This is a genomic window from Myxococcaceae bacterium JPH2 (genome assembly GCA_016458225.1).
In the GTDB taxonomy this organism is placed as follows: Bacteria; Myxococcota; Myxococcia; order Myxococcales; family Myxococcaceae; genus Citreicoccus.
This window is the reverse complement of the sequence record JAEMGR010000010.1, coordinates 344058-457801: the sequence shown is the minus strand read 5'-3', so window position 1 is coordinate 457801 and position 113744 is coordinate 344058. Positions and strand designations below refer to the sequence as shown.

General features: G+C 69.9%; 91 protein-coding genes, 1 tRNA gene and 1 pseudogene (1 of these 93 only partly in view). 57 read left to right on the top strand and 36 right to left on the bottom strand.

Annotated features, from left to right (window positions below; genetic code table 11):
• The 7 genes from JGU66_19310 to JGU66_19280 form a co-directional block, all read right to left on the bottom strand.
• The coding region (locus tag JGU66_19310; GenBank protein ID MBJ6762918.1) for a sigma-70 family RNA polymerase sigma factor at nucleotides 1–474 on the bottom strand (474 nt) is incomplete at its 3' end.
• Nucleotides 475–932: 458 nt separating this feature from the next.
• On the bottom strand, nucleotides 933–2954 hold the full coding sequence (locus tag JGU66_19305) for a DUF3488 domain-containing protein (protein ID MBJ6762917.1): 2022 nt from the start codon (nucleotides 2952–2954) through the stop codon (nucleotides 933–935).
• On the bottom strand, nucleotides 2951–3115 hold the full coding sequence (locus JGU66_19300) for a hypothetical protein (GenBank protein MBJ6762916.1): 165 nt from the start codon (nucleotides 3113–3115) through the stop codon (nucleotides 2951–2953). The genes JGU66_19305 and JGU66_19300 overlap by 4 nt, the downstream gene beginning before the upstream one ends.
• The gene (locus tag JGU66_19295) at nucleotides 3112–4080 is read right to left on the bottom strand and encodes a DUF58 domain-containing protein (protein ID MBJ6762915.1); all 969 of its coding nucleotides are present in this window, start codon (nucleotides 4078–4080) and stop codon (nucleotides 3112–3114) included. The genes JGU66_19300 and JGU66_19295 overlap by 4 nt, the downstream gene beginning before the upstream one ends.
• Nucleotides 4077–5057 (bottom strand): AAA family ATPase, encoded by a 981-nt coding sequence (locus JGU66_19290; GenBank protein ID MBJ6762914.1) that lies wholly within the window; start codon nucleotides 5055–5057, stop codon nucleotides 4077–4079. Before JGU66_19290 ends, JGU66_19295 begins: the two co-directional genes overlap by 4 nt.
• 102 nt (nucleotides 5058–5159) lie before the next feature.
• Nucleotides 5160–5486 (bottom strand): STAS domain-containing protein, encoded by a 327-nt coding sequence (locus tag JGU66_19285; GenBank protein MBJ6762913.1) that lies wholly within the window; start codon nucleotides 5484–5486, stop codon nucleotides 5160–5162.
• 159 nt (nucleotides 5487–5645) lie between these two features.
• On the bottom strand, nucleotides 5646–6383 hold the full coding sequence (locus tag JGU66_19280; GenBank protein ID MBJ6762912.1) for a transglycosylase SLT domain-containing protein: 738 nt from the start codon (nucleotides 6381–6383) through the stop codon (nucleotides 5646–5648).
• Nucleotides 6384–6659: 276 nt separating this feature from the next.
• Here JGU66_19280 and JGU66_19275 point away from each other — a divergent pair, with 276 nt between their 5' ends.
• The 14 genes from JGU66_19275 (at nucleotide 6660) to cglE (ending at nucleotide 22967) form a co-directional block, all read left to right on the top strand.
• Nucleotides 6660–6818: a lmo0937 family membrane protein gene (locus tag JGU66_19275; GenBank protein ID MBJ6762911.1), complete on the top strand. Its 159-nt coding sequence runs from the start codon at nucleotides 6660–6662 to the stop codon at nucleotides 6816–6818.
• On the top strand, nucleotides 6815–7378 hold the full coding sequence (locus JGU66_19270) for a hypothetical protein (GenBank protein MBJ6762910.1): 564 nt from the start codon (nucleotides 6815–6817) through the stop codon (nucleotides 7376–7378). The genes JGU66_19275 and JGU66_19270 overlap by 4 nt, the downstream gene beginning before the upstream one ends.
• A gap of 36 nt (nucleotides 7379–7414) precedes the next feature.
• The gene (locus JGU66_19265; protein MBJ6762909.1) at nucleotides 7415–8479 is read left to right on the top strand and encodes a HupE/UreJ family protein; all 1065 of its coding nucleotides are present in this window, start codon (nucleotides 7415–7417) and stop codon (nucleotides 8477–8479) included.
• A gap of 54 nt (nucleotides 8480–8533) precedes the next feature.
• Nucleotides 8534–9001: a hypothetical protein gene (locus JGU66_19260; GenBank protein ID MBJ6762908.1), complete on the top strand. Its 468-nt coding sequence runs from the start codon at nucleotides 8534–8536 to the stop codon at nucleotides 8999–9001.
• A gap of 57 nt (nucleotides 9002–9058) precedes the next feature.
• Nucleotides 9059–9829 carry a hypothetical protein gene (locus JGU66_19255; protein ID MBJ6762907.1) on the top strand — a complete coding sequence of 257 codons (771 nt, stop codon included), beginning with the start codon at nucleotides 9059–9061 and terminating at the stop codon, nucleotides 9827–9829.
• A 144-nt stretch (nucleotides 9830–9973) separates the two neighbouring features.
• Nucleotides 9974–10645 carry a 50S ribosomal protein L3 gene (gene rplC, locus JGU66_19250; protein ID MBJ6762906.1) on the top strand — a complete coding sequence of 224 codons (672 nt, stop codon included), beginning with the start codon at nucleotides 9974–9976 and terminating at the stop codon, nucleotides 10643–10645.
• Nucleotides 10646–10941: 296 nt separating this feature from the next.
• The gene (locus JGU66_19245; GenBank protein MBJ6762905.1) at nucleotides 10942–11760 is read left to right on the top strand and encodes an outer membrane beta-barrel domain-containing protein; all 819 of its coding nucleotides are present in this window, start codon (nucleotides 10942–10944) and stop codon (nucleotides 11758–11760) included.
• A gap of 9 nt (nucleotides 11761–11769) precedes the next feature.
• Complete coding sequence (locus JGU66_19240) at nucleotides 11770–12963, top strand: outer membrane beta-barrel domain-containing protein (GenBank protein MBJ6762904.1); 1194 nt, start codon at nucleotides 11770–11772, stop codon at nucleotides 12961–12963.
• A 31-nt stretch (nucleotides 12964–12994) separates the two neighbouring features.
• Nucleotides 12995–14527, top strand: a complete 1533-nt coding sequence (locus tag JGU66_19235; protein MBJ6762903.1) for a tetratricopeptide repeat protein — start codon at nucleotides 12995–12997, stop codon at nucleotides 14525–14527.
• 113 nt (nucleotides 14528–14640) lie between these two features.
• Nucleotides 14641–18297 (top strand): tetratricopeptide repeat protein, encoded by a 3657-nt coding sequence (locus tag JGU66_19230; GenBank protein ID MBJ6762902.1) that lies wholly within the window; start codon nucleotides 14641–14643, stop codon nucleotides 18295–18297.
• Nucleotides 18294–19673 (top strand): tetratricopeptide repeat protein, encoded by a 1380-nt coding sequence (locus JGU66_19225; GenBank protein ID MBJ6762901.1) that lies wholly within the window; start codon nucleotides 18294–18296, stop codon nucleotides 19671–19673. The genes JGU66_19230 and JGU66_19225 overlap by 4 nt, the downstream gene beginning before the upstream one ends.
• Before the next feature lie 162 nt (nucleotides 19674–19835).
• Nucleotides 19836–20117 carry a hypothetical protein gene (locus JGU66_19220; GenBank protein MBJ6762900.1) on the top strand — a complete coding sequence of 94 codons (282 nt, stop codon included), beginning with the start codon at nucleotides 19836–19838 and terminating at the stop codon, nucleotides 20115–20117.
• Nucleotides 20118–20173: 56 nt separating this feature from the next.
• The gene (locus JGU66_19215; GenBank protein MBJ6762899.1) at nucleotides 20174–22222 is read left to right on the top strand and encodes a TonB family protein; all 2049 of its coding nucleotides are present in this window, start codon (nucleotides 20174–20176) and stop codon (nucleotides 22220–22222) included.
• 145 nt (nucleotides 22223–22367) lie between these two features.
• A complete protein-coding gene (gene cglE / locus JGU66_19210; GenBank protein MBJ6762898.1) occupies nucleotides 22368–22967 on the top strand; it encodes an adventurous gliding motility protein CglE in 600 nt (199 codons plus the stop codon).
• Between the two features lie 12 nt (nucleotides 22968–22979).
• Here cglE and JGU66_19205 read toward each other — a convergent pair whose 3' ends face one another.
• Nucleotides 22980–23960 carry an NAD(P)H-binding protein gene (locus JGU66_19205; protein ID MBJ6762897.1) on the bottom strand — a complete coding sequence of 327 codons (981 nt, stop codon included), beginning with the start codon at nucleotides 23958–23960 and terminating at the stop codon, nucleotides 22980–22982.
• A gap of 228 nt (nucleotides 23961–24188) precedes the next feature.
• Here JGU66_19205 and JGU66_19200 point away from each other — a divergent pair, with 228 nt between their 5' ends.
• A complete protein-coding gene (locus JGU66_19200; protein ID MBJ6762896.1) occupies nucleotides 24189–25136 on the top strand; it encodes an AraC family transcriptional regulator ligand-binding domain-containing protein in 948 nt (315 codons plus the stop codon).
• 65 nt (nucleotides 25137–25201) lie between these two features.
• Here the strand turns inward: JGU66_19200 and typA are convergent, their stop codons facing one another.
• The 3 genes from typA to JGU66_19185 all read right to left on the bottom strand — a co-directional run bounded on the left by typA (nucleotide 25202) and on the right by JGU66_19185 (nucleotide 29764).
• Nucleotides 25202–27046, bottom strand: coding sequence for a translational GTPase TypA (typA, locus tag JGU66_19195; protein MBJ6762895.1), 1845 nt, complete (start codon nucleotides 27044–27046; stop codon nucleotides 25202–25204).
• Between the two features lie 232 nt (nucleotides 27047–27278).
• A complete protein-coding gene (locus JGU66_19190; GenBank protein ID MBJ6762894.1) occupies nucleotides 27279–28217 on the bottom strand; it encodes an alpha/beta hydrolase in 939 nt (312 codons plus the stop codon).
• Nucleotides 28214–29764, bottom strand: a complete 1551-nt coding sequence (locus tag JGU66_19185) for a sigma 54-interacting transcriptional regulator (GenBank protein MBJ6762893.1) — start codon at nucleotides 29762–29764, stop codon at nucleotides 28214–28216. Before JGU66_19185 ends, JGU66_19190 begins: the two co-directional genes overlap by 4 nt.
• A gap of 68 nt (nucleotides 29765–29832) precedes the next feature.
• Here JGU66_19185 and JGU66_19180 point away from each other — a divergent pair, with 68 nt between their 5' ends.
• From JGU66_19180 to JGU66_19160, 5 genes are all read left to right on the top strand, one after another.
• A complete protein-coding gene (locus JGU66_19180; GenBank protein MBJ6762892.1) occupies nucleotides 29833–30849 on the top strand; it encodes a cation transporter in 1017 nt (338 codons plus the stop codon).
• A 136-nt stretch (nucleotides 30850–30985) separates the two neighbouring features.
• Nucleotides 30986–32017: a hypothetical protein gene (locus JGU66_19175; GenBank protein ID MBJ6762891.1), complete on the top strand. Its 1032-nt coding sequence runs from the start codon at nucleotides 30986–30988 to the stop codon at nucleotides 32015–32017.
• 14 nt (nucleotides 32018–32031) lie between these two features.
• On the top strand, nucleotides 32032–32607 hold the full coding sequence (rsmD, locus tag JGU66_19170; protein ID MBJ6762890.1) for a 16S rRNA (guanine(966)-N(2))-methyltransferase RsmD: 576 nt from the start codon (nucleotides 32032–32034) through the stop codon (nucleotides 32605–32607).
• A gap of 34 nt (nucleotides 32608–32641) precedes the next feature.
• Complete coding sequence (gene coaD, locus JGU66_19165; protein MBJ6762889.1) at nucleotides 32642–33124, top strand: pantetheine-phosphate adenylyltransferase; 483 nt, start codon at nucleotides 32642–32644, stop codon at nucleotides 33122–33124.
• A 49-nt stretch (nucleotides 33125–33173) separates the two neighbouring features.
• The gene (locus tag JGU66_19160; protein MBJ6762888.1) at nucleotides 33174–34364 is read left to right on the top strand and encodes a pyridoxal phosphate-dependent aminotransferase; all 1191 of its coding nucleotides are present in this window, start codon (nucleotides 33174–33176) and stop codon (nucleotides 34362–34364) included.
• 64 nt (nucleotides 34365–34428) lie between these two features.
• Here JGU66_19160 and JGU66_19155 read toward each other — a convergent pair whose 3' ends face one another.
• Entirely contained in the window at nucleotides 34429–35130 is a 702-nt protein-coding gene (locus tag JGU66_19155; protein MBJ6762887.1) for a hypothetical protein, read from the bottom strand.
• A 135-nt stretch (nucleotides 35131–35265) separates the two neighbouring features.
• On the opposite strand from JGU66_19155, the gene carB reads away from it, so the two are divergent.
• Nucleotides 35266–38514, top strand: coding sequence for a carbamoyl-phosphate synthase large subunit (gene carB, locus JGU66_19150; GenBank protein MBJ6762886.1), 3249 nt, complete (start codon nucleotides 35266–35268; stop codon nucleotides 38512–38514).
• A gap of 186 nt (nucleotides 38515–38700) precedes the next feature.
• Here carB and infC read toward each other — a convergent pair whose 3' ends face one another.
• On the bottom strand, nucleotides 38701–39399 hold the full coding sequence (gene infC, locus JGU66_19145) for a translation initiation factor IF-3 (GenBank protein MBJ6762885.1): 699 nt from the start codon (nucleotides 39397–39399) through the stop codon (nucleotides 38701–38703).
• A gap of 493 nt (nucleotides 39400–39892) precedes the next feature.
• Here infC and JGU66_19140 point away from each other — a divergent pair, with 493 nt between their 5' ends.
• Nucleotides 39893–41752 (top strand): DUF4091 domain-containing protein, encoded by a 1860-nt coding sequence (locus tag JGU66_19140; GenBank protein MBJ6762884.1) that lies wholly within the window; start codon nucleotides 39893–39895, stop codon nucleotides 41750–41752.
• Nucleotides 41753–41755: 3 nt separating this feature from the next.
• Here JGU66_19140 and JGU66_19135 read toward each other — a convergent pair whose 3' ends face one another.
• The 3 genes from JGU66_19135 to JGU66_19125 all read right to left on the bottom strand — a co-directional run bounded on the left by JGU66_19135 (nucleotide 41756) and on the right by JGU66_19125 (nucleotide 44421).
• Nucleotides 41756–41953 (bottom strand): hypothetical protein, encoded by a 198-nt coding sequence (locus JGU66_19135; GenBank protein MBJ6762883.1) that lies wholly within the window; start codon nucleotides 41951–41953, stop codon nucleotides 41756–41758.
• 229 nt (nucleotides 41954–42182) lie between these two features.
• Nucleotides 42183–43562: a BamA/TamA family outer membrane protein gene (locus tag JGU66_19130; GenBank protein ID MBJ6762882.1), complete on the bottom strand. Its 1380-nt coding sequence runs from the start codon at nucleotides 43560–43562 to the stop codon at nucleotides 42183–42185.
• Nucleotides 43563–43623: 61 nt separating this feature from the next.
• On the bottom strand, nucleotides 43624–44421 hold the full coding sequence (locus tag JGU66_19125) for a 1-acyl-sn-glycerol-3-phosphate acyltransferase (protein ID MBJ6762881.1): 798 nt from the start codon (nucleotides 44419–44421) through the stop codon (nucleotides 43624–43626).
• A gap of 141 nt (nucleotides 44422–44562) precedes the next feature.
• Here JGU66_19125 and JGU66_19120 point away from each other — a divergent pair, with 141 nt between their 5' ends.
• A complete protein-coding gene (locus tag JGU66_19120) occupies nucleotides 44563–45528 on the top strand; it encodes a hypothetical protein (GenBank protein MBJ6762880.1) in 966 nt (321 codons plus the stop codon).
• Nucleotides 45529–45651: 123 nt separating this feature from the next.
• On the top strand, nucleotides 45652–46779 hold the full coding sequence (locus JGU66_19115; GenBank protein MBJ6762879.1) for a fatty acid desaturase: 1128 nt from the start codon (nucleotides 45652–45654) through the stop codon (nucleotides 46777–46779).
• A 7-nt stretch (nucleotides 46780–46786) separates the two neighbouring features.
• Here JGU66_19115 and JGU66_19110 read toward each other — a convergent pair whose 3' ends face one another.
• The gene (locus JGU66_19110; protein MBJ6762878.1) at nucleotides 46787–47290 is read right to left on the bottom strand and encodes a hypothetical protein; all 504 of its coding nucleotides are present in this window, start codon (nucleotides 47288–47290) and stop codon (nucleotides 46787–46789) included.
• A gap of 38 nt (nucleotides 47291–47328) precedes the next feature.
• Between JGU66_19110 and def the strand changes: the two genes are divergently transcribed.
• The 3 genes from def to JGU66_19095 all read left to right on the top strand — a co-directional run bounded on the left by def (nucleotide 47329) and on the right by JGU66_19095 (nucleotide 49562).
• Nucleotides 47329–47940, top strand: coding sequence for a peptide deformylase (gene def, locus JGU66_19105; GenBank protein MBJ6762877.1), 612 nt, complete (start codon nucleotides 47329–47331; stop codon nucleotides 47938–47940).
• 9 nt (nucleotides 47941–47949) lie between these two features.
• Nucleotides 47950–49017, top strand: a complete 1068-nt coding sequence (locus JGU66_19100; GenBank protein MBJ6762876.1) for an NADH:flavin oxidoreductase/NADH oxidase — start codon at nucleotides 47950–47952, stop codon at nucleotides 49015–49017.
• A gap of 149 nt (nucleotides 49018–49166) precedes the next feature.
• A complete protein-coding gene (locus JGU66_19095; GenBank protein ID MBJ6762875.1) occupies nucleotides 49167–49562 on the top strand; it encodes a hypothetical protein in 396 nt (131 codons plus the stop codon).
• Nucleotides 49563–49568: 6 nt separating this feature from the next.
• On the opposite strand, the gene JGU66_19090 is transcribed toward JGU66_19095, so the two are convergent.
• The 4 genes from JGU66_19090 to JGU66_19075 all read right to left on the bottom strand — a co-directional run bounded on the left by JGU66_19090 (nucleotide 49569) and on the right by JGU66_19075 (nucleotide 54487).
• The gene (locus JGU66_19090; GenBank protein ID MBJ6762874.1) at nucleotides 49569–50180 is read right to left on the bottom strand and encodes a hypothetical protein; all 612 of its coding nucleotides are present in this window, start codon (nucleotides 50178–50180) and stop codon (nucleotides 49569–49571) included.
• 18 nt (nucleotides 50181–50198) lie between these two features.
• Nucleotides 50199–51755, bottom strand: a complete 1557-nt coding sequence (locus JGU66_19085) for a DUF4139 domain-containing protein (GenBank protein ID MBJ6762873.1) — start codon at nucleotides 51753–51755, stop codon at nucleotides 50199–50201.
• On the bottom strand, nucleotides 51755–53983 hold the full coding sequence (locus JGU66_19080; GenBank protein ID MBJ6762872.1) for a DUF4139 domain-containing protein: 2229 nt from the start codon (nucleotides 53981–53983) through the stop codon (nucleotides 51755–51757). Before JGU66_19080 ends, JGU66_19085 begins: the two co-directional genes overlap by 1 nt.
• 93 nt (nucleotides 53984–54076) lie before the next feature.
• A complete protein-coding gene (locus tag JGU66_19075; GenBank protein ID MBJ6762871.1) occupies nucleotides 54077–54487 on the bottom strand; it encodes an MGMT family protein in 411 nt (136 codons plus the stop codon).
• 175 nt (nucleotides 54488–54662) lie between these two features.
• Between JGU66_19075 and JGU66_19070 the strand changes: the two genes are divergently transcribed.
• A complete protein-coding gene (locus JGU66_19070; protein ID MBJ6762870.1) occupies nucleotides 54663–55883 on the top strand; it encodes an SMI1/KNR4 family protein in 1221 nt (406 codons plus the stop codon).
• A 15-nt stretch (nucleotides 55884–55898) separates the two neighbouring features.
• Here the strand turns inward: JGU66_19070 and JGU66_19065 are convergent, their stop codons facing one another.
• Complete coding sequence (locus tag JGU66_19065; GenBank protein MBJ6762869.1) at nucleotides 55899–56327, bottom strand: hypothetical protein; 429 nt, start codon at nucleotides 56325–56327, stop codon at nucleotides 55899–55901.
• A gap of 225 nt (nucleotides 56328–56552) precedes the next feature.
• Here JGU66_19065 and JGU66_19060 point away from each other — a divergent pair, with 225 nt between their 5' ends.
• The 3 genes from JGU66_19060 to pbpC all read left to right on the top strand — a co-directional run bounded on the left by JGU66_19060 (nucleotide 56553) and on the right by pbpC (nucleotide 66295).
• Complete coding sequence (locus JGU66_19060; GenBank protein ID MBJ6762868.1) at nucleotides 56553–57881, top strand: protein kinase; 1329 nt, start codon at nucleotides 56553–56555, stop codon at nucleotides 57879–57881.
• Nucleotides 57882–58067: 186 nt separating this feature from the next.
• Entirely contained in the window at nucleotides 58068–63986 is a 5919-nt protein-coding gene (locus JGU66_19055) for an alpha-2-macroglobulin family protein (GenBank protein ID MBJ6762867.1), read from the top strand.
• Nucleotides 63983–66295: a penicillin-binding protein 1C gene (gene pbpC, locus JGU66_19050; protein MBJ6762866.1), complete on the top strand. Its 2313-nt coding sequence runs from the start codon at nucleotides 63983–63985 to the stop codon at nucleotides 66293–66295. The genes JGU66_19055 and pbpC overlap by 4 nt, the downstream gene beginning before the upstream one ends.
• Before the next feature lie 35 nt (nucleotides 66296–66330).
• Here pbpC and JGU66_19045 read toward each other — a convergent pair whose 3' ends face one another.
• The gene (locus tag JGU66_19045) at nucleotides 66331–66861 is read right to left on the bottom strand and encodes an FHA domain-containing protein (GenBank protein ID MBJ6762865.1); all 531 of its coding nucleotides are present in this window, start codon (nucleotides 66859–66861) and stop codon (nucleotides 66331–66333) included.
• A gap of 185 nt (nucleotides 66862–67046) precedes the next feature.
• Here JGU66_19045 and greA point away from each other — a divergent pair, with 185 nt between their 5' ends.
• The 6 genes from greA to thrC all read left to right on the top strand — a co-directional run bounded on the left by greA (nucleotide 67047) and on the right by thrC (nucleotide 73836).
• Nucleotides 67047–67565, top strand: a complete 519-nt coding sequence (gene greA / locus JGU66_19040; protein MBJ6762864.1) for a transcription elongation factor GreA — start codon at nucleotides 67047–67049, stop codon at nucleotides 67563–67565.
• A gap of 109 nt (nucleotides 67566–67674) precedes the next feature.
• On the top strand, nucleotides 67675–70728 hold the full coding sequence (gene recG / locus JGU66_19035; GenBank protein MBJ6762863.1) for an ATP-dependent DNA helicase RecG: 3054 nt from the start codon (nucleotides 67675–67677) through the stop codon (nucleotides 70726–70728).
• Nucleotides 70729–70771: 43 nt separating this feature from the next.
• Nucleotides 70772–71401 carry a protein-L-isoaspartate(D-aspartate) O-methyltransferase gene (locus JGU66_19030; GenBank protein MBJ6762862.1) on the top strand — a complete coding sequence of 210 codons (630 nt, stop codon included), beginning with the start codon at nucleotides 70772–70774 and terminating at the stop codon, nucleotides 71399–71401.
• 65 nt (nucleotides 71402–71466) lie between these two features.
• Nucleotides 71467–71856: a hypothetical protein gene (locus JGU66_19025; GenBank protein ID MBJ6762861.1), complete on the top strand. Its 390-nt coding sequence runs from the start codon at nucleotides 71467–71469 to the stop codon at nucleotides 71854–71856.
• Between the two features lie 94 nt (nucleotides 71857–71950).
• Nucleotides 71951–72511: a hypothetical protein gene (locus JGU66_19020; GenBank protein ID MBJ6762860.1), complete on the top strand. Its 561-nt coding sequence runs from the start codon at nucleotides 71951–71953 to the stop codon at nucleotides 72509–72511.
• Nucleotides 72512–72519: 8 nt separating this feature from the next.
• Complete coding sequence (gene thrC, locus JGU66_19015) at nucleotides 72520–73836, top strand: threonine synthase (protein ID MBJ6762859.1); 1317 nt, start codon at nucleotides 72520–72522, stop codon at nucleotides 73834–73836.
• Here thrC and ribB read toward each other — a convergent pair.
• Entirely contained in the window at nucleotides 73829–74953 is a 1125-nt protein-coding gene (gene ribB, locus JGU66_19010) for a 3,4-dihydroxy-2-butanone-4-phosphate synthase (GenBank protein MBJ6762858.1), read from the bottom strand. The genes thrC and ribB overlap by 8 nt on opposite strands.
• A 220-nt stretch (nucleotides 74954–75173) precedes the next feature.
• Here ribB and JGU66_19005 point away from each other — a divergent pair, with 220 nt between their 5' ends.
• Genes JGU66_19005 through JGU66_18995 form a run of 3 tightly spaced genes read left to right on the top strand, consistent with a single transcriptional unit; the run spans nucleotide 75174 to nucleotide 76925 of the window.
• Nucleotides 75174–75512 (top strand): hypothetical protein, encoded by a 339-nt coding sequence (locus JGU66_19005; protein ID MBJ6762857.1) that lies wholly within the window; start codon nucleotides 75174–75176, stop codon nucleotides 75510–75512.
• Nucleotides 75509–76174, top strand: a complete 666-nt coding sequence (gene tmk / locus JGU66_19000) for a dTMP kinase (GenBank protein ID MBJ6762856.1) — start codon at nucleotides 75509–75511, stop codon at nucleotides 76172–76174. Before JGU66_19005 ends, tmk begins: the two co-directional genes overlap by 4 nt.
• A 13-nt stretch (nucleotides 76175–76187) precedes the next feature.
• Nucleotides 76188–76925 carry a competence/damage-inducible protein A gene (locus JGU66_18995; protein ID MBJ6762855.1) on the top strand — a complete coding sequence of 246 codons (738 nt, stop codon included), beginning with the start codon at nucleotides 76188–76190 and terminating at the stop codon, nucleotides 76923–76925.
• 3 nt (nucleotides 76926–76928) lie between these two features.
• Here JGU66_18995 and JGU66_18990 read toward each other — a convergent pair whose 3' ends face one another.
• Nucleotides 76929–81992, bottom strand: coding sequence for a tetratricopeptide repeat protein (locus JGU66_18990; GenBank protein ID MBJ6762854.1), 5064 nt, complete (start codon nucleotides 81990–81992; stop codon nucleotides 76929–76931).
• Nucleotides 81993–82137: 145 nt separating this feature from the next.
• Complete coding sequence (hutH, locus tag JGU66_18985) at nucleotides 82138–83664, bottom strand: histidine ammonia-lyase (GenBank protein MBJ6762853.1); 1527 nt, start codon at nucleotides 83662–83664, stop codon at nucleotides 82138–82140.
• A gap of 139 nt (nucleotides 83665–83803) precedes the next feature.
• Here hutH and JGU66_18980 point away from each other — a divergent pair, with 139 nt between their 5' ends.
• The 4 genes from JGU66_18980 (at nucleotide 83804) to JGU66_18965 (ending at nucleotide 88944) form a co-directional block, all read left to right on the top strand.
• A complete protein-coding gene (locus tag JGU66_18980) occupies nucleotides 83804–85075 on the top strand; it encodes an aspartate kinase (GenBank protein MBJ6762852.1) in 1272 nt (423 codons plus the stop codon).
• Between the two features lie 3 nt (nucleotides 85076–85078).
• A complete protein-coding gene (locus JGU66_18975; GenBank protein ID MBJ6762851.1) occupies nucleotides 85079–85495 on the top strand; it encodes a helix-hairpin-helix domain-containing protein in 417 nt (138 codons plus the stop codon).
• Between the two features lie 9 nt (nucleotides 85496–85504).
• Nucleotides 85505–87625 carry a zinc-ribbon domain-containing protein gene (locus tag JGU66_18970; GenBank protein MBJ6762850.1) on the top strand — a complete coding sequence of 707 codons (2121 nt, stop codon included), beginning with the start codon at nucleotides 85505–85507 and terminating at the stop codon, nucleotides 87623–87625.
• A gap of 137 nt (nucleotides 87626–87762) precedes the next feature.
• Complete coding sequence (locus JGU66_18965; protein ID MBJ6762849.1) at nucleotides 87763–88944, top strand: glycosyltransferase family 2 protein; 1182 nt, start codon at nucleotides 87763–87765, stop codon at nucleotides 88942–88944.
• Between the two features lie 12 nt (nucleotides 88945–88956).
• Here the strand turns inward: JGU66_18965 and JGU66_18960 are convergent, their stop codons facing one another.
• The gene (locus JGU66_18960) at nucleotides 88957–89802 is read right to left on the bottom strand and encodes a C40 family peptidase (GenBank protein MBJ6762848.1); all 846 of its coding nucleotides are present in this window, start codon (nucleotides 89800–89802) and stop codon (nucleotides 88957–88959) included.
• A 133-nt stretch (nucleotides 89803–89935) separates the two neighbouring features.
• On the opposite strand from JGU66_18960, the gene JGU66_18955 reads away from it, so the two are divergent.
• The 7 genes from JGU66_18955 (at nucleotide 89936) to JGU66_18925 (ending at nucleotide 96831) form a co-directional block, all read left to right on the top strand.
• Nucleotides 89936–91621, top strand: coding sequence for a HEAT repeat domain-containing protein (locus JGU66_18955; protein MBJ6762847.1), 1686 nt, complete (start codon nucleotides 89936–89938; stop codon nucleotides 91619–91621).
• Nucleotides 91622–91667: 46 nt separating this feature from the next.
• Nucleotides 91668–93764 carry an ATP-dependent helicase gene (locus tag JGU66_18950; GenBank protein ID MBJ6762846.1) on the top strand — a complete coding sequence of 699 codons (2097 nt, stop codon included), beginning with the start codon at nucleotides 91668–91670 and terminating at the stop codon, nucleotides 93762–93764.
• A gap of 75 nt (nucleotides 93765–93839) precedes the next feature.
• Entirely contained in the window at nucleotides 93840–95456 is a 1617-nt protein-coding gene (locus JGU66_18945; GenBank protein MBJ6762845.1) for an Hsp70 family protein, read from the top strand.
• A 7-nt stretch (nucleotides 95457–95463) separates the two neighbouring features.
• Nucleotides 95464–95889: a hypothetical protein gene (locus JGU66_18940; protein MBJ6762844.1), complete on the top strand. Its 426-nt coding sequence runs from the start codon at nucleotides 95464–95466 to the stop codon at nucleotides 95887–95889.
• Between the two features lie 21 nt (nucleotides 95890–95910).
• Nucleotides 95911–96189 carry a hypothetical protein gene (locus JGU66_18935; GenBank protein ID MBJ6762843.1) on the top strand — a complete coding sequence of 93 codons (279 nt, stop codon included), beginning with the start codon at nucleotides 95911–95913 and terminating at the stop codon, nucleotides 96187–96189.
• Nucleotides 96190–96275: 86 nt separating this feature from the next.
• Nucleotides 96276–96347: transfer RNA gene (locus tag JGU66_18930), tRNA-Val, on the top strand.
• 193 nt (nucleotides 96348–96540) lie between these two features.
• Nucleotides 96541–96831, top strand: coding sequence for a hypothetical protein (locus JGU66_18925; protein MBJ6762842.1), 291 nt, complete (start codon nucleotides 96541–96543; stop codon nucleotides 96829–96831).
• 16 nt (nucleotides 96832–96847) lie between these two features.
• Here the strand turns inward: JGU66_18925 and JGU66_18920 are convergent, their stop codons facing one another.
• Both JGU66_18920 and JGU66_18915 read right to left on the bottom strand, forming a co-directional pair.
• Nucleotides 96848–97795 carry a TerC family protein gene (locus tag JGU66_18920; GenBank protein ID MBJ6762841.1) on the bottom strand — a complete coding sequence of 316 codons (948 nt, stop codon included), beginning with the start codon at nucleotides 97793–97795 and terminating at the stop codon, nucleotides 96848–96850.
• A gap of 119 nt (nucleotides 97796–97914) precedes the next feature.
• Entirely contained in the window at nucleotides 97915–98814 is a 900-nt protein-coding gene (locus JGU66_18915) for a zinc metalloprotease HtpX (GenBank protein MBJ6762840.1), read from the bottom strand.
• 642 nt (nucleotides 98815–99456) lie between these two features.
• On the opposite strand from JGU66_18915, the pseudogene JGU66_18910 reads away from it, so the two are divergent.
• Nucleotides 99457–100242, top strand: a pseudogene (locus tag JGU66_18910) (carbohydrate-binding protein).
• A 107-nt stretch (nucleotides 100243–100349) separates the two neighbouring features.
• Nucleotides 100350–101969, top strand: a complete 1620-nt coding sequence (locus tag JGU66_18905; protein ID MBJ6762839.1) for an MBL fold metallo-hydrolase — start codon at nucleotides 100350–100352, stop codon at nucleotides 101967–101969.
• A 42-nt stretch (nucleotides 101970–102011) separates the two neighbouring features.
• Here JGU66_18905 and JGU66_18900 read toward each other — a convergent pair whose 3' ends face one another.
• The 5 genes from JGU66_18900 to JGU66_18880 form a co-directional block, all read right to left on the bottom strand.
• A complete protein-coding gene (locus JGU66_18900) occupies nucleotides 102012–102548 on the bottom strand; it encodes a hypothetical protein (protein ID MBJ6762838.1) in 537 nt (178 codons plus the stop codon).
• 182 nt (nucleotides 102549–102730) lie between these two features.
• Complete coding sequence (locus JGU66_18895) at nucleotides 102731–103864, bottom strand: hypothetical protein (protein MBJ6762837.1); 1134 nt, start codon at nucleotides 103862–103864, stop codon at nucleotides 102731–102733.
• 29 nt (nucleotides 103865–103893) lie between these two features.
• Nucleotides 103894–104994, bottom strand: coding sequence for a hypothetical protein (locus tag JGU66_18890; protein ID MBJ6762836.1), 1101 nt, complete (start codon nucleotides 104992–104994; stop codon nucleotides 103894–103896).
• Nucleotides 104991–106238 carry a glycosyltransferase gene (locus JGU66_18885; GenBank protein ID MBJ6762835.1) on the bottom strand — a complete coding sequence of 416 codons (1248 nt, stop codon included), beginning with the start codon at nucleotides 106236–106238 and terminating at the stop codon, nucleotides 104991–104993. Before JGU66_18885 ends, JGU66_18890 begins: the two co-directional genes overlap by 4 nt.
• A 181-nt stretch (nucleotides 106239–106419) precedes the next feature.
• Entirely contained in the window at nucleotides 106420–107634 is a 1215-nt protein-coding gene (locus JGU66_18880; GenBank protein ID MBJ6762834.1) for a DUF2183 domain-containing protein, read from the bottom strand.
• 124 nt (nucleotides 107635–107758) lie between these two features.
• Between JGU66_18880 and JGU66_18875 the strand changes: the two genes are divergently transcribed.
• Nucleotides 107759–108541 carry a 4'-phosphopantetheinyl transferase superfamily protein gene (locus tag JGU66_18875; protein ID MBJ6762833.1) on the top strand — a complete coding sequence of 261 codons (783 nt, stop codon included), beginning with the start codon at nucleotides 107759–107761 and terminating at the stop codon, nucleotides 108539–108541.
• Between the two features lie 3 nt (nucleotides 108542–108544).
• Here JGU66_18875 and JGU66_18870 read toward each other — a convergent pair whose 3' ends face one another.
• Nucleotides 108545–109321: a thioesterase gene (locus JGU66_18870; protein ID MBJ6762832.1), complete on the bottom strand. Its 777-nt coding sequence runs from the start codon at nucleotides 109319–109321 to the stop codon at nucleotides 108545–108547.
• Nucleotides 109322–109597: 276 nt separating this feature from the next.
• Here JGU66_18870 and cysD point away from each other — a divergent pair, with 276 nt between their 5' ends.
• The 3 genes from cysD to cysC are packed head-to-tail and all read left to right on the top strand — an operon-like array spanning nucleotide 109598 to nucleotide 112332.
• Nucleotides 109598–110503: a sulfate adenylyltransferase subunit CysD gene (cysD, locus tag JGU66_18865; protein ID MBJ6762831.1), complete on the top strand. Its 906-nt coding sequence runs from the start codon at nucleotides 109598–109600 to the stop codon at nucleotides 110501–110503.
• A complete protein-coding gene (locus tag JGU66_18860; protein ID MBJ6762830.1) occupies nucleotides 110504–111763 on the top strand; it encodes a GTP-binding protein in 1260 nt (419 codons plus the stop codon).
• 8 nt (nucleotides 111764–111771) lie between these two features.
• Nucleotides 111772–112332 carry an adenylyl-sulfate kinase gene (gene cysC, locus JGU66_18855; protein MBJ6762829.1) on the top strand — a complete coding sequence of 187 codons (561 nt, stop codon included), beginning with the start codon at nucleotides 111772–111774 and terminating at the stop codon, nucleotides 112330–112332.
• A 53-nt stretch (nucleotides 112333–112385) separates the two neighbouring features.
• On the opposite strand, the gene JGU66_18850 is transcribed toward cysC, so the two are convergent.
• Nucleotides 112386–113744 carry the 3' portion of an MBL fold metallo-hydrolase gene (locus JGU66_18850; GenBank protein MBJ6762828.1) on the bottom strand. 231 nt of this gene lie beyond the right edge of the window, so only the last 1359 of its 1590 coding nucleotides appear in the window; its start codon lies beyond the right edge, outside the window; its stop codon occupies nucleotides 112386–112388.

The following is a 113744-nucleotide window of genomic DNA, read 5'->3' as shown; positions in this document are numbered from 1 at the left end:
AATCTCTTCCACGTTGACCACGGCGTCGCCGTTGCCGAACTTCTCCAGCTCGCGGCGCGTGCGCGCCAGGCTGAAGAACAGCTTGCGCTGGGCTTGGGTCGTGCCGAGTTTCACCAGGGACCAGCTCTTGAGGATGTAGTTCTGGATGTACGCGCGGATCCACCAGACCGCGTAGGAGATGAGGCGGATGCCCTTGTCCGGATCGAACTTCTGGACCGCCTTCATCAGGCCGATGTTCCCCTCCTGGATGAGGTCCGACATCTTGATGCCGTAGGAGCGGTACTCGTACGAGACCTTCACCACGAAGCGCAGGTTGGAGGTGACGAGCCGGTGACCCGCGGACAGGTCGCCTTTGATGAAGTCTCGGGCCAGGGCCTGCTCCTGCTCCACCGTGAGCAGGGAGTAGTGGTTGATCTCCGAGAGGTACATCGCCAAGGAGCCAGAGTTGGACGACTGCTCGGTCGAGGCCTGCATGTGAGTTCTCCCGGTGGCGGCCTCGCGTGGGAGGCCCAGAGGTGATGCGGCGGGTTTCTTCGCCGTGACGACGGAACGGGTTGGGTGGAGCAACCGGGATGCCAGCGGAGGGAACGCTCTTTCCCTCGTGACTGCGGGGGGTTGGCGGTCGCTTGGCCCGGTGCGACGAGATGGGTCGGTAAGCGTTACGGCCCGAGCGCGGGGAAGGCTCGAACACGGGGCTGCAAAACGTGCGCGTCTGTCCGCAAGTGGCCTCCGGTGCACGTGTGCCGACGATTCGTCGGGACGTGAGTGGGACGCGGGACCCGCGCGGCTTCGCTTCGCGGCGTGGTCCCAATATGGGAACGCCTAATCGGGCACGCATGCGTGGGCCCACGCTTTTTCATGGGCCGTTCGCGTGAGCCCAGGGCGTGCGTGCGCTCGGGCTCAGCGGGCGGGCGGGAATGCGCGACGCGGGGTTAGGGTGCGCGGCGCCGAGCGGCGTCCGCCTCGAGCGCGCGGTGCAGGGACTCGAGCATGCGCGCGGCTTCGCCCGCCGCCAGGGGCCGATCGCCGAAGCGGGCCTCCAGGTAGCGGCGCGTGAGCGGCGTCAGCACGGGGGTAATCGGATGGCCTTCGCGTTCCAGGCGCGCGGAGAACTCCTCCAGTGCCTCGCCCTGTCGGCGGGGCGGACCGCCTTGGGCGAGCCGAGCCTCCACCGCGTCCACGAATCGCGTGGCCTCCATGGGCCGTACGCGCCGCTTCCTCCGTGAGAGGGCGCGCCACGCGCGATACACGACGGCGGCGACGAGCGCGGCCGTCACCCAGGCGCGCAAGGGCGGCAGCCGGCTGGGCGTGCGTTCCTCGCTGCCACGCGGCGGGCGCACCAGCGCGCGCGCCACGTCCATCTGATCCCGGAACGAGTAGTCGACGACCGAGTTGCGCCAGCGCGACTCCAGGGCCTCATAGAGCGCGAGGATGCGCTGCACGAAGACCGAGGACTGGGTGGGCCGGTGCGCCGGAGGCGTGGCATCCACCGTGACGAAGCCGCGCCCGGGCACGAGGACGTGCGTCCATGCGTGGGCATCTCCGGCGCGCACCAGATAGGCGCCGTCCACGCGCTCGCCGCCGAAGAAGCCCGTGGCCAGTCGCGCGGAGATGCCCTGCGTGCGCAACATCAGCGTGAGCGCGGTGGCGAAGTGCTCGCAGTGGCCCGCCTTGCGCGTGAAGAGGAAGTCCGCGACGGGATCTGCCACCTCGCCGCTCAGCTCCAGCGTGTACCCGTACTCCCGTTGCAGCCACGAGGCGAGCTTGCGCGCGGCGGCCAGTGGCTCACGCTCGCCATCGAGCACCTTCGCCGCGAGCGGCGCCACGCGTGGATCCAAGCCCTCGGGCAGCGCCAACAGTTGGTCGCGCTCCGCGCGCGCGAGCTTGCCCGTCGAGCCTTCCTCCGCGTTGGGAGGCAGGCTGTAGGCCTCGTAGGTGTAGGAGATGCCGGACTCGACGAAGCGCACCTCGCCGCCGCCCAGCCGCTGCACGACGGTGCGTCGCGTGCCGATGGCGGTATGCACGAGCGCGTTGCCCAGCCGGGCGGGCATCTCCAGCGCCACGAGCGTGCGGCCGCCATATGCGGGCAGCAACTCGACGCGTTGATGCACCAGGGTCTCGCTCCCTGGGCGGAGGATAATGCTCTCTCCGCTCTTCTGCGGCGCGCCGACGCTGGTCCACTCCTGCCCGTCGAACGTGTCGTAGGTGCGGCCCACCCAGTACGCCCCGAGCGCGTCGAGTTCTGGATCCGGCGTGAGCGTCGCGCGCAGCACCACGCGCGGGTTGCCCTTGATGGTGCCCGCGCCACCGAGCCGCACCGTGTCCGAGAACCCGGCCGTCGCGGCGCCCAGGCCGGGAGCGGCGCGGGGGCCGACCACCGTCCAGTTCAGACGGGGGAAGAGCACGAAGAACGCGACGGCACCCGCGACCGCGAAGGCCAGTCCACTCGACAGGGGGCGCAACACGCCGCGCACCGGAACGGGTTCGCCCTCCGGCACCGCGCCCTCCACCACGCCCAGCGCGAGGGCGAGGCTGGACAGCACACCAAAGCCGATGAGGCACACGCCGTAGACCATGTCGCCGGACAGTGCCGCGCCGCCCGCGACCATCAGCAGGCCGGCCAGGTTCGTCTGCCCGTCCGCGGTCGCGTCCGGCTGCGACAGCATGCGATGCGCGGCGATGAGTCCCGCGAAGGAGCAGGCGGCTACCACCATGTTCATGGCGCCGGACGTCACCTGGAGCGCCAGCACCGCGGCCACGCCCAGGAGGAGCACCGCGGTGAGCTTCGCGCGCCGAGCGAACACGCGCTTTCCAAGCAGGGCCAGCGCGAGCGCGAGGCCAAACAGGCCCAAGGTCCAAAGCGGCAATTGCCCCGACACCGCCATGGAGGCGAAGGCCGCGCCAGCGCCCAGGTCCCGCAGCAGCAGCCGGAGTCGCAGCGGGCGCGCGCTCATGCGGCCTCCGAGGTCCGCACGCCCTCGAAGCCCCGCCGCGCCACTGGCTGGAAGACGCACACCGCTCGGGTGATGCCCGCGGCGGGACGCATGGTCGCGCTCGGCGCATCGAGGCCGAGGGCATGTCGCAACACCCTACGTCCCAGCAGGTCGGCGCTCATGCGGCCTCCGAGGTCCGCACGTTCTCGAAGCCCAGCCACGCCAGGGTCTGGAGGATGCGCTTCTCCTGCGCAGTTCCCGTCGCCGACCTCAAGGTCGCGCCTGGCGCATCGAGGCCCACTTCATGGCCGTCCGCGAGCAGCCGATGCGCCTGGGCCGCGACTTCCTCGCAGCGGCGGTCCAGGGTGTCTCCGCCCAGTCCTGCCTCCACGGAGAGCTGGTACGTGCGGCGCTCCTCGCGTTCGCGCTCGACCTTGAGCAGCTTCCCCTGCGAGGCACTCTTGAGCCAGTGAACGCGGCGCGCGTCCTCGGAGGGGGCCAGCTCGCGCAGTCCCGCCACGTCGCCGGTGCCGTCGTTGCGGCGCGGATTGCCGGACTCCCCCGCGGGCCCCAGCTCCGAAGTCACGGGCTCGCGACAAGCGAAGCTCCGCCGCGGATAGACGAGCAGAAGCCCCTCGACCGGGAGCACGCGCGTCTTGGCGAACAATCCCAGGGGCCACGTCGTGGTGACGCGCACGCCCGTCAATCTCACCGGGCCTCGGCGGGGCGCACCCAGGTCCGCGCGCACGATGGCCTCGGTGCCCGGGGGCAGATGCCCCACGCGCCCCTCTCCAGTGAGAGGGGCTTCCGACTCGGACAGCGTGAGCGCGAAGCCATGGCCCTTCTTGCGAGACACCGCCCATCGGAAGGCGAAGGGCTCGCCCGCAAAGGCCGCGTCCGCGCCCACCCGCCGCACGCTCAGGTCGCCGATGCAGCGCTCGGAGAGCACGCCGGACACCACGACCATGCTCAGCAGCATCCCGAGCAGCAGGTACAGCAGGTTGTTTCCGGTGTTCAGCGCACCGAGCCCCACGCCGAATGTCACCACGAGATACGTGCGGCCCGTCCGGGTGACCCGGAGCGTCCGAGGCGGTCTCAGCCACGCGCGCAAGCGGGCCTGGAAGCTGCGAGGGGCGGGGGCGTTCACCGGGGCGCCGGCACCTTGCGAGCGATCTCCTCGAGGAGGTGCGCCGCCTCGTCCCGCGCGGACACGCCCTGGACCGCGCTGCGCAAGAGGACGCGGTGTGCCCAACACGGCACGAGCAGGGCCCGCACGTCTCCGGGCGTGACGAAGTCCCGAGCCTCCCATGTCGCACGAGCCCGCGCCGCCGCGCCGAGCGCCAGCACCGCACGGGTGGAGGCGCCTCGCTCGATGTCGCCATGCTCGCGCGTCGCGACCGCCAACCGCACCACGTACTCCGCCACCGCGTCGTCCAGGCGAAGTCCCGCGGAATGGGCCCTGAGCGCGGAGACCTCCTCCGGCCCACAGACGGCCTCCACCGCGTCCAGCGGCGCATGGGCGCCTCGGGCCGACAAGAGCCGCGCCTCGACGTCCGGGGCCGGAGGGCCGAGCGACAGCCGCATGAGGAAGCGGTCGAGCTGGGAGTCTGGCAGCGGGTACGTGCCGGAGAAGTCCACCGGGTTCTGGGTGGCCACCACCGTGAAGGGCGCCGGGAGGGGCAGGGTGGTGCCGTCCATCGACACCTGGCCCTGCGCCATGGCCTCCAGCAGCGCGGACTGGGTGCGCGGCGGCGCGCGGTTCAGCTCATCGGCCAGCACGAGCTGCCGGAAGAGGGGGCCGGCGCGGAAGGTGAAGGTGGCGGTTGGTGCGTGGAACACCTGGGCGCCGAGGATGTCGGCGGGGAGCAGGTCCGCGGTGAACTGGATGCGCGCGAAGGACAGGGCGCAGGCCCGGGCGAGCGCCTCGGCCAGCGTCGTCTTCCCCACGCCCGGCACGTCCTCCAGGAGGAGGTGACCGCCGGCGACCAGGCACGTCACCACATCCTGGACCTGGGTGGGCTTCCCCTGCACCGCGCGCCCGAGCTGGGCGGCGATCCGCTCCATCGCCGAGCGCGCGGATGTGGGAGTGAGAAGGGGGGCGAGGACGCGTGCGGGCTGGGTCATCCGGCGGCGGACTCTAGCCCACTCGCTCCCGGGTCGGCACACCGGACGAGCCCGCCGTCCGGTGCTGGACGCCCGCCCGCTATCCGGGTCGGGCGCGCCGCCTCACGCCTGGAGGACTTCCTCGGGCGTGTAGTAGGGCTGGCGGGCGGAGGACGACACGCTCACCCCGAAGTAGCGGAACATCCGCTCGTGGTGGGTGGCCAGCCCCCGCAGGCGCACCGGCCGCTCGGCCAGCCCGCACGTCAACACGCCCACCGCGCTGTCCTTGAACTCGCGCAGGTGTGCGAAGTCCAGCACGACCTCGCACTCTCGCAGGGCCTCCAGCGAACTGCGCAACTCGAGCGCGGTCCGCCCGTCGAGCGTCCCTTCCAGGCGCAGGGTGACACTCCCCGCCGCCTCCTCCTCCCGGTGAATCTGCAGCCCCGCCATGCTGTGCTCTCCCGTGGACCTCTTCACGACACCGTGCATCCGGCGACGCACCCGTCACCGGGCGCGAACTCTGCGCCCGGCCTCCGGCGAAGTTCAGTCCCAACCCAGCAAACTCGACGTGACTGTCGGCCAGCGGGCGGAGCACGTGTCACGCAGGCATCAACCCTCCCGGTCATCCGTCTGCTGTGCCGCGCGCAGCGTCAGCTCGCGGGCCTGCTTCGCCTTCAGCTTGCGAAACTCCTTCACGACCTTGGCGGGATAGCCGGCCATGAACTTCACCCGCCGCTCCCGCCTGGCCAGGATGCGCTGGGCCAGGCCCGGCCCCGCGTTGTAGGCCACCAGCGCGCGCTCCAGTGTCCCGAAGCGCTGGATGAGGTCCGCCAGGTACGCCGTGCCCAGCTCCACGTTGGTCTCCGCGTCGAACAGGTTGGTGCGCCGGCCCAGCCGGAAGCCCGCCTTGTTCGCCAGGTACGTGCCGGTATTCGGCATCACCTGCATGAGGCCCATGGCCCCCACGGTGGACACCGCATAGTTGTTGAACGAACTCTCGCAGTGGATGAGCGCCACCACGAGCAACGGATCCAAGTGGTTGCGGTCCGCCTCGCGGATGATGGCCACGGCCAGCCGCCGCTGCTGGCGCGCCGTCAGTCCGGAAGCCCGGACGGCCTCCGCCACACCCAGGCGCTCGGCGTCGGCGTAGTGCGAGTCGTCCGAGGCCTCCCGCAGCTTCTCCTGGATGGCCTTCAGCTCCGCCTCGCGCTCGGCCAACTGCTGGCGCAGCGCGACCACCGCGGGAGCCTCACCGAGTGCTTCCTCCGGAGGCAGCACGGGAAAGGCCCTCGCCCCACTTCCCACGAGCAACGCCGCCGCCATGGCCACCCATCTCAAGCCCCGCATCACGCCCTCCCCGACACCCGACCCCGTGTCGCCCACGCCGCCCCATCCACTTCAAAGGCTCGGCGCCAAGCAGGCGGTGTGCCAGGGCGTGGGGCCTCGTGCGGCGTCCACTGCGCGACTTCTGGCGGGGGCCGGGTGGGCGGATTGCCCGCGGGGAGGCAGGGAAGTTCCCACCCTGAGGCGTGGCCGTTCCCACCGTGTTGCCGGGCTCAGCGGTGATTCCTAGCTTCGCGACCAGTCAATCCCGCGAGCGGGCGAGGGCAGGGGAGGCGAGGCGTGTACTGGACGATGGGCATCATCCTGATGGTGCTGTGGGTACTGGGGATGATCAGCGGCTCGACGGAGGGGTACTGGGTGCACCTCTTGTTGTTGTTCTCGCTGGTGGCGCTGGTGCTGGGGGCGGCCAGCACGGGGCGCAATCGGGGTTGGGCGTGAGCCGGGAGCTGGACGTGGCGCGGCTGGAGCTGCCGCGCGACGAGAAGGGCTTCGTGCGTCGTGAGTGCCCGGCGTGTGGCCGCACCTTCAAGACGCGGCCCAGTCGGTACGATGCCCGTGCCGTGCACCGGCGGTTGGCTTCCCTTTTCCCGTTCGAGAACGCGCACGAGAGTGGGGACTCGGAAGGGCCGCCGTGGTGCTGCCTGTACTGTGGCCACAAGGCGCCCACGGATTCGTGGCTGACCACCGAGCAGCACGTGCACGTCGAGCGCGTGGCCCGCGCCTGGGCCAACCACGTGCGCTACGAGCAGCTCGCGCACGTGACGCGGACGCTGTCGCAGAACCCTCGGCCCACCTTCGTGGTCGTGCCTCCCGAGGACCTGCCGGGCCCCATGCCGCCTGACTCCGAGTCCCTGCGCGTCATCCCCATGGTGTGCTGTGGCGAGGACGTGCAGGCCCTCTGGGAATGGGACAGCGCGCTCTACTGCCCGAGGTGCGGCGCGCACCACGGGGGGCTGAGCGGCCGGCAGCAGATCCACCTGCGCTTCATCCAGGAGTAGACGCTCCTGGGCGCGCCGGGCAGTCTCTCCGGCGCGATGAGGAACGTCTGTCTGGGGATGGTGCTGCTGGCCGCGCTGTGGGGGAGCCTCGCGCGCGCGCACGACGCGGACATCCTCTATGCCCAGGCCCGTCGCGACGCAGCGGACGCGTCCCGAGTCCAGGAGACGGTGACGCTGACCGCGAACACGCTGGCGCTGCTCGTGCCCTCGGACGCGACGGGCTCCCTCACCCAGGCGGACCTGGACGCGCGCGCGGCCGCCCTCTCTGTGGGCGTGTGGGACGCGATGCCGATGACGGCTGGTGGCAAGGCCTGCGTCCGGAGTGGCCAGCGTGCGTGGCTGCGCGATGCCTACGTGGAGCTGAGCGCCACGTTCGAGTGTCCCGCCGGTCCGCTGCGGCAGACCTTCCGGTTGCTCGCGGTGTTGCCAGCCAACTACCGGGTGGTGGTGGGCAGCTTCCTCGAAGGCGAGGGGCCGGGCGCGTTGTTCGCGGACGCGGCGCAGCCGTCCGTGATTTTGCCCGGGCCCGGCGAGTCGGCCGGGCGCGTCTCGGGTCTGGGCGGGTGGATCTCCCTGGGCATCCACCACATCTTCAGCGGGGTGGATCACCTGGCCTTCCTGCTGGCCGTGTTGCTGGTGGGTGGCTCGTTCCGGCGCGTGTTGTGGCTGGTGACGTCGTTCACGGTGGCCCACTCGTTGACGCTGGGGGCGACAGCGCTGGGGTTCGTGGTGCTGGACGGCACCCGCGCCCGCTGGGTCGAGGCGGCCATCGCGGCGTCGATCATCTATGTGGCCGTGGAGAACCTCGTGCTGCGGCGCCACGAGCACCGCGTGCTCGTCACCTTCCTGTTCGGCCTGGTGCACGGCTTCGGCTTCGCCAGCGCGCTGCGCGAGCAGGGACTGGGGCAGGACGTGGTGTCGGGGCTGTTGGGTTTCAACCTCGGCGTGGAGGTGGGGCAGGCCGCGGTGGTGGCGGTGTTGCTGCCCGTCCTGCGCATGGTTCAGCGCCGCCCCACGCTGCATCAGCGCACCGTGCGATTCCTCTCGCTTGGCATCCTCGTCGCTGGTGGCTACTGGATGGTCCAGCGGGCCCTCGGTTGAATCCCCAGGAGGCCGTTCCTAGCTTCCCTCGGAAGAGGGTGGGGAGGGACGCTGATGGGTGCGAGGCATACGCGGTTGGCAGCGGCGCTGGCCGCCGCGTGGGAAGCAGAGGTCGTGTCCGCCCGACGCATGACGGCGCTGGCGGAGCGCATGGGGGACGCGCGCGTGCGGGCACGGCTCATGGTGCTGGCGGCCTTCTGCCGGGCGCATGCCTCGCGCCTGCTGGCCCGACTGGCCGCGCTGGGCCGCGGACCGCTCCCCGTTCCCCCTGAGGACATCGAGCTGGGCGCGGACACCGTGTTGGAGTTGCGCCGCGAGGGCGCCTTCGCCCGCGTCTCCGCCACCCGCTACGAGTCCACCGCCGAGCTGGCCCGGCAACAAGCGGACCTGTCCTCCGCTTGGGTCTGCGAACTCAACCGCACCGAGGAGCAGGACCGCGCCCGGGAGCTCCTGGCCTTGGCGGAGGGCGCGCTCGCCACCCTGTCCATGGACGCCGCGGCGGCGGCTCCTGCGGATTCCTGAGTCTCAGGCGTGCACGGCCGGTGACAGTCCCGGCGCCTTGGGCGTATGAAACCGCCCATGGCGAAGGAGAGCTACAACGATCTCATCTTCCAGCTCGGTGACCTGGCGCGCGATCGCTTGCCGGGCAAGCCGGGCTGCCCCCGTTCCATGGACCGTGTGTTCAAGGCCGAGGAGGCCGTGGTGGCGAGCCGCGACCAGCTCGGCGCCATGGAGCAGGAGATGAACGACGAAGACGCGGCGTTCCAGGACTTCCTCGCGCAGCAGGACGAGGAGCGGGTCGGGCACCAGGCGATTGTCACCAAGTGGAAGAAGGCCGTGGACTCCGTGGAAGGCAAGGTCCGGGGGCTGCGCAAGACGCTGACCAACAAGCGCGCCGACTACCGCTACGCCCAGTTCGGCCTGAAGCAGATGGAACAGAAGATGGAGGACCTGGAACTCATCACCCAGGACGCGAGCCGGCTCGACGTGGCTCGCCAGAACCTCAAGAAGAACCGCATCACCCAGATGCGCCTCGCCCGCGAGATTGAAGACCTGGAGCATCAGGTCGCCACGGCGCTGACGCCCTTTCCGGGACAGCCCGGCGCCGCCGGCATCCTGGCGCACAAGCGCCTGCTGGAGATGGAGGACGAGCAGGAGGCACGCAAGCTCGCCCACGACGAGCGCATGGCGGAGTTGGATCAATCCATCGCCACGCAGGAGGAGGCGGTGAAGGCCTCGGAGGATTACCTCGATCAAGCCCTGTTCCTTCTGGGCGAAGAGGTGTATTCCCTGCGCATCGCGGACGCGCAGCTCGCGCCGTTCTACCCTCGTCTGGATCGCGCACAGTGAGGGGGGCACCCCGCCCGTAGTGCTTGACGTGGGGGGCGTGTCTGCTATCTTGCGCCGCTTCCTGGCGCCCGTGGGATGCTGTGCGGGCCAGTTCATTGATTTTATTGGGTTTTCAGCGCCACGGGCGCTCGCTGTGAGGACGACGTGAAGGGTCTGATTGGCAAGAAGATCGGAATGACCCAGGTGTTCAACGACGAGGGCAACCTCGTTCCGGTGACGGTCATCGACGTCAACACCTGCCAGGTGATGGGCAAGCGCACCCCGGAGAAGGATCAGTACTCCGCGGTGACCCTCGGCTTCGGCGAGGTTCGCGAGAAGGTGCTGACCCAGCCGGTGCGTGGCTTCTTCAAGAAGAACAACGCCGCGGCGCGCCGCCACCTGAAGGAGTTCCGCGTGTCTCCTGAGGAGGCTGCGGGCTTCAACGTGGGCGACGCCGTGAAGGCGGACATGTTCGCGAAGGGCCAGCTCGTGGACGTCACGGGCATCACCAAGGGTCGCGGCTTCTCCGGCGTCATGCGCCGCTGGAGCTTCAAGGGTTCGCAGACGAAGACGCACGGTACGCACGAGTACCAGCGTCACCCGGGCGCCATCGGTCAGCGTAAGACGCCGGGCCGTACGTACCCGAACAAGAAGATGCCCGGCCACTACGGCGTGGAGCAGGTCACCACCCAGAACCTGTCCGTCGTGGCGGTGGATGTGGAGAAGGGCCTCGTCCTGGTCAAGGGCGCCGTCCCGGGCCACAACGACGCCATCGTCTACGTTCGCCCCAGCATCAAGGTGGCGATGCGCGAGCAGCACAAGGCCGCGCGCGGCTGATTCACGCAGCGCGTCTGTACTCGAGCGCGACCGACGCCCCGTCTCCGGACCCTTCCAGGGTGCCGGGCGGGGCGTTCGTTTTTTCAGCCCTGAAGGACCCGGAAGCGTTCGGCAGTGGGCGGGAGGGGGGCCGGGGATGGAAAGTCCTGCAAGCCGGGGCGCCCTCACCTTGCCGTGAGGGGGCGGCGTGTGCACATCGCTGTGCCACGGAAGAGGCCTGATCGGTGACGCAGGCCTCGCGTTGGGGGAGGCTCTGCCTCTCGCACACGGCGGCCCCCCCGGGCCGGGCAGGAGCCATGAAAGCACGCACGTTTCGCGTCCTCACTTCGCTGCTCGCCACGCTGACGGCGCTCGGGGCTGCCGCTCAGGAGGAGGGCGTCCTCGACTCGGCGGTCGTCCGCAATCGGCTGTATCGCCCGGCGGGACATCCGGAGCTGTCGTTGTCGGTGGGTCTTCCGGTGCAGACGCACCTGACGGCCCACTACTTCTTCGACGTGGGCCTCGCCTACAACCTCTTCGACACGCTCGCCCTGGAGGCCCGTGCTGGCTACGCGGCCAGCCGCCACACGGGGTTGGCGCGCTCCATCTCGGAGAGCTTCCTGGACCGGCAGGACAAGAAGATCACCGACGAGTTGGAGGACCTCTGGCAGATGAACTTCCACGGGGTCGCGGGTGTGCGGTGGGCGCCCGTCTACGGGAAGCTGAGCCTGGTGTCCGACATCCCGGCGCACTTCCAGGCGTACCTCTGGGCGGGCGGTGGGGTGGGCTCGTTCAAGCGCCAGTCCATCATCCAGTGCTCACACGTGGTGGACCGCACGGCGGGCGTCTGTGACGACCGGACCGCGCTGGATGATCGCGGCAGCGCGCGCGAGGACTTCTGGGTCCACGAGACGCGCGTGGCGCCGGTGGTGTCCGGGGCGCTGGGCTTCCGCTTCTTCATCCTCGACAAGCACGGCGTGAAGCTGGAGGTGCGCGATTGGATCTTCCGCGACAGCTACCGGGTGAACCTGCTGCGCGATGACTGGGAGGCCGGACGCGAGACGGGTGAGAGCGCCCCGAGCCCCGGACTCACGCACCTGGTGCAGTTCGACCTTGGCTACACCTTCTCCTTCTAGGCCGGCCCCATGCGAACCTTCCCGCGCCTCGCGCTCCTGTTCACCGCGCTGCCCGCGCTCGCGCTCGCTCAGGTCTCGAGCGGCGAACAACCCGTGCCCGCGCCGGGCCCCGAGTCGGCCATTCCGCCGGAGCCCGTCAACGCGAGCCCCCAGCCCGAGCCGCCGCGCGCGCCTCGGGAGCGCCCGCCCCCGGTCACGCCCGCGATGCAGCACTCGCCGGTGCGCGCCATCGAGGCCTCGGCGCCCGCGCCCGATGCGCCCGTGGCCGTGCCGACCCCCGCTCCTCCTCCTGCGGCCGCGGATGACACGCCCGACCTCTCCTCGGAGGGGCCTCGCACCACGGACGCGGCGCAGCAGCGCCTGGTCAATGGCGCGCCGCTCTACGACCCCAACGTCAACGTCCACATCGTCCAGAAGAAGCGCTTCGCCGACGAGGGCCACCACGAGGTCGTGCTGTATCCGGCAGTGGTGCAACTCAATGGCAAGTACACCAACCACGTGGGGACGGCGCTGCACTACGTCTACCACCTGCAAGAGAACTTCGGCGTCCAGGTGGCGGGCCAGTACAACTGGTACTCGGACGAGAGCCACTTCAACCTGGAGTTGATCGACAAGGTGCGCGAGCAGGCGCAGGCGGCCTCGTCGCTCTTGCTGCAGTGGGGCGTGCAGGCCGGCGTGGAGGTGACGCCGCTGTACGGCAAGTTCGCCTTCCTCAACAACTCGCTGGCGCAGTTCAGCGTGGTGCTGAGCGGCGGCGCGGGCCTGGGCGCCACGCGCCACCTCATCCGTCCGGCGGTGGCCAACGAGGTGGATGGCCAGACGTTCCAGGTGCCCGCGCGCTACGGCGACACGGGCACCAAGTTCCTGGGCTCGGTGGGTGGGGGCTTCCGGCTCCAGTTCGGCGAGTCGTACTCCATCCGCATGGAGGTCCGCGATCTGCTCTACACGGCGCGCGTGGACAAGGTGGATGGCTGCTCGCTGTCGGACTTCGAGGCGATGGAGACCGCGCGCTCGGGCAACCTGCCCTTCTCCGACTTGAAGCTGAGCGGTGGCTGCAAGGTGGAGAAGTTCGACGGCGTGGATCCGAAGACGAAGAAGAACTACCGCGAGGACATCATCCTGGGCCGAGACCTCGTCGCCGAGCCGTCCTCGGACGTCCTCAACAACGTCAGCTTCTATGCTGGCTTCTCCATCCTCTTCTGAGGCCCGGCGCACGACCGAGGGAAAGAACGCCATGTCCCGACTGCTCCGCCTCCTGGCTGTCCTGGCGCCGCTCGCGGCCTCCGCGCAGCAGGACGTCTCCGGGTACAACCGCGCGCTCGCGGCCTTCAACGCGGGTGACCTGGACACCGCCGCGCCCCTCTTCCTTCGCTTGTCGGAAGGGGATGCGCCCCCGGACGTGAAGGCCCGCTCCGAGTACTACCTGGCGCAGTCCTTCGCGAAGAAGGACCTGCCCGTGGCGGCCTTCATCACCTACGCGAACATCGTCAACGCGGGCCCCAGGCACCCCTCGTACCTCAAGGCCATCGAGGGGCTGGTGGACATGCAGCAGCGGTTGGATGAGCAGAACCTCATCCCCAGCATCCTCAACCAGGCCTACACCGACGAGGTGCGCGACCAATGGGTGACGCTGCCCAAGGAGGTGCTCGCGCGCATCAACTACCTGGTGGGCACGGTGAGCCAGCGTCGCATGCGCTTCGAGGAGGCTCGCGCGCTGTTGGAGGCGGTGCCGCGCGACAGCCGGGTGTACGCGAAGGCGCGCTACCTGCTGGGCATCGTGCTGGCGGATCCGCGCTTCCCGGGGCGCCCGGGGGAGACTCAGGCGCTCGACAAGGAGGCCATCTCCGCGTTCAACGACGTGCTGGCCGCCAAGGAGCCCCAGGTGGAGCTGCCCGAGACGCGCCAGCTCGCGATGCTGTCGCTCGGGCGCGTGCTGTATCGCCGCGGTGAGTATGCCCGCGCGGAGCAGGCCTACGAGATGGTTCCTCGCTATGCGCGCTTCTGGGATCAGGCCTTGTTCGAGAACGGCTTCGCGCGCTTCCAGAACGAGGACTTCGGCGGTGCGCTCGGCAGCCTCCAGGCCCTGCACGCGCCGCAGTTCGAGGGCGCCTTCCAGCCCGAGTCGTGGATCCTCAAGGCGACCGTCTATTACTACTCGTGCCTGTATGACGAGGTGAAGACGACGCTGGCGTCCTTCGACGCGCACTACGGTCCCATGGCCAAGCAACTGGAGCCGTTCACCCGCGACGACGTCACGCTGGTGCAGGCCTTCAACCTGGTGGCCTCGGAGAACCGCCGGCTGCCGCGCCCCGTCTACTTGTGGATCCGCAACAACGAGCGGATCCGCGAGGTTCAGCGGATGCTCGAGCGCGTGGACGCGGAGAAGCGCGAGCTGACCGAGGGCCCATGGCGAGGCACGGCGCTGGCGACGCAGACCGTGGCGTCCTTGGAGGATGTGCGCGGCACGTTGCTCCAGGTGGGAGGCACCCTGGCGCGCAGTCGACTGCACGAGGCCTACGACAACCTGCGCACCTTCTCCGACCAGGCGGAGATCATCCGCGTGCAGACGGCGCTGGATGAGAAGGACCTGTTCCAGGCGGGGGTGGACCAGCGGGCGCTGCTCGCGCGTCAGTCGCTGTACCGTCCGAAGATGCCGGGCGAGGCGTGGAACTACTGGAAGTTCCAGGGCGAGTTCTGGATCGACGAGATTGGCTACTACCAGTACACGCTCAAGCGAGGCTGTCCCGCGAAGAAAGCGGAGCGCTGAGCGCGCGCCCGCGCCACTTCTCATTCGAGGGGGGCGCGTCTACTTTCTGTCGTCCCTGGCCCGTGGGGCCGCGCGGCCTTCGCGCCAGGGCAGGTGACTCGGCGGGAGCTCGCATGAAGGTGGTGCTGCGTTTCGGTGCGCTGGCGGTGGGGGTCGCGCTGGCGACAGGGGCGGGGGCGGAGGCGGCGCAGTCCCGGAAGGCCGCGACGAAGCCGGGGCGGGCGTCCGCGACGAAGCCTCAGGCCGCGGCCCCTCACAAGGACAGCGCGGGCAAGGACGACGCGAAGAAGGCCGAGGCTCCTCCGCCGGGCGTGGCGCCCGAGGACGTGCGCAGCGGCCCGGCGCGCGTGAGGCCCGCGACGGCGAAGTTCGCGGAAGTGCCGCGCATCGACGATGCCAAGAAGGACGCGCTGGCGGACAAGAAGCGCGACGAGGCCATCGAGGGCTTCAAGCGCCTCATCCCCAAGCTCCAGGACGGCAGCACGCAGAAGGCGGAGCTGCTGTATCGCCTGTCGGAGCTGTACTGGGAGAAGTCGAAGTACCTCTACCGGCTGGAGATGAACCAGTTCCTCTCCGCGGAGAAGGCGTACGACGCGGCCGTGGCGCGGGGCGAGAAGGTGGAGGCGCCTCGGCAGGACCATCGTGAGAGCGAGCGCTATCGCGCGGACACGATGCGCATCTACGAGGACATCCTCCGCGACTACCCGAACTATCCGCAGCGCGACGAGGTCCTCTTCTCCCTGGGCTACAACCTCTACGAGCTGGGCCGACGCGACGACGCCGTGGCTCGCTACGAGGAGCTCATCCGCGACTTCCCCAAGTCGCAGTTCGTGCCGGACACGTACATCCAGCTCGGCAATCACTACTTCGAGGCGAACAAGTTGGACCCTGCCCGGGCCAACTTCGAGAAGGCGCGCGCCTCCGGGGTCCCGAAGATCTTCGCCTACGCCATCTACAAGCTGGCGTGGTGTGACTACAACACGCCGGGCGGCTACGAGGCGGGGCTCAAGAAGCTCCACGACGTCGTGGACTACGCGCAGAAGCATGGCGCGGAGTTGAGCGATCTGCGCACCGAGGCGCTCAACGACCTGACGGTCTTCTACGTCCAGTTGGATCAGCCCGAGGCCGCGCTCGCGTACTTCAAGGCGAAGGCGCCACCGCAGCGGCAGAGTCGGCTGCTCGCGAAGACGGCCGCGGGACTCGTGGACGCGGGCCACTTCGACAGCGCCATCACCATGTACCGCACGCTCATCGACGACGCGCCGATGGGTTCCAACGCCCCCGAGTATCAGCAGGCCATCGTCCGTGCCTTCGAGGGACTTCGTCAGCGCCAGCAGGTCCGCAAGGAGATGAAGCGGATGGTGGAGCTGTACCGCCCCGGTGCGCCCTGGTGGAGCGCCAACGCGGGACAGACGCCCGTGCTGCGCAATGCCTTCAACGTCACCGAAGAGGCGATGCGGGTGATGGTGACGGAGTACCACCAGGAGGCGCAGAAGACGCGCCAGGTGGAGACGTACCGGCTCGCGCGCGACATCTACAAGCAATACGTGGACGCGTTCGCCTCCAGCGACAATCCGGACTTCGTCGCGGACTCGGCGTTCAACCTGCGATTCTTCTACGCGGAGATCCTCTGGGCGCTCGAGGAGTGGGAGGCCGCCGCCGCCGAGTACGACGCCGTGGTGGCATTCAAGATTCCGGACCGCGACACCGCGCGCGAAGTCTCGAACGAGGCCTACCGCAAGAGCGCCGCGTACAACGCGGTGCTCGCCTACGACAAGCTGGTGAAGATCGAGCGCGGACAGTTGTCGCGCAGCGACCTCAAGGATGGGCAGAAGGTCGACGAGAAGAAGGACAAGGGAGACGTCGCTCGGCAGAAGCTGGTGAAGCGCGACGCGCGCGAGCAGCAGGAGGAGGAGCTCACCCGGTTCGAGTCCCACCTCGTCGCCGCTTGCGACGTGTACAACAAGCTGTATCCAGACAACCCGGATGAGATCGACCTGCGCTACCAGGCCGCGGTCATCCTCTACGACCGCGCGCACTTCGTGGATGCCGCGCGGCGCTTCGGGGAGATCATCGACAAGTTCCCGGAGGAGCGGCGCTCGCGCGACGCGGCCGACCTCACGATGTACGTGTTGGAGAGCCGCCAGGAGTGGTTCGAGCTGAACACGCTGTCGCGCAAGTTCCTGTCGAACAAGAAGCTGTCCAAGCCCGGCACGGACTTCACCGGTCGCGTCGCGCGCGTGGTGGAGGGCAGCCAGTACAAGTGGGTCGACGAGATCGTCTACAAAAAGGAGAAGAACCCGGCCAAGGCCGCTGAGGAGTTCCTTCGCTTCGTCTCGGAGTTTCCTCACTCGGAGAACGCCGACCGCGCGCTCACCTACGTGATGGTCATCGCGCAGGAAGCGGGCGAGATGGACAAGGGCATCACCGCCGGCGAGCGCTTCCTCAAGGAGTACCCGGGCAGTCCCTTCACCCTGAAGGCGCGCTACACGCTGTCCGGCCTCTACGAAAAGGTGGCCGAGTTCCGCAAGGCCGCGATCATGTCCGAGGCCTTCGTCGCCGAGTACGACGCGGCCATGGCGGAGCGCGACTCGAGCCACAAGGCGAAGGAGTCCAAGCACAAGGGCAAGGCTCCTGCGGCGAAGAAAGAGGAGCCCGCGAGCACCACGCCTCCGGAGTCCGCCGAGTCGCGCGCGCGCCATGCTTCCGAGCGCGCCACCTTGGTGGACGAGGCCGGGGCCTGGGTGGCCGACGCGCTGTTCAACACCGGGGTGTGGTGGGACGGCGTGGGGGATTCGCAGAAGGCAGTGGCAGCGTGGTCCGCGTACATCCGTCGCTTCGGGGACCGCAAGGACGTGCCCCAGGTCTCGTTCGCCATCGGGCTCGTCTGGGAGAAGGAGAAGAAGTGGGCCGATGCGGCGCGCGCCTTCAACCTCTTCATCGAGGACTATGGGCGGGATGCTCGCACCGCCTCGGGGCAGCCTTATCTGGCGCGCTACCGCGAGCTGCTCGCGTACCAGAAGCAGCGTGACTACCGCGGCATGGAGCGGGCCGAGGACGACCTGCTGCGCACGTGGGGCCGGCTGCCTGAAGCGCTGCGGAAGAACACCGCGCTGCTCAATGCATACGGCCATGCCCGGTTCCTCACGCTGGAGTCGCTGTGGCGGCGCTACACGGACATCCGCTTCACGCGCGTGAGCACCATCCGCCGAGACCTCGCGGCCAAGCAGCGGGAGATGGCGCGTCTGGAGAAGGAGTACGCGGCGGTGCTCGCCACGGGCTCTGGCGAGTGGGGCATCGCGGCGCTCACCCGCATCGGGCTCGCGTACGCGGACTTCGCTCGCAACATCATGGAGTCGCCGGATCCGCCGGGCCTCGATGAGGATCAGCTCTCCATGTACCGCGGTGAGCTGGAGAACCTGGCCCTGCCGCTGGAGGACAAGGCCTCCGAGGCCCTGGAGAAGGGCTTGGACAAGGCCTACGAGCTGGGCCTCTACAGCGAGTGGACGCTGGCGGCCCAGGAGCAGCTCAATCGCTACAAGCCCGGGGTCTACGCCGCGGTGAGGCCCGTGACGTATCGCGGCAGCGGTGAGTCATTCGCCAGCACGGATGTGGCGCGCGTGCTGACCGGTCCTGCCAGCGCTGCCACCACGCCCGCGGAGCCAGCTCCGGCCGCCACGCCTCCGCAGAACCCACCCGCCCAACCCCCGACGCCCGAAGCGGGCAAGGCGCCCGCGCCCACCGCGTCGAATGAGGAGGTGCACCCGTGAGCGCCCCGTCGCCGTTCGTGGCTCCTCGCGCGTGGGGATGGCGCTCGCGCTGGTTCGTGTTGGGCCTGTCGTGTGGCGCGCTGGCGTGTGCCACGGCGAAGCCCGCGGTGGTGACTCCGCCCACGCCGCCCGTCGTCGCCGCGCCTCCGCCACCGCCTCCGGAGAAGACCGCGGACGCGTTGTTCGCCGAGGCGCTCGCGGCGTACGAGGCGGGCGACCTCGACACCGCGCGCGCGGGCTTCGAGAAGGCGCTGGCCAAGGCGCCTCAGGCCCTCAACGCCCAGTTCAATCTGGGCGTCATCGCGCAGCGCCAGGGGCGCATGGATGACGCGCGCGCGGCCTATGAGAAGGCGCTCTTCCTGGATCCCGCGCACACGCCCTCGGTGCTCAACCTCGGGGGACTGGAGCGCCAGCAGGGGCGGTTGGACGAGGCCATCGCGCTCTACGTGCGCGCGCTCAAGACGCCGAAGCACGAGGACACCGTGGTGGTGCTCGACGCGCTCACCGCCGCGTACACGCAGGCCAAGAAGTTCGACCTGGCGGAGGCCACCGCGCGCCGTGTGCTGTCGCGACACAAGGACCACCCCGAGGCCTACAAGAACCTCGCGCTCATCGCCTACGAGCGCGGCCAGTTCCGCCTCGCGGAGCTGCTCCTGCTCGACGCGCGCAAGGGCGCCGACAAGGATCCGGCCATCGCGAACACGCTGGGCATGGTGTACCTGAAGCTCGATGACCGGGCCCGGGCCCTGGCTCAGTTCCAGCGAGCCGTCTCGCTCGACGCGAAGTTCGTCCCGGGCTTCCTCAACCTGGGCGCGCTGGCGCTCAGCTACCGCGACTATGCGGGCGCCGAGCGGGCGTTCTCGCGGGCGCTGGAGCTGGAGCCGAACGCGCAAGAGGCGCAGATCTACCTGGCCTATGCGTTGGATGGGCAGAAGGGCAGGGATCCGAAGAAGGGACTCGCGGCCGGCGAAGCCTTCGAGCGGGTGCTCGCGCAGCGCCCGGATCAACCCGAGGCGCTCTGCGGCGCGGGCTGGGCCTACGCGTCCGAGCGCACGGGGTGGCAGAAGGCCATCGCGTTCCTGGAGCGCTGTCAGGGATTGCCGTCCACGTCCGCGCAGGATCAACAGCTCATCCAGGCGAAGACGCAGGGCCTGCGCAACATGATGAAGTCGACCGCGCAGACCGCGCCCGCACCCGAGGGGGCCCATCCGGAGAAGAAGCCAGGACCTCCGGCCACGGGTGGGGGCGGCTCGGTGTTGGAGCACCTGCCTCAGGACCCGGCCGCGGAGCCCGCTCCCGGTGGGGCAGGGGGGCCAGCGGGTGATGCGCCCGAGACTCCCCCCGCTCCCGCGCAGGCGCCGGCCCCGGGGAAGTGACGGTGGGGGGAAGTTTTTTCCTACCTCCAGGCCCCCTCGTGGAAGCTGGCGAGCGGCGGCCTTAGATTCAGGGGGCTTGGAGCTGGTGCGCGCCCTGCAAGAAGCGGCGGGGGCCTCGGGCCCGACCCGCTGTCTCAGGCAATGGAGTGACAGGAGGCTGCAATGAAGCGACTGGCAGCGGGAGTGTTGGGAACCGTGCTGTTCGCTCTTCCCGTGGCCGCGCAGGAGCGCGGCAAGGATGAGGTGAAGGTCATCCAGGAGGAGGACCGGACGGTCTACCGGAAGAAGACGGTCATCGACTTCACGGACGTCGCGGTGGAGGGCGAGCTCACCAAGCCGGAGGGCTCCTATCTGCTCAATCGCAAGCAGACCGACTTCCAAAGCCTCATCAAGGTCCGGGAGAACTTCGATCCCGAGATGCAGAAGTCCGCGGACAACCTCTAGCGGGTGAATGAACGGGCGGGCGTTTTTCGGGCGGAAGGGAAGAAGGAAGATTCCTCATGGCGGCGGCGAAGAAGAACGGCGTGACGCTTCGAATCACCGGACCGGACGGCTCCATCCAGGAGGCCGTGCTGGAGGCGGACAGCGTCATCGTGGGGTCGGGCGCCCAGGCGGCGGTGAAGATTCAGGACCCTCGGGTCTCCAACCTGCACGTGATGCTCAAGGTGGATGCCGATGGCTCGGTGGTCGCCATCGACCTGGGCAGCGAGAGCGGTACGCAGGTGCGCGGCGAGCGCCTCCTCATCCCCACACCGCTCAAGCCCGGCGATGTGCTGGCCGTGGGCGGCTCGCGCGTCGAGGTCTTCTTTGGTGAGCCCGCGCGGCCCATTCCTCCCGCGGGCGCGCAGGTGGCGGGCACCGCGTTCCAAGGGTCGGTGACGCAGCGCCCGTCCTCTTCCGCCATGGCCGAGGTGGTGCCACCCGCGCGCGTGCAGGCCGTGGGCGCGCAAGTCACGGGGGGAGGCGGCGGGAATCGCGCCGCGGTGAGCGCGGGGTTGGGTGGGGCCGGGACGGTGTCGCGCTCGTCACCTCCCGCGCCCATGTTCGACGCGCCGCCTCCGCCGCTGCCGCGGAGTCGCCCTGAGCCCCACGCGGTTCGCCGGGATGTGACACCGCGCGCGGCTCGTCCTCCCGCGCACCTTCAGGAGCCGCTGCCCGCCGAGGCACAGCCCACGGCCGATGCGCACCTGCTCCAGGTCGCGCTGCTGTGGGGCGACACGCTGCTCGAGGTCCGGCACTTCCGAGACGGCGTGCCGGTCACCGTGGGTGAGGGCTCACGCAATGCCTTCCTCGCTCCGGTGCCGGGCGTGGGCGCCCGTCATGTCCTCGCGGTGGCGCGCGGGGGCACGCTGGAGTTGCGGACTCCGCCAGGCGCGGGCGTCATCGTCACGAGCCAAGGGGATGTGCGCACCAAGGACGGGCTGCGCGCGGCGGGACAGCTCGCGAGCGCGGCGGCGGACGCGGCGCAGGTGTACACGCTCGGGTTGCATGACCGGGCGGAGGTGGCGGTGGGCGCGCTGACGTTCGTGCTCCGGCAGGTTCGTCCCTCGGCGGCCATCGAAGCGCCCGCGCTGTCCGATCGTGACTTCGCCTTCTTCAAGATCACCGTCATGTGCCTGATGGTCGCGGGGGCGATGCTGGCCGCGCTGACGCTGACGCCGCGCACGGAGTCGCGCTCGGCGGATGACATCTTCGAGTCCCAGCAGCGGGTGGCGAAGTTCCTCATCGCGCCGGAGAAGAAGGTGGAGATGAAGAAGCTCCAGCTTCAGGGCGTGGAAGAAGGCGCCAAGTCGAAGGACGAAGAGGGCAAGTTCGGCAAGGAGGAGGCCAAGAAGGCCGAGGCCGATCCCTCGAAGCCTGGGACGCCCGTGGTGGACCGAAGCAAGAAAGAGAAGGACCGGCAGGTGGTGGGCAAGGTCGGTCTGCTGGGCGCGTTCAAGGGCCTGAAGGGCGGCGCGTCGGACGTGTTCGGTCCGGGCGGCCTGGGCACGGGCATCAACAACGCGCTGGGTGGGCTCAAGGGCGGCGCGGGAATGGGTGACGCGCAGGGCGTGGGCGGCATGGGCACGCGCGGCACCGGCAAGGGCGGCGGCGGCACGGCGCTGGGCATCGGGGGCGTGGGAACCCAGGGGGATGGGCGCGGCGCGGGTGGCTCGGGCGGCATCGACCTGGGCGGGCGCGGCAAGAGCGTCACCCGCGTCATCCCTGGCAAGACGACGGTGGTGGGCGGCCTGGACAAGGACGTCATCGCCAAGGTCATCCGGCGCCACCAGGGGGAGATCAAGTACTGCTACGAGTCCGAGCTGAACAAGAACCCGAGCCTCGCGGGCAAGGTGGCGGTGGCCTTCACCATCGACCCGACGGGCGCGGTGGCGGATGCGTCCGTCTCCGAGTCGACGCTGGGCAGCACCTCGGCGGAGAACTGCATGCTGGCGCGCATCCGTCGCTGGAAGTTCCCCGAGCCCAAGGGCGGCGGCGTGGTGTCGGTGACGTACCCCTGGCTGTTCTCGCCCGCGGGCACGGATGCCGGTGGCGGGGGCGAGGGCTGAACACCTCCGTTCGTCGCGAGTGGCGGGGACGCAACGCACCTCGCCGGTTTCGCCCTGGGCCGACATTGCCGAGTGGCCCGGGGCATCACTAACGTCTCGCGCTGCTTCCGGAGGATTCGGGAGGGCTCGTTAGACGGGAGGCCCTGTGAAGAAGTCCTTGCTGTTGGCCGCGCTCGCGCTGTCCGTCCCCGCCCTGGCGGAAACGCCTCCCGAGGGTGTGGAGTTCAAGCCGCGCCGTGGCTTCTTCACCGAGACGGATGTCGGCGTCTTCTTCACCGTGGGCGGCGAGAACTCCTATTCGAACGCCCAGTCGTACCTGCAGCTCGGCATTGGCTACGACTTGACCGAGCGCCTGTCGTTGGGCGCGCACTTCGGCTTGGGCTCGTCCGCCGCGAACTGCTTCGCCGGCTTCTTGCCGAACTCCGACATCTGCTCGCTGTCGGACAACTTCACCGTGACGTTTGGCGACCTGACCGCCGCGTACCATCTGCGGCTGGCCAATCGCTTCTACCTGACGCCGAAGATCGCCGCGGGCTACACGCGGTTGGATCCATCTCCTGTGGACTCGGATGGTGGAGATCCCGGCCGCGCCACCAATGCCTTCAACGCGGGCGCGGGGGTGGGCTTGGAGTATGCGACGTCGTTCGACCACTTCTCCGTGGGCGCGGACCTGATGGGTCGCTACATCTTCGGGCCGAACATCATGACGTTCGCCGTGTTCCCTCGCGTGAAGTACACGTTCTGAGGTCCGCGCTGCTCACGCGCGCGAGGCGTGGTGACGGTAGCTCTCCAGCGTGTCTCGGAGGGCCTGCTCCAGGGGCGTGTACGTGAAGTCCGGGACGCGCCGCTTCAAGGTCGCGTCATCGAGCAGCAGGGTGTTCTCGAAGAGGTAGCGCATCTCCACCACCTCGCGAGCCATGCCGTTGAAGAGCCCGCCCAATCGGATCAGCCACCACGGCAGCCGGCGCACGCGCGCGGGGACTCCGGCCACACGCGCAACCGCTTCCAGGAAATCGCGGGACGTGGGCGTGACGAAGCCACGCACGTGCACGACGTCGAACGCGGGGCCATCCGTCAGGCCCATCAGCGCGACGGTGGCTCGGGCCACATCGGGCACATAGGCCATCTCGTGCGCTCGAGAGGGGTCCGTGAGCGTGAGCAAGGGCTTACGCGCGAGCGCGTTCAGGAACATCGGATCCACGCCGCCGTTGCGCACGGTGGGGCCGAAGTAGTCATTGGCTCGGACGACGAGGACGCGCACGTCGCCCGTTTGCGTGGCGTCTCGCAGTGCGTGCTCCATGCGCATCCGCAGCTGTCCCTTGTGCGTGATGGGGCCCTCGGGATGGGCCTCCGAGAGTGGGACGTCGTAGCGCGGGGCCAGGTTGTACACGTTGCCCGCGAAGACGATGGTCGCGCGCTGGGCTCGCGCGGCGGCGATGACGTTCGTGGTGACGCGCTCCATGACCGTGTCCCATTCGGGGTAGGGCACGTTGATGGCATGGACGAGGTGGCTGCATCCCTCCGCGGCGCGCGACACATCCGCGGCCTGGAGCGCGTCACCGACTCGCAGCTCCACGCGGGGGGCGTCCTCGCCCAGCGCTCGACGGGCCCGCGCTTCGTCGCGCACGAGCGCTCGCACCCTTGCTCCCGCGGCGATGAGGGCTCGCGTCACGGCGAGGCCAAAGCCTCCCGTGGCTCCGAGGACGAGGATGGGACGCGTGAAGGCAGAGGCAGGCATGGGGAGGCTCCAGGAGCGAGGAAGTCCGCTGCCCGAAACCTACGAAGCGAGCGGCTTCGGGGCAGTGATGGCTCCGGACAAAGGATTGACCCGTGCGGCCACGGCCCTCGTGGCGAGGGGCTCCCTGCGCGCGCGAGGGTGGCGCGGGGCGATATAACCGGGGACGTGAGTCACCTCGTCTCTCTCCGCGTCCTGCGCCCTGTGTTGGAGGCCTCGCGTGCCGTGGGGATGGCTCCCGCTGAGCTCGCGCTGCTTGACGGTGCCCCCGTGGAGTCGCCGGACTCGGTGCACGTGGCGGTGGAGCGCTACCTGGAGCTGTGGGAGGAGGTGGCGCGCCGGGCACCTCGGCCGCTGTTCCATCTGGACGTTGCCCGCATGGGCGGTCGCGAGCACTTTGGCGTGCTGGGCTTCGCGTGCGCGGTGAGCCCGGACCTGGACGAGGCCTTCGCGCGCCTGGGTCGCTTCTGTCGCCTGTGCACGAGCGCGTGGACGTGGGAGCGAGGGCAGGTGGACGACCTCGTGGCGTTGGAGCTCGCGTGGCACACGGCGCCGCAGGGCGGAGACTCGGTGGCGGTGGAGCACCTGCTCATGGAGTGCCTGCACACGGGCCAGCTCATCGCGGGGCAGCCGTGGTGGCCCGTGGAGGTCCACCTCACGCACGCCGGGCCCGCGGACACGACGGCACACGCGGCCGCGTTCGGCGCACCGGTGCGCTTCGGTCGAGAGCGCAACGCGCTGCTGGTTCGCCCCGAGGTGGCGCGGTGGAAGCTCGCGCAGGCGGATCCATACTTCCTGGCCTTCTTCGAGCGCCAGGCCGAGGCCCTGCTCGCGAAGGCTCCTCGTCCCGAGTCGACGGGGGCGCACGTGCGGCGCCTGCTGGTGGAGGACTTCCGGGGCGGCCTGCCGAGCCTGGGCAGCGTGGCGACGCGCCTGGCCCTCTCGGAGCGCACGCTGCGCCGGAGGCTCCAGGACGAGGGCACCCAATTCCAGCAGCTCGTGGAAGAGGTCCGCGAGGCACTGGCGCGCCGCTACCTGGGCGAGGCGCGCCTGTCCGTGGGCGAGGTGGCCTTCCTGCTGGGCTTCAGCGAGCCGAGCGCCTTCCACCGCGCCTTCAAGCGATGGACCGGGGAGACCCCGGTGAGCTTCCGGCGGCGGCAGGACGCCTCGCACGCCTGAGGAAACACGAAGGGCCGCCCCCTGTGAAAGGAGCGGCCCCGGGAGGTCACAACGAAGGCGGGTGACTACCCGTTCTCGTTGCGCTCCTCGCGCTTGCGGTCGCGCTCGGCGCGGTAGCGCTCACCATTGGCGAGTGCCTTCTTGCGCATGCGCACGGACTTGGGCGTCACCTCGACGAGCTCGTCGTCGGCGATCCACTCCAGGGCCTTCTCCAGGCCCATCTCGCGGGGCGGGACGAGGATGACGTTCTCGTCGCGGCCAGCGGCGCGGATGTTGGTGAGCTTCTTCTCGCGGCACGCGTTGACGTTCAGCTCGGACGGGTGCGAGTGCTCGCCGATGATCATGCCCTCGTAGACCGTGGTGCCTTCGGCGACGAAGAGCTGGCCGCGCTCCTGGATGCTGAACAGCGCGTAGGGCACGGTGTCGCCCAGGCGGTCCGAGACGATGGCGCCGTTGGCGCGCTTGGGGATGTGGCCGAACCACGGCTCGAAGCCGTCGAACTGGCTGCTCATGATGCCCTCACCTCGGGTGATGGTGAGGAACTCCGAGCGGAACCCGATGAGGCCGCGCGCGGGGATGCGGAACTGGAGGCGGGTGCGGCCCGAGCCCAGCTGCGCCATGTCCGTCATGCGGCCCTTGCGGGGCCCCAGGCGCTCCGTCACGGAGCCGACGCTGTTCTCCGGCACGTCGCAGAAGAGCAGCTCCATCGGCTCGTGGAGCACGCCGTCGATGGTCTTGGTGATGGGCTCGGGGTTGGACGCCGTGAGCTCATATCCCTCGCGGCGCATGTTCTCGATGATGACGGCGAGCGCGAGTTCACCACGGCCCACGACCTTGAACGCGTCCGGCGTCGCGGTGTCCTCCACGCGCACGGCCACGTTGCGGTAGGCCTCGCGGTAGAGGCGCTCACGCAGGTTGCGCGAGGTGACGAACTTGCCTTCCTTGCCGGCCAGGGGTCCGTCGTTGACCTTGAAGATCATCATCATCGTGGGCTCATCCACGGTGATGCGGGGCAGGGCCACCGGCTTCTCGGCGTCCGCGATGGTGTCGCCAATGGACACCGCCTCGATGCCGGCGATGGAGACGATTTCACCCGGACCCGCGTCCGGAATCTCCACGCGCTTCAGGCCGGAGAAGCCGTACAGCTTGACGATCTTCCCCTGCTCGACCTTGCCGCCCTCGCGCATGACGGAGACGGGCATGTTGGCCGCGAGCCGGCCGGCCTGGACGCGGCCCACCGCGAGGCGGCCCACGTAGTCGTCGTAGTCCAGGTTGGCCACGAGCAGCTGCAGCGACGGCTCGGTGGACATCGGCGGGGGCGGGATGTGCCGGATGATGGCGTCGTACAGCGGCTCCAGCGTCTTGCCGGGGACCTCGAGCTCCGTGGACGCCTGACCCTGGCGCGCGACGGTGTAGAGGACGGGCATCTCGAGCTGCTGCTCGTCCGCGCCCAGGTCGATGTAGAGCGAGTAGACGAGGTCGAGCACGTCCTTGGCGCGAGCGTCCTGGCGGTCGATCTTGTTGATGACCAGCACCGTCTTGAGGCCCATGGCCAGGGCCTTGCTCAGCACGAAGCGCGTCTGGGGCAGGGGACCTTCGGCCGCGTCCACCAGCAGGATGACGCCATCGACCAGGCGCAGACCGCGCTCCACCTCGCCACCGAAGTCGGCGTGGCCCGGGGTGTCGATGATGTTGATCTGCATCCCCTTGTAGGAGACCGCGGTGTTCTTCGCGAGAATGGTGATGCCCTTCTCGCGCTCGAGGTCGTTCGAGTCCATCACCCGTTCGGCGACGACCTCGTTGCTACGGAAGGTGCCCGCCTGGCGGAGCAGGTGGTCGACGAGCGTGGTCTTGCCATGGTCGACGTGGGCGACGATGGCGACATTGCGGATGTTTTCGCGAGGAATCATACGAACCGAACTGGAAGATGGAGGTGCGATGGGGCCACCCAGGACGGGTGCTCCCGAACCTCACCGGAACCCGGAAGGCCGGCGCTTATATGCCGCGAGGGACTCCCCTGCAATGAACGCGGGTGCTTGCCCCGCAACCGACCGGGCCGAAGGTGGGCATTCCAGTGAGAACGGCACGGGGAGGCCCGATGTTCCCCGCCCGAGGACCCACCTCCCGGAAGGATGGGCCTCGTTACCGTCCCGGTACAGTCCCCGTGGCCCGGCCGTCGACGGGCGGACAGGCCGTCCCGAGGGACAGGCGCTCGCGGAGGAAGCGCTCGATGCGCTGCTCGACCCTCCCCGGAGCCTCCAGGGGGGTGGTGTGGGTGCCCTCGGGGACGAGCATCAGCTCGGCATCCGGCACCCGGGCGGCCAGCCGCCGGGACAGCCACCCGGGGGTGAAGCGGTCCCGCTCCCCGGCGATGACCAGGGTGGGGACGTCCACGTGGGGCAGGTGGTCCCACGCGCTGTGGGCGGCCAGCGAGTCCAGCGTCCGCACGAAGACGACCGGATCCATGTTCGCCAGGTGGGCGAAGTAGGGCGACAGGTCATTGCGTGAGATGAGGTCGCGGTTCATCTCCAGCTGGATGGCGACCTGCACGGCCACCTCGGTGCTGAGCACCCCGCGCACGAGCTGGGCGGCGCGCCGAGGGAATCGCTCCACCACGCGCCGCAAGGTGGGGAAGGCGCGCTTGAGCAGGGTGGAGTCGTGGAAGGTATCCAGCGGGTTGCCGTAGCTGCCGCACAAGAGGGCGAGTCCCCGCACGCGGTCGGCGTGGCGCCGGTGGAACTCCAGCGCCACCTGGACCCCCATGGAGTGGCCGAAGACGACGGCGCGCTCCAGGCCCGCCGCGTCCATCACCCGGGCGAGGTCGTCGCACGTGTACAGCATGCCGATGCGGCCACGGTCAGCGGGGAGGCCGGAGCGGCCGTGGCCCCGGTAGTGCCAGCGGACCACGCGGTGTCTGCGCGCCAGGTACGGCAGCAGGTACTTCCACGCGAAGCCGTCACAGCCCAGGCCGTCGCAGAGCACCATCCCCGGCTCGCCCTCGCCCATCACCTGGAAGTACAGGTCCGCGCCATCGGGTACGCGGAGGAAGTCCTGATGGAAGTAGGGCGGCGTGGCGCTCATTCCTCGTCCGGTTCGTCCAGGTCGTCCGGCAGGCCCTTGTTGAGACCGTAGCGGGCGATCTTCAAGATGAGGTTGGAGCGGCTGATGCCCAGCTCTCGCGCCAGGCGGCTCTTGTTGTTGCGCGTGCGCACGAGCCCCTGGTGGATCATCTCGCGCTCCAGGGCCTCCACCGCTTCATGCAGCTTGCCGTGTGCCCGAGGCGCCACGAAGGGACCGCCGCCTGGGACGACCGCGTCGCGGATCCGGCTGGAGAGCAGGTCGCCGGGGATGGTGTCCTGGTCTCCGCCCAGCACCAGCAGCCGCTCAATCTCATTCTCCAGCTCGCGGATGTTCCCCGGCCAGGTGTACGCGCCGAGGATGCCCAGCGCGTCCGGGGCCAGGCCGCGCGCCTGCTGGCCCGGGCGGTGGTGCTTGCGCAGGAAGTGGTCGATGAGGACGGGCAGGTCGTCGCGGCGCTCGCGCAGCGGGGGGAGCTGCAGCCGGATGACGTTGATCCGGTAGAAGAGGTCCTCGCGGAACTCGCCGCGCTTGACCAGCTCGCCCAGGTCCTTGTGCGTGGCGGCGATGACGCGCACGTCGACCTCCTTGAGCTGGGTGCCTCCCACGGGCAGGAAGGTACCTTCTTGGAGGACTCGGAGGAGCTTGACCTGGAGGGCGGGGGACATGTCGCCCACTTCATCCAGGAAGAAGGTGCCGCCGTCGGCCACCTCGAAGAGGCCCTTCTTCTCCCGCAGCGCGCCGGTGAAGGCGCCGCGCGTGTGGCCGAACAGCGCGCTCTCCAGTAGGTTGTCGTTGAACGCGGAGCAGTTCTGCACGACGAACGTCTTGTCCTGCCGCGGCCCGTTGTGATGGATGGCCCGGGCCACCAGCTCCTTGCCGGTGCCGGACTCGCCGTTGATGAGGACGGTGGAGTCCGAGTGGGCCACCTTCTCCATCAACCGGAAGACCTCCATCATCGGCCCCGAGCGCCCGATGATCTGCTCGAAGCGGAACCGGTCGCTCAGCTCTGCCGAGAGCGAGGGAACGGACTGCTCCTGGCGGGCCAGCTCGCTCACCACGAACTCGAGCAGGTCGGCCAGCTTGCGCTGCTCCGAGGCATCCAGCACCGGGACACGCGCTTCGGCGCCCGTCCGCTCCATGGGCGTGCCCAGCCGCGCGCGGGCGAACTCGGCGTCCGATGGGCCCAGCGGCTGGCGCGCGAAGCCCTCCACGAAGAGGAAGCCCTCGTAGTCCTGCCCGATGTAGAGCGGCGCTCCTACGATGCAGAAGTTGAGGTGACAGTCGTGGAAGAGGGCGCGGCGCTGCGCCTTGCTGGCCTTGAACTTCTCGTGGAGCACGCGCACCGACTGGCCACAGCGCCGCAACCCCTCCTTCGAGGAGAGCGAGTGGCGGCAGAAGTCATTGGGCGGAGCGAGAGGCTCCGCGCGCTGCCAGTCCTGCACGCCGCCATGCTTGTCCGCGAAGGTGACCTCGAGCTGCCACCACTTGCGGATGACATCCCTCAGCATGACAATGGTGTGCAGGTTCTGGTGCTTCTCGAAGTCCATTCGGGCCGCACGTATCCCACGACCGCGCGCTGTCCGCACCCCTCTGCCCCTTGAGCACACCACCCCACATTCCCGGCAATGCAGGGAAGTCTCCGGAGGCGTCGGGCTCCGGGCACGAGCACAGCCACTCGCATTCCCATCACGGGCATGACCATTCGCACGGGCACAGCCATGCGCATGGGCATGGTGGCGGGCCGCGCCGCGGGGGCCTGGCGGAGGAGCGGCGCAAGGATCGGCGCCGGCTCGTGTTCGCGCTGGTGCTGACGGCGACCATCATGGTGGCCGAGGCGGTGGGTGGTTACCTGACGCACTCGCTGGCGCTGATGTCCGATGCCGGCCACATGCTGACGGACGTGTCCGCGCTGGTGCTGAGCCTGCTGGCGCTGTGGTTCGCGGGCCGTCCGGCGGACGTGAAGAAGACCTACGGCTACTACCGGATGGAGATCCTCAGCGCGCTGCTCAACGGCGTGCTGCTCCTGGGCATCACGGTGGTCATCCTCAAGGAGGCCTGGGAGCGCTTCAACACGCCCACGCCCGTGACGCTCGGGCCCATGGCCGTGGTGGCGGCGGTGGGCCTGGTGGCCAACCTCGCGGCGCTCGGCTTCCTGCATCAGACGCACTCGATGAACGTGCGCGGCGCATTCCTTCACGTGCTTGGGGACACGCTGTCCTCGGTGGGCGTGTTGATTGGCGCCGGCATCATGGCGCTCACCGGCTGGTACGCGGTGGATCCGCTCATCTCCGTCGTCATCTCGCTCGTCATCGTCGTGGGCGCGGTGCGGCTGGTGAAGGACGCGGTGGACGTGCTGCTGGAGGCCGTGCCGTCGCACGTGGACCTGTCCCAGATTCGCGAGTTGATGCTCAAGGTCAACGGCGTGCAGGCGGTGCATGACCTCCACGTGTGGACCATCTCCAGCGGGATGTACGCGCTGTCCGCGCACCTGGTCGTGCTGGACCCCATGGTCTGCAACAACGATGAGATCCTCTCCGCGGTGAAGCACGACCTGTTCGATCGCTTCGGCATCGACCACACCACCATCCAGATCGAGAGCGAGACGTACGCTCACCTGGGTGAGGTCCACTGACGGATCCGCCTCATGGCCTCCTCCGACTGGCGCTGGAGGGGGATGCCCTTCCGGCCAGGAATGGAGTGGGGGAGGTGACGCTCGCGGACGCTTCGCCTTGCACAATGCGCTGCGGGCGGATGATTCTCGGCGCCTCATGAGCGTGCTGGACAAGGTGCTGTCGTTGCGTCCGGGAAACGCGGTGGCACGGGTGGGCTCCGGCTCACGCGTGCCCCTGCTCAACCCGCGCGAGTTGATCCGGGCGTTGGCGTCCGTCCCCGTCGCGCTGCCGTGCCTCCCGGTGCAGGCCAAGGGCGCGTTGCCGGGCCTGCTGGCCGCGGCTCGGGCCGAGGACTCCGTGCTGGGGCTGGCGTGTCCGCACCCGCTCGCGGATCGAGGCGCGGCCGACCGCTTCGTGGCGGCGGTGCACGAGACCGCCTCCGAGGCAGGGCATGCCCGGCCTCTCTTCCTCCAGGCGGGCCCCATCCGCGTGACGGCGACCGACGCCGCGGCCCTGTCGAGCCTCCAAGAGGGCCTCTTCCGCGTCGTGGATGCGGGCTTCGCGCTCGTGTCGTTGGACCTGTCGCGGCTCGACTCCTACGTGGCCATCGAGGCGGTGAACGCGCTGGCGGGCCCGCTGTTGGAGCGGGAGCTGTCCCTGGAGCTGACGCCGCCGGCCGGCGCGGACGCCCTGGAGAGCTGCCAGACGCTGCTGGAGGGCCTGCGGCAGTGGAAGGTCCCGGTGCGCTTCGTGCGGCTCTCTGAGTCCGCGCTGGGGGGCGCCGAGCCGGATGTCGCGATGGTGCGGCGCCTGGTGGAGCTGGCCGCCAGCCACGACTCGCGTGTGACGGTGGGCGACGTCTCCGCAGGCATTCCTCGGGCTCTGCCGACGTATGTCGCGGCCGGGGTGGCCAAGGTGGACTGCGTGGGGCCCTTCCAACGGCTGGCGCTCGGCGCGTGGCCTCCGGAGGTCCGTGACGGCGTGGAGGCGAAGGCCCTCGCGGCCGGACTGCCGGCGGGCGAGCTGCTCAGCGTGCTGGAGGAGCAACTGCCCGCCCTGGAGCCCGCGGCCCGCGAGAAGCTGGAGGCGCTGTCCTTCGCCGAGGCGACCGAGGCGATGGCCGCGCTCGGCGCGACGCGCAGCGGTGGGCTGTCCATGACGTTCCTGGCGAACGACCGCGGCGACTGAGCTAGAAGGGCGCCATGCGCATCGTGGCGGGCACGGCCCGGGGACGCTCGTTGGCGGGCCCCAAGGCGACATCGCAGCACATCCGCCCCACGGCGGACCGGGTCCGGGAGACCCTCTTCAACATGCTGGGCCAGTTCCTGGACGGCCAGCGCGTGCTGGACCTGTACGCGGGGACGGGCGCGCTCGGGCTGGAGGCGCTCTCTCGGGGCGCGGGCCACCTGGTGATGGTGGATCAGGACCGCGAGGCCCAGGCGCTGTGCCGGCAGAACGCGGAGCACCTGGGCTTCACCGCCCAGACGACGCTGCTGGCGCAGCCGGTGAATCGGGCGCTGGAGACGTTGGCGCGACAGGGCGAGCGCTTCGACATCGTCTTCGCGGACCCGCCCTATGCGGCGCGGGTGGTGGAGTCCGTGCTGGAGAGCGTGGCGAAGGTGGTGGCGCCCGGCGGCACGGTCGTGGTGGAGCACGACAAGCGCGAGGCGGCGCCCGAGTCCCACGCGGGGCTCACGCAGGAAGATCAACGGCGGTTCGGGGACACGCTGGTGACCTTCTACCGGGCGCCGGCCGAGTCCCCGTCGACCATTGCTTGACCGACTTCCGGGGGCGTCCGAGACTCCGGGCCACATGCCGGTCGCCATCTATCCTGGTTCGTTCGATCCGCTCACCAACGGGCACCTGAGCCTCATTCAGCGCAGCCTGAAGATGTTCGATCGGCTCATCGTGGCCATCGCGGTGAACCCGAAGAAGACGCCGCTGTTCTCGCAGGAGGAGCGGCGCGAGCTGATCCTCGATGCGGTCAAGGACAGCCGGGTGGAAGTGGACTCGTTCCACGGGCTGCTCGTGGACTACGTGCGCAGCCGCAACGTGGGCGTCATCGTTCGCGGGCTGCGGGCGGTGTCGGACTTCGAATACGAGTTTCAGCTCGCGAACATGAACCGCAAGCTGGCGCCCAACGTGGAGACCGTCTTCATGATGACGGGCGAGGACTACTTCTACATCTCCTCGCAGCTGGTGCGCGAAGTGGCGTCCTTCGGCGGTGACGTGTCCGGACTGGTTCCCGACAACGTGAATGCGCGCCTGAAGGCGAAGTTTGCCGGCAAGACGTAACGCACCACGAACGCTTGTCCGGCCCATCGCTCCGCGCTAGGCACGGGGCATGAAACTCGCTCGCCGGCTCCAGGCCATCAAGCCGTCCGCCACCCTCGCGCTGAATGCCCGTGCCAAGGCCCTGGCGGCCCAAGGCGTGGACGTGGTCGTGCTGGCGGCGGGCGAGCCGGACTTCGACACGCCGGACTTCGTGAAGCAGGCCGCCATCGACGCGTTGAAGGGCGGCTTCACCAAGTACACCGCCACGTCCGGCATCCCCGAGCTGCGCGAGGCCATCCGCCAGAAGCTGGAGAAGGACAACGCGCTGAAGTTCGCGGCGGATCAGATCCTGGTGACCGCGGGCGGCAAGCAGGGCCTCTACAACACCTTCCAGGCGCTGCTGGACGAGGGCGACGAGGTCATCGTCTTCGCCCCCTACTGGGTGAGCTACCCGGACATGGTGCACCTGGCGGGCGGGCGCCCCGTCATCATCCCCACGCGAGAGGAAGACGGCTTCGCGCCGGACCCCGAGGCCATCCGCCGCGCGCTCACGCCGCGCACGCGCGCCATCATCCTCAATAGCCCGGCGAACCCCACGGGCGCCGTCTACTCGCGCGCCACGCTGGAGCGCATCGCGGACGCCGTGCGCGGCCATGACTGCCTCATCGTCAGCGACGACATGTACGAGAAGCTCTTGTACGAGGGCCAGTTCCTCAACCTGGGCAACGTGGCGCCGGACCTCATTCCGCGGCTGGTGGTGTCCAACGGCCTGAGCAAGTCGTACGCGATGACGGGCTGGCGCATCGGCTACGTGGCGGGGCCCAAGCCGCTCATCGCCGCCATGACGATGGTGCAGGACCAGTCCACCTCCAACGCCTCGTCCATCGCGCAGAAGGCGGCGGTGGCCGCGCTCCAGGGGCCTTCGGACACCATCTCCGCCATGGTGGCCGAGTACAAGGCCCGGCGAGACCTGTTCGTCCAGGGGCTCAACGCGCTCGATGGCGTGCGCTGCCGGATGCCCGAGGGCGCCTTCTACGCCCTGGCGGACGTGCGCGGCCTGGCTCAGCGTCGCTACAAGGGCGCGCCGGTGGGCGACTCGATGCGCATCTCGGAGATCCTCTTGGACGACTTCCGCGTGGCGGCCGTGCCGGGAGATCCGTTCGGCGCGCCGGGCTACGTGCGGATGAGCTTCGTCACCTCGCGCGAGGTGCTGCGCAAGGGGCTCGCGCGGCTGGGCGAGTTCGTCGCTGCGTTGAGCTGAGCGCTCACGAGTAGAGCCGAGCGCTCACGAGTAGCGCTGAGCGCTCACGCTCGGAACGGCTTGCTCAGTCGGTATAGGCGAACGCTCGCCACTGATCGCCGCCGTCCCGGAAGAGGAAGATGGCGGCGTGGCCGGAGAGGTTGCCCACCGCCACCCAGACGTCCTTGGTGTTGCGCAGGTCCAGCCCCAGCCGGGCAGGGGCCTTGCCGTGCTTCTTCTCCATGTCGGCCAGGGTCATCACCTCGATGTCATAGAGGGTGACGAGGTCCGTGCGCTTCAGGCGGATCTGCTTCACCCACGCCTGCACCAGCTCCTCGGGCGTGCCGATGTGCTTGTCCTCGAGCTGGAACGGGTACGTCAGCTCGGCGGCGGCGTTGCGGACATCTCCGCTCAAGAGGCTCTGGAAGAGAAAGCGCGCTTCCTGACGAATCTCTGTCTGGGCGTCGTCCGGCTCCGGCGCTTCACCCGCGGGAGGGGTGGGGACAGGCGGCGGGGGCGGCGGCTCCTTCGCCGCGGCGGTGGGCGCGGCGCGAGGCGCGGCCTCTTTGGGAGTGGCCTCCTTTGGCGCGGATTCCTTCGGCGCAGCGGGGGCCTTGCGCGGTGCCGGCGCGGGGCGCGGCGGCGCGGCGGATTCAGCGGCGGCGGGGCTGGGCGCAGGCGCGGGCTCGGCGGCCACAGGCGTGGGCGCGGTGGGCGCGGCCTCGGGCGCCTGCGCGAAGGCGGGGGAAGCGAGGGAGACGAGCAGGGCCAGGGACCAGCGACGCATGGGACCTCCGAGAGGCGCGGGAGCGTACCAGAGCCCGCCGTGCTCCGGTCCCCGAGCGGGCGGACGACCGGTTCTGACGCGCCGTTGCACGCGCCGCGTGCATGTGGCGGCGGACGTTGGTATGGGGGGCGCCCGATGCCAAAGCGTACCGATATCCGCAAGGTTCTTGTGATTGGCTCGGGCCCGATCGTCATCGGGCAGGCCGTCGAGTTCGACTATTCCGGTACCCAGGCCATCAAGGCACTGAGGGACGAAGGCGTCGAGGTGGTGTTGCTCAACAGCAACCCAGCCACCGTGATGACGGACCCCGAGTTCGCCCACCGAACGTACATCGAGCCCATCACCGTGGAGGCGGCCGAGCGAATCCTGGCCGCTGAGCGCCCCGACTCCCTCTTGCCCACCATGGGTGGCCAGACGGCCCTGAATCTCGCCAAGGCCCTGGCCGAGCAGGGAATCCTGGAGAAGTACGGCGTGCGCCTCATCGGCGCATCGCTGGAGGCCATCAACAAGGCGGAGGACCGCCAGCTCTTCAAGGCCGCGATGCAGAAGATTGGCGTGTCGCTCCCCAAGAGCGGCTACGCCACCACGCTCGCTGACGCGCTGGCGCTGACGGACGAGATTGGCTTCCCGGCCATCATCCGTCCGTCCTTCACGCTGGGCGGCACGGGCGGTGGCATCGCGTACAACCGCGAGGAGTTCGAGACCATCTGCCGCTCCGGCCTCAAGGCGAGCCCCACCTCCACCATCCTCGTGGAGGAGAGCGTGCTCGGCTGGAAGGAGTACGAGCTGGAGGTGGTGCGTGACTCGGCGGACAACGTCATCATCGTCTGCTCCATCGAGAACCTGGACCCCATGGGCGTCCACACCGGTGACTCCATCACCGTGGCGCCCGCGCAGACGCTGACGGACCGCGAGTACCAGCGCATGCGCCAGGCCTCGCTGGCCATCATCCGCGAGATTGGCGTCGACACGGGCGGCTCGAACATCCAGTTCGGCATCCACCCGCGCGACGGCCGCATGGTCGTCATCGAGATGAACCCGCGCGTGTCCCGCTCCAGCGCGCTCGCCTCGAAGGCCACGGGCTACCCCATCGCGAAGATCGCCGCGAAGCTGGCGCTGGGCTACACGCTGGACGAGCTGCGCAACGACATCACCCGCGAGACGCCGGCCTCGTTCGAGCCGACCATCGACTACGTGGTGGTGAAGGTCCCCCGCTTCAACTTCGAGAAGTTCCCGCACGCGGACCGCACGCTCACCACCAGCATGCGCTCGGTGGGCGAGGTGATGGCCATTGGCCGCACCTTCCCCGAGGCGTACATGAAGGCCCTGCGCTCCATGGAGCTGGGCCGCGTGGGCCTGGAGTCCCCCGAGCTGCCCGCGGAGAAGGAGGAGCGCGAGAAGGTGCTGCACGAGTCGCTGCGCGTGCCTCGCCCCGAGCGGCCCTGGTTCGTGGCCCAGGCGTTCCGCGAGGGCATGACGGTGGAGCAGGTGCATGCCCTGTCCGCCATCGACCCGTGGTTCCTGCGGCACATCGAGGCGCTGGTCCGCGAGGCGCAGACGCTGGCGGACTACGGCCGGTTGGATCAGCTCCCGGACGACGTGCTGCGGATGGCGAAGTCGCACGGGTTCTCGGACAAGTACCTGGGCCGGCTGCTCGGCTATCCCGAGGCCGAGGTCCGTTCACACCGGCAGGCCCGCGGCATCCGTCCCGTGTACAAGCGGGTGGACACCTGCGCCGCCGAGTTCGAGGCGTACACGCCCTACCTGTACTCGACCTACGAGGAGGAGGACGAGTCGCCTCCCACGGACAGGCAGAAGGTGCTCATCCTGGGCAGCGGTCCCATCCGCATCGGCCAGGGCATCGAGTTCGATTACGCGTGCGTGCACGCGGCCTTCGCGCTGCGCGAGGCCGGGTACGAGACCGTGATGGTCAACTGCAACCCGGAGACGGTGTCCACCGACTACGACACGTCGGACCGCCTCTACTTCGAGCCGCTGACCATCGAGGACGTGCTGGAGGTGTCCCAGCGCGAGAAGCCGGTGGGCGCCATCGTGCAGTTCGGTGGCCAGACGCCGCTGCGGCTCAGCGTTCCCTTGGAGAAGGCGGGCCTGCCGATCCTGGGCACGTCGCCGGACGCCATCGACCGGGCCGAGGACCGCGAGAAGTTCTCCGCCCTCATCGAGAAGCTCGGGCTCACGCAGCCGGAGAACGGCGTCGCGCGCAGCCACGCCGAGGCCTTCAAGGTCGCCGAGCGCATCGGCTATCCGGTGATGGTGCGCCCCTCGTACGTGCTGGGCGGCCGGGCGATGGAGACCGTGTACGACGCGGCCAGCCTGGAGCGGTACATGCGCGAGGCCGTGAGCGCGTCGCCGGAGCACCCGGTGCTCATCGATCGCTTCCTCAAGGACGCCATCGAGGTGGACCTGGACCTGGTGGCGGACCGCACGGGCGCGACGCTCATCGGTGGCGTGCTGGAGCACATCCAGGAGGCCGGCGTGCACTCGGGTGACGCGGCCGCCACGCTGCCGCCGCACTCGCTTTCCCCGGACCTGGTGGAGCGCATGAAGGATCAGGCCAACGCGCTGGCTCGCGAGCTGGGCGTGGTGGGCCTGATGAACGTGCAGTTCGCCATCCAGGGGAAGACCATCTACATCCTGGAAGTGAACCCGCGCGCGAGCCGCACGGTGCCCTTCATCTCCAAGGCCACGGGCGTGCCGATGGCGAAGATCGCCGCGCTCTGCATGGTGGGCAAGACGCTCAAGGAGCTCGGCCACACGTCCGAGCCCGAGTTCCGCCACGTCGCGGTGAAGGAGAGCGTGTTCCCGTTCGCGCGCTTCGCGGGCGTGGACGTCATCCTGGGCCCGGAGATGAAGTCCACGGGCGAGGTGATGGGGCTCGCGGAGGACTACCCCACCGCGTTCGCCAAGAGCCAGCTGGCCGCGGGCGTGAAGCTGCCCAAGTCCGGCCGCGTGTTCATCTCCGTGAAGGACGATGACAAGCCGGCGGTGGTGGACCTGGGCCGCCGTCTGCGCGCCATGGGCTTCACGCTGGCCACCACGCGCGGCACGCACGAGTACCTGAAGACCAAGGGCATCGAGACGCAGATGGTGCAGAAGGTGAAGGAGGGCCGGCCGAACATCGTCGACAAGATTGTCGACGGGGAGATCGTCCTGGTCATCAACACCACCTTCGGCAAGCAGGAGATCTCCGACAGCTTCTCGCTGCGCCGCGAGTCCCTGATGCACTCGGTGCCGTACTACACGACGGTGCAGGCCGCCCGCATGGCGGTGGGCGCCCTCGAGTCGCTGAAGCGCTCCGAGCTGTCGGTGAAGTCGCTCCAGGAGTACCTGGGTGTGAAGCCGCAGCTTCCGGCGCGGCGGTAGGCCTCACTCCGCGCGGACGTGGGGGCCGGTCACTCCGGCCTCCTTCGTCCGCAGGCGGTCGCCGCCGGGGCGTGGGGTGCTGCTCCGGGGAGGCCTGATGGGGGAGAGACTGCTGCGGCGGCGGGGAGGGGCGTGCCCTGTCTTCTGGCTCCTCTTCGGAGCCTCCCCGCCGCGCTTCGGCTCCGGTTACGGGGCCGGGCTCGGCGTCGACTCGGGAGCAGCGTCGTCGCTCTGGGCGTTGTCCGTGGACTCACGGGCGGGTGCGCCACCCGGTGCAGCAGGAGCTGGAGCTCGGCGAGCGCTCGCAGCCGCCTGACGCACGGCCTCACGGGCGCGCTGGGCGACCTTCGGCGTCGGGCCGAGGATCATGTACATCTGCCGGCCTTCCATGCGCGGCATCTGCTCCGCGATCGCGATGTCCTTCAGGTCCTTCATGACATCGTCGAGGATGGCGCTGCCCAGTTCCTTGTGGGTGATCTCACGACCGCGGAACTGGATGACGACCTTGGCCTTGTTCCCGTCCTCGATGAACCGGCGGACGTTGCGGACCTTGAACTCGTAGTCGTGCTCCTCGGTCTTCGGCCGCAGCTTCACTTCCTTCAGCTGCACCGTGACCTGGGCCCGCTTGGCGTCCGAGGCCTTCTTCTTCTCCTCGTACTTGAACTTGCCGTAGTCCATGATCTTGCAGACCGGCGGCGTCGCCATGGGGCTGATCTCGACGAGGTCGAGCCCCTCCGAGCGAGCCCGCTCCAGCGCTGCTTCGAGCGGCATGACGCCAAGCTGCGCGCCATCCGGACCCACGACCCGGACTTCACGAGCACGGATACGACGGTTGGTTCTCTGGTCGCGGCTCCCGCCGCGGCTGCTTCGTTGTTCGCGAATGATGTGACCATCCTCCGAAATGGGTTTCGGGCCTGCGCTTCAAAGGTGTGACAGGCCCACGCGCTACGACAGGGAGTCCGTCGTGAAAGTGGGGCGACCCTCCCGTCAGCCGCTCCGCCTGGCAGGACGCCGTCGCCGTTTCGAGTGGACTCGAATGCCCCGCTCGCTCACCTAGCGGGACGAGGGGCATACCACCGACTTCGGTTCGTGGGGGAACCGTGCGTCGGAAAGTAATGCAGTCGTCTGGTTCTCGCCACGGAACCACCGGGCGAGCAGACACCCCGTGTGGGGTGGCGTCCGAGCGCCAGGCCCTGTCTTCCAGGGGACACGGGAGACCGGGGCACCCACGCCGCATGGGAGGCGGTGTGGGTTCTCGGACGTGGGGAGGGCGCCATCGCGTCGCGGAGCGAACAGCCTGGGGCCGATGCCGTGGGGGACCCCTGGGGTCGGCCGATGGGGCTCCGCATGTCTTCCCTGCGGACGAGCGGGGCGGGGGATGCGCGCAACGGTGCTGGGCGTGGTCGTACTGCTGGTGGGAATGGTCGCGCGCGCGGACCCCCAGGTCTATGCCGAGAGCTTGATGGTGAAGGTCCGTCCCGACACCGCGCCCCACGCGGGGAATGCGGTGCGGCTCACGGCGGCGCGCAACGAGGCCGTGAGCTTCCAGGTCATCGTGCACGGCGGGGACACCGGGGCGAGCGCTGTCACGGCCCGCTGCGCGGGACTGGACGGCCCGGTACACCTGGGAGGTCGTCAGCTCACGCTCTACCGTGAGGGTTACCTGGACGTGACGGTGCCGTCGGGGGGACCGGGCGAGGTGGGCTCCTGGCCGGATGCGCTGACGCCCGACGTGGACGAAGTCTTCGGCGAACCTCGGCGGGCGTTCCCGTTCGACGTGCCCCGAGGGGAGTCTCGGGGCATCTGGGTGGATCTGCTCGTGCCAGAGGACGCTCCACCCGGGAGCTACCAGGGCACCGTGGAGGTGCGGGACGCGGAGCGGGCGCTGGGCTCGGTCTCCGTGGCGCTGACCGTGGTGGATGTGGTGCTGCCCAGCACGCCCCTGTATGCCACGGCCTTCGGGCTGGAGCCGGACCTCGTCTGCGAGGCGCACACGGGCCGCAAGGACTGCGGCAGCGATGACGCGCGCGCCAGCCTGGTGGGGCTCTACGCGCGGCTGGCGTTGGACCATCGCATCACGCTGTCGGACGTGTTCGTCATCCAGCCATCGGGCGGGTGGTGGGATCGCTTCGACGCGGTCTATGGGCCGCTGCTGGATGGCACCGCGGCCACGCGCTTGAAGGGGGCGCGGATGACGAGCGCCCAGTACATGGGGCCCCTGGAGGACGGCGCGCTGGCCTCGTTCGTGGAGCACTTCACCGCGCGGGGATGGATTGATCGCGCGTACGACTACACCGCGGACGAGCCGCCGCTGTTCAGCACCTACGATGCGCTGCGGGCTCGCGCGACCGTGCTCCAGCGTTCCGCGCCGGGGCTGGTGCGCATGGTCACCACCAGCCTGCCGAAGGCCCAGGCGAACGGGGTCGAGGACTTGATTGGCCGCATCTCGGTGCTGATCCAGCTCATGTCCTCGAACGCCCCCGCCGATGCGGGCGTCGAGCGGCCGGCCTATGACACGTTCCTCACGCGGCCCGGCACGTCCCTGTGGCTGTACCAGAGCTGCTCCAGCCACGGCTGCGTGGGCGGCATGTCAGCGGAGAAGCACTGGCCCTCGTACATGGTGGACCACGCGGCGGCGCTCAACCGCGCCATGCCGTGGGTGGTGTTCCTCCAGCATGCCTCGGGGGAGTCGTACTACGAGACGACCGCGCGCCTGCCCACCGCGTGGACCGACCAGAGCTTCTATGGCGGGAATGGTGACGGGACGCTGTTCTATCCCGGGACGCCCGAGCGCATCGGCGGCACCACGCACGTGCCCTTGCCGAGCCTCCGCCTCAAGCTCCTGCGCGCGGGCGTGCAGGACTACGAGTGGCTGATGCGCGTGGCGGAGGCGGGCGACCCGGACTTCGCGGCGCAGGTGGCGCGCGAGCTGGTGCCGGCCGCGGATCAGATCACCTTGGACGGCGACGCGTTCGAGCGCGCACGGGAGCGCCTCATCGCGCGCTCCCTCGAGCTGGGGCCCGGAGGACCGAGGCAGGAGTCCATCTGGTCCACGGACCGAGGCTTCTCGGAGACCACGGGCTGTGGCTGTGGCGAGACGTCGCCTGGCACCGCGCTGACGGCCTGTGGCGCGGGGCTCGTCTGGGCGCTGCTGCGGCGTCGCCGTCGGCTCCAGCGCAGCCTCCAGAGCGAGCTGTCGAAGCGCACCCGTGGGTCCTTCCCTTCGCGTCGGCCGTGAGCGTCAGCCGACCGCGGGCTCGTCGGAGCAGCGCGGTCGCTTGCAGCCGGGCTTCACGCACACCTCGACGCCGAGGAGCCTGTTGATGGCGCTCAAGCCGATGCGCGAGGGCTGGACGCGGATGAGCACCGTGCGGTGTCCACACGCGACGCCCGTCTCCCAGTCGTCTCCGAGCCCCTCGGGCCAACCGCCGACCTGCACGGGGGTGGGGCAGGGGGCACCACCTTGGGTGAGCCCTTCCTGCTCGAGGAACGCGGCGTAGCGCGCGCGATTCAGGCGCTTGCCGGCATGTCGCGGCGCCGTGTCCTCCGAGGGGTAGTTCCCGCCTCGCGCATCCAGGCACGCCAGGCCGCTGCGGGGGAGTCATAGAACGAGATGCGCGCCGCGACGCCTTGGATGGACTTGGGCATGGGAGGGGCAGAGGAGTGGATCAGGAAGAGGTGACACCCGCGACCAGGTAGAAGCGCAGCTCGCCGGAGTTGACGCCATAGGCCACATCCACGCCGACGAGGGGCAGCACCACGTTGCGCAAATACAGGCGCAGGCCGGCGCCCACGCCCTGCGCGAGCGTGGCTCCGTCGAGGCCCGCCTTCGCGTCCGGGAGGTAGCCGCGCACCACGCGCCCCGTGACGTCGCGCAGCTGGCGGTCCTCGGGAATCGAGCGCCAGAGCATCAAGCCCGTGTCCGAGAACCCCACGCCGCGGAAGGCCAGCGAGCGGATGGTGAAGAGCGGGAAGTGATACTCGGCGGTGAAGGACAGGCGGGTGTCGCCTCGGAACTGTCGGTGGAGGAAGCCCCGCAGCGAGTTGCCTCCGAGCACCAGCTCCTGCTGGAAGGGCAGGTCCGTTCCCAGCGCCGCCTCCGCGCGCAGCACGAGGTTGTGCTCCTCGAAGAACCGCAGGCCGTGTCGGTAGAGCAGGCCGAACTTCCGATACTGGAACTCGCTCCACACGCCAGGGCTCGACAGCTCATAGGAGGCCTCCAGGTTCAGGCCCTCCATCACCGCGTGCAGCGTCTGCCGCGTGTCGATTCCCACCATCAGGCGCAGCGAGGTGTCGCGCTGCGAAGGGCCGGGCTCGAAGGCGGGCTCGGTCACGGGCGTGTCCTGGCTCGGCGGTCGCGCGTCGATCAACATCAGCCGGTACTTCGCCGCCGCGCGCACGCGCTCGAACAGCATGACCCCCAGCTCGCCCGCGATGGAGGCCGAGTTGAGTCGCGTGCGGCGCACCACCTCCGGCGACTCTTGCGTCGCGCCGGGGCGATACTCCTCCACGCGGTCGCTGCGAAGCTGTCCCTCCAGGCTCAGCTTGAGCTGCGGCAGGCCGAACAGGTTGGGATCCAGATAGCCCATGAACAGGCCGCTCTCGGCCGTGCTCACCTGCGCGGCCACCGCGAACTTCTTGCTTCGGCCCCAGAGGTTGTTCTCCGCGTAGAGCAGGCCTCCGCCCACGTTGGAGGATGACAACGCGAAGGTGGGCGCGACCACCCACGAGGCCTTGTCCTCCACCTCCAACACGAGCCGCACGCGGCCATCGGCCATGGGCTCGGTGCCCACGTGCACGTCCTGGAACAGGCCCGTGGCGGTGAGTCTCCGCTCGACCTTGAGCAGGTCCGCCTGCGTGAGCGCGTCGCCCTCGTCCACGCGCGCATAGCCTTGGATGGTCGCGGCCGTCGTGCGGCCCGTCTCGTTCACGACGACCTCGCCCACCACCTGGGTGGGCCCGGGGTCGACCTCTTGTGCTCGCGCGCCGCGTGCCCACAGCAGGGCCACGGCTCCGACGAACACGGCTGCCACGACGCTTCGACTCATCACACCTCGCACGAGCGCGCAGTCATAGCGCAATCCAGGCTGAGCGCGATCGGGACGGGACTCAGGGGGGAGGCTCGGGCTCCTGCATCCGAGCCTTCTCCGTGATGATGCGTTCTCGGACCGCGTCCCGCAGGGCGTGCACGTCCCCATTGAAGGCAGCGGGATCCATCGGGGGCAGGACGCGCACGTGGCAACGGGCCTGGTTTCGCATCACCAGCCCATGCTTCGGCAGCGTGCGCGCGGTGCCGGTCACGACGATGGGGATGACAGGACAGCCATGGTGCACCGCCAGCGTGAAGGCCCCATCCTTGAATGCCTTCACGTTTCCGTCCGCCGAGCGGGTCCCCTCCGGGAACATGAGGATGGGGACGCCACGCGAGAGCCACGCCTCGCACTGCGCCATCATGCGCCCGATGCTCTCCTTGTCGCCGCGCACGAGCGGCACGTAGCGGTTGAGCCGCATGTTCCAGCCGATGAACGGCAGCTTGAAGTTCTCCGCCTTGGAGACCCACTTGAAGGGGCGATAGAGGCCGAAGAGGACCAGCACGTCCCCGAGCGACTCGTGGTTGGCCACCAGCACCGCGGCGCCGCGCCAGGGCAGGTGCTCGCGGCCCTCGATGCGCAGGCGCCAGAGCGGGTTCACATACACGTAGAGCTGCGCCCAGAGGCATGAGTACAGGTGGAGCACCCTGCCGTTCGGGTCGAACGGGAGCGTGATGAGCCACACCAGCACGGCGCCCACGAAGAGCACGGCGCTGGTGAGCCCGAAGAAGGCCCAGAAGACGATGGAGAAGGGGAGTCCGATAGTGTCGCGCACTGTGTCACAGCTCGGTGAGCCCCGGCCGTGAACCCGCGACATGTCGACCGACACGTCGAAAATGCGTCGAAACCCCAGCGTGTCGCGCGGTTCGAGCCCTCGCCCGAGGGAGACGGCCCCGCGAGGGGCTGGGCACGCGGGGTGCAATTCCTCCCGGCGAACCCTCAAGGGAAGGATGCACCCATGGCCTCCACGTTCTCGCAGTCGCAGATCGCCGCCACGCTCTCGGCCATCGCGTATCTCGGGCAGTACGAATTCAACTCCTGGCGCTTCAGCACCATGAACAAGGCGATGTCGGGGACGATTGGGGGCTCGTGGAGCATCGCCTGGGGCCCCGCCACCGCCGGCCAGGACCTCGCCTATGTCGCGTATGACGGTGACAGCACCTACGCGGTGGTGGTGCGCGGCACGCTCGTCACGCGCGCGGAGGACCTCCTCCAGGACAAGGGCATCGGGACCCAGGTGGCGCTGCCCTTCACCGCGTCCTCGTTCCCCAATGCGCAGATCTCCCAGGGCGCCTCCGAGGTCTGGACGAACATCAACAGCATGGTCTCGTCGGTGCCGGGCTCGGGTTCGGGTGGGTTGCTCTCGTTCCTCCAGGGGCTCTCGGGATCGCCCACCATCCTCGTCACCGGCCACAGCCTGGGCGGGCAGACGGCCTCGGTGCTCGCGGCCTGGTTCGCGAGCACCTTGAGCGGCGCGACCATCGTCCCCATCACCGTGGCCGCGCCCACGGCGGGCGATGCGGCCTTCGCCTCCGCCTACGACACGGTCTTCGCGTCGAGCGCGCAGCGGCTCTACAACACGCTCGACGTGGTGCCGATGCTCTGGACCGTGGCGGGGCTGGACACCATCCTCACGCTCTACTCGGGCGGCCCCCAGTGCGGCCCCACGTGCTCGGCCGCGGTCAACGCCGCGCTCAACACGCTGCAGAAGGGCGGGGTGACGTACGTGCAGCCGAGCGCCAGCACGAGCCTGACGGGGTCGCTCTACAGCGAAAGCGGCATCCTCGCCTTCGAGGACGAGATCCTCGCTCAGCACAGCGCCCTCTACTACATGAGCCTTCTGGGCATTCCGACCAGCACCATCCAGGTCCTCAACAAGGACTGGGCGCCCCCGAGCACGGCGGCGGTTCGCTCGGTCGCCTGAGGCATGCGAGCGAGGCTTCCCGTCCCACCCGACGGGAGGCTACCGTGCGCGCACCGAGCGCGTCCGGTGGAGGTGGGGCGCGGCTCGTGCCACCCGCGTCCCACAGCCTCGAGGAGTCCCCGCATGTCTCGCGCCGCACCCGCCTTCGATCTCACCTCCGTGGACGTGGAGGGCTTTCACCGTGAGGTGAAGGCGCTGCGCGCGGAGATGGAGGCGAACCTGGGCGAGCCGGACGCGGCGCACCTGCGGAAGATTGAGCGCTGGGGTCGCGCGGCGACGCTCGTGGGGCTGGCCACTTGCTGGGTGATGCCCAATCCGCTCAGCGCCTTCGCGCTCGGATTGGGCCGCTCCACGCGATGGCTGCTCATGCACCACGTGGGGCACCGAGGCTATGACCGCGTGCCCGGCGTGGGCACGTCCCGTACGAGCAAGGGGTTCGCGCGGGGACTGCGGCGGTACGTCGACTGGCTCGACTGGATGCTGCCGGACGCGTGGATCTACGAGCACAACGTCCTGCACCACTCCTTCACGGGCGAAGAGGCCGACCCGGACCTGCTGGAGCGCAACGCCGAGGGCACGCTGCGCGACGCGGAGCGACCGCTGTGGCTTCGCTACACGCAGCTCGCGCTGCTCGCCCTGACGTGGCGCGCCAGCTACTACGCTCCCGAGACGCTGGGCTCGCTGCGCCGCAAGGGCCGGCGGGAAGGCGGCGCGCTCACGGGCGCGGAGCTGCGTGAGTTGTTCATGCGCTGCTATCTGCCCTATGCCGCCGTGAACTTCGTGCTGTTGCCGGCGCTGTTCCTGCTGGTGAGCCCTTGGGCCGCGTTCAGCGTGCTGTGCAACTCCGTGCTCGCGGACGTCTTCACCAACCTGCACACCTTCCTGGTGGTGGGGCCGAATCACACGGGCGAGGACCTGTACCGCTTCGACTCGTCTCCGGCGAACAAGGGCGAGCGCTTCGTGCAGCAGGTGGTCGGCAGCGCCAACTACCGGACGGGCGGGGACCTGAACGACTTCGCTCACCTGTGGCTGAACTACCAGATCGAGCACCACCTCTGGCCGGACATGCCCATGCTCAAGTACCGCGAGGTGCAGCCCAAGGTGCGCGCCCTCTGCGAGAAGTACGGCATTCCCTATGTGCAGGAGAGCGTCTGGACCCGCGCGAAGAAGATGGTCGCGGTGGTCGTGGGGCAGCGCTCCATGCGTCGCATGGCGCCGCCCCTGGCGCGAGCGGACATCACGGCGGCATGACGTCCGCTCAGGTCGCCGCGGCGCCGCGCTTGCGAGCCGGCGCTGCGCGCGCGAGGGCCGCGGGCGGTGGCGTCGCGGCGTCCTCGTCGTGGCGCACCGCCTGACCGTCCACCACCTGCACGCCATCTGGACGGGCCGGAGGTCCCAGGGTCGCCCGCAGCACGCGGTAGCTCTCCTCCAGCCGCCGGTGGAGCGCGTTGAAGGTGAGCTGGGCGGTGCCCGGCATGTCCTCGGTGTACGTGAAGTACCAGCGCAGCTCGTCCAGGCGCGAGTAGAAGTGATCCACCACCGCCGACTCCTGCTCGGTGAGGTGGACGAGTTGGGTAAATGCTCCGTCCGCGTAGCGCGAGGCGATGGTGCCCAAAAGCGGCTCTCGGCTGCGCAAGCGCGAGAAGAGGAGGAACATCTCATCGCGACGCGCGTCCAGCCGCCGCATGATGCCAGCGGCATCCATGGCGAGCAGGTTGCGCACGCGCGCGGTCATCTCATCGGCCTTCCGGCGGCGAGCCATGGACGCGCAGCCTACCGCGCCTGCTACGGTTCGGCGCCATGGTGCTCAAGATTGTGCAGGCAGGGGAGCCGGTGCTGCGGCAGCCGGCGCGCGACCTGACGGTGGAGGAGATTCGCGGGCCGGACGTCCAGCGGCTCATCGCGCTGATGCGGGACACGATGCGCGACGCGCCCGGCGTGGGGTTGGCCGCGCCTCAGGTGGGCGTGGGCGTGCGGCTGGTGGTCGTGGAGGACCGGGCCGAGTACCAGGCAGGCCTGTCCCCCGCTGAACTGTCCGCGCGCGAGCGCACGCCCGTGGGCTTCCACGTGCTCGCCAACCCCCGACTGTTCGTGGAGGATGCCTCGCCGGTCGAGTTCCACGAGGGGTGCCTGAGCGTGTCGGGCCTCGCGGCGCTGGTTCCTCGGGCGCGAGGGGTGCGGGTGGAGGCGCTCAACGAGCTGGGGGAGCCGGTGACGGTGTGGGCGCGGGGCTGGTATGCCCGCATCCTCCAGCACGAGTTGGATCACCTGGACGGAACGCTCTACGTGGACCGGATGGAGTCACGCAGCCTCACCACGCAGGAGAACCACCGCCGGCACTGGGCGGGCCGCACGACCGCTGAAGTTCGCGCGGCGCTGCGCTTGGGCGAGCGGCCTCCCTCCGCGCGCTAGGAGAACCGCATGAGCAGCTTCCTGTTCACGCCGCTCACGTTGCGTGGCCTCACGCTGCGCAACCGCATCGTCGTCTCGCCCATGTGCCAGTACTCCAGCGAGGACGGCTTCGCGAACGACTGGCACCAGGTCCACCTGGGCAGTCGCGCGGTGGGCGGCGCGGGGCTCGTGCTCACCGAGGCCACCGCCGTCGAGGCCATCGGGCGCATCTCTCCGAAGGACCTGGGACTGTGGAAGGACGCGCAGGTGGAGCGGCTCGCGCGCATCAACGCGTTCATGCTCGCGCAGGGCGCCGCGGTGGGCGTGCAGCTCGCGCACGCGGGGCGCAAGGCCTCCACCGCGCCGCCGTGGGAAGGGCAGGGCGCGGTCCCTCCCGAAGCCGGTGGCTGGCGTCCCGTGAGCGCGTCGGGGGAGCCCTTCGATACGGGCTCGCCCGTGCCGGAGACACTCGACGCGGCGGGCATCGCGCGCGTGGTGCAAGCGTTCGCGGACGCGGCGGGCCGGGCGCTGGAAGCGGGCTTCCAGGTCGCCGAGGTGCATGCCGCGCACGGGTATCTGCTGCATGAGTTCCTCTCGCCTCGGACCAACGCGCGCGCGGATCGCTACGGCGGGACTTTCGAGAACCGCACACGCCTCTTGCTGGACGTGGTGCGCGCCGTGCGGAGCCGTTGGCCGGAGTCGATGCCTGTCTTCGTCCGGTTGTCCGCGACCGATTGGGTGGAGAATGGCTGGACGGTGGAGGACTCCGTGGCGCTGGCGAAGAGGCTGGCGCCAGAGGGCGTGGACCTCGTCGACTGTTCCTCGGGCGGCCTCATCCCGGGCGTGAAGGTTCCCGTCGGGCCGGGCTACCAGACCCCGTTGGCTGAACGCGTTCGTCGCGACGCGGGTGTCCTCACGGGCGCGGTGGGGATGATCCGCTCGGCGATGCAGGCCGAGCACGTGCTGCGGACCGGGCAGGCGGATGTCGTCATCCTGGCGCGCGAGCTGCTGCGCGATCCGTATTGGCCGCTGCGCGCCGCGCGTCAGTTGAAGGAAGACGTGGCGTGGCCGCCGCAGTACGCGCGCGCCAAGGACTGAGGCGAGGCCGGGGCTCGCTCCGTGCCTTGGCCTCTCGCCGGTCGTTCTGGCTGTCCGAGTGGGCCGGGAAGCTTCCGCGTCGCTGGCGCCGGGCTCCATCCTGACGTGTCGACTGATGGCCCGGGCCTCGGGCCTCGAGGGAGCGCTCCATGTCCTCATCGAAACGGCGCAATCAGGGCCTCACCGCGGGCCTGTTGCTGTGGGGCCTGCTCGCCTTCCCGGTGTCAGGGTTCGCGGCGTCCGATGCGCCTCGGCCCTCGTCGAGCGGGCAGACCTGCGGTGGATTCGCCGGCGCGCCGTGTCCTCAAGGCTATCAGTGCGCGGATGATCCCAGCGACAGCTGCGATCCCGCTCACGGCGGCGCGGACTGCGTGGGGCTCTGCGCGCCCGCGGGTCCACCCGCCAAGCGCCCCGCCTGTGAGGGGATGAAGCCTACCGGGAAGGAGGCGACCGGGGGGAACACCGGTCAGACGATGCAGTGCCCGCAGGGCAACACCGGCTGTCCCCATTGCCGCGCCCCAGAGAGCGCGGCTCCGAAGCCGTAGGTCAGGCTACAGCGAGAAGCGGACGCCCACGCGCTCCTGGAACATGTGCACGTTGGTGTGGACGAGCCGGGCGTACGTGTACGAGCCGTGAATGGTGAGCGCGAACCAGCGATTGGGGTGCCACTCCACGCCTGCAAAGACTTCGGGGAACGTGCCGAACCGCGTCTCCTCATCCGGGTTCGAGTTGTTGTCGTCGAAGTCGTCCCAGTCGAAGTCCATCGCGCTGACGGCCGCCGACTCGAGGCCCAGGATGCCTCGGCTGGCGCCCACGCCGCCGAACTTGAGGCCCGCGCCCCCGTAGGGCACCCAGCGCTGATCCGCGGTGTCTCGCCAGCGGTACAGGATGCCCGGCGCCAGGCCGAACTCCGCGAAGTTCACGTCCGTGCTCGCCGCGCCCGCGCCCTCCAGGTGGATGCGCAGAGCCCAGCGCGTGCCGAGGTCAATCTGGACGCCCGTGGACAGGCTGGCGCCCTGCACGCTGCCGTACCGCGTGAAGGCCTGCATGGGGCCGATGGACACGGGCTCCATGTTGAATCCCGCGCCAAACAGGCCCGCGCGAGGCAGGTCCTCCATCACGGGGGCCTGCGCGAGCACCATCATCAAGGGGAACAGCAGCATGTCTTCTCCGAAGCGAGTCTAGAGTCCAGCGACCTTGGCCGAGCTGGCCACGGTGTAGCTGAACGACAGGGTCTGTTGCGAGCGAGGGTCTGCCTTCAACTCGAAGCGCACGATGCCTTCCTCGCTCACGCGTGTGGGCGGGGTTTGCGCTGAGTCCTTCACCAGCGCGACCTCCACGGCGGCCACCTCGGACACAGGGATGCGCTCCTCCAGGGCCAGGGACTCCGGACGCGAGCCCATGTTGGAGACAAAGAGCTTCACCTTGTGGGTGCGCGTGCGGCGACTCGTGAGCATCCGCGTCTCCTCGGACTCCTCCACCCGTCGGGCGATGCGCAGCGCGTCCTCGCTGCCGAAGCCCAGCTTCACGTGCTCGTTGCGTCCGGTGAACTTCAGCTGCGCGCGCCCCACGTAGCCGCTGGAGCGCACCAGGTCCACCGGGCCCGCGAGCAGGACCGCGGGTCCCACGTTCTCGAAGCGCGCCACGCGGTGCACCAGGGGCGACTGCTCCGGGCAGGCCACCAGCTCCGAGCGGGCCGGCGCCGTGAACTGCAGCAGCGGGACTCGGTGCGGCTCGCCATTCGAGAGCACCTGGGCCGGGTGCGGCGCGGCCAGGGTGAGCGCCTCGCCGCCGTCGTCCATGCCAGGCAGTGAGTCCGGCTGTCGCGAGCGGCCCGCCTCGCCGGTTGTCTGGATGACCTCCTCGCGGACCGACACGTCCACGACGCGCTTCTCGCGCTCGGACTTGTCGCGCAGCCAGATCCAATCCTCGGTGAGTCGAGGCGGCGTCGCGCCGAGCGTGGGGCGGGCGGTGGAGAACGTGAGGGCCACGTCCTTCCAATCCTCTCCGGTGTGCTGCCACACCACGGCCTCGCACTCCAGCGTCACCTGCTCGCCGGTCTCCGTGGCGCGCAGCGTGGCGCGGTAGGCCGGGCGCCAGGCCGCGCAGGGCACCAGATAGGTGAGTGTCAACGTGGCGGCTCCACCGGAGGGGTGGTTGACCTCCAGCTCGGCCAGCGTGTCCAGCTTCGGCTCGGGCTGGAGCGCCTGCGCCGCCGCGCGCTGGGCCTCGCTGAGTTCGTGGGTCGCGGCCTCTTCGCGTCGCCGCGCCTCGCGGAGCTGCGCCTCCACCGCGTCGAGCTGCTCGCGGGCCAGTCCCAGCTGCTCGCGCCACGTGACGGGATGGGCATCGCCCACGCCGGTCTGCTCCGAGATGGCGCGGTACACATCCGCGCGCGCGGTCTGTAGCAGGCCCTGCTTGACGATGAGCCGCTGCACGTCCGCCGCGCGCCGTGCCTGCTCCTCGCGCAGCGAGGCCACGCGCCGCTCCAGCTCGGTGCGCAGCACCCGTTCAGCCTCGGGAGGTTGAGGCCGCGTCACCCGTCGCAGTCGGGCCTGGGCGACGACTCCACCGGACAGCCTGGCTTGAATCGAGCGGTCCACCGCCACGCGAGGAAGTCCCTCGATGACGAGCTTCTGGGCGCCTGGAGAGAGGGTGACCTCGCCACGGCGCTCCACGAGCGCGCGGTCCTCCAGCAAGGTCACCTTGCTCACGGGCAGGGAGCGGGGCGCGTGCATCAGGTCCTCCGGTTGCCGCCGTCGAGCATCTTCGCGGCGGGAATCTTGATGGTCCATGTGGCCTTCAGCGTCTGCGACTCACCGGGCTGGAGCGCCACGCGCCACGCCCGCTCTCCTTCCACCACCGTCTCGCCGGGCAGCAACGCGCGCTTCTGCCAGCCGGGCGCCACCTCGGCCTCCTCGACCTTGATGTCCTTCTCCGAGGGAGGAACGACGGGCAGCCGCTCCTGCACCTCCAGCGTCACCCGATGGCCGAGCCGATTGGCCACGTCGACGAGGACTTGATGCGTGAGCAGCGTGTTGCCGCCGAACATGCCGCCCGAGGCCTCGTCGAAGCGGGTGTTGCGCGCGACCTTGATGGCCTCTTCGACGCCCAGGCCCAGTCGCTGCGTCGCGCCCGGCGCCAGGGTGGGCAGGGGAGACGTCATCAGGAACTCCTCGCCGAGCGTCACGTCCACCGGGCCGGCGAGGAGCGGGTAGGTGGTCCGGTTCTCGATGCGCACGGTGCGGAACGCGCGGGGCTCCACCGAGGGCACGCAGAGGTACTCGGCCACGAGCCCCACGGGGACCGCGAGCAGGGGCACCGTGTGCCACGCGCCGTCCGACGGCACCTCCGCGCGTGCCTCCACGTCGAAGCGCGCGTCGAACTGCTGCGCGGACTCGCGCGGGGGGACGGTCCACGTGGGCGCCGGCACGCTGTGGATGCCGCGTGCCCGCTGCTCCTGCGTGGCGAGCAGGGTGACGACGTCGACCTGGACACGGACCGCCGTGAGCGCGAGCAACTCGCGCGAGGCGTCCGCGGGGCGCGGGCGCAGGCGGCCGCGTGCACCCGGGACCTCGGCCGACATCAGCGTGAGCTGCTGATAGTCGAGCAGCGACTCGGAGACCTCCACCCGAGGCTCCGCGAGGTCCTGGCTCGGGGCGGGCGCGCCGCCCTCCTCGTCGAAGGCCATCTCGGGCGCTCCGCCAAAGCTCGGCTCGTCCTCATCCATGAGCAGCTCTTTGGGCGCGGGCTCGGCGCTGCGCTTCTTGCTCTTCTCCTGGGAGCGCATCAGTCCACCGCCGCGTGCGGATGCCGGCGCAATGGACGCTGCGGGAACCGAGGGACGCGCCGCGGAGGGCCTGGCTCCCGCGGGCGCCGGGGCACGCGGGGGCGGCGGTGGAACGGGCATCGCGCCGTCCACGGCTCCGGAGGAGGAGGCCATTGAAGGCTCGTCGCGCGGCGCCGCGTTTCCGCCGACCCGAAGGTCCGGCATGTTCCTGGGCGCCGCGGGAGGCGACATCGGCTTTCGCGGGCTCACGGGTGGGGGGGCGCTGTCATAGCCAGCGAACAGCTCGTCCAATCCCGCGGCCGGCTCGCGCCACCCCGAGCGAGGCGGAGGCGGCTGGCTGCGGCCGATGCGCAGCGCCTTCAGCTCGGGCACCTCCGCGCGTCGCTCCAGGTCCGCGGTGGAGACCGACAGGCGCACGCCGCTCCAGTCCTCGCCCGTGAGCTGGAGCACCGAGGCGCGCATGCGCAGCGTGCCGTCCTGCAACGAGCGCGGCAGCCGCAGGTCATACGTGGGCACCCAGCGCGCGCCCGTGACGGCGTACTCCAGCGCGATCCGGGCCGGGCCCTCCGAGGTCAGCGGGCCCGCCAGTGACAGCACCGCCGCGCGGTAGAGCTGGGCGCGCTGGCCTCGCGCGGCGCCGGACTGCTCGCGGATCCGCGCGCGGCGAAGCTCCAGCTCGGCCAGGGCGTCGCGCTCCTCGCGCTCCAGCTCCAGCCGCCGCTGATTCAGCGCGGTCAGCTCCGTGTCCACGAACTCCGCGAGCGCGAGCGTCGCCGTCAGGGGCGTCTGGCGCGGTGGCTCGCCCTTGCGGTTCGGGAGCGCGGTGGGCTTCAGCTCCATCAGCACCTGGATGTCGCGCCGCGTCTGCTCCAGGCGGGCGCCCACGTCGGTCCGCGCACGCTCGGCGCGCTCCAGTGCGTGGCGCTCGGCGGGGAGATCCGCTTCGGTGGGGAGCCGCACGTCGAAGAGCGGCTGGATGCCACGCACGACGAGACCCGGGGGGCCCTCCACCACGCGGGCTCGGAGCGAGCCGACACGCAGCGACAGGGGCAGTCCTTCGACCCTCACCTCCGCGGGGAACTGGCCTCCCTCGCTGGGGACGGAGAGGAGGCGGGTGCACAGCGCTCCCTCCGCGTGAACGGTGACCGCATCCAGGACGGACGGAACAACTGGCATCGAGCCCCCTCGTCGCGAAGACGACGACACGCTATCCGAGGAGCCCCGACACAGGCCATCTCCTCGGCGGTTCGCGGAAGGGGGAGGGGTGGGTCAGAACAGCGACAGCTGAGTGCTCGGCCCGCCCTGTGGCGTCTTGGGCGGCAGCGGTTGGAAGCCGCGCGCGCGGGTCCACTCCTCGGTGGGGCCGGCCCACTGGTGCGCGCTCATGAGCACGTGGCCCTTCTCATCGAAGCCCACGCCTTCTTCCTCGAGTCGCTCTTTCTGGCCGTAGCCCGAGGTGCTGATGCCACCCGTGCGGTTGATGATCCGCTGCCAGGGACAGGTCGCCGCGCGAGCACCCAGCGCGGCCATGGCGTGCCCCACGATGCGCGCATCGCAGCCGTCACCGACGATGGTCGCGATGTCGCCGTAGGTGGACACCTGCCCGCGAGGGACCTGCTCGCAGACCGTGTAGATGCGCTCGTAATAGTCGCGCTCGTCGCGCGCGGTCGGGGTGCTCATGGTGCCTCCGTGGCGGGGCGCCTAATTGGCTGCTCGGTCGGGGTGAGTCAAGCAAGGTGTGCGCGCATGCCGCGTTCGCGCGTGACGGATGTGTTGGGACCGACAGCGGCGGAGCAGCGCTCCTTTGCCTGTCTCCATTGGAGGTGGCGAAGCGCCGTGTTGTAGGTTTCCGCCCATGGCCGAGCCGCGCACGGAGAGCGTGAAGTGGGTCGAAAAGGTCATCGAGGTCGTTCGCGCCCGAGGCTGGAAGGCGCTCGACACCTTCGACCGCTACCGGCCCGAAGCTCCGCTGTTCCGCCCGCTCCCTGCCGACGTGCTCGCGTCGCTCACCTTGCCCCAGGGCGCGCCCCTGCCGCCCTCGCTCCGGACGTGGCTCGCCTTCGACGCGGGCTTCCTGGCGCACTGGGGTTGGTTCGAGCTGGAGCCCACCTTTCGTTGGACGCCGCGCTCGCTCCAGGAGATCGCCCGCGCCGAATATGACGGCGAGCCCTCACCCGAGATGGACGGCCAACCGCCTCCGGAGCTGGATGACTCGGAGTCCTCCGGCCCGCGTGACGTGGCGTGGTCGCCGTACTTCGCGGTGCCCACGATGTCGCACGCGTTCCTGTTGCCGGGAGGCTCCGACACGCGGCGGGTCTACGTGCTCACCTCCGAGCCCGACGCGGCCGGGGACTACCCGGTGCTCTACACGGACATCGATGATCAGCCGCTCCTGGCCGTGCTGTACCCGGGGCTGGATCTCTATCTGGCGGAGACCGCGGGGCTGCTGAAGCCGGAGGGCGTGGACTTCAACACGGTGCGAGAGGATCGCCGCTTCCGCTCGCGCTTCCGTCACCACGAGCGGGTGGCGCTGGCCGGACGCCGCGAGGTGGAGTGGCCCGCGGAGGTGCTCGCGCCGCCGCGCGCTGAAGTGACGGACGTCATCAATCCGTTCACCGGCATCCCCGTGCAGGTGTTCTCACTGGCTCGCGAGGACTGGACGCAGATGCTCGCGAAGCTGCGCCCCTCGGGCACGCGGACGCCCTTCAAGGGCGCGAGCGAGGCGAACCTCGCCAGCATCGAGGCTCGCTGGGGCTGGGCGCTGCCATCCGCGTTGCGGCGCTTCCTGGCGGGCGTGGATGGACTGCGGCTGGGGCGCTACCACTTCCTGAGCAGCGCCGAGTTGTTGGCGGAGGCCCCGCAGCGCGCGCTCGCGATGCGCGCCGCGGAGCAGCTCCCGCCGCCCGAGGGCCCGCGACTCTTCTGGGCCGAGTCGAAGGCGGACGGGGTGCTCGCGTACCTGGAGGTCCAGGACGGCGAGGTCATCTCCTTCGTGGCCGACGAGGGGCTGGTCCGCGAGGAGCCGTGCGTGGAGACGTTGGAGGCGCTGGTGGAGCGCGCGCGCGTGCAGGACTGAGGGCCTCGCGGCGACTCAGGGGTCCACGGTGAGGATGTCGGTGGAGATGCGGATGGGCGAGCCCCAGTCGATCTTCACCCGGAACTCCACGCGCCCTTCCTTCACCACGATGTTCTGCACCGTGTAGGTCGCGGCGCCATTGAAGCGGTTGCCTGCGTTGTCGACCTCGCTGGCGGACACATAGACGTGCGAGCCCGCGTGGATGGCGCCCCAGTTGAAGCCGAAGTTCACCGTGCCGTTCACGCTGGGCCAGCCGTCGTAGCGCAGCGCCGCGCCGGTGAGCGTGCCGCTGATGCTCCGCGGTGTCTGACGCGCGTCCACGGTCATCTCATAGTCTGCCTTCTGCGCGGGGGAGCGGCTCGTCGACTCCGTGCTGGTGGCGTGGGATTGCAGCAGCGCGAGCGACGACACCGCGACGACGACGGCGAGGGGACGGGGGTTCATCGATGGGACTCCGGGGGAAGGGCGCTGACGCGCGAGGGTGGGGGAGGATCCCGTGGCGCGGCCCGCGCGTTCCACGCGACCCGAGCGCCTGTCCCGTGTTCTGTGCCCAGCGGAGGTCCTGCGCTCACGTCCTGGGCGCGCCCTGGCCTGGCGTTCGCATCCCCGCGCGAAGACTCGTTACAGTGGATTCTTCGAGTGGAGGCATGCGTGGAGCGCCAGCGAAGCATGGGGGGACCTGCGGTGGAGCAGGAGGCGGCGCGGCCCTGCGTGGCCTGCGGCGCGGTGCGCGAGACGCCTCGGTGCGGGCACTGCGGCGCGGCCGATGCCCCGGGGGGCTATTGTGTCGAGCGCGTCCTCTCGCAGTCGCCGCATGGCCGCGTGTACCTGGCGGTGGATGCCTCGGGCCGGCGCGTTGCCCTCAAGGAGCTGCTGTTCGCGCTGGTCCCTGGCCCCGAGCAACTGGACGCCTTCGAGCGGGAAGCGGCCGTGCTGCGCTCGCTGTCGCACCCGGACATCCCTCGGTTCCTCGCCAGCTTCCAGGAGGGGAGCGGGGTGGGGACGCGGCTCTATCTGGCGCAGGAGTACCTGGAGGGAGAGTCGCTGCTTCAGCGCCTCGAACGCGAGCCGTTGCGCGAGGACGAGGCCTGGAGTCTCGCGGAGCAGGTGCTGGAGACGCTCGACTCGCTGCACCAGCGCAGGCCCGCGCTGCTGCACCGTGACGTGAAGCCCGCCAACCTCATCCTGCGGCCCGGGGGCCGCGTGGCGCTGGTGGACTTCGGCTCGGCGCGGCACCTCGCCCGCGAGGTGACCCATGGCTCCACGTTGGTGGGCACCTTCGGGTACATGCCACCCGAGCAGCTGGGGGGCACCGTGGAGCCGTCCAGCGACCTCTACGCGCTGGGGGCTACGCTCATCCATGCGCTGAGCGGACGCTCGCCAGCGGACCTCCTCGATGATCGCCTGACGCTCGCGTTCGACGCCGACGTCCGGGTGTCACCGGCGCTGCGGTCGTTCCTTCACACGTTGGTCGCGCCGCGCCGCTCGGAGCGCTTCGGCTCGGCCGCCACCGCGCTGGACCGCCTGCGCTCGCTGCGCGCTCCGCCGCCCGTGACGTTCCCCGCCGAGTCGGTCGTCGCGCTTCACCCCGCGCCGGTCACCCCTACTGAGCCGGTCGTCGCGCTTCACCCCGCGCCCGTCGCGCCACCCCTCACCGCGCAAGCCGTGGTGCTCCCGGTCGAGCCGATCGCGCCCCTCGCCACCGAGCCTGTCGTGGTGCTCCATGCCGCGCCGGCCGTGGCGACCCTGGAGGCTGCGCCTGCTCTTCGGCGGAGTGCGCTGCGGTGGATCCTCCTCGGGGCCGCCATGGCGGTGGGCGTGGGCGTGGCGGCGACGGGCTACCTCGTGCTCACGCTTCGCGCGGATCCGCCTCCCCCTCCGCCTCCCGTGGTCGCGCCCCCGCATGGGGGCCGGCCCGTAGCGCCCATCCCCGCGGACGAGGCGGGCGGGCATCGCCACTTCCGCACGCCCTGGCAGCCCGGCTCGGGCTCGCGGTAGGCTCGCGAGCGGCTGGAAGACCACGCGAGGAGGGGGGAACTCGCGGCCCGGAGCGCACGCGCCCGTGGCTGACTGGCCACATCCCTCCGGCATCGGGCGGCCTCCCGAGCCTTGGACCCTGACCGTGAGGCTGGCCTCTCGCTTGCTCTTCTCGCGGACCCGTACCCCCGCGTTGGATCCCACCCCATGTCCTCGAACGAATCAGAACCCGCGCCTCGCCGGCCACGACGTCTCGCCCGCCTGGTGGGCGAGCTGAGCTGGAACCCACCTCCTTGGGCCGCGGGCCTGGGCCGCCGCGTGGTGGCGGGCGCGGGGTGGTTGCGGCGCAATCCCAAGCGCCTGGTGCTCGGGCTCGGGGTGCTGGTGGCGCTGCTCGTCGCGGGCAACGCGGGCTACACGTGGTACCAGAACCGGCCCAAGCCGGTGACCTACTCGGTGTCGTGCACCAGCCCGTCGCCCACGCCCATCGAGGAGCGCGCGCAGCCGGCCGCCATCTCCATCCAGTTCGGCGGCTCGGTCGCGCGGCTGGAGCAGGTGGGCAAGGTCGTCACGGCGGGCATCCGCATGACGCCCGAGATGCCCGGTGAGTGGCGCTGGGCGAACGATCAAATCCTCACCTTCACGCCCTCGTCGGATTGGGCCGTCGGACAGGCCTACAAGGTCGTGCTCGACAAGACGCTCTTCCCCGAGCACGTGCGGCTGGAGACCTACGAGACGGGCTTCGCGTCCGCGCCGTTCACCGCGTCCATCTCCGAGCTGCGCTTCTATGAGGACCCGCGCAACCCGGCCGACAAGCACGTGGTGGCGACGCTCACGTTCAGCCATCCGGTGGATCCGGCCACGCTGGTGCGCAACCTGTCGCTGCGTCCGAAGGACCAGAAGCGCGGGCTCCTCGGCTGGGGCAGCTCCGGTGTTCCCTTCCAGGTGACGTACGACAAGCTGAAGGGGCAGGCCTACGTGCACTCGGAGCCCATGCCCATCCCTGAGAACACCACCGTCCTGGCGCTGACGATGGACGTGGGCGTGCGCGCGGCCCGCGGTGGACCCGCGATGACCGAGGTGCAGACACAGGATGTGTCCGTCCCCGGCATGTTCACGTACTTCCACGTGAACGACGCCAGCGTGGCGCTGGTGCGCAACGAGCGCTTCGAGCCCGAGCAGGTGATGGTGCTCAACCTCACCACGGGCGTCACCGAGCCGGAGCTGCGCAAGAGCCTCTCCGTGTGGGTGCTGCCGAAGGACCTCCCAGCCAAGGACGGGCAGAAGGCCGTGCGCAACTACGCGTGGAGCAGCCCCAGCCTCATCGGGCAGGAGTGGCTGACGCCCGACGCGCTGCTCAAGTTGGATCCGGTGCCCACGGACCGGGAGCAGGCCACGCTGCACAGCTTCCGCGTGCAGGCGGACGTGGGGCGCTACCTGTACGTGCGCGTGAAGAAGGGGACCCGGTCCGCGGGCGGCTACGTGCTGGCCGAGGACTTCAACACGGTGATTCGCGTCCCGGTGTTCCCGCAGGAGGTGAGCATCCTGCACGAGGGCGCGCTGCTCAGCCTCGCGGGGGAGAAGAAGCTGACGGTGCTCGCGCGCGACGTGCCGGCCCTGCGCTTCGAGGTCGGCCGCGTGCTGCCCGGGCAGATCAACCACCTGGTGAGCCAGTCCTACGGCCAGTTCGCCCACCCGATGTTCTCGAACTATGCCTTTGGCGAGGACAACGTGACCGAGCGCTTCTCGGAGGTGCGTCCGCTGGAGGGCGTGGGCCGAGGCAAGGCGCAGTACGCGGCGTTCGACCTGGCGCCCTACCTGAGCGTGGCGAACGATTCGTCCTCGCGCCGTGGCCTCTTCTTCTTCCGCGTGGAGAGCTGGGACCCCGAGGCGAAGCGCGCCATGGGCAAGCAGGACAACCGTCTGGTGCTGGTGACGAACCTGGGCCTGGTGGTGAAGGACAACGCGGATGGCTCGCATGACGTGTTCGTGCAGGGCCTGGACGCGGGCGCTCCTGTGGAGGGGGTCACGGTCAGCGTGCTGGGCCGCAACGGCATCGCCGTGGCGAACGGCACCACGGACGCGCAAGGCCACGCCGCGCTGCCTTCCTTGAATGACTTCGTGCGCGAGCAGCAGCCCACGGTGTACCTGGCGCGCAAGGGGGATGACTTCGCCTTCCTGCCCTATGACCGTGGGGACCGACAGCTCAACTTCAGCCGCTTCGACATCGGCGGGCTCGTGAGCAATGGCACGCCGGATCGCCTCACCGCGTTCATGTTCTCGGACCGAGGGCTGTATCGCCCGGGTGACACGTTCCACGTCGGGATGATGGTGAAGTCCTCGGACTGGAACAGCCCTCCGGTGGGCGTGCCGCTCGAGGTGGAGGTGCTCGATCCGCGCGGCCTGGAGGTGCACAAGCAGAAGGTCGTGGTGTCCGCCGCGGGCCTCGACACGCTCGACTACTCGACCGAGGAGACGTCGCCCACGGGCAACTACCAGGTGAACCTCTACGTGGTGAAGGATCACCACCGTGGCAGCCTGCTGGGGAGCACGTACGTGCGCGTGGAGGAGTTCCTCCCGGACCGCATGCGCATCACCACGCGCTTCAGCGCCGAGCGCGCCGAGGGCTGGGTGTCGCCCAAGGACCTCAAGGGCCGCGTGACGCTGAAGAACCTCTTCGGCATCGCGGCCGCGGGCCGTCGCGTCGCCTCGGAGCTGGTGCTGAGCCCCACGTACCCCAGCTTCCGCGCGTTTCCCGGCTACCAGTTCCGGGATCCGCTCCAGGCGAAGGAGCAGTTCAACGAGCGCCTGGCGGACACCACCACCAACGACGAGGGCGAGGCGGAGGTGGACCTGGGGCTGGAGAAGTACGCCAAGGCGACGTGGCGCCTGTCGTTCCTGGCCGAGGGCTACGAGGCGGAGGGCGGGCGGGGCGTGTCGTCCGAGGCGTCGGTGCTCGTGTCGCCGCTGCCGTACCTGGTGGGCTTCAAGCCGGATGGGAACCTGCGCTTCCTGAGCCAGGGCTCGGACCGGACGGTGGACTTCATCGCGGTGGACCCCTCGCTGAAGAAGCTGGCGGTGAAGGGCCTCAAGGCGCAGCTCGTCGAGCAGCGCTGGGTCTCGGTGCTCACGCAGCAGTCCAATGGCACGTACCAGTACCAGTCCGCGCGCCGCGACTCGGTGGTGCGCACCACGGACCTGCACCTGAGCGAGGCGGGGCTCAAGTTCTCGCTGCCCACCGATCAGCCGGGTGACTTCGTGGTGGTGGTGAAGAACACGGAGGACCTGGAGCTGAGCCGCGTGGAGTACAGCGTCGCCGGCCACGGCAACCTCACGCGCGCGCTGGAGAAGAACGCCGAGCTGGAGGTGAAGCTCAACCGCCCGGACTACGCGGCGGGCGAGGAGATCCAGCTCAACATCAAGGCCCCGTACACCGGTGCGGGCCTCATCACCATCGAGCGCGACCGCGTCTACGCCTGGAAGTGGTTCAAGACGGACGCGACCAGCTCCGTGCAGACCATCCAGCTCCCGGCCGGCATCGAGGGCAACGCGTACGTGAACGTCGCGTTCGTGCGCGCCATGGACTCGCAGGAGATCTTCATGAGCCCGTTGAGCTACGGCGTGGCGGCGTTCTCCGTGAGCCGCGCGAACCGCGTGTTCGACATCCAGGTGGAGAGCCCGGACAAGGCGCGGCCCGGCGAGCCGTATCGCATCAAGTACCGCGGCAATCACAAGGGCAAGGCGGTCCTCTACGCGGTGGACGAGGGCATCCTCCAGGTCGCGAACTATGGGACGCCGGATCCGCTCGCGCACTTCTTCAAGAAGCGGGCGCTGGAGGTGCGCACCTCGCAGATCCTCGACCTGTTGCTGCCCGAGTTCTCCGTGGCGAAGGCGGTCTCCGCGATGGGCGGTGACGCGGAGGGCATGGACGCCATCGGCAAGAACCTGAACCCGTTCAAGCGCAAGCGGGACAAGCCCGTGGCCTATTGGTCCGGCGTGGTGGACATCGACTCGACGGAGCGCGAGCTCGTCTACGCGGTGCCGGACTCCTTCAACGGAGAGCTGCGGGTGATGGCGGTGGCCGTGGCCCCCGAGGCCGTGGGCGCCATGTCCAAGCGCGCCACGATTCGCGGGCCCTTCGTCATCACGCCCAACGTGCCCACCTTCGTCGCGCCCGGGGATGAGTTCTCCGTGGGCGTGGCGGTGGCTAACAGCGTGGAGGGCTCGGGCAAGGGCGCGGAGGTGACGCTGGAGCTCAAGCCGTCCGACCATCTGGAGGTGGTGGATGCGGCCAAACGTCCGCTGAAGATCGACGAGGGACGCGAGGCCAGCACCACCTTCCGAGTGCGCGCGAAGGGGCCGCTGGGCTCCGCGACGCTCGCGTTCACCGCGTCGCTGGGACGCGAGCGCGTGCGCAGCGCGGTGGACCTGAGCGTGCGGCCCGCGGTGCCCTTCCTCACCACGGTGTCGAGCGCGCAGCTCTCAGGCGGTAAGCAGGACCTGGCGGTGAGCCGCAAGCTCCACGACGCCTACCGCACGCTGGAGGTGAGCGCCTCGCCGCTGCCGCTGGGCCTGGCTCGGGGCCTCACGGCGTACCTGGACAAGTATCCCTATGGCTGCACCGAGCAACTCGTCAGCCGCGCCTTCCCGGCGGTGGTGCTCAAGGGTCGGCGTGAGTTCGGGATGGCTCCGCAGACCATCGCGTCCAACTTCGACACCGCGCTGCACACGCTGCGTGGCCGGCAGAACGAGGAGGGCGCCTTCGGCCTCTGGGCGGCCAACTCGTACGCGCCCACGCTGACCAGCGTGTACGCGATGCACTTCCTCACCGACGCGCGGGAGCGCGGCTTCGCGGTGCCCACGGACCTCTTCAACCGCGGCATGACGTGGCTGGGCAACGTGGCGGCTCGTACGCCGTCGACGCTCGCGGAGGCGCGCGCCGTGGCGTATGCGCAGTACATCCTCGCTCGCAACGGGAAGGTGCCCACCCCCCAGGTGAATGCCCTGCGGGAGCGCCTGGACTCGAAGCTGAAGGAGTGGCCGAAGGACCTCACGGCCGCGTACCTCTCCGCGACGTACAAGCTCCTGAAGCAGGAGCGGCAGGCCGAGCAGGCATTGGGCTCGGTGAAGCTGGGGCAAGTGCAGGCGGCGGACTACTCCGCGCTGTACGACGGGCTCGTCTACGACTCGCAGGTCCTCTACCTGCTGTCGCGTCACTTCCCTGAGCGGATCTCTCAGGTGTCGGGTGAGCAGCTCGCGGCGATGGCTCGCCCCATCAGCGAGGAGCGCTTCAACACGCTGTCGTCTTCGTACGCCATCCTGGGGCTGGACGCATACGCGACCGCGCTGGGGGCGCAGGGCACGCCGTCCGCGAGCGGCGTGGCGATGCTGGAGCAGGTGGCCGGCAAACTGCGTCCGCTGACGGTGCCCGAGGGGCTCTTCCCCCGCGTGGCCTTCTCGTCGGACGCCGCGCAGGTCCGCGTGGAGTCCCCCGCGAGCACGCCGCTGTTCGTCCAGGTGACGCAGGCGGGCTACGACCTGGAGACGCCCACGAAGGCCATCCAGCAGCGGCTGGAGGTGCAGCGCGAGCTGCAGACGCTGGATGGCAAGGTCACCCACGAGGCGAAGCTGGGTGAGGAGCTGGAGGTCCACGTGAAGCTGCGGGCCCTCGATGGGGACGTCTCTCACGTCGCCATCACGGACCTTCTGCCCGGTGGCTTCGAGGTGGTGCTGGAGCGCAACCCCGTCGCGTCCGCGTCGGAAGATTCCGAGTCGCACGCGTCGGAAGGCGAGGGAGACGCGGATTCGTCCGAGCAAGAGGGAGCGTCCGAGGAAGGGGAGTCCAACGAGGAGCCGGAGGCCTTCGAGCCGGCGCCGACGTCGACGGGCTTCGTCCCTCCGGTGGGCAGCGACAAGTCGAGCTGGCGTCCGGAGTACGTGGACGTTCGCGAGGACCGGGTCGTCCTCTACGGCTCGGTGGGCCCGACGGTGAGCGAGTACGTGTACCGGGTGAAGGCCACGAACTCCGGCAAGTTCGTCATGCCGCCGGCGTTCGCCGAGGGCATGTATGACCGCGGGGTTCGCGCGCGCTCGGTGGGCGAACAGGTGTCGGTGGTCGCGCCGTGAAGAAGCGGTGGTGGCGTGGGGTTGCAGGGGGGGTGGTGGGGCTGGCGGTGCTGTGGGCCGTCATGCCTCGGCCTCCTCTGCGGGAGGGGCTGGGATTCTCCCAGGCGGTCATGGACCGTCAGGGCCGGCTCCTTCGCCTCACGCTGTCACCGGATGAGAAGTACCGGCTGTGGGTGCCCCTGGCGAGCATCCCGCCGGCCCTCGTGGAGGCCACGCTGCTCCACGAGGATCAGCACTTCCGACAGCACCTCGGCGTGAACCCCGTCGCGGTGGGGCGGGCCATCTGGCGCACGTGGATTCTTCGCGGGCGGCGCGTGGGTGGCTCCACGCTCACGATGCAGTTGGCGCGCATCCGCTACGGCATCGACTCGCGCACGCCCCGAGGGAAGGTCTGGCAGATGGTTCGGGCGCTGCAGCTCGAGTGCACCTGGTCCAAGGACGACATCCTGGAGGCGTATCTCAACCTCGCGCCCTACGGCCGCAACGTGGAGGGCGTGGGCGCGGCGAGCCTCGTGTACTTCGGCAAGGGCGTGGAGAAGCTGTCCCTCGCGGAGTCGCTCACGCTCTCGGTCATCCCGCAGAGTCCCGCGCGCAGAGACCCCACGCGAGACGAGGGCGCGCTCACGGCCGCGCGGCTCCGGCTGTTCGACCGGTGGCTGGAGACACACCCGGGGGACTCGGAGCGCCGGACCGCGTTGTCCGCGCCGCTGAGCGTGCGCGCGCCCGGGGAGCTGCCCTTCCTCGCGCCGCACTTCGTGCAGGCCACGCTGCGCACGTTGCCGGTGGGCTCGGGCGTGATGACGACGTTGGACTTGTCCCTCCAGCGTCAGCTCGAGCGGCACGTGCGCCAGTACATCGAGCGGCGCAAGGCGGTGGGCATCCGCAACGCCGCGGCGATGCTGGTGGACTGGCGCACGCTGGAGGTCCGCGCCGCGGTGGGCTCGGGGGACTTCTTCGACAAGGACATCGAGGGACAGGTGAACGGCACGGAGGCCAAGCGCTCTCCGGGCTCGGCGCTCAAGCCGTTCATCTACGGGCTCGCGTTTGATCAGGGCCTCATCCACCCGCGCACGATGTTGAAGGACACGCCCACGGGCTTCGCGGGCTACGGCCCGGAGAACTTCGACGGCAGCTTCGCGGGGCCGCTGCCCGCGGAGGAGGCGCTGACGCGCAGCCGCAACGTGCCGGCGGTCGCGCTCGCTTCGCGCCTGCGAGCCCCCTCGCTGTACGGCTTCTTGCGGCAGGCGGGCATCACGGGGCTGCGCAGCGAGGAGTTCTATGGCCTGTCCCTCGCGCTGGGCTCGGCCGAGGTGACGATGACGGAGCTGGTGGAGCTGTACGCCATGCTCGCGAACGGTGGCGTGCTGCGACCGCTGCGCCTGGAGGCGGACAGCCCGCGACCCGAAGGCGTGCGGATGCTCAGCGCCGAGGCCAGCTTCCTGGTGCTGGAGGCGCTCAAGGGCGCGAAGCGGCCCGCGCAGACGTACCAGTCCGAGTGGGCTCGCGATGCCGTCCCCGTGGCCTGGAAGACGGGCACATCGATGGGCTACCGCGACGCGTGGTCGGTGGGCGTGGCGGGGCCGTACGTCATCGCGGTCTGGGTGGGCAACTTCAACGGGCGCCCCAATCCCGCCTTCGTCGGTCAGTGGGCCGCGGCGCCGCTCCTGTTCGAGATGGTGGACTCGCTGCGCGCGAAGGACCCCGACATGCACCGTGTGCGCTGGACTCCGCCCGCGGGAGTCAGCCGCGTGTCGGTGTGCGCGCTGTCCGGTGGCATCCCCGGGCCGCACTGTCAGCGGCAGGTGAGCACGTGGTTCATCCCCGGCACTTCGCCCATTCAAGCGTGCGACGTGCATCGGGAGATCTGGGTGGACTCGCGCACGGGAAAGCGCGCGTGTGGTCCGGGGCCCTCGGCCCGCGCGGAGGTGTATGAGTTCTGGTCGTCGGATCTCCTGCGGCTCTTCCAGCGCGCGGGCATCCCTCGCCGCGTGCCCCCGCCCGAGTCCGAGTCCTGCGGCATGGCGCACGCCTCGGCCGAAGGCGTGGCGCCGCAGATCACCACGCCCGAGCAAGGCGTGGACTATGACGTGCGCGCCTCCGCCACCGCGCCGCAGACGGTGCCGCTGGCCGCGGTGACGGACGCGGACGTGCGGCAGGTGTTCTGGTTCGTGGACGAGCAGCTCGTGGGAACCGCGCCGCGCGGTGAGCCCCTGCACTGGGTTGCCAAGCCGGGGACCTATGTCGTCCGGGCCGTGGATGACCGAGGGCGCTCGGACGCGCGCGCACTGCGGGTGCGCCTGGTGCCCTGACGTCGCGGCAGATGTTGGCGGGTGGACAGTCCCGGCTAGCCGCTGTGCGAGCGCATGCCGGCGGCGGCCCCCGCGCGCAGGCGCTCATGGAGCGTCTGCGTGAGGAGGAACCAGAACTGGACATTTCCGAAGCTGAGGATGTCGCCGTCTCGCAGCGTCACCTCGCGTGTGTTCAGGGTGCTGGCGTTGAGGAAGGTTCCGTTGGTGGAGCCGAGGTCCCTCACGGTGCAGCGCTGGGTGTCTTCGCTCCAGCGCAGCTCCGCGTGCAGCTTGGACACGGACGCATCATCCAGGATGAGATCGCAGTCCGGGCGCCGGCCGATGCGCAGCACGTCGGTGGGATGCAGGGGCGGCAGGGTGACGACGCGCAGGTCCTCGAACTCGAAGATGAGGGCCATCATGCCCTGCTCGATTTGCGCGGGCGCGGCCATGGAGGTGGGGGCGAGGACGGCGGAGGAGGGCTCGCCGGGCGGGCGCTGGATGAGTGCGAAGGGCCCCAGTTGCCGCTGGAACGTGCCCACGGGGAGAGAGGCGCCGAGTGCGCGGAGTTCCTGGACGGACAGCACGGCGGGAGCCTAGCGGGTCGCCGGGCGGGCGCACAGCGCGACGGAGCGCGGCACGTACGGCTTTGATTGACCGACTTGGGAGTCGTTCCCTACATTCGGCCTTTCTGGTCGTTGGGGGGCCGGACCTCTCCGGGAGGTTCCGGCCCTCCATGCATTGAACGCATGTGGTGGAAGGAGCGGTGTCGATGAGCAGCGGGAGCGACAACATCCCGATGACCCCCCACGGTCTCCGCAAGCTCAAGGAGGAGCTGAAGCACCTCCAGTCCGTGGAGCGGGGAAAGATCTCCAAGGAGATCGAGGTCGCCCGCGCGCATGGGGACCTCCGCGAGAACGCGGAGTACCACGCGGCGAAGGAGAAGCAGTCGCACATCGAGGGCCGCATCCTGGACCTCAATGACTGGATTGCCCGGGCCGAGGTCATCGACCCCAGCAAGCTCGGGGGCGACAAGGTCGTCTTCGGCGCCACGGTCGTCTTGATGGACACGGAGACGGAGAAGACCGTGACGTACCGCCTGGTGGGCGAGCTGGAGGCCGACCTCAAGAAGCGGTGGATCGCGGTGACGTCCCCCGTGGCCCGCGCCATCATCAGCAAGCGGGTGGGCGACGTCGCCACGGTACAGAGCCCGGGCGGGGTCCGCGAGTTGGAGGTCCAGGAGATCCGCTTCGAGGAACCGCAGGACGACGCGGCGCCCAGCGAGGGCTGATGCTCGGTTCGCAGGGCTTTTGCCGGGGGAGTGGGCCCAGGCTCGCTCCCCCGGTTTCGTTTGCTGTGAGACGTCACCCCCGCTCCGTAGGATGGGCACCAGGAACCGCGTGAACCATCCGCTTGCCAGCCTCGTCGGGCCGCTGCGCTACGCCTGCCAGCGCGACTTCGCCCAGCTCGCCATCGTCCGGGACTTGCGCACCCTCATGGAGCGCGCCCTGGCCGGAGCGAGCGGCGTGGACGCGGCGGCCGTCGCGCACCTGCGCGCGGCCTTGCCCTACGTGGATCCGCCCACGCCGCCGGAGCGGCGCAAGAGCGCGCTGCGCCAGGTGGTCGCGGCGTTGAAGCAGAGCGGCGTGGTGCTGCCCGCCGAGCTGGAGCCCCTCACGCAAGACGCAGGGCGCGCCGCGCCGCGACAGCAGGAGGTGCCGCCCGGGTACGTGCCCACGTGGAGGTCCACGGCTCCGGTGCCGGATCCGCATTCTGCCGGCGCGACGCGGGCAAGCCCGAGTGCCTCGCGAACAGGGCAGGGCAGGGCACCTGGGCATTCCGCATCTCCACGTGAGGAGCACACCTCGCGAGGGAACGTGTCGTTCCCGCACCTGGGAGATGGGACTGCCCCCGCGCGTGCGGGCACGCCGCCCATGCGCGACGAGCGCGCGGATCCGTCGATGCGTTCCCGCGCTGCGCCCATGCGCGATGAGCGGCCGAGTCCCGCGATGCGTTCGGGGGCCGCGAGTGCGCGCGAAGGGGTCTTGAACTCCCTCAGCCCTCCGACTCCTGGACCTGCGCGCACCCGTTCGGCGGCTCCTTCCAACGTGCCGCTGGGCTCGGGTGTCGGCTCCACTTCGCCGACGTCGCGCGCGGCTGCTCAGGCCCGACAGGGCGCGACCGCTTCCCGCGAAGTGCTCGCGCTCACTCCGGTGGGCAAGTCGGGCGCGAAGGCGTCCGCGGCCGGGAGCACGGCGTCGAAGGCCGAGGCGACCCGGACGCGCAAGAAGAAGCGCGCGGTGGGCGCGGAGGCTTCTCGGTCCGAGGCGAAGCTGCTGTCCATCGCGCCGCGCTCGGGTCCGCTGTCCTCGCCGCTGAATACGCTGGGCAAGCGCCTGGGGCCTCGTCTCGTGTCGGCGCTGGACAAGAAGGGGCTTCGTCGCATGGGCGACATCCTCTTCCTGCTGCCTCGCTGCTACGAGGACCGCCGTCGACTCAAGACGATCGCCGAGCTGGTTCCTGGCGAGCGCGGCGTCACGGTGGGCACCGTCAAGCTCGCGGAGTTCGCTCCGAGTCGGCAGGGCAAGCGGATGTTCAAGGCGGTCGTGGGAGATCGCTCGGGCACCATCGCGGCCACGTACTTCCATGCCGGGCCCTGGCTGAAGAGTCGCTTCACCGTGGGCAAGCAGATCGTCCTCTCCGGCGAGGTGCGCGCCTCCATGAACGGCCGGGAGATGGCGCACCCGGAGATCGAACCGGCCGAGGGGCTGGAGTCCACCACCTCCGTGCACTTCCACCGCATCGTGCCCATCTACCCGGGCTTCGAGCGCGGCGAGCAGCGCTCGTTCCGAGAGGTGGCCTCGCGGGTCAGCGAGCAGCACGCGCATCACCTGGAGGAGCCGCTTCCTCCCGAGCTCCGTCGGCGCATGCACCTGATGGGGCTGCCGGACGCGCTGCGCTTCATCCACTTCCCGCCCGAGGACGCGGACCTGGAGGCGCTCGATGCGCACCAGAGCCCCGCGCACCGACGACTCGCGTTCGACGAGCTGTTCTTCCTTCAGCTCGGTATGGCCCTCAAGCGCCAGGGCGTGAAGGCCGAGGAGGGGATCCGCTTCGACGTGTCCCCCGAGCGGCTGGCGAAGGCGCAGGGCGCGCTGCCCTTTCAGCTCACCGGAGCCCAGGCCCGCGTGGTGGAGGAGCTGTCGCGCGACATGGCTCGGCCCGAGCCGATGACGCGGCTGGTGCAGGGCGACGTGGGCAGCGGCAAGACGGCGGTGGCGCTCGTCGCCGCGATGGTGGCGTTGCAGGACGGCTACCAGGTGGCGGTGATGGCGCCCACCGAGATTCTCGCGGAGCAGCATGAGCGCACGTTCCGCCGCGTGCTGGAGCCCCTGGGCTTCAAGGTCGGGCTGGTGAGCGCGGCGGGCACGGCGAAGCACAAGCGGCAGATCCGCGAAGCCCTCGCGGCCGGCGAGCTGCACCTCGCGGTGGGCACGCACGCCCTTATCGAGGGCGGGGTGTCGTTCCAGCGACTGGGGCTCGTGGTCATCGACGAGCAGCACCGCTTCGGTGTGCTGCAGCGCCACTCGCTGATGAGCAAGGGTCTCACTCCGGACGTGCTGGTGATGACGGCCACGCCCATTCCGCGCACGCTCGCGATGACGCTGTACGGAGACCTGGATGTCTCCATCATCGATCAGCTCCCCCCGGGCCGAACGCCCATCACCACGCGCGTCTTCAACGACAAGCAGCGAGCCCGCGTGTACGAGGCCGTGTCCGCCGAGCTGGCCAAGGGGCATCAGGCCTACGTCGTCTATCCGCTGGTGGAGGAGTCCGAGAAGCTCGACCTGGAGGACGCCACGCGGGGCGCGGAGAAGCTCTCGAAGATATTCCCCGAGGCGCGCGTGGGCCTGCTGCACGGGCGCATGAAGGCCGAGGAGAAGGACGCCGTCATGGCGGCGTTCCGAGAGAAGGAGCTGCACCTCCTCGTGTGCACCACCGTGGTCGAGGTCGGCGTGGACGTGCCCAACGCCTCGGTGATGGTGGTGGAGTCCGCAGAGCGCTTCGGCCTCTCGCAGCTCCACCAGCTTCGCGGGCGGGTGGGGCGAGGCGCCGCGGCCAGCTTCTGTTTCCTGGTGGCCGGAAGCGCCCGCTCCTGGGAGTCCACCGAGCGACTGGCCGTCATGGAGGGCAGCAGCGACGGCTTCGTCATCGCGGAGAAGGACCTGGAGATTCGCGGGCCCGGTGAGTTCCTCGGCACACGGCAGAGCGGCCTGCCGGAGCTGGCGGTGGCGAACCTCGCGCGCGACAGCGACCTCTTGTCCCTGGCGCAGCAGGAAGCCCGGCGCATCTTGGAGAAAGACCCCGAGCTGAAGTCCGCGGAGAACCAGGGGCTCGTGAAGGCGCTCGAGGAGCGGTGGGAAGGCCGGTTGGCGCTCGCGCGGGTCGGATAGCGGCCCGCCCACACTGAGCAGAGGGCGTGGTTAACCTAGGGGTATGGGAGACCAGGAGCGCGCCGAGTATCTGGCGCGACAGGGCATTCAGGATCGCCGGGTGTTGGAGGCCATCGCCCACCTGCGCCGCGCGGAGTTCGTTCCGGAATACGAGCGAGCCCGTGCCGACGCGGACGCGCCGCTGTCCATCGGTCACGGACAGACCATCAGTCAGCCGTACATCGTCGCGCTGATGACCCAGGCCCTGCGCCTCGAGGGGCACGAGCGCGTCCTGGAGATCGGCACCGGCTCTGGCTACCAGACGGCGGTGCTCGCGCAGCTCTGTCGCGAGGTCTTCACGGTGGAGCTGTTGCCGGACTTGTCGCGCTCGGCTCAGGGGCTGCTCACCCGGCTGGGCTTCCAGAACATCGCGTACCGCGTGGGCGATGGCACGCGAGGCTGGCCCGAGGAGGCGCCCTTCGACGCCATCCTGGCCACCGCCGCGCCGGAAGAGGTGCCGTCCGCCCTCTTGGCCCAACTCACGCGAGGCGGGCGCATGGTCATCCCGGTCGGCCCCGTGCACGGCGCACAGGAGCTGCTGCGCATCCACCGAGGCGCGCCGGGCACGCTGCCCCACGTGGAGCACCTGCTGCCAGTGCGCTTCGTCCCCATGGTGGAAACGACCCCACTTTGACAACGGAGGGGAATGGGCGGCGAGATCGCTTCATGACCCCACTCACCGACAAGTCGCCCGCCGAGGTGGTGCCCGTCCGGTACGACCCCGCGCAGCACTTCGAGCAGGTCCAGAGCTGGTACGCCCACCGCAACGAGGTGCTCACCCCGGATGCGCTGCCGCGCGTGGGCTTCATCGTCCCGGGCAAGGCGGCCGGGTTCCTCTACCAGACGGACAGCTCGGTGGCGTGGATTGAGGGGCTCGTGGCCTCACCCTCGCTGAGCAAGGCCGAGCGCCTCGGGGTGGTGGACGCCATCGTCGTGGCCGTGTGCGAGGAGTCGCGCAAGCTCGGCTTCAAGACACTCCTGGGCTACACGGTGCTGGATGTGGTGGTGGAGCGCGCGAAGCGCCTCGGGTTCGGCCACGTGGGCGGCGGCTTCCACCTCGTGGCGCTGGGGCTGACCCCTCCCACCTGAGGGCCTCGGGCCGGCGCGAGCCCCCTCGCATGCCCCCCGAGGGCACCCTGGGGTGCGTTGCCCCAGGGCAAGGCCGCCGATAACGTGCCATGCCATGATCATCTGCCCGGTCTGCGACCACGTTCAGCCTCAAGGCGACGAGTGTGAAACCTGCGGCAAGCGGTTTCCCGTCGTCAACCTGACCGAGGCGCCCCCCGTGCAGACGCTGCCGGAGCTGGAGCTGACGCACCACGCCAACGGGCGCGTCACGGTGGAGACGGCCCCGCTGCCCGAGTTGGATCTGACGCGGCTGCGCTCGGGGCCGGACCTCCCCGCGATGGTGGTGCCGGACCTGGAGCTGACGCGGACCGGCGACACGGGCGCGGTTCCGGTCGCGCCGATGACAGACCTGGACACCGGCCGCGCCGAGGATGACGGCGTGAGGACGGCGGCGCCGGTGGGCGCGGTGGTGTGCCGCTATTGCAAGCACGTGCAGTCGGAGGGCCTATTGTGCGACCGCTGTGGCATGCGCCTGCCGAGGGCGCGCATCGCGGCGACTGCGGCGCCGACCCGAGCGGCGGAAGGCGACTGGCTGGCTTGTCCCGTGTGCCACACGCCGACGCGACCGGGGCGCACCTGCACCGAGTGTGGCGCGCGCGTGCAGGCGGAGGCGTGAGCACGGCCATGCACGCGGACTACGCATGCAGTGAGGGCTGCGGGTTTCGCGCCTCCCTGCTCGACATCGTCTATCGCTGCCCTCGGTGCGGCAGCTTGCTGGAAGTGGCGCACGACCTGGACGCGCTTCGGGCGACGCCCGCCGCCGAGTGGAAGCGCCGCTTCGAGAGTCGCTTCGGCGCGGCGCGGATTCCGGATGCCTCGGGCGTGTGGGGCAAGCGCGAGTGGGCGTATCCGCAGTTGCCCGTCGAGGACATCGTGTCGCTGGGCGAAGGGCGCGTGCCGCTCAAGGCGCTGCCGCGCATGGCCTCGGAGCTGGGGCTCGGCGCGCTGGACTTGATGGAGTGCGGCGTCTCGCCCACGGGCAGCTTCAAGGACTGGGGCATGACGGTCCTGGTGTCCGCGGTGAAGCACCTGCGCTCGCGTGGCGTGCCCGTGCGCGCGGTGGCGTGCGCGTCCACGGGCGACACCTCCGCGGCGCTGGCGGCCTACTGCGCGGCGGCGGGCATCCCCGCGGTGGTCTTCCTTCCGAGGGACAAGGTGTCGCTCGCGCAGCTCGTGCAGCCCATCGCGAATGGGGCGCGCGTCTTGTCGCTCGACACGGACTTCGACGGCTGCATGCGGCTGGTGCAGGCGGTGACGGCGGACACGGGGCTGTACCTGGCCAACTCGATGAACTCGCTGCGCATCGAGGGGCAGAAGATGATCGCCGTGGAGCTGTGCCAGGACCTGGGCTGGGACCCGCCGGACTGGGTGGTGATTCCGGGCGGCAACCTGGGCAACGCCAGCGCCCTGGGCCGCGGCTTCGAGCTGATGCTGTCGCTGGGCCTCATCACCCGTCGTCCGCGCATCGCGGTGGCGCAGGCGCAGCGGGCCAACCCGTTCGCGCGCGCCTTCCGAGGCGGGTTCCGCGAGCTGGTCCCGATGCAGGCCGAGCACACCCTGGCGTCCGCCATCCAGATTGGCAACCCGGTGTCGTTCCGGCGCGCGGTGCGGATGCTCCAGGCCTTCGAGGGCGTGGTGGAAGAGGCCACCGAGTCCGAGCTGGCGAACGCGGCCGCGCGGGCCGACCGCGAGGGCACCTTCGCGTGTCCTCAGACGGGCGTGGCGCTCGCGGCGGTGGAGAAGCTGGTGGCGCGCGGCGTGATTGCGCGAGACGCGCGCGTGGCGGTCATCTCCACGGCGCACGGCCTGAAGTTCGCGGACTTCAAGGTGGGCTACCACCGCTCGGCGCTGGCCGACGTGGCGAGCGCCCACGCGAATCCGCCGGTGAACCTGCCGGCGGAGTTGAACGCGGTGAAGGCCGCGCTCGCGGACCTCAGCTGACCTGGAGCGGGACGCGCGAGTCGATGGTGAGGCCGAACCCGGCCAGCCCTCGATAGGTCATGTCCGTGTTGCTCATCAGGCGCATGGAGCGCACGCCCAGGTCCGTGAGGATCTGGCAGCCCATGCCCAGGTCACGCGACTCGTGCGGGCCCCGACCGGAGTGCGGGCTGCTGCCGTCGGTGTTGCGCTTGTGGTGGATGCCGAAGTCGTCGCCGTGCATGCCCGGCAGGTACACGAGCACGCCCGTGCCCTCGCGCGCGATGGTGGCGAGCGATTGATCGAGCAGCTGGTGGCACTGGCAGGTCGGCGAGCCGAACACGTCACCCAGCGCGCAGGCGGCGTGCAGGCGCACGAGCGGGTGCGGCTGGCGGCTCGGGTCGCCCTTCACCAGGACGAGCGACTTCACGCCATCGGGCATCCACGAGTAGGTGAGGGCGGTGAACTCGCCGTGGCGCGTGGTGACGGTGTGCTGTCCCGGCTCGCGGCGGACCAGCTTGTCCTTGCGGCGGCGGTACTCGATGAGGTCCGCGATGGTGATGACGGACAGGCGGTGCTCGCGCGCGAAGGCCTTCAGGTCCGGCATGCGCTGCATGGTGCCGTCGTCCTTGACCAGCTCGCAGAGGATGCCCGAGGGCTCGAAGCCCGCCAGCCGCGACAGGTCCACGGTGGCCTCGGTGTGGCCCGCGCGGCGCAGCACGCCGCCCTCGCGGTAGCGCAGCGGGAAGATGTGGCCGGGGCGCAGGAAGTCGTCCGCCTGGCTGGCCGGATTGACGAGGGCGCGGATGGTCGCGGCGCGGTCCACGGCGGAGACGCCCGTGGTGGTGCCGTGCCGGTAGTCCACGGACACGGTGAAGGCGGTGCGGTGCGACTCGGTGTTCTCCGCCACCATCTGCGGCAGCCGCAGGGCGTCCAGCCGCTCGGCGAGCATGGGCATGCAGATGATGCCGCTGGTGTGGCGGACCATGAAGGCGATGTGCTCGGGGGTGACCTTCTCGGCCGCCATGATGAGGTCGCCCTCGTTCTCGCGGTCCTCATCGTCCGCGACGACGACGAACTTGCCGTCCCGGATGTCTCGGATGGCGTCCTCGATGGTGGACAGCTCGGTATCGTGGCTCATGCGGATGGTTAGCCAGGGAGTCAGGGGTGTGCTGCGAGAATCGCGTGGCATGTAGCGTTTGCGATCCACGCTGGCAAGCCGCGTCATGGAGGCCTGCCCTGCTGGGGAAATGGGAGGGATGAGCCAGGGTGCGGCTCGGCTGCTTGGCCGCCCTGCCAGGCCGTGGGCCGGGCGAGCTGACTCGACGTCGTCCCGGGGGTGGGCTAGGGTGCCCGGTCCCGTGAACGCTGACACTCAGGACCTGCGGGCCCGGCTCGACCTGCTTCAGGAGAGCCTGGCGACCCGCCAGAGCACCACCCATTTCGCCCACACGGGCGTGTCCACCATCGCCGCGCTGTTGATTGGCGGCGCCTCCGCGAAGCTCTTCCATGACTCGCTGCGAACGCCGCTGCTGGCCTACGGCGCCGCGGTGCTCGCGCTGGCGCTGGTGGTGTACGGCCTGCGCAACTACTGGAAGGGGCGGGCGGCGCTGGCGGATGAGCTCAAGCGCTTCGAGGCGCTGCTGGAGCTGCGCAGCCGGCTGAGCCTGGACAACCCCGCGGCGCTGCTCCCGCGATGAGCGGCGCGCGGAAGACGGCGGCCCGGCGCGGGACGTTCATCGTCCTGGAGGGCCTGGATGGCGCGGGCACCACCACCCAGACAGAGCGCCTGGCGTCCGCGCTGCGGGCGGATGGGCACGCGGTGGTGACGACGCGCGAGCCCTCCGACGGCCCGCTGGGCACGCTGATCCGTCAGGCGCTGACGGGGCGGCTGGGCCTGCCGCACGGCGCTGGGCCGCTGGCGCCCGAGACGCTGGCGCTCCTCTTCGCCGCGGACCGCACGGACCACCTGAAGGCGCGCGTGCTGCCCGCGCTGGACGAGGGCAAGGTCGTCCTGTGCGACCGCTACGTCCTGTCGTCGCTGGCCTATCAGGGCGCGAGCCTGCCCATGGCCTGGGTCGAGACGATCAACGCGTTCGCGGTGCCGCCGGACCTGACGCTCTTCGTCGGCGTGGCGCCCGAAGTCGCGGCGCGGCGCAGGGCCTCGCGTGGTGGCCCGGCCGAACTCTTCGAAGCGGACGAGGCGCAGCGGCGCATCGCGCGTCAGTACCTCGCGGCGATTCGTCGGCGGCAGAAGCGTGAGCGCATCGTGCGTATCGACGGCGAGCTGTCAGTGGAAGCCGTGACGGAGGCGTCGCTGGTGGAGATTCGCAAGGTGCTGGGCCGCAAGCGCGTGCGCTAGAGTCCGGGGCCTCATGGAGCGCACCGGCGCATCAGCGGTCATCATCGGCAACGAGGTCCTCACCGCGAAGGTGAAGGACGAGAACGGGCCCCTCCTCATCCGCAGGCTGCGGGAGGTGGGGATTCCGTTGCGCTCGGTGGAGATCGTCCTCGACGAGGTGGACGCCATCGTCGACGCCGTGTCTCGCGCGCGCCTGCGCTCCCGCTACGTCTTCACCAGCGGCGGCATCGGCCCCACGCACGATGACGTGACGGTGCGCGCGGTGGCGCTCGCCATGGGCCGCCCCGTCGTGCGCCTGCCGGAGATGGTGGAGCTGCTTCACCAGTGGGCGCCCAACGGGAAGGTGACGCCCGAGGGCATGCGGCTCGCGGATGCGCCCGAGGGCACGGTGCTCCTGCCGCAAGAGGGCACGTGGTTCCCCGTCATGTCCGTGGATGACGTGTACCTGCTGCCCGGGGTGCCGCAGCTCTTCAAGATGCAGGTGGAGACGGTGCTGTCGCGCCTGCGCGGCACGCCCGTGCACCTGGTGAACCTCTTCCTGCGCCTGGGCGAGAGCGAGCTGGCGGGGGTGCTGGACCGCGTGGCGCTCGACATGCCGCACGTGGCGCTGGGCTCGTATCCGGTGTTCGACCAGGGGCTGGACTACCGGGTGAAGATCACCGTGGAGGCCACCGACCGCGCCCACGTCGAGGATGCCGTGGGGCGGTTGGTGCGGGGCCTTCCGGCCCACGCCGTGGTGCGGCGGGAGTAGGGCCTACAGGCCCAGGCCCAGCCGCTGGCGCAGCCGGAAGAAGTCATCGGTCAGCACCCAGCCAAGCAGCGTGCGCAGGTCCTCGCGCTCGCGCACGGCCTGGATCAGCGGCTCGGTGGAGTCCTGGCGCGTTCCGGCGAAGTTGGGGTCCTCGCGCAGCACCAGCGTGAGCGCGACCGAGGCATCGCCGCACATCAGGAGTCCCGCGCGGTCCGCGGAGAATCCGAGCGCGTCCACCACGGGGCGCAGGTCGACGCGCGGGGCATCACCCAGTGACTGCGCGGGTCCCTCCAGCGCCTTGATCGCCTTGCGCGAGAAGGCCTTGCGCAGCTGCTTCACCAGTTCGTCGTTCTTGCGACCGAGCGCGCTGAACTGCGGCGCGTGCACGCGGATGGCGCTGCCGAACAGGTCCGCCGTCTCGCCCTGGGACAGCTTGGTGAGCACCGCGGTCTTGTTCATCAGGCCCAGCACGGCCTTGCCGATGAGGAACTTCTGCTCGCGCGCGTTGAAGCGGCGCACCACGTCCTGGCCCACGCAGATGGACAGGGGCTCGGTCGTCTCCGGCTGCATGAGTCCGCGCCGGGCCTGGTACACCTCGAACTCCTCCACGCCGAACACCTGCGCCACCGCGCGGATGGCCTTCACCACCGCGGAGTCCGCCTTCAGCTTGTCCGTCTTGGGGTTGACCCCGAGCATCTCGAACTGCGGCGGATACACCTTGCTGAGCTGGTCGCCCATCGCGCGGAGCACCTCCACCAGCGGACCGCGCGCGGCGGGGTGCATGAGGCCGGTGTCCACGTCCGACTCGGTGAGCTGGTCGCGCGCCTCTTGCGGCAGGCGGCTGCGGCCCTCGGCATAGAAGGCCATCTCCACTTCGTTGGCCCCGCGCAGGAACTGCAGGACGGCGGAGACGCAGAAGGCCTTGTCGTGCTGCTTGAGGCCCTCCCACAGTCGGAAGAGCGCGTGCAGGCTGTCCAGCCGGACGGGGTCCTGCCGGAGGATCTGCCGGTGCTCCTCGATGGCCAGCGGGATGCTGGTGGTGTCGCGGGCGTACAGGTCCGCGAGGGCCGTGCGCGCCGCGAGGTTGGTGGGCTCCAGCTCCACCACCTGCCGGTACAGCGTCGTGGCCCGCGCGGGCTCTTGCAGCGGCCCGGCGTACAGGTCCGCCACCCGAGCGCGCAACACGAGCGCCCGCTTGAGGTCCGTGGACGCCGCGAGCTGCGCCTGCGCCTCGAGGACCTGCGCCAGCTCCGGCAGGTTGCGGGCCCGCTCGTAGAGGACGGCGAGCTTGTCCACCAGGGACGCGTCGCCCGGGGTCAGCTCCAGCGCCTTGCGGTACAGGAGCGTGGCCGTCGTCGCGTCGCCCAGCCCTTCGTCATGGATGCGCGCCAGCTCGATGGTGAAGCGCGCGCGTCCGTCCGCCGGCAGGTCCTGCTCCAGGAGCTTGCGCAGGCAGTCCACCGCGCCCGAGTAGTTGCGGCCCTGCGCGTAGACCGTCGCGAGTCGCTCCAGCGCCTCCGGGTGACGGGGCAGGGTGCCCAGCGCCGTCTGCAGGTGCGCCGCCGCGCGGCCTGGATCCCCCAGGTGCGTCTGGTACAGCGCGCCCAGCGTGAGGTGGTGCTGCGCGAGCAGGCGCGGATCCCCGCCCTGCTGCACGCGCTGGCTGAGCATCACCGCCGCCTCGGCGTACTGGTGCGCCTCGAGCAGCAAGGTCCCGCGCGTCTCGAGCGCGTCGGGGTAGCCCGGCTTGGCGATCAGCGCGCGCTCCAGCAGCGCCAGCGAGCGCGAGCGATCTCCCAGCGCCACGTTGTGCAGCCGCGCCGCCGTGACGAAGGCCGCCGCGGCCGCCTCGTTGTCGCGCTGGGCCAGCCGTGCCTCGGCGCGCCGCTCATGCAGGGCCGCCAGGTCGGACGAGCCGCCGCGCTGCGCGAGCAGCTCCTCCAGGCCCGCCGCCGCACCCGGGTGCAGGGCATCGCGCTCCAGGGCCTGCCGGTACAGCGCCGCGGCGGTGTCGGTGTCATTCAGCTTGGTGGCGGACAGCTTCGCCGCGGCGACGAACGCCTCGATGGCGCTCTTGGGGTCGCGGCTGGCGCGAGCCTCGGCCTCCAGGGCCGCGCGGGCGGTCGCGAAGTCATTGCGACGCAGGGCCGCGCGCCGTGCACCCTGCAGCGCGGGCAGACACTGCGGCTGCAGCTCCAGGGCCTGACGGTAGAGCGCGGAGGCCTGGGCGATGTCGTTGAGCTTGCCCTCCGCCAGCTCCGCGGCGCGCAGCAGCAGCTCCAGCGCCTCGGTGGGCTCGGTGGTGACGGCGAGCCGCATGGCGAACAGGCGCGACAGGCCCGCCGCGTCGCCGGCTTGTCGCAGGGCGCGCTCCAGCGCGAAGGCGAGGCGCGCGTCCGTGGGGTCCGCGTCGAAGGCGCGCTGATACACCTCGGCGGTGCGCTCGGTGGGGCCCTTGTCGGTGTCCGCGGCGGCCAGGAGGCGCAGCGCGTGGGACAGGCGCGGGTCGGTGACGCGCTCGGCGATGCGGCCCCGCAGCTCGGCGCGGCGCGGACGGTCCGAGGCGCGAATGCGCTCCAACATCGTCAGGCCCGTCAGGTTGCCCGGATCCAGGTTCAGCACAGCCTCGCAGCACTGCGCGGCGCGTGCGGGCTCCTGGAAGCGATCCAGGTAGAGCCGCGCCAGCTTCAGGTAGGCCGTCACCTTGGCCGCCGGCGTCTGGCCCACCTGGGTCGCGCGATCCAACACGGCGACCAGCTCCTTGGTGTTGTCCTGGGCCACATACAAGCGCTCCAGCGCGCGCAGCGTGGCTGCGTGTCCGGGCGTCAGGCGCAGCACTTCCTGGTAGCCCTCGATGGCCAGCTCCGGCCGCGCGAGCTGATCCTCCCAGATGGCGGCGGCCTGGAAGAGGGCGTTGGCGCGCTCGGACGGATCCGTGCGGTTGGCGGCCTCGGCGCGCAGCACTTCCACCAGGCTCTCCCAGGCGCCATGCGTCCGGTAGATGCGCGCGAGCGCACGCAGGGCCGGGAAGTAGCTCGGCGCCAGCATCAGCGCCTCCTGGTACGAGGCGATGGCCTCGTTCTCCTGCTTCAGCCGGTGCTCGTACAGCTCACCAATCTTGTAGATGAGCGCGGCGGCCTGCTCGGTGGACGGAGAGATCTCCGACTCCGCCCGGTACATGTCGATGAGCTTCTCCCACCGGGTGTCCTGCGCGTACAGCCGGCCCAGGGCCTTGAGCGCGGGCAGGTACGAGGGGGACAGCGCGAGCACGCGCTCGTACGCGACGATGGCGCCGCCGCGGTCCTTCAGGTTCTCGTCGAGGATCTCCGCGTTGCGGTGCAGCAGCGACAGCACCTGCTTGGTGTCGCCCGCCAGCGACGCCTCCAGGTCGTGCGTCTCCAGCAGCTCGCGGTAGCGCCCCGCCCGCTCATGCAGGCGCGCGAGGTTGCGGATGGTGGGCAGGTGATCCGACGCGAGATCGAGGATGCGCTTCATGCACTCGATGGCGTGGTCCAGGTCGCCCAGGCGGTCCTCATAGATGACCGCCATCTTGTTGAGCGTGGTGATGAGCTGATCCCGATCGCTCGTCTGGAGCAGGTCCTGCTCGTACATCGAGACCAGCTCGGCGAAGCGACCCTGGCGCTCGTAGAGGCGGGTGAGGGCCTTCTGCGCGGGGAGGTAGCCGGGCTGCAACTGGAGGCACGCGTTGTAGCGGGCGATGGCGTCCTCCTGCCGGCCCAGGCGCTCCTCGAGGATCTCCGCGGCCTTGTACATGCGCGCGGCCTTGCCTTTGGCGTCCTCGGCGGCGGTGACCTCGGCGTCGAACACGCCGACGAGGCCCTCCCAGTTCTGCATGCGGTAGTACAGCTTGCCCAGGCCCGCGAGCGCCGCGGCGTGGCCGGGGATGCGCGCGACGATGGCCTGATAGCGCGCCGCCGCGTCCTGCTCGCGCTTGAGGTCGTCCTCGTAGAGCGCGGCGAGCCGCAGGTTGATGGCGACCAGCTCGCTCTCGTCGCTGATGGATCCGACCCACGCGAGCAGCACGTCGGACAGCTCCTCGAAGCGGCCCTGCGTCTCGTAGATGCCGGCCAGGGCGCTGAGCACCAGCGGCTCGTTGGGCCCCACGCGCCGCGCGGCCAGGAGCGCCGCCAGGGCGTCATCCTTGCGGTCCAGGCGGTCATACACCTTGGCGATCTGCAGGTACGCGGGAGCCGCCTGCGTGCCCAGCGACTCGGCCTCGGCCACGAGCGCGGCGAGCAGCTCGTCGGTGCGCCCCTCGCGCTCGGCCAGACGCTTGACGGCGGCGAGCAGCAGCGCGTCCGAGCGGTCCAACGCGAACGCCTCGCGGAAGAGGGCGGCCGCGCCCTCGCGCTGCTTGAGGCGCTCCTCCATCACCAGGCCCGCGGCCGTCAGGTAGTGCGCGCGCAGCGACGGCGGCACCACGGCCGAGGCCAGCAGCCGGTACACCTCCACCAGCGCGGCGGCGTCGTTGCGCGACGCATAGACGGACTCGAGCTGCGTGAGGATGCCCAGGTCCGTGGGCCGGCGCTCCAGGCACTGGCGCAGCGACTCGGCCGCGTCGGCCTCGCGCGACAGGCGCTCCTCCTGGATGACGCCCTTCTCGTAGAGGAGCGCGGCTTGATGGCGGGCGTCATCGCTGGCGATGAGTTCCGCGTCGAGGAGCTGCACCACCATCTGCCAGTTGCCCACGTCCGCGAAGAGGCGGCGCGCGGCCCGGATGTTGGCCAGGAACCGGGGCGCCATCTTGTAGGCGTTCTGGAAGGCCACCGCCGCGTTGCGCGGGTTCTTCAGCGGCTCTTCCCAGAGCAGGCCCACCTCGTGGAAGAGGAGCGACGCGGTCTGCGGATCCGTCGAGGCGACCGCCTTGGCCTCGCGCTCCAGCGACGCGATGCGCTCCCGGGCGTCGTCCTCGACGCTGGCGGGCGTGGCCGCGGGAAGGGTCGTCACCGCCTGGGCGAGCGCCTCGGTCGCGCTGGCGGGCCGGACAGACTCGGGCCGCTGCGGCGCGGCAGGGGCGGGCCGCGTGACGTCGTTGTTCTCGCTCATGGGAAGCGGGCTCCAGAGACGGAAGAAAGCTTGAGGGGGACTGGCCGAGGGTCGTAACACGCGCTCGGCCGGTCTCTCAACTTCCCGACTTCCTTGGGGATTCAGGGTGCCTGCCCGCCCAGGAGGCGCGCGGGCACCCTTGGGCTCACGCCGTGGCGGAGCGGACGGCGGCCAGCAGCTCGCCCGAGTCGATCAGGGCGGTGACGGCCTCGATGTCCTTGTGCAGCTCGCGGTCGCGGTCCATGTGCGGCACCTTGCTGCGCACCAGCTCGTACGCGGCGAGCGCGCCCTTGCCCGGCTTCACCGGCAGGCGGAAGTCCAGCGCCTGCGCCGCCACCAGCGTCTCGATGGCAATGCACGAACGCGTGAACTCGGAGACCTGACGTCCCTTGAGCGCCGCCGTCATGCCCATGGACACGTGGTCCTCGCGGCCCGCGGACGACGGGATGGAGTCCACCGAGGCGGGATGGCTGAGCACGCGCGACTCGGCCACCAGCGCCGCGCTCGTCACCTGGGCGATCATGAAGCCCGAGTTGAGGCCGGAGTTCTTCGCGAGGAACGCGGGCAGGCCCGACAGCGACGGGTTCACCAGCTGCTCCACGCGCCGCTCGCTGATGGAGGAGAGCTGGGTGAGCGCCATGGCCACCACGTCCAGCGCGAGCGAGATGGGCTGGCCGTGGAAGTTGCCGCCGGAGACGATCTTCTCCGACTCGGTGAACACGAGCGGGTTGTCGGTGGCGCTGTTGACCTCCACCTCCAGCACGCGGCGGGAGAAGGACAGGCCATCGCGCGCGGCGCCGTGCACCTGGGGCATGCAGCGCAGCGAGTAGGGGTCCTGCACCTTGCTGCAGTTGACGTGCGTCTCTACCAGCTCGCTGCCCTGGAGGATGCGGCGCAGGTGCGCGGCGCAGGCCTGCTGGCCCGGGTGCGCGCGCACCAGATGGATCTCGGGGATGAAGGGCTTGTGGCTGCCCAGCAGCGCCTCCAGCGTCATGGCGCCGGCCACGTCCGCGAGCTGCGAGAGGCTCTCGGCGCGGAGCTGGAGCAGCGTGCCCACCGCGCACATGGCCTGGGTGCCGTTGACGAGCGCGAGGCCTTCCTTCGCCTCCAGGATGACGGGCTTGAGGCCCGCGCGGCTCAGCGCCTGGGTCGCGGGCAGCCGCTGGCCCTGGAAGTACGCCTCGCCCTCGCCGATGAAGACGAGCGCCAGGTGCGCCAGGGGCGCGAGGTCTCCGGACGCGCCCACGCTGCCGCGCTCGGGCACCACCGGCACCACGTCGCGGTTGAGCATCTCCAGCGCCAGCCCGAGCGTCTCGGGGCGGATGCCCGAGTAGCCCTTCGCGAGCACATTGCAACGAAGCAGCAACAGGGCGCGGGCCTCGGGGATGGGCAGCGGGGTGCCCACGCCGCACGCGTGCGACAGGATGAGGTTGCGCTGAAGGTCGCGCAGATCCTTCTTGTCGATGCGGACCTCGGCGAGGGTGCCAAAGCCGGTGTTGATGCCGTAGGACGGGGTGTCGCCGGCGGCGACGCGGTCCACGAGGGCACGGGAGGCGGCCACGCGGGCGGCGGCCTCGGGGGCCAGCTCGACCGTCGCTTCGTTGCGGGCCACCTGGAGGATCTCTTCCAGCTTCAGGGTGTCGCCATCGACAAGGACGCGGGGGCGGGACATATCGGGGTGCTCCAGGATTGCAGTGTGCGAAAGGGCGCGAACGCTAGCTCAAACGCGCGGGGAGGGCAGCGGGCGCTTTACACCCGAAGCCAACCCCTTCTACCGTCCCGCCGGTCTGTCCAGGGAGGAAAGAGGCACCGTGGCCCTCATCGTCCAAAAGTATGGCGGCACCTCGGTCGGTGACACCGAGCGGATGAAGAACGTGGCGCGTCGCTGCATCGCGGCGCAGAAAGCCGGTCATGACGTGGTGGTGGTCGTGTCCGCGATGTCCGGAGAGACGAACCGCCTGCTCAAACTCGTGGCGCAGATCACCGACCGTCCGAGTGAGCGCGAGCAGGACGTGGTGGTGGCCACGGGCGAGCAGGTGTCCATCGGCCTCGTGGCGATGGCCATCCATGCGCAGCGCGGCAAGGCCATGAGCTTCATGGGCCACCAGGTGCGCATCCTCACGGACAGCACGCACGCGAAGGCCCGCATCAAGAGCATCGACGGCGAGCGCATCCACGCGGCGCTGAAGAAGAAACAGATCGTGGTGGTGGCGGGCTTCCAGGGCGTGGACGAGGCGGGGAACATCACCACGCTGGGGCGCGGTGGCTCGGACACGACGGCGGTGGCGCTGGCGGCCGCGCTCAAGGCCGACGCGTGTGAAATCTATACGGACGTCGATGGCGTCTACACCACGGACCCCAACGTGGTGCCCGCCGCGCGCAAGCTGGATCGCATCTCCTACGAGGAGATGTTGGAGCTGGCGAGCGTGGGCGCGAAGGTGTTGCAGATCCGTTCGGTGGAATTCGCGATGAAGTACAAGGTCCCGCTCTGGGTGAAGTCGTCCTTCACCCAGGACCCGGGCACGCTCGTGTGCGAGGAGGACAAGTCCATGGAGGAGGTGCTGGTCAGCGGCATCGCCTATGACAAGAACGAGGCGAAGATCACCGTCTGGGGCGTGCCGGATACGCCGGGGGTGGCGGCGAAGCTCTTTGGCGCGCTCGATGACAAGACCATCGTGGTGGACCTCATCGTCCAGAACGCGTCGAAGGATGGCCGCACCGACCTGAGCTTCACGGTGGGCAAGGCGGACTTCGTCAAGGCGTCGGAGCTGGTGAAGAAGGTCGCCAAGAGCATCAAGGCGGAGGGCGTCGCGGTGGACGACCAGATCGCCAAGGTGTCCATCGTGGGCGTGGGGATGCGCAACCACTCCGGCGTGGCGGCGCGGATGTTCCAGATCCTCTCGAAGGAGGGCATCAACATCCAGATGATCTCCACGTCGGAGATCAAGGTCTCGTGCGTGGTGCACGCCAAGTACACGGAGCTGGCGGTGCGTGCGCTGCACACGGCCTTCGGGTTGGACGCGGTCTCGGGTTCGGAGTCGACGGTCTCCGAGGCCACGGCCCTGAAGGGCGAGAAGGCCTGACGGGTGGCGAGCCGCACCGCCGCGCTCGCGGTCGTCGCATCGGGGTTGGTGGGAGTGGGGTGGGTGGCTCGCTGGACGTGGCCGTCACAGGCCACGTCGTTGGAGTGTGCGTCAGCGGACGTGCGGCTGACGTCCGACGGCGTGGCGACGTGCGGCCCGGGCGAGGTGCCCACGGGAGGTCAGGCGCTCGCGCTCGGGCGGAAGTTGGATCTCAACCGCGCGCTGGAGTCGGAGCTGGCGCGACTCCCAGGCGTGGGGTCGCGGCTGGCTCGGAGTCTCGTGGAGGCACGAGCCGCGCGGGGTGGGTTCACGGACTGGACGCAGGTGGACGCGGTGGCGGGCGTGGGTCCGGCTCGGTTGGAGACCCTGCGTGCGGTCACGGACCTGGGGCCGTCGGCGGTCGATGAGGCCGTGTGGTAAGCACACATCGTGGAGATCGCCTGCCCCCAGTGCTCGATGCAGTATGTCCTGGACCCTCGACTCCTTCCGCCAGGGGGCACGTCGGTCCAGTGCACGGAGTGTCGCCATGTCTTCGTGGCGGCGCCTCCGGGGGCTCAGCTCGTCGGCGTGATGCCGATGGCGGGCGCGACCACGCCGGTTCCGGGTTCTGTTGAGCGCGTCGGGGACTCGACGCTGGCGTTCGGGACTCCGGCGTCCGGTGTGCGGTCCACGCAGATTTTTGGCTCGGCGCTCCAGTCGGGCGCGACGCCCGTGCCGAACGCGACGCAGGGCTTTGGGGCCGTGCCCGCGCGGGACGCCAGGGCGATCGCGGTGGACAGGACCCAGTCGTTCGGGGCGGTGCGCTCGGATGAGGGGCTGGCGCCACTGGGGAAGACGCAAGGCTACGGAGTGTTGTCGCCGGTGGGCGGTGCGCCGAACCCGAGTGGAGTGGCTCCGGGCAACAAGACGAATGTCTTCGGTGCACTCGACGCTCGTTCCGGGCACGGCGCGACGTCACCGAGCAACGCAACGAATGTGTTCGGAGCCGTGGCGCCGACTGGCTCCAGCGTTGCGCCCGGTGGTGCGTCTGCCGGCAACGCGACGAACGTCTTCGGAGCAGTCGCGCCGACGGGCGCCGGTGCAACTTCCGGAGCCGCGGCGCCAGGACACGGGACCCACGTGTTCGGTTCGCTCTCGGACCTGTCTGCGCGCAGCGCCGCGCCGGGGCACGGGACGAACGTCTTCGGGGCCGTAGCGCAGACGGGAGGCACGACGCCGGGGCACGGGACGAACGTCTTCGGCGCGCTCTCGGACTTGTCCCCACGCAGCGCCGCGCCCGTGCCGGGAAACACCACGCGCATCTTCGGGAACACCGCGGGTTCGCAAGGGGCCTCGCCTTCGGGTTCCATCGCCTTGCCGCCCGAGGTCCAGGCCGGACTCGGGCTTCCGTCCACTCCCGATGTGCGGCGAACCGCCATCTTCGGCGCCCCCGCGCACTCGGCGGATTCGAGCGTGCGGCTTCCATACGAGCCGCCGTCCCCGGTGGGCTCGGACACGCTGCGCCCGTTCGCGCCGCTGCCCGCTGTCGAGAGTCCGTCGTCCTCGGGCGCTCGGTCGGGTGTGTCTCGCCGTGGCTCGGTGGACTTGCCTCCTGAGCTGCTCGCCGCGGTGCGCGTCGATTCCGTCGACACGTCTCGGGGCAGCGGGAGCCGGTTGTCCTGGGAGCGATTGTTGTGGGGGCTCGCTGTCGTGGCGGGCTTGGGGTTGAGCACCTTCCTTGCGTACCCCGCGTGGCGCGATCGCAACGCGGACATGCCCGTGGAGGCGGTGAAGGAGAAGGACCGGACCGTGGCGCTGCTGCGGCGCGACGATGCCGCTTCCCGCGAGCAAGCCATCCAAGGACTGCGTGCGCTGACCACCTCCACACCGCGCTACGCCGAGGCGCAGGCCGAGCTTGCCGTGGCGCTCGCGCTGCGGCTCGATGACTCGAAGGCGGAAGCCGAGCGCCTCCGGTGGCGCGCTGAGTTGATCGCTCGACGCATCGCGGAACTCGAGCGGACTCGGGCGGTGGTGGACTGGCAGGCGCGCGTCAACGCCCTCACCGAGGAGCGGACCGCGCTCGGTCGCGACGCGGAGACGCTTCGGGTGTCGATTGTCGAGCGGACCCAGGAACTCGAAGCGCTGATGCAGTCCGTTCGCGCGGCCCCCGAGGTGGAGCCCGCATCGGCCGTGGCAGCACGGGTCAAAGCCCAGGCAGTCCACGCGGCCGTCACCGGCGCGGGGCAAGCGCTGGGGCTCTCCGAGCGCCTGCGGCAAGTGGAGTCCGCGCCCAGTTGGAGCGTGCTGGTCCGCGCCGAATACGGACTCAACGGCGGCTCTCCGCCCGAGTCCCTCGCGGTCACGGTCGCCGAGCTCCAAGCCCTGCGCGAGCGGGATCCGACGTTGATGCGCGCCTATGTGCTGGGTGCTCGGCTGGCGATGAAGCTGCGCGATGACGCCGCCGCGAAGGCGCTGCTGGACGAGGTGCTGGCGCTCAACAACAAGCACGAGCTGGCGCGCCGGCTGCTGGATGACGTCACCCCGACGCTCGCGCGTCCCGCCACGCCCTAGCCCTGGAGAAAGTGCAGGCCGCGCCCGCGGTCTCCTCGCGTGGAGGCCGGATTGCGGGGGCTTGCGCCTGACGGCACGGGCACGCGTCTTGCTGCCTCCCTGGCGGCTTCGAAGGCCGGGGTTCGGGAGGCAAGGTGATGGCGGAGGTCTTCTTCTGGTGCTCGGCGCTGCTGCTCGCGCACACGTATTTTCTCTATCCCTTGTGCCTGTTCGTCCTCGAAGGCATCGCGCGTGTCGCCCAGGACATCCGGCGCATGCGCTCCAAGGACGAGGCGCCGAGCGAGCGGGCGATGGGGCCACTGCCCACGGTCAGCCTCGTCGTCGCGGCCTACAACGAGGCGTCGTGCATCGAGCAGAAGCTCGAGAACAGCCTGGCGCTCGACTATCCGGTGGACCGCTTCGAGGTGTTGATCGGCTCGGATGGCTCATCCGATGGGACGGACGAACTGGTGAGCCAGTGCCGAGATGAGCGGGTGCGTTTGTCTCCGGCGCCGCGCGCGGGCAAGACGACGGTGCTCAACCGCTGCATTCCGACAGCGCGAGGAGACATCGTGCTGCTCTCGGACGCGAACACGATGATCGACGCGGAGGCGGTGCGGCGGATCGTCCGCCACTTCGAGGACCCCGAGGTCGGCGCCGTCTGCGGCAAGCTCAAGCTCTACAACCCCACGAAGCAGGACTACGAAGAGAGCGCCTACTGGAGCTACGAGTCCCTCATCAAGCTGTACGAGGGACGACGGGGCGCGGTGGTAGGTGCCAACGGGGGGCTGTACGCCATCCGTCGCACGCTCTTCACCCTGCTTCCGCCGTCCACCATCGTGGATGACTTCGTGATTCCGCTGCGCATCCTCGAGAAGGGCTTCAAGGTCGTCTACGAGGAAGAGGCCGTCGCGCACGAGGAGACGACGGAGGACTACGGCAAGGAGTTCGGCCGTCGCGCCCGCATCGCCGCTGGCAACTTCCAGAGTCTCCGCATGGTGCCGGGGCTCCTGTTGCCGACCGCGGGCTTCCCGGCGTTCGCGTTCTGGTCGCACAAGCTGCTGCGCTGGTGCGCTCCCGCGCTGATGGCCGCCGCGCTGGTGGCCAACCTCTTCCTGCTCCAGCAGACGTTCTACCGGGTGACGCTGTTCGGCCAGGTGCTGTTCTACGCGCTCGCGCTGCTCGGCAGGGAAGGGGTGCTCAAGCGCGGCACGGCGAAGCGGGTGGCGTCGGTCGCCTACTACTTCGTCACCATGAACCTGGCCATCGTGGTGGGCTTCTGGCGCTTCGTGCGCAACTCGCAGCGCGCGGCGTGGGACCGCACCGCGCGCGCTTCGTGAGGCTCGCTGCGCTTATCGCGCCGCGACCGCGAGGGGCCGAGACGACGCGGGCAGCACGCTGCCGAACGAGGCGAAGAGCTGCCCGGTGAGCACGTGCGGCTGGCCCGGGCCCGGGTTGCGCAGCATGTCGTTGAGCACCGCGCCCGTCTTCGGATCCCTCGGCAGGTTGGGGCGCTCCAGGTTCATCCGGTAGCGCACGACGCCGCGCTTCACCCGGTGGATGACCACCACGGTGCCGTCCGAGCCCACCGTGTCCACCAGGCCCACGTGGGTGAGCCCGTCGTTGCGGCGGCCATCGCGGTTCTGATCGTACGTCTCGCGGAAGAAGACGAGGTCTCCGGGGACGGGACGGCCGTCCGTGTACACGCGGCCGTGGGCCCTCGCGTAGCGGTAGAGCGCGGTGACGCCGTTGTCGCCCGGCTTGATGCTGCCTCGGAAGGAGAGGCCCGCCTGGGCATAGGTGGCCTCCACCAGCCCGGTGCAGTCCGAGGGGAACGTCCGCCCGCCCACGACGACCTGGGGTTGGCCCACCAGTCCCCGCGCCGTGCCGAGCACGACCTCGCGCGGATCGCGAGGGGCGGGGCGCGGGGCCTCCTGCCGAGCGGGCGGAGTGGCGCGGGGCCGCTGAGCAACCCCGGGCTTCGAGGTCTTCACCGGAGCAGGTGCCGGGCGCTGAGGCCGGCGAGCCACCTGCGGCGGCGTGGCGGGGACGTCCTCCGACAGCGGCGCGCGGGGGAAGGCCGGGGGAGACGCGGACCGGTAGCGGACGGGCTCGGCGGCCACCCAGCCGCCCACGGGTGAGCCCGTGGCACAGCCCGTCGTCACCGCGATGATCGCCAGCAGCGCGCCCAGCCTCATGACAACCTCCCTGTAGCGTCCTGGGTGCCGATGCTCGGCCCAGCTCGGTGTGTCGTCAAAAAACCTACCCAGCCAGCCGAACGGCGGGCCTCGGGTTTGCCGCGCGGGGCGGGTGGGGTATGGCTGGACGCGAATGCCACGACTTCGCCGTGCCCTTGTCGTCCTGCTGCTGGCCTCCGGGTGTGTGCCCTCTGCGTACGAGCGCGCGACCCAGGTGGACACCGTGCAGGGCTACCGCGACTTCCTGCGCGCCAACCCGAAGCACGCGGACGCGGACGCCGCCGAGGCGCGTCTGGAGGAGCTGGAGTTCGAGGACGCCAAGCGGCTGCATTCGGTGATTGCCTACAAGCGCTTCCTGGAGACGTACCCGGAGGCGGCCCAGGCGCGCACGGCTCGGACGTTGCTGGAGGGCCTTCGCTTCAATGCCGCGAAGGAGGCGAACAGCGCCTCGGCGTGGCGTCAGTTCCTCGCGGACCACCCGGACGGCGCCCACAAGGACGAGGCGCGGGCGGAGCTGCTCACGTGCGAGCAGCGAGAGCTGGCCGACGGCACCGACGCGCAGCGGCTGGCGTCCCTCATGCGCGAGGCGCCGGAGGATCCGCGCCGCCAGGAGCTGGAGGCGCGCCTGGATGATCAGTCCTTCACGCGGGCCTCGGGGGCGACGCCGCTGTTCGCCTACCTGAAGCAGTACCCGGCGGGGCGGCACCGCGAAGAGGCGCGTGTCCGGCTGCTGGAGCTGGAGGTGGAGGGGCTGCTCGTCTCGGGGCTGGTGGACGAGGCCGAGGCGAAGGTGAAGGGGCATCCCCTGGGGCCCAAGCTGACGCGGTTCCCGGCGCGGCTCGCCCAGGCGCGCGCGGAGCAGGCCGCGTTCCAGCGCCCGGAGCCGCTCGTGCGGGCCTCGCTGCCGGGCCACTACCTGCGGGGCGTGGAGGATCTCCAGCGGGCGCTCGTGGCGCCGGATCCGCTGGACCGCTGGCAGGCCGCGCAGGAGCTGGGACAGCACGTCACGGTGCGCGTGTTGGATCCGTTGCTGGAGGCGCTGCGCTCGGCGCGCAACCCGCTGATCCGCCAGAACGCGCTCGCGTCGCTGCGCACGGTGCTCACGGCGCTGCCTCCGGAGGTGGCCGAGTACGAGGTGGCCAGCCGCCTGGAGGGACTCCACGAGCGCGCGAGCAGCGCGGAGATGTACCTCACGGAGGCCGCGCTCCTGGACCTGCGCGGGCAGTTGGAGCTGGCGGCCACCGAGTATCAGCGGGCCTTCGACGCCGGGTCGCCGGATCCGGTCGTGCTGTGGCGGTGGATCCACATCCGCGAGGAGCGGAAGCAGCCCTTCTCCGCGGCCGTGGCGGCGCGACAGCTCGCGCTGTGGGCGCAGGACGTGGCCCGGGAGCAGACCGTGTCCTCCGAGGGGGGAGTGCCCCTGGCCGCCGCGCGTCAGTTGTGCGCCGCGGTGGTGGACGCCCGCCTCGCCACGCAGGCCATCGCGCGTGCTCGCGCCGCCCGCACCGAGTTCTCCGAGGACCTGGCGACCTTCGAGCGCACCGCGACGGATGCGCTGCGGCTGGCCGAGGCCCGGCTGGCGGACGCGGAGCTGCTGCTGCGACAGCAGACCCCCAACGCCCGCACGTGCGCGGACGAGCAGGTGGGAGAGCGGCTGGCGCAGGGCGTGACGGAGCGCTCGGCGGCGTTGCAGGCCGTGAGCGCGAAGCTGCCCCAGCAGGTGGGCCGCATCCTGTTGGAGCGCGCGAAGGACCGGGATCCTTCGCCCGAGGTGCGCGCGGTGGCCGCTGCCCGTCTCGCATCCGCGCCGAAGCCCTGATCCAACACTGGCACGCGCGCGGCTGGCGATTAGAGTCTCCGCGCCCATGCTCACGCGCGCGCCCTCGTCGATTCAGCCTCCAGCGACGCCCTCGCTGGGCATCGACTACGCCGCGCTCCTCAACGCCGAGCAGCTCGCGGCGGTCGAGGCGGATCCAGGCCCCGTGCTCGTCATCGCCGGGGCGGGCTCGGGCAAGACGCGCACCCTGACGTTCCGCGTGGCGCGGATGCTGGAGCGCGGGGTGTCGCCAGACGGCATCCTCCTGCTCACCTTCACCAACAAGGCCGCGCGAGAGATGACCCGGCGCGTGGAGGAGCTGGCGGGCGCCGTGGTGGACACGCGGCGCATCCTGGCTGGCACCTTCCATCACGCCGCGCACCTCTTGCTGCGGCAGTACGCGGGGCTGCTCGGCTTCTCGCGCGGCTTCACCGTGCTGGACCGCGAGGACTCGCGCGACCTCATGTCCACGTGCCTGGCGGAGCGCAAGCTCAAGAGCGACAAGCGCTTTCCCAGGGCCGACGCGGTGCTGGACGTGGTGTCACTGGCCACGAACCTCCAGCAGCCGGTGTCGCGTGTGCTGGTGGAGCGCCGGCCTCAGTTCCTGCCCGTGGCCCCCGAGATGTTCGCCACCGCCGCGCGCTTCCAGCAGCGCAAGGCGCAGATGCACCTGATGGACTACGACGACCTTCTGGCGCACCTGAAGCGCCTCCTGGTCGAGCACGCGTCCGTCCGCGCGGAGCTCACCGAGCGCTTCCAGTGCGTGCTCGTGGATGAGTACCAGGACACCAACCCGCTCCAGGGCGACCTCGTCGACCTCCTGGCGGGGGAGCGCAAGAACCTCACCGTGGTGGGCGACGACTGCCAGTCCATCTACAGCTTCCGAGGCGCGGAGCTGTCCAACATCGTCGACTTCCCGGTGCGCTACCCGGGCTGCGCGCTGCATCCGCTCACGCGCAACTACCGCTCGACGCCGGAGATCCTCCGGCTGGCCAACGCCTCCATCGCGAAGAACACGCGCCAGTTCCCCAAGGCCCTGACGGCCGAGCGCCCCGCGGGCGTGATGCCGCGCGTCGTCGGCACGCTGGACGGACTGGAGCAGGCCGCGTTCGTGGCCCAGCGCGTCCACGCGCTGCGCGAGCAGGGACTGAGCCTGGAGGACATGGCCGTCCTGTACCGGGCGCACAGCCACTCGCTGGAGCTGCAGCTGGAGCTGACCCGGCGAGACATCCCGTTCCGCGTGCGCTCCGGGGTGCGCTTCTTCGAGCAGGCCCACGTGAAGGACGTGCTCGCCTACCTGAAGCTGGTGCACAACCCGGCGGACGAGCTGGCCTTCAAGCGGATCATCCAGCGCGTGCCCGGCGTGGGCTCCGCGAGCGCCGAGCACCTGTGGACCGCCCTGCGCGCGCTCCCCGAGGGCATCTCCTTGGCCGAGGGGCTCGGTCGCTCGGAGGTGCGCGCCCTCGTGCCGCGCAAGGCCACCGAGGGCTTCGGGCGCTTCGCCCAGGTGCTGGGCGTCCTCACCCGGCCCGAGGCCGCGCGCGCGCCCGGCACCCTCATCGAGGCCGTGCTGTCCGGGGGCTACGCCGAGCAGCTCCGGGCGGAGTTCTCCGAGGAGGAGCGCCGCGAGGACGACCTGCGTCAGCTCGCGGAGTTCGCCGCCCGCTTCGAGGACCTGTCGCACTTCCTGGCCGACATCGCGCTGGTGGCCGAGTTCTCGGCGCGCGGCGCCTTGGGCGGAGAGGCTCCGGAGACGCAGCTCACGCTCTCCACCGTGCACCAGGCCAAGGGGCTGGAGTGGCGGGCCGTGTTCGTCCTCTGGCTGATCGAGGGCCGGTTTCCGCTCACCGCGGTCGCCCGGCTGCCGGAGGACGAGGAGGAAGAGCGCCGCCTCTTCTACGTCGCGGTCACCCGGGCCCGGGACGAGCTGGCCCTGGTCTACCCCGAGTCGTCCCGGCCTCGGGACGGGGAGCGGGTCCTCCTCCGGGTATCCCGGTTCATCGAGGAACTGCCCACCGGGGAGGAGGCGCCGTATGCGCGCAACACCCCGTCGCCCGCGGGGGCGGTGGCGGAGGTCTCGGACGCGCCACCGGAGGCGCTTCCGCCCCGCTCCCTGGAAGGCCCCGAGGGGGAGGACCGCCCATAAACGCGCACGACCGTGCGCGACGTGATACAGAGTCAAGCCGGGCGTGCTCCCCCCTGGCCCACGCCCCAGAACTTCATGGCGGACAGACCTCGCATCGTCGGGATTGACCTGGGCACCACCAACACGCTGGTGGCCTCCGTGCGCAACCGCATCCCGAAGATTGTCCCCACGGACCGTGGCAATCTCATCCTCCCCTCGGTGGTAGCGCTGTCGGGGAAGGGGGACCTCCTGGTGGGTGGCGTGGCCAAGGATCAAATGGTCACCAACCCCCGGAACACGCTCTGGGGCACCAAGCGGTTGATCGGCCGCAAGTTCCACTCGAAGGCGGTGGAGGACCTCAAGGGGTACTTCCCCTACGACATCGTCGAGGGCACCAACGGAGACGCCGCCGTCACCGCGGGGGGCAAGCTGTACACGCTCCCGCAGATCTCCAGCTTCGTGCTGTCGCAGCTCAAGACGATCGCGGAGCAGTTCCTGGGCGGCCCCATCGACGCGGCCGTCATCTCCGTGCCGGCCTACTACAACGACAACCAGCGCAACGCGGTGAAGGAGGCCGGGCGGCTGGCCGGCTTCGACGTGAAGCGCATCGTCAACGAGCCCACCGCGGCGGCGCTGGCCTATGGCTTCAACCGGGGCCTGGATCAGAAGATCCTCGTCTATGACCTGGGCGGCGGCACCTTCGACGTGAGCGTGCTGCACCTGGCCGGCAACGTCTTCGAGGTGCTGGCCACCGGCGGCGACACGTTCCTCGGCGGTGCGGACTTCGACAACCGGGTGATGGAGTACGTGCTGGAGCGCTTCCGCGAGGAGACCAAGGTCGACCTCTCCGAGAGCCCCATCGCCCTGCAGCGCATCAAGAACGCCGCCGAGGCGGCGAAGATCGACCTGACCCTCATCCCCAACGTCGTCATCGACCTGCCGTACATCGAGGAGCGCAAGGGCAAGCCGCTCGACCTGCGCATCCCCCTCACGCGCGAGCAGCTGAACGCGCTGACCGGGGACCTGGTGGACCGCACGTTCGAGATCTGCGACCGCGTGCTGGAAGAGAAGGGCATCGCCCGCTCGGAGATCGACGAGGTCATCCTGGTGGGTGGCCAGAGCCGCATGCCGCTCGTGCAGCACAAGATCCAGACGCACTTCGGCAAGCCTCCGCGCAAGGGCGTGCACCCCGACGAGTGCGTGGCCCTGGGGGCGGCGCTCCTGGGGGACTCGCTGGGCAGCATCGACGCGGTGACGCTGCTGGACGCGCTGTCCATGCCCATTGGCTACGCCCTGCCCAACGGCCGGGTGAAGCGCATCATCGAGAAGAACTCGCTCATCCCCATGGTGAAGAGCTTCCGCCTGCCGCCTCCCAAGGACGCGGGCTCGCCCTTCATCGAGCTGGACATCTTCCAGGGGGACAGCGACCTGATGGTCGACAACGAGTACCTGGGCACCGTCCGGGTGCCCGCCGCGGCTGCGGGGCGGAAGATCGACTTCCGGCTCACCGAGGAGTGTCTCCTCCAGGTGACCGTGGAGGACGCCAGCGGCATGCGCAAGGTGGACCTGGCGACGCGCGACACGCCCGAGGCGCTGAAGAAGGCGCTTCAGGAGGCGGCGGCTCGCACGCCCCCGCAGGCGCAGAGCGCCTCGGGGAGCAGCGACGACCGGGGGCTCCTCTCCAGCATCAAGAGCATCTTCCGTAGAGGTTAGAGAAGCGATGCCGAAGTTTCCGTCGAAGGAGTGGGTGGCCGAGGCAGTCCGGCTCACCAACGCGGATCCCGAGTGCGCCGTGGCCGGCAAGGGCTGGGTGGGCGACTTCGGGGCAGTGGTGGAGGCCGAGCCGGGCAAGCTGGCGAAGTCCTTCGTCGTCCACGTCGTCCCAGGCGATTGCCGCATCCAGAAGGCCCGGGTGCTGGATGATCCTGACGACCTGGACGAGCTGGAGCCGGCGTACCTGGCCCGCGCGCCGTATTCCGTCTGGAAGCAACTGCTGCTGGGCACGTTGGATCCCGTGGAGGCCGTCCTCAAGCGGCGCATCTCCATGAAGGGCGACCTGCAGCCGCTCATCGAGCGCATGCGCTACAAGGGCATCGCCGACCGCGTCTTCGCCCAGCTTCAGACCGAGTTCATCGACGGGCCGTGAGCGCGGCCGGGGAGGCGTCACGTGGGACTCAAGGACGACTTGAAGAAGCAGGCCCTTCGCCTGTCCGGCAAGGCCATGGAGAAGCTCATGGCCGACGAGGGCCGGGCCATGGCCATCGCCACCACCATTGGCCGGGTCCAGCGCGGAAAGCAGGCGCTCGACCGGGGCCAGGAGGAGCTGATGAAGGCCTTCCACTTCGCGCCCAAGAGCGAGTTCAAGTCCGTGGGCAAGCAGCTCGCCGGCCTGAAGCGCCGCCTGCGCGAGCTGGATGAGAAGCTCGGCGACCTCTCGGACGAGTGAGCACGAAATAGCGTTGACACTGGCGCGGGCGAATGGCATTTACCGCCGCGTTCGTCGCGCCGCTGGCGGCGGGCAGCAAAGCAGTCGGGCGTATAGCTCAGCGGTAGAGCACTGCCTTCACACGGCAGGGGTCGCAGGTTCAAACCCTGCTGCGCCCATCAAGAACGAAGCCGTGAGTCCTCCTGGGACTCACGGCTTTTTTCTTTTGGCCATTGCCCTGGGGGGCCTCCCACTGTTGGTTCCTCGGCCTGGGTCTGGGCGGTCCCGTTGGGGGGCGCCAAGAGCCCATGCCACGCTGGCCGGGTGCCGAGGTCACTGCGATTCACATGGGATCTGCAGGGGAAGGCGCTCGTGAGTGCCCCGCCCCCGGATGATGTGCTGGCGGACTACCTCACCCTGGAGCTGCGGCCGGATGTCTCGGCGGTTCAGCGACTGCTTCGGGTGACGCGCGCGGTCCGGGACGGGCAGCGGGAGCGCTGGGCCGTCCCGGGCGAGGGCTGGAGCCTGGACCTGTCACGGGCCCGGGCCTCCATCCACTGCGAGACGACCATCCCCGGGCGCGTCCTCCACCTGCCGCTGGAGGAGTTCGAGGAGGTCGTCGTCGCCTGGCTCCAGTTCCTGGAGCTGTCCCTGGCGCACTGAGGCGTGCGCCGGGGCGTCAGGACTCGCTGGCGCGCGGCGCGTGACGCGCCTTGAGCAGCGAGGCCACGATGCTCGCGCCCAGCAGCGCCGCGATGATGCCCAGCGACAGGGCGGGCGGGATCTTCACCACGTCGATGAGCGCCATCTTCGCGCCCACGAAGATGAGCACGCCGGACAGGCCCACCTTCAGGTAGCTGAACTTCTCCACCATGCCGGCCATGAGGAAGAACAGCGAGCGCAGGCCGAGGATGGCGAAGATGTTCGAGGTGAAGACGAGGAACGGATCCCGCGTGACGGCGAAGATGGCCGGGATGGAGTCGAGCGCGAAGAGCACGTCCGACGCCTCGACGAGCAAGAGGGCCATGAGCAGCGGGGTGGCCAGCTTGCGGCCGTTCTCCACGGTGAGGAAGCGCTGCCCGTCATAGCGGTTCGTGGAGGGGATGACGCGCCGAGCGGCCTTCATCAGCCAGCCGTCCTCGGGGTGCTCCTCCTTGTTGCGCTGCAGGAAGAGCTTGGCGCCCGTGAGGATGAGGAACGCGCCGAAGACGTAGATGAGCCAGTGGAAGCGCTCCAGCATGGCCACGCCGGCGAAGATCATCACCGCGCGCAGCACGAGCGCGCTGAGGATGCCCCAGAACAGGACGCGGTGCTGGTAGAGCGAGGGGATCCCCAGCGCCGAGAAGATGACGACGAAGACGAAGATGTTGTCGACGGAGAGGGACTTCTCGATGAGGTAGCCGGTGAGGAACTGCATCCCCGGCTCGGGCCCGAACTTCCACCAGATGCCCACGTTGAAGAGCAGGGCCAGGCTCACCCAGACGGCGCTCCACGCGAGCGCCTCCTTCATCTTGATTTCATGAGCCTTGCGGTGGAACACGCCCAGGTCCAGGGCCAGCATCGCGATGACGAAGGCGATGAAGCCGCCCCACAGCAGGGGGCTGCCCACGGTTTGTATTGAGTCCATCTCGGTTCTCCGGTGCTCTCGAACGGGGTGTGGGGCGCCGGGAAGACGCCGAAAGGTGGGGGAGGGAATGCGCCCCTCGCCCCACCGCGTGGGCTCGCCGATCCGCGGCGAGGAGGGGTTCAGCCGAAGCGCGCGGAGGGCGCGTCCCAGCTCGAATAGGGGGCAGGGCGCGTGGCCAGGGCACGCAGCCGGCGGGCGCGCTCCTCGATGCGCGGGTGGGTGGAGAAGAGGTTGAGGATGCCCTCCACGCCCGCGAACGGGTTGACGATGAACAGGCTCGCGGTGGCCGGACGCGGCGGCGCGGGGATGTGCTCCGCGCCCGCCTGGAGCTTCTCCAGGGCCCGGGCGAGCGCCTCCGGGTCTCCGCTGATGCGCGCGCCCGTCTCGTCCGCCAGGAACTCGCGCGAGCGCGAGATGCCGAGCTGGATCAACGTGGCGGCGATCGGCGCCACCAGCGCCAGCATCAGCGACTGGATGGGCGAGAAGCCCTCCTCCGAGTCGTCATCGCTCCGCGCCCCGGCCAGCGCGGTGGCGAAGCTGGCCGCGTGCGCCAGGTACGTCACGGCGGCGGCCACCGTGGCGGCGATGGTGGACAGGAGGATGTCCCGGTTCTTGATGTGGGCCAGCTCGTGGGCAATCACCCCACGCAGCTCGCGCTCGTTGAGCAGGTGGAGCAGTCCCGTCGTGACGGCCACCACGCCCTTGTCGGGGTTGCGGCCGGTGGCGAAGGCATTGGGCTGGGCCTCGTCCATGAGGAAGACGCGAGGCATGGGCAGCTGCGCACTGTGCGCCAGCTCCGCCACCATGCGGTGGAGTCCCGGCGCCTCGCTCGGGGACACCTCGCGCGCGCCGTGCATGGCGAGCACCAGTCGGTCCGAGAAGAAGTACGCCCCGACGTTCATCACCACCGCCAGCAGCAGCGCGATGGGCAGGAAGCCTTTTCCGAGCGCGCCTCCCAACGTGACGAGGAGGGTCGACAGGATGCCGAGCAGCAGGACGGTCTTGAGTTGGTTCTTCATGGCATCTCCCGCCCGCGAATCAGGTGCGGGGCGACGCTTGAGATAAGGGCCGGGTCATTCTTCGACAAATAGAGAATCTGGTCGGGATGCTTCGAGAAAACAGAAGTCTGGGCCGGGGCGAGGCAAGGGCCTGGCGGGGGAGCGGGGCGGCTGCCGCTCGGGCACTGGCGCAGATGTTGGGAAGTGTTCAGGGGAGGGGTGGGTTCGAGCCATCCCGGCTGAATCGTCACCACCGGGCCGAAGAGAGCAGCCAGCCGTTCAGGGCTCCCACGGGCGCGAGGTGTCCGGGAGCGCGGGCGGTGCGGTGAGGATGTCGCGGCGGTCGTCGCCGTGGCTCTCGCCCTCTCTTGGTCCCCAGGACAAGGACCCCGCTTGCTCCGGAATCGTAAGTTCGTCTCGACCTGTGCCACCGCGCTGACGCTGACCTTGCTGGGCTGTGGCTCCGCCAGCGGAGGGACCACCCCGTCGTCCCCCGATGACGTGGGCACGGTCAGCCCGCCGAGCACCACGCCGCCCGACCCCACGCCGAACGTCCCCACCGAGCCCACGCCAACCCCCACGCCGGATCCAACTCCAACGCCGACGCCGGATCCGACGCCCACGCCCACGCCGGATCCGACGCCCACCCCGACGCCGGATCCGACCCCCACGCTCACGAAGGACGGCTTCGGCGTCACGCAGCTCTACCCCAGCCTCCCCGGTGGCGAGTCCTGGTCGCTGGCGGACGGCGCCACGAGCGACAAGCGGTTCGATCCGCAGGACACCATCACGCGCAACGCGGATGGCTCGTGGAAGATGCGCAGCACCAAGGTCCGCATGGAGGTCTTCACCTCCACGGGCTACGACCAGAAGGCCATCCCCACGTATGACCGGGACGTGTTGGCGGACCGCGGCTACATGCAGGCGCCCAACGACTGGAAGAACGTGGAGATGACCGGCTTCATGAAGGTGAACGCCGTGTCGAACTCGGCGGACAACTTCGCGTGGTACGCGCGCGGCGGGACGCACAACGACAACTACTCGGGCTGCGAGGGCAGCAGCTACAAGGGCGGTCTGCATTACGACGGCCGCGTGCGCTGGGAGAAGGAGACGTGGCACGTCTCCTACGACAACGTGCCTTACAAGACCGCCACCACGTCGCTGCTCGGGCGGTGGGTCGGCTTCAAGGCCGTGATGCGCAACATCACCGGCACCGCGGGCCCCGCGGTGAAGCTGGAGCTGTATCTGAATGACAACGCGGACAAGGTCACCTGGAAGAAGGTCTACGACCTGACCGACGATGGGGCATGGGGCGGTGACGCGCAGCACTGTGGCGGCAGCGTGCCCAAGATGCCCATCTCCTGGGGCGGCCCCATCGCCACGTTCCGCTGGGACAGCGCCACGGACGTGGACTTCAAGTGGATGAGCGTCCGCGAGATCCAGCCGTAGTCGTTCGCGCCTCGACACCCGCCCGCGACTGTCGGGCAGGTGGCCGGCGGGAGGAGAGGGTCGCAGCCTTTCCTCCCGCCAACGCACATCTCCGAGGGGCGACGTTCATGCACATCACCTTCCTGGGCCACGCTGGCTTCGCGGTCGAGACCGCTGGAACGCTCGTGGTCATGGACCCATGGCTGTCTCCGAAGGGTGCCTTTGACTCGGCCTGGATGCAGCTGCCGCGCAACCACCACCTGGCCTCGCTGGTGCGCGAGAAGCTGGAGACGCCCGGGGTCGAGCGGTTCCTCTACATCAGCCACGAGCACAAGGACCATTTCGACCCGGAGTTCCTCGCGACCCTCCGTCGCCGCGACTTCACGGTCATCGTCCCGCGGTTCCGCCGCTCCGAGCTGCAGGACATCTTCGCCCGCTACGGCTGCAAGCGCGTCATCGCCTGCGAGGACGGACGGGAGCTGCCGATCAAGAACGGCTACATCAAGCTCTTCCTGTCCGAGCAGGGCACCAACCGCGACTCGGCCTTGCTCGTGCGCGGAGATGGGCACTGCTTCCTGAACCTCAACGACTGCAAGCTGCATGATCGCCTGGCGCGCGTGTCGGCCGAGGACGGGCCCATCGACGTGTTCTCCGCCCAGTTCTCCGGCGCCATCTGGCACCCCACCTGTTACGAGTACCCGCCCGAGAAGTACTCGGAGGTCGCGCGCAGCAAGCGCGACAGCAAGTTCGAGGCGGTGGCGCGCGCGCTGGAGGCCATTCGCCCCGCGGCCTACATCGCGGCGGCGGGGCCGGCGTGCTTCCTCGACCCCGCGCTGTACGCGCTGAACTTCGAGGAGGTGAACATCTTCCCGCGCGCCCCGGACCTGTTCTCCTTCCTGGAGCAGCGCCTGCCGGAGGTCCCCGTCCGCTACCTGGAGCCCATGCCCGGGGACGTGCTGGAGGTCGGCTCGCTGGCGTACTCGTCGCTCGCCACCGAGCGCGTCACCTCGGAGAACCTCCACGAGTACCTGCGCACCTATGCCGAATCCCAGGCCCAGGTGTTCCGAGAGCGGCGTCGCAACCTGCTGCTCGCCGAGGTCGATGAGATTCACGAGCGGCTGCGCGTGGAGCTTCAGCGCAAGCTGGACCTGTTGGATCTGCACGACCGCGTGAAGATGCCCATGTACGTCGAGGTCGCGGAGGTGCCCGAGCGCCTGCTGCGGGTGGACTTCCAGGGGCGGCGCGTGGACGTCGTCTCGGAGATCCTCGATGGCGAGCGGTACACGATGAAGGTCAACGCGTGGGACATCTCGCGCGTGTTGGATCGCAAGCTCAACTGGGAGGACTTCCTGCTCTCCTTCCGCATGCGCTTGAGCCGCATCCCGGATGTCTACGAGCCCATCGTCCACGGCTTCCTGGGCGTGGAGATCGAGGACATGCGCGCGTTCTGCGAGGGCCTGCGCGCCACGGAGGCGCAGCGCGAGCGCACCGTGGTGACCGCCGGACGCCAGCGCTACTCCATCCAGCGCTACTGCCCTCACCAGGGGGCGGACCTCGCCGAGGGTTGGGTGGAGGAGGACCGCTTCCTCGTGTGCCCTCGGCACCGCTGGCAGTTCGACCTGGAGGCCCAGGGGCACTGCCCGATGAATGGCTCCACCGTGTGCGCGCTGCCGCTCCAGGACGAGGAGGGCGAGGAGGACACGGACAGCGTGCGCGCGCCCCCGCCGGACGCGCAGCCCCGTTACTGACGAAGCCGGGCCGCGCGCGGGAAGTCTCTCGCGCGGCGGGCCTCAGTGCGTGAACAGCTCGAGGTTGGCGCGCACGTTGTCGGTGCGCAGGCCGCCCGGGCCCAGCAGGGTGAGCGCGTCCGCGGGCAGCACGCCGGCCCACACGAGCGCGCCATCGGCCCACACCTTCAGCTGCGTGCCCTCGATGCGCGCGTGCAGCGTGTGCGGGACTCCCACGCGCAGGGCCGGCACGAAGAGCTGCTGCTGGGGCGCGACGAGCGAGTACCCATGGTTCCCGCACTCGCCGCTGGTGTGCAGCGTGGGGTTGCGCTTGTAGTTGACGACGATGCCGGGGCGGGGCGCGATGCGCCACATGGCGTAGATGACGTTGCAGCCATCGAGCGCGCGCAGCTTGATGCCGAGCTGCTTGCGCATCTCCCCCGAGGCCAGCGGTGTCGTCACGCTGCTGTCGCCCAGCCACGTGAAGCGCAGCGCCACGTCGGAGCCATGCGGCCCGGGCACCACGGCCCGCAGGCGAGGCTCGTTCACTTGCAAGACATCGCCAGGGCCCAGGCCCGGCTTGCCCTCGGTGATGTTCATGCTCGTGGGCGAGACGCGCGAAAGCGGGCCGGGCTCGGGGCCGGTGCCCGAGGGGAGGGCGGAAGGCGCGGCCTTCGGTGGAGACGCGTCGTGCTTGGGTTTGCCCATGGCCCGGGCCTCCTCGAGCGTGAGTGTGAGCGCGGCGGCGCACAGGCCCCACGCGAGCATCCCAGGCAGGCGCTTCATGGACCCTCGGTCTTCAGGAGCGCCTGCAGCGAGGCCAGGTGCGTCCCCACATAGGCCTGCTCCGCGCGCAGTCGCGACAGCTCCAGCTCCAGGTAGTCACGGAAGCGCCGGACCTGGCGGGTCTCCAGTCGCTGGACCTCGGAGAGCTGGGCCTCCAGGTCCGACACCAGCGCGCTCACCTCGCGCAGGCGCGTCGTCTCGGTGTCGCGCAGCGCGCGCAGCTCGGCCAACGTGGCCTGGATGCGCCGGGGCGTACCCTCCACTGCTTCCTTCTCGGAGCGCCGGCGCCCTTGTCGCGCGCGAGCGTTGGCCGAGCCCTGCCACAGGTGGCCCAGGTTGTACGAGAGCGTGAGCTGTCCGAAGAGCGGCACGTCCTGGGTCGTCTCGAAGACCTGATCGTATCCGCCGCGCAGGTCCAACCCCCACGCGTCGGCGCGGCGCAGTCCGCCCAGGATGGCCTCCACCGCGTCGTCGGCGGCCTCGTACTCGGCCAGGAGCGCGGACAGCGAGCGGCCCATGGGCTCGGGGGGCACCACGGCCAGTCGGTCCATGGCGCGCGCGGTGTCGCTCGCGAGCGAGCGCAGGCCATCCAGGCGCACCTGCACGGCGTTGAGTTCTTCCAGCGTGGCGTTGCCGTCGCGCAGGTCGTTGCGCAGCGAGGCCAGGAGCGCCTCGGCGCGGGGCAGGGACGTCTCCAGCGAGTGCGCTCGGGCCTCCAGCGCGGCGGACTCGCACAGCGTGCTGCCTTGGAGCACGGCGGCTTGGAGCGTGGCCAGGGCGCGGTAGCGGCGACACTCGGCCTCGGCGCGCCGCCGCAGGGTGACGCCGCGGTAGATGCCCATGAGGTCGTAGTCCAGGCCCGCGGTCACCCGGGCCTTGGGCTTGCCGAGGGGATTGGACGAGGTGCCTCCCTCGGCCTCTCCCGCGTTGACCACGCCCACCGAGGCGAAGACCTCGGGCGCGAAGAGCAGCGCGGTCTCGGCGTCGCTCGTGCCCTGGACCCAGTCGCAGTAGCCGCTGGACAGGTCGCTGCCGAACGCGGCGCCCGGGGCCTCGGGCGCTGGCGCCTGGGCTGCAGCGCTCCCGGCGCTCAGCCACAGCCACGCGGCGAAGGCGATGTTCATCCGCATCACGCGCTCGTGTCTCCTCGGAGCCTGCCTCAGAACAGCAGCGGGGGCCGCCCCAGGTGCAGCAGGTCCTCGCGCGCACTGGGCGCGTCCTTCAGCTCCAGCTCCACCATCACCCCGCGCAGCATGTACTGCCGGATGGGATGCTTGATGGTCACCTCGCCCTCCAACACCGGGCCCACCACGCCGACCTCCCGGCACCAGATCACCTTGGCCGCGCAGGCGTAAAGGGGGGTCCCGGGCTCCGCGTTGTGGATGTTTTCGTAGGGAACGAAGCCGATCGTCAGGTTCTGTTCAATTGCCTTCAGGTACGGGGAACTCTTCAGCGTCTCCAGCAGCTTCTCGAAGCGAGCGGTCGCGTCGTCCAGGCCCTGCATGTCCCGCTCGAGGCTCTTGTGCGTCGCCTCCGCTCGCGCCTCCTCCAGCACCGAGTGGGTGAACTCGCGCTCCAGCAGCAGCGTGTCCGTGGTGAGGCCTTCCTGGACCGCGTCCTTGCCCAAGCCGTTCTGCGCCGCGCTCAGTCCCTGCATCTCGCGCTGGAGCGTCTCCACGCGCGTCTCCAGCTCCACCGAGGTCTGCGCGAGCGTCAGGTTGCTCTGCGCCATCTGCGCCAGGTGATGGTTGATGGTGAGCTTGTCCTCGCGATCCAGGAGCTTGGCGGTGAGCAGCGCTTCCGAGCGCGTGCGCGACAGCCCCGCGAAGGCGCGGTTCGCCTCCTCGATGTCCTGCTGCGTGCGCCGGTACTCCTGATGCAACACGCCCAGGCGCTGCGCCATCCGAGCCCGCGCGTCGCGCTCGCTCTTGAGCGCCACCTGGAAGCGCTGCTGGAACGAGCGCTCGGCGTGGATGGTGCGCTCGGCATCGACGAGCTGATCGGTCACCTCGCGGCGCCGGGCGCGCAGCTCATCCCGCCGTGATTCCTGCTGGGCCGCCTGCGTATTGAGCAGGAGGATCTGCGGATCCGTGGGGGACACGATGGTCGGCGTCAGCCAGCTCCGGCTGAACAGAAAGAACCCGTGCACGCTCAAGAACGAGAGCAGCCCCAGGAGGATCAACCCGAGCAGCACCGAGCCCATGAACTTGTACGAGGACACGGCGATGGAGTTGATGCGGTTGGCGAGCCTCTGATTCATGACTGCGTGCCCTCACCCGCGTGGGTGGACGAAACGCCCTGGGGACTGGGCGCGAGGGTGGGCGCGGCCTTCGGACTGCCGCGCGTCTCCCAGCTCCCCGAGTCCAGCGTCAGGAGCGCGAGCGGGGTGAAGAGCGCATAGGTGACGGGCATCAGGAGCGCCATGGGAAGGAAGCTGGCGCCCGAGACGCGACGGTCCGCGGGCAGGTGCCGCGTCTCCAGTCGGTAGATGAAGCCGAGCAGCCCGATGACGAGGAAGTGGAACGAGAGGATGTCCCAGAACTCGCCATTGATGACGTTGGCGACGATGACGACGGGATACGACAGGAGCAGCGCCAACTGCGAGACGTAGTGGATGGTGATGACCGGGTGCAGCCGCCAGGCGTGAGACAGGCCCGACAGCAGGTCCACCAGATTGGAGCGTCGCCACCGGAGCTGCTGCGCGAAGTACCCCGCCAGATTGGCGGGCGCGGCCGTGAAGCAGAACGAGTCGAGCGTGTAGACGGTCTCGTAGTCGTGCTTGACGATCTGCCGGGTGAGGAAGCGGTCCTCGCCATACTTGATGGGGACGCCCGCGATGGCGCGCGCTTCCAGGATGGGCTCCAGCTCCAGGAGCACGTGGCGCCGATACGCGGTGAGGCACCCGGACAGGCACATCACCTGACGGAAGCTGCGCTCCAGGTCCTTGAGCCACTGCTGGGCGAAGTGGAACTTGATTTCAATCATCTTCGTCAGCCAGTTCTGATGGCGGTTCGTCACGTACGTGCGGCCACCCACCGCCGCGATGTTCGGCTCCACGAAGCGGCGGATCAGCTCGCGCACGGCGCGGCGATCCACGATGACGTCCGAATCCACCGAGACGATGATCTCCGCGTCCTCCGCGGTGCGCACGCCGCGGTTGATGCCCTTGCGCTTGCCCATGTTCTCCGGGTTGCGCGTGACGATGACGTTGCGGTGGCCCTCCGCCGCCTTGAGCGCCCAGGCGAAGCTGTCGTCTTGCGAGCAGTCGTCCACGACGATGATCTGCAAGAGTTCGCTCGGATAGTCCTGAGCGAGCAGCGCGTTGATGGTGTCGACGATTCCCTTGCCTTCGTTGAAGAGGGGAATGACCACCGCGACGCGGGGTTGGTAGGTGTCATCCACGCGCTCGAAGTGCTTGCCCTTCAAGCGGCGCAGGAACGGCCCGAGGATGTAGCGATTCATCAGCACGACGATGAACAGCAGGTGGATGGGAAAGAGATCCATCGCGTTCCGCCCCCCTCACGCCGGCCCCTGTTTCGGCCTCCAATCCGAAGCGCTCCCAAAGGTGGGGAGCGAGGGCTCGCCTTCAACTGCCCCCGAGGTCTGGCGGACTGCCCGAGGTTGAGCACCTGTCGCTCACGCGGGGCGGCGCTCGGCCCCCTCAGTGGAGCAGGGTGTCGGGTGCTCAGCCCTTCGCGGGCGGCCGTGCGGATGCGAGGGCTTGGACGCGCGCCAGGTCCCGGCGCAGCTCGGCCTCTCGGGCCTCCTTCTGCGCGGGTGTCTGGAAGGCGATGGTGCGCATCGCGGCCGTGGCCACCTGGGCCACCCGGTCCACGCCGTCTCGCGCGATGAGGCCCAGACCGAAGGCCTCCACCGCCGCGCCGACATAGGTGTCGAAGAAGTAGATGCGCTGGGCCCGGTGGGCGAGCCGCTGGGGCTCGGGCGTCGCCACCACGTCATGGATGAAGACCGCGTGCACGGCGTCGGGCTCGGCGGCGCGCATCTTCGCGCCGAAGTCCACGTCGCCTTGGCCGCTGTCGCCCACGAAGACGAAGCCGTACTCGGGGAAGAGCTGGGCGTAGCGTTGGAAGTTCTCGAACTTCTTCTCCGCGATGCGGGCGTTGCCCAGCAGGTGGAAGAAGTCGCCGGACAGCATGACGGGCGTGGGCACGCCGCGCGCCTCCAGTTGCGCGAGCGTGTTGTTCTCGATGAGCCCCAGCGGATCCATGGGGCGCGCGCTCACGAACGTGAGGTCGCCCAGCCGGCCGGGGGCGAGGCCCGGCCCGCGATCCAGCTCACGGTAGAACTGGGTGACGCCCGGGTACACCGTCTGCGAGGGATAGCGTGTGTCCTTCCAGTTGACGAAGAAGGTGTCGTCGATGTCGCTGAGGACCTTGTTCTCGCCGCTGGGATTGCCGAGTGCCTCGTGACGCACGTGCGAGAGGATCGCCTCGCGCACGCCGCGGTCATCCACGTCGTCGAACACGAGCTGCGCGAGGTCGTGGAAGTCTCCGCCCGCGTCGAGCAGGTTCTTCAGCGCCGTCAGCTCGCGGCCCCGGGTGATGCACAGGAGGTCCCGGATGCCCCGCTCGGCCATGGCCGGCGTGCTGCCCACCTGAAGCGCCGTCACCAACGAGGCGCGCACGGGTACGGACAGCTCGCCCGCGCGCCGGGTGGCCAACAGCTCCAGGGCGGCGGTGTGGTGGTGCGGACCCAGGAGGCGATCATCCATGTCCGACAGGAGTGCCGCGAGGTCGACGTTCGCCAGCAGGAAGTTCAGCTCCTCCGCCGTGGCCTCCGTGAGCAGCGCCAGGATGCGCTGCTCCTCGGCGCGGTCGGTGTGGCCGTTCATCAGGGCGCGCAGCGTCTCCAGCTTCTTCGTCGCGACGACCAGGTCCATGGTGATCCCCCCTAGCGGTCTCGCGCGGAGGCCGCGAAGGGCGAGCCTATGTCCACGCGCCCGCATCGTTCCAGCGCGGCGGCCCCCGTGACACGCGCCGCGGTTCCTGCTTCGCTTCCGGCCGATGACCGCGCCCGCTCCTCTTGTGCCCCTGACGCTCCGGTCGGATGAAGTCCACGTGTGGATCGTCGAGCCCGAGCGCATCGACGACCCGCGCCTCCTCCAGGCCTATGACGCCTTGTTGGACCCAGGCGAGCGCGAGAAGCAGCGCCGCTTCCGCTTCGAGCGCCACCAGCGCCAGTACCTCGTGTCGCACGCGCTCGTCCGCTTGACGCTCTCGCGCTACGCGCCCGTGGCGCCCGAGTCCTGGTCCTTCGTCCCCAACGCCTTCGGTCGGCCCGAGATTGTCGGACCGTGGGGCGCGCGGCTGCGCTTCAACCTGTCCCATACGGACGGCATGGCGCTCGTGGCGGTGGGGCTGGAGGCGGACCTGGGCGCGGACGTGGAGGACGCCGAGCGCCCTGGCGAGACGGTGGAGATCGCCGACAGCTTCTTCGCGCGCACGGAGGTCCAGTCCCTGCGCGCGCTACCCCGAGAGCGCCAGCGCGAGCGCTTCTTCGACTACTGGACCTTGAAGGAGGCGTACATCAAGGCGCGAGGCGCGGGGCTCTCGCTGCCGTTGGATCAATTCGCCTTCGAGCTGTCGCCCGGGCAGATGCCGCGCATCGGGTTCGATCCGCGCATGAACGACGTGCCGGACACGTGGCAGTTCATGCAGCTGCGTCCGTCGGCGCGACACCACGCGGCGCTGGCGGTGCGCCGTCCGCGCGGCGCGCCGCTGACGGTGCGGTGGCAGCACACCGTGCCGCTCTCGGGGGACTCGCCCCCGCGCTTCCAATCCGCGTGAGGCTCAGGGCGTAGCGGCCCAGCGCGCCACGTCCTCTCGCACCGCGGAGAGGACCTGCTCCGGGTGCGAGCGGATGAAGAAGTGCCCGCCGGCGAAGTGCCGCACGCGCACGTCGGGGGAACTCGTCTCGTCGCGCCAGCGCTCCAGCAGCGACACGGCCACGTGCTTGTCGCCCGTGGAGCCCAGCACGGAGATGGGGATGCCCAGCTTCACCGCGTCCGGCCCGTTCTCCCACCACGCCAGCGAGAAGTCCGCGCGCAGAGTGGGCAGCACCAGCTCCAAGAGCTCGCGGTGCTGGAGGATCTCCTCGGGCGTTCCGTCGTAGGCGCGCAGCTTCTCGATGAAGCGCGGGTTGTCGAGTTGGTGGATGGGCTCGCGGTCATTCGCGGCCGGAGGAGGCGCCGCCGCCGCGATGAAGCCACGAGGCTGTGGGCCGCCCTGCAGGTGCAGTCGCCGCGCGACCTCCAGCGCGATGCGCGCGCCCATGCTGTAGCCGAAGAGGACGAACGGCTTGTCCAACAGCGGCGCCATCACCGGCATCACCGCATCCAGCAGCGCGGGCATGGACGCGATGGGCGGCTCCATCAACCGGCGCTCGCGCCCCGGCAGCTGCACCGCGCACAGCTCCACGCCCAGGGGCAGGCCCGTGCTCCATCCGTTGTAGATGGATGCGCTGCCGCCCGCGAACGGGAAGCAGAACAGCCGCAGCCGGGCCTCGGGCAGCGGCTTGCGAGTGGGGAACCAGCGGTCCAAGGGGGTCGGGGCGGTCGCGCTTCGCATCACCCACACTCTGTCGCACGGGCCTGGAAAACCGGTCAAGCCCTCTGTCCAGGAAGGCAGACCCGCCAGAACGTGTGACATGGATTCACCAGGAGTGAATGGCTGGAGGCGTGACGGAGTGCTCGCGGAATGTCGGTGGACCCGAGTGGTATGGCTCTGCGCAGCTCACGGGCCCCGGCGCGATGTCTCATTGGGCGAAGCTCGCGACGCTGACGCAGTTTCCGCGCAGGGGACGGCTAGCGGGGATGACAGGGACCTGTGCTACCTTGCTTCTTCGTGAGCTACGAGCTGTCGCACCTCGAGGCGCTGGAAGCGGAATCGATCTTCATCATTCGGGAAGTAGCAGCCGAGTTCGATAAACCGGTGCTGCTGTTCTCAGGCGGGAAGGACTCCGCGGTGATGTTGCATCTGGCGGTGAAGGCCTTCTGGCCGGCGCCGCTCCCGTTTCCGCTGATGCATGTGGATACGGGGCACAACTTCCCGGAGGTCATCAAGTACCGGGACGAGCGCGCGGCGGAGCTGGGCGCGCGCCTCATCGTCGCGTCGGTGCAGGAAGCCATCGATGCGGGGAAGGTGACGGAGGAGAAGGGACCGCGCGCGTCGCGCAACCGCTTGCAGACGCAGCCGCTGCTCGAGTCCATCGAGAAGCATGGCTTCAACGCGGTGTTCGGCGGCGCGCGGCGAGACGAAGAGAAGGCGCGCGCGAAAGAGCGCGTGTACTCGTTCCGCGACGAGTTCGGGCAGTGGGATCCGAAGAACCAGCGGCCCGAGCTGTGGAACCTCTACAACGGGCGCCACCGTCGCGGTGAGCACATCCGCGTGTTCCCGCTGTCCAACTGGACCGAGCTGGATGTGTGGCAGTACATCGAGCAGGAGAAGGTGGCGCTGCCCTCCATCTACTTCACGCACCGCCGCGAGGTGTTCCGCCGCGACGGCATGCTGATGGCGTGGTCGCCCTTCCTCCCGCTGCTCCCCGGCGAAGCGGTCTCGAACGCGGCGGTGCGCTTCCGCACCGTGGGCGACATGACGTGCACGGCCTGCGTCGAGTCCACCGCGGACACCATCGAGCAGGTCATCCACGAGATCAAAGCGTCGCGTGTGACGGAGCGAGGCGCGAGCCGCGCAGACGACAAGTTCAGTGAAACGGCAATGGAAGACCGCAAGCGCGAGGGATACTTCTAGATGGAACTGCTGAGATTCGCGACGGCGGGTTCCGTCGATGATGGCAAGAGCACCCTGATTGGCCGGCTGCTCTACGATACGAAGTCCATCCTGGAGGACCAGCTCGCGGCGGTGGAGCGCACGAGCAAGTCCCGCGGGGACGAATACGTCAACCTGGCGCTGCTGCTCGACGGGCTCAAGGCCGAGCGTGAGCAGGGCATCACCATCGACGTGGCGTACCGCTACTTCAACACGGCGAAGCGCAAGTTCATCATCGCGGACACCCCGGGACACCTGCAGTACACGCGCAACATGGTGACGGGCGCGTCCACGGCGGACCTGGCGCTCATCCTCGTGGATGCGCGCAAGGGCGTGCTGGAGCAGACGCGCCGCCACGCGTTCATCGCGTCGCTCTTGCGCGTGCCGCACCTGGTGCTCTGCATCAACAAGATGGACCTGGTGGACTTCGACGTCGGGGTGTTCGAGTCCATCCGCGAGGAGTTCCGCCAGTTCTCCATGAAGCTGGACGTGCAAGACCTCACGTTCATCCCCATCTCCGCGCTGGGCGGAGACAACGTGGTGACGCGCTCGGAGAAGATGCCCTGGTACGAGGGCCCGACGCTGCTGCACCACCTGGAGAACGTGCACATCGCGTCCGACCGCAACCTCATCCACGTGCGCTTCCCGGTCCAGGGCGTCATCCGCCCCGCATCCGCGAAGAAGTTCCACGACTACCGCGCGTACACGGGCGCGGTGCTGGGGGGCGTGCTCCGGCCGGGTGACGAGGTGATGGTGCTGCCCTCGGGCTTCACCACGCGCATCAAGTCGCTGGAGCTGGCGGGGAAGAACCTGGAAGAGGCCTTCCCGCCCATGTCGGTGAACGTGTCGCTGGCGGAGGAGTTGGACATCAGCCGCGGTGACATGATCTGCCGGCCGGGCAATCCGCCGCTGGTGGGCCAGGACATCGACGCGATGGTGTGCTGGCTGTCGGATGCGACGCAGCTTCAGCCGGGTTCGCGGCTGGCCATCAAGCACACCACGCGCTCGGCGCGCGCGATGATCAAGCAGCTTCACTACCGGCTGGACGTGAACACGCTTCACCGCGACGAGCAGAGCCCTGGGCTCAAGCTCAACGAGATTGGCCGCGTGACGCTGCGCACGACGGTGCCGCTGTTCTTCGACGAGTACCGACGCAATCGCAACACGGGCAGCTTCATCCTCGTTGACGAGGGGACGAACGCCACCGTGGGCGCGGGCATGATCAACGGCGCCGCCGTTTGAGGTGATGGATGGAGCAGCGGGTGGGATTCATCGTGTGGCTGACGGGCATGTCGGGCGCGGGCAAGAGCACGCTGTCCGGCCTGCTCCGGCAGCGCCTGGAGGCGGAGCGCAGCATCGAGCGGCTCGACGGGGACGAGGTGCGCACCTGGCTGTCCAAGGGGCTCACCTTCAGCCGCGAGGACCGCGAGGAGAACGTGCGCCGCATCGGCTACGTCGCGCGGCTGCTCGCCAAGCACGGGGTGGGGGTCCTCACCGCGGCCATCTCGCCGTACCGGGCCTCGCGTGAAGAGGTCCGGCACCTCGCCACCGAGGCGGGCATCCCGTTCATCGAGATCTACGTCCAGGCCAGCCTGGACGCGCTGATCGCCCGGGACGTGAAGGGCCTCTACAAGAAGGCGCTCGCCGGAGAGATTCAGCACTTCACCGGCGTGTCGGATCCGTACGAGGCCCCGGAGTCTCCGGAGCTGGTGGTGCACTCGGACTCGGAGAGTGTCGAGGCGAGTCTGGGGCGCATCCTGGACCTGCTGCGGGCTCGCGGGCTGCTCGGCCCGACGGCCAGCGCGGCCTGAGTCCGTGCGTGGGCGCGGCTGCCTCCCGCGTGGGAGGCAGCCTGCGCGCGCTGTTACTCGAGGATGCGCTCCAGCTTCAGGAAGGGGCGCTCCGCCGGGATGCCCCGCGAGCGGCAGACTTCGAGGAAGCGGTTCGACTCGATCATCTGGGGCGCGGTCTCGTCGTACTGGAGCACCATGACGTGCCGGAGCCACGGCTCCTGGCCCATGGCGTAGACGTACGACTCGCGCGGCTGGAGGTGGTTGAGGATCTCCGTGGCGCGGGCGGCGTTGGAGCCGTTGAGGCGGCGTGACTGGTCCATCTTGCGCGGCAGCGGCTGGGAGAGCAGGGGACCGTACATCCAGCTCATCGGGCCGCCCTCGCACTCCATGCCCAGGAAGAGGATGTCGAGCGGGCCCACCAGGGGCTTGAGGTGCTCGTACAGCCGGGGCTCGATGGCGTTGGAGTCCGCCGCCATCAGCATGGCGCGGCCCCCCAGGCGCACGAGGTGGGCCGTCTTGGCCTGGATGGTGAGGTCGCTGTGCTCGCCCATGAAGGGGATGCCCGTCAGCGAGCCACCCGGGATGCGGATCTCCTGTAGGTCGTCGATCTCCACGACGTTGCGGAAGCCCGTGTGCTCGAGCATCAGCCGCAGCGATGGGTCCGCCAGACTGCCCCCGTTGTTGCGCGGCACGACGATGGTTCCGATGCGATGGCGGAGCTGGAGCAGCGTCTCCATCATCAGGTGGTCGGCGTGGCCGTGGGTGATGAGGACGTAGTCGATCTTCTCGGGCAGGTCCGCGTGCGTGAAGCGCGACAGCTCGGTGGGGAACTCGTAGCTGATGACGGGGTCGGTGAGCACGCTCACCTCGCGCGTCTCCAGCAGCACGCAGGCGTGGCCGAAGTAGCGCACGCGCACGCCGGGGCCCGTGTAGGGCTCGGGCTTGCGCGGGGGCGTCTCGGTGAAGAGGTCGGCGAAGGCGGGCGCGGCGTCGTTCGACACGCCGAGCATCTCCGCCACCTGGCCCGGTGAGCCCGGCGTGGTGCGCATGCGGAAGAGGGCGTCGATGCCCTCGTGGCGGAACGGCACCTGGAGCCACAGGGGCGTGTCGCCTTCCAGTCGCGGCGTGCTGAAGATGTACTTGCGGGCATCTCCGCTGACGCGCATGAGCGCGATGCTCTGGGAGGCCTCGCGGTAGTAGGGGCTGCGGTACAGCAGCGGCTCCATGACGCGGGCGTTGGCGCGGTGGCTCAGGTCATACGTGAGTTCGACGTAGCCGCGCAGCAGCTCCGGGACCTTGGCGTAGAGCGGCTCCAGCGAGTCGCCCTTCGCGCTGGCCAACAGGTGCTCCAGCTCCGTCAGGGCCGCGGCGTAGGCCAGCATGTGCGCCTGCTCGCGCGTGGTGCGCTCCAGCAAGGCCTTCACCTGGGG

Bases quoted from the DNA above. Each gene is read 5' to 3' on its own strand.
- JGU66_19120 (MBJ6762880.1), top strand. From the start codon at position 44,563: ATGGCCTCCACGTTCTCGCAGTCGCAGATCGCCGCCACGCTCTCGGCC.
- JGU66_19065 (MBJ6762869.1), bottom strand. From the start codon at position 56,327: ATGAACCCCCGTCCCCTCGCCGTCGTCGTCGCGGTGTCGTCGCTCGCG.
- JGU66_18945 (MBJ6762845.1), top strand. From the start codon at position 93,840: ATGGCGGACAGACCTCGCATCGTCGGGATTGACCTGGGCACCACCAAC.
- JGU66_18955 (MBJ6762847.1), top strand. From the start codon at position 89,936: ATGCCACGACTTCGCCGTGCCCTTGTCGTCCTGCTGCTGGCCTCCGGG.
- JGU66_19205 (MBJ6762897.1), bottom strand. From the start codon at position 23,960: ATGCCTGCCTCTGCCTTCACGCGTCCCATCCTCGTCCTCGGAGCCACG.
- JGU66_19080 (MBJ6762872.1), bottom strand. From the start codon at position 53,983: ATGCCAGTTGTTCCGTCCGTCCTGGATGCGGTCACCGTTCACGCGGAG.
- JGU66_18915 (MBJ6762840.1), bottom strand. From the start codon at position 98,814: ATGAAGAACCAACTCAAGACCGTCCTGCTGCTCGGCATCCTGTCGACC.
- JGU66_19215 (MBJ6762899.1), top strand. From the start codon at position 20,174: ATGGCGGCGGCGAAGAAGAACGGCGTGACGCTTCGAATCACCGGACCG.
- greA (MBJ6762864.1), top strand. From the start codon at position 67,047: ATGAGCAGCGGGAGCGACAACATCCCGATGACCCCCCACGGTCTCCGC.
- JGU66_19200 (MBJ6762896.1), top strand. From the start codon at position 24,189: ATGGCTCCCGCTGAGCTCGCGCTGCTTGACGGTGCCCCCGTGGAGTCG.
- JGU66_18990 (MBJ6762854.1), bottom strand. From the start codon at position 81,992: ATGAGCGAGAACAACGACGTCACGCGGCCCGCCCCTGCCGCGCCGCAG.
- thrC (MBJ6762859.1), top strand. From the start codon at position 72,520: ATGCACGCGGACTACGCATGCAGTGAGGGCTGCGGGTTTCGCGCCTCC.
- JGU66_18960 (MBJ6762848.1), bottom strand. From the start codon at position 89,802: ATGAGGCTGGGCGCGCTGCTGGCGATCATCGCGGTGACGACGGGCTGT.
- JGU66_19185 (MBJ6762893.1), bottom strand. From the start codon at position 29,764: ATGGACTTCGAGAAGCACCAGAACCTGCACACCATTGTCATGCTGAGG.
- JGU66_19090 (MBJ6762874.1), bottom strand. From the start codon at position 50,180: ATGCTGCTGTTCCCCTTGATGATGGTGCTCGCGCAGGCCCCCGTGATG.
- JGU66_19075 (MBJ6762871.1), bottom strand. From the start codon at position 54,487: ATGAGCACCCCGACCGCGCGCGACGAGCGCGACTATTACGAGCGCATC.
- JGU66_19095 (MBJ6762875.1), top strand. From the start codon at position 49,167: ATGTCCTCATCGAAACGGCGCAATCAGGGCCTCACCGCGGGCCTGTTG.
- JGU66_19260 (MBJ6762908.1), top strand. From the start codon at position 8,534: ATGGGTGCGAGGCATACGCGGTTGGCAGCGGCGCTGGCCGCCGCGTGG.
- JGU66_19245 (MBJ6762905.1), top strand. From the start codon at position 10,942: ATGAAAGCACGCACGTTTCGCGTCCTCACTTCGCTGCTCGCCACGCTG.
- coaD (MBJ6762889.1), top strand. From the start codon at position 32,642: ATGCCGGTCGCCATCTATCCTGGTTCGTTCGATCCGCTCACCAACGGG.
- JGU66_19300 (MBJ6762916.1), bottom strand. From the start codon at position 3,115: ATGAGCGCCGACCTGCTGGGACGTAGGGTGTTGCGACATGCCCTCGGC.
- cysC (MBJ6762829.1), top strand. From the start codon at position 111,772: ATGGAGCAGCGGGTGGGATTCATCGTGTGGCTGACGGGCATGTCGGGC.
- JGU66_18880 (MBJ6762834.1), bottom strand. From the start codon at position 107,634: ATGGACCTGGTCGTCGCGACGAAGAAGCTGGAGACGCTGCGCGCCCTG.
- ribB (MBJ6762858.1), bottom strand. From the start codon at position 74,953: ATGAGCCACGATACCGAGCTGTCCACCATCGAGGACGCCATCCGAGAC.
- JGU66_18965 (MBJ6762849.1), top strand. From the start codon at position 87,763: ATGGCGGAGGTCTTCTTCTGGTGCTCGGCGCTGCTGCTCGCGCACACG.
- JGU66_19100 (MBJ6762876.1), top strand. From the start codon at position 47,950: ATGAGCAGCTTCCTGTTCACGCCGCTCACGTTGCGTGGCCTCACGCTG.
- JGU66_18890 (MBJ6762836.1), bottom strand. From the start codon at position 104,994: ATGAATCAGAGGCTCGCCAACCGCATCAACTCCATCGCCGTGTCCTCG.
- JGU66_18940 (MBJ6762844.1), top strand. From the start codon at position 95,464: ATGCCGAAGTTTCCGTCGAAGGAGTGGGTGGCCGAGGCAGTCCGGCTC.
- JGU66_19030 (MBJ6762862.1), top strand. From the start codon at position 70,772: ATGGGAGACCAGGAGCGCGCCGAGTATCTGGCGCGACAGGGCATTCAG.
- rsmD (MBJ6762890.1), top strand. From the start codon at position 32,032: ATGCGCATCGTGGCGGGCACGGCCCGGGGACGCTCGTTGGCGGGCCCC.
- JGU66_19230 (MBJ6762902.1), top strand. From the start codon at position 14,641: ATGAAGGTGGTGCTGCGTTTCGGTGCGCTGGCGGTGGGGGTCGCGCTG.
- JGU66_19125 (MBJ6762881.1), bottom strand. From the start codon at position 44,421: ATGTCGCGGGTTCACGGCCGGGGCTCACCGAGCTGTGACACAGTGCGC.
- JGU66_19055 (MBJ6762867.1), top strand. From the start codon at position 58,068: ATGTCCTCGAACGAATCAGAACCCGCGCCTCGCCGGCCACGACGTCTC.
- JGU66_19220 (MBJ6762900.1), top strand. From the start codon at position 19,836: ATGAAGCGACTGGCAGCGGGAGTGTTGGGAACCGTGCTGTTCGCTCTT.
- JGU66_19130 (MBJ6762882.1), bottom strand. From the start codon at position 43,562: ATGAGTCGAAGCGTCGTGGCAGCCGTGTTCGTCGGAGCCGTGGCCCTG.
- def (MBJ6762877.1), top strand. From the start codon at position 47,329: ATGGTGCTCAAGATTGTGCAGGCAGGGGAGCCGGTGCTGCGGCAGCCG.
- JGU66_18900 (MBJ6762838.1), bottom strand. From the start codon at position 102,548: ATGAACATCACCGAGGGCAAGCCGGGCCTGGGCCCTGGCGATGTCTTG.
- JGU66_18870 (MBJ6762832.1), bottom strand. From the start codon at position 109,321: ATGCGAAGCGCGACCGCCCCGACCCCCTTGGACCGCTGGTTCCCCACT.
- JGU66_19115 (MBJ6762879.1), top strand. From the start codon at position 45,652: ATGTCTCGCGCCGCACCCGCCTTCGATCTCACCTCCGTGGACGTGGAG.
- JGU66_18995 (MBJ6762855.1), top strand. From the start codon at position 76,188: ATGGAGCGCACCGGCGCATCAGCGGTCATCATCGGCAACGAGGTCCTC.
- carB (MBJ6762886.1), top strand. From the start codon at position 35,266: ATGCCAAAGCGTACCGATATCCGCAAGGTTCTTGTGATTGGCTCGGGC.
- JGU66_19290 (MBJ6762914.1), bottom strand. From the start codon at position 5,057: ATGACCCAGCCCGCACGCGTCCTCGCCCCCCTTCTCACTCCCACATCC.
- JGU66_18920 (MBJ6762841.1), bottom strand. From the start codon at position 97,795: ATGGACTCAATACAAACCGTGGGCAGCCCCCTGCTGTGGGGCGGCTTC.
- JGU66_19060 (MBJ6762868.1), top strand. From the start codon at position 56,553: ATGGGGGGACCTGCGGTGGAGCAGGAGGCGGCGCGGCCCTGCGTGGCC.
- JGU66_18905 (MBJ6762839.1), top strand. From the start codon at position 100,350: ATGCACATCACCTTCCTGGGCCACGCTGGCTTCGCGGTCGAGACCGCT.
- JGU66_18860 (MBJ6762830.1), top strand. From the start codon at position 110,504: ATGGAACTGCTGAGATTCGCGACGGCGGGTTCCGTCGATGATGGCAAG.
- JGU66_19160 (MBJ6762888.1), top strand. From the start codon at position 33,174: ATGAAACTCGCTCGCCGGCTCCAGGCCATCAAGCCGTCCGCCACCCTC.
- JGU66_18875 (MBJ6762833.1), top strand. From the start codon at position 107,759: ATGACCGCGCCCGCTCCTCTTGTGCCCCTGACGCTCCGGTCGGATGAA.
- JGU66_19255 (MBJ6762907.1), top strand. From the start codon at position 9,059: ATGGCGAAGGAGAGCTACAACGATCTCATCTTCCAGCTCGGTGACCTG.
- JGU66_19110 (MBJ6762878.1), bottom strand. From the start codon at position 47,290: ATGGCTCGCCGCCGGAAGGCCGATGAGATGACCGCGCGCGTGCGCAAC.
- JGU66_18885 (MBJ6762835.1), bottom strand. From the start codon at position 106,238: ATGGATCTCTTTCCCATCCACCTGCTGTTCATCGTCGTGCTGATGAAT.
- JGU66_19280 (MBJ6762912.1), bottom strand. From the start codon at position 6,383: ATGCGGGGCTTGAGATGGGTGGCCATGGCGGCGGCGTTGCTCGTGGGA.
- JGU66_19140 (MBJ6762884.1), top strand. From the start codon at position 39,893: ATGCGCGCAACGGTGCTGGGCGTGGTCGTACTGCTGGTGGGAATGGTC.
- JGU66_19190 (MBJ6762894.1), bottom strand. From the start codon at position 28,217: ATGAGCGCCACGCCGCCCTACTTCCATCAGGACTTCCTCCGCGTACCC.
- JGU66_19240 (MBJ6762904.1), top strand. From the start codon at position 11,770: ATGCGAACCTTCCCGCGCCTCGCGCTCCTGTTCACCGCGCTGCCCGCG.
- hutH (MBJ6762853.1), bottom strand. From the start codon at position 83,664: ATGTCCCGCCCCCGCGTCCTTGTCGATGGCGACACCCTGAAGCTGGAA.
- typA (MBJ6762895.1), bottom strand. From the start codon at position 27,046: ATGATTCCTCGCGAAAACATCCGCAATGTCGCCATCGTCGCCCACGTC.
- JGU66_19070 (MBJ6762870.1), top strand. From the start codon at position 54,663: ATGGCCGAGCCGCGCACGGAGAGCGTGAAGTGGGTCGAAAAGGTCATC.
- JGU66_19155 (MBJ6762887.1), bottom strand. From the start codon at position 35,130: ATGCGTCGCTGGTCCCTGGCCCTGCTCGTCTCCCTCGCTTCCCCCGCC.
- JGU66_19175 (MBJ6762891.1), top strand. From the start codon at position 30,986: ATGAGCGTGCTGGACAAGGTGCTGTCGTTGCGTCCGGGAAACGCGGTG.
- JGU66_19085 (MBJ6762873.1), bottom strand. From the start codon at position 51,755: ATGCACGCGCCCCGCTCCCTGCCCGTGAGCAAGGTGACCTTGCTGGAG.
- JGU66_19020 (MBJ6762860.1), top strand. From the start codon at position 71,951: ATGATCATCTGCCCGGTCTGCGACCACGTTCAGCCTCAAGGCGACGAG.
- JGU66_19305 (MBJ6762917.1), bottom strand. From the start codon at position 2,954: ATGAGCGCGCGCCCGCTGCGACTCCGGCTGCTGCTGCGGGACCTGGGC.
- JGU66_19235 (MBJ6762903.1), top strand. From the start codon at position 12,995: ATGTCCCGACTGCTCCGCCTCCTGGCTGTCCTGGCGCCGCTCGCGGCC.
- JGU66_19285 (MBJ6762913.1), bottom strand. From the start codon at position 5,486: ATGGCGGGGCTGCAGATTCACCGGGAGGAGGAGGCGGCGGGGAGTGTC.
- tmk (MBJ6762856.1), top strand. From the start codon at position 75,509: ATGAGCGGCGCGCGGAAGACGGCGGCCCGGCGCGGGACGTTCATCGTC.
- JGU66_18895 (MBJ6762837.1), bottom strand. From the start codon at position 103,864: ATGCGGATGAACATCGCCTTCGCCGCGTGGCTGTGGCTGAGCGCCGGG.
- JGU66_19265 (MBJ6762909.1), top strand. From the start codon at position 7,415: ATGAGGAACGTCTGTCTGGGGATGGTGCTGCTGGCCGCGCTGTGGGGG.
- JGU66_18950 (MBJ6762846.1), top strand. From the start codon at position 91,668: ATGCTCACGCGCGCGCCCTCGTCGATTCAGCCTCCAGCGACGCCCTCG.